General features: G+C 60.7%; 113 protein-coding genes (1 of these 113 cut by a window edge). 43 read left to right on the forward strand and 70 right to left on the reverse strand.

Annotation, left to right across the window (positions count from 1 at the left end; translation table 11 throughout):
* Positions 1 to 168: 168 nt before the first annotated feature.
* The 9 genes from NNA36_RS16700 to NNA36_RS16740 form a co-directional block, all read right to left on the reverse strand.
* Positions 169 to 1368: a pyridoxal phosphate-dependent aminotransferase gene (locus tag NNA36_RS16700; protein ID WP_255109107.1), complete on the reverse strand. Its 1200-nt coding sequence runs from the start codon at positions 1366 to 1368 to the stop codon at positions 169 to 171.
* Positions 1369 to 1454: 86 nt separating this feature from the next.
* A complete protein-coding gene (locus NNA36_RS16705; protein WP_255109109.1) occupies positions 1455 to 1976 on the reverse strand; it encodes an SAM-dependent methyltransferase in 522 nt (173 codons plus the stop codon).
* A gap of 285 nt (positions 1977 to 2261) precedes the next feature.
* Positions 2262 to 3914, reverse strand: coding sequence for an amino acid ABC transporter ATP-binding/permease protein (locus NNA36_RS16710; protein ID WP_255109111.1), 1653 nt, complete (start codon positions 3912 to 3914; stop codon positions 2262 to 2264).
* A complete protein-coding gene (locus tag NNA36_RS16715) occupies positions 3911 to 5566 on the reverse strand; it encodes an ABC transporter ATP-binding protein/permease (RefSeq protein ID WP_255109113.1) in 1656 nt (551 codons plus the stop codon). Before NNA36_RS16715 ends, NNA36_RS16710 begins: the two co-directional genes overlap by 4 nt.
* Positions 5567 to 5720: 154 nt before the next feature.
* Positions 5721 to 6593, reverse strand: a complete 873-nt coding sequence (locus tag NNA36_RS16720; protein WP_255109115.1) for a DmsC/YnfH family molybdoenzyme membrane anchor subunit — start codon at positions 6591 to 6593, stop codon at positions 5721 to 5723.
* The gene (locus NNA36_RS16725; protein WP_255109117.1) at positions 6593 to 7330 is read right to left on the reverse strand and encodes a 4Fe-4S dicluster domain-containing protein; all 738 of its coding nucleotides are present in this window, start codon (positions 7328 to 7330) and stop codon (positions 6593 to 6595) included. The genes NNA36_RS16720 and NNA36_RS16725 overlap by 1 nt, the downstream gene beginning before the upstream one ends.
* On the reverse strand, positions 7330 to 10158 hold the full coding sequence (locus tag NNA36_RS16730; protein ID WP_255109119.1) for a molybdopterin oxidoreductase family protein: 2829 nt from the start codon (positions 10156 to 10158) through the stop codon (positions 7330 to 7332). The genes NNA36_RS16725 and NNA36_RS16730 overlap by 1 nt, the downstream gene beginning before the upstream one ends.
* Positions 10159 to 10313: 155 nt before the next feature.
* Positions 10314 to 11765, reverse strand: a complete 1452-nt coding sequence (gene cysG / locus NNA36_RS16735) for a siroheme synthase CysG (RefSeq protein ID WP_255109121.1) — start codon at positions 11763 to 11765, stop codon at positions 10314 to 10316.
* A 135-nt stretch (positions 11766 to 11900) separates the two neighbouring features.
* Positions 11901 to 12470, reverse strand: coding sequence for a TetR/AcrR family transcriptional regulator (locus NNA36_RS16740; protein ID WP_255109122.1), 570 nt, complete (start codon positions 12468 to 12470; stop codon positions 11901 to 11903).
* 216 nt (positions 12471 to 12686) lie between these two features.
* Here NNA36_RS16740 and NNA36_RS16745 point away from each other — a divergent pair, with 216 nt between their 5' ends.
* The 5 genes from NNA36_RS16745 (at position 12687) to NNA36_RS16765 (ending at position 15952) form a co-directional block, all read left to right on the forward strand.
* Complete coding sequence (locus NNA36_RS16745; RefSeq protein WP_255109123.1) at positions 12687 to 12869, forward strand: hypothetical protein; 183 nt, start codon at positions 12687 to 12689, stop codon at positions 12867 to 12869.
* A gap of 83 nt (positions 12870 to 12952) precedes the next feature.
* A complete protein-coding gene (locus NNA36_RS16750; RefSeq protein WP_255109124.1) occupies positions 12953 to 13417 on the forward strand; it encodes a nuclear transport factor 2 family protein in 465 nt (154 codons plus the stop codon).
* A gap of 14 nt (positions 13418 to 13431) precedes the next feature.
* On the forward strand, positions 13432 to 14049 hold the full coding sequence (locus NNA36_RS16755; RefSeq protein WP_255109125.1) for a pyridoxamine 5'-phosphate oxidase family protein: 618 nt from the start codon (positions 13432 to 13434) through the stop codon (positions 14047 to 14049).
* A gap of 33 nt (positions 14050 to 14082) precedes the next feature.
* On the forward strand, positions 14083 to 15054 hold the full coding sequence (locus NNA36_RS16760) for an alpha/beta fold hydrolase (RefSeq protein WP_255109126.1): 972 nt from the start codon (positions 14083 to 14085) through the stop codon (positions 15052 to 15054).
* A gap of 52 nt (positions 15055 to 15106) precedes the next feature.
* Positions 15107 to 15952 carry a PhzF family phenazine biosynthesis protein gene (locus NNA36_RS16765; RefSeq protein WP_255109127.1) on the forward strand — a complete coding sequence of 282 codons (846 nt, stop codon included), beginning with the start codon at positions 15107 to 15109 and terminating at the stop codon, positions 15950 to 15952.
* On the opposite strand, the gene NNA36_RS16770 is transcribed toward NNA36_RS16765, so the two are convergent.
* Positions 15949 to 19356: an indolepyruvate ferredoxin oxidoreductase family protein gene (locus NNA36_RS16770; protein WP_255109128.1), complete on the reverse strand. Its 3408-nt coding sequence runs from the start codon at positions 19354 to 19356 to the stop codon at positions 15949 to 15951. The two genes, NNA36_RS16765 and NNA36_RS16770, sit on opposite strands and share 4 nt — an antisense overlap.
* Positions 19357 to 19485: 129 nt before the next feature.
* Here NNA36_RS16770 and NNA36_RS16775 point away from each other — a divergent pair, with 129 nt between their 5' ends.
* Complete coding sequence (locus NNA36_RS16775) at positions 19486 to 19944, forward strand: Lrp/AsnC family transcriptional regulator (protein ID WP_255109130.1); 459 nt, start codon at positions 19486 to 19488, stop codon at positions 19942 to 19944.
* Positions 19945 to 19995: 51 nt separating this feature from the next.
* Here the strand turns inward: NNA36_RS16775 and NNA36_RS16780 are convergent, their stop codons facing one another.
* The 11 genes from NNA36_RS16780 to NNA36_RS16830 all read right to left on the reverse strand — a co-directional run bounded on the left by NNA36_RS16780 (position 19996) and on the right by NNA36_RS16830 (position 29996).
* Positions 19996 to 21264, reverse strand: coding sequence for an NAD(P)/FAD-dependent oxidoreductase (locus NNA36_RS16780; protein ID WP_255109132.1), 1269 nt, complete (start codon positions 21262 to 21264; stop codon positions 19996 to 19998).
* A gap of 32 nt (positions 21265 to 21296) precedes the next feature.
* Positions 21297 to 22025, reverse strand: a complete 729-nt coding sequence (locus NNA36_RS16785; protein ID WP_255109134.1) for a c-type cytochrome — start codon at positions 22023 to 22025, stop codon at positions 21297 to 21299.
* A 4-nt stretch (positions 22026 to 22029) separates the two neighbouring features.
* Positions 22030 to 23097 (reverse strand): c-type cytochrome, encoded by a 1068-nt coding sequence (locus NNA36_RS16790; RefSeq protein WP_255109136.1) that lies wholly within the window; start codon positions 23095 to 23097, stop codon positions 22030 to 22032.
* A complete protein-coding gene (soxC, locus tag NNA36_RS16795) occupies positions 23081 to 24352 on the reverse strand; it encodes a sulfite dehydrogenase (protein WP_255109340.1) in 1272 nt (423 codons plus the stop codon). Before soxC ends, NNA36_RS16790 begins: the two co-directional genes overlap by 17 nt.
* Positions 24353 to 24437: 85 nt before the next feature.
* Entirely contained in the window at positions 24438 to 26135 is a 1698-nt protein-coding gene (gene soxB, locus NNA36_RS16800) for a thiosulfohydrolase SoxB (protein ID WP_255109138.1), read from the reverse strand.
* 111 nt (positions 26136 to 26246) lie between these two features.
* Positions 26247 to 27101, reverse strand: a complete 855-nt coding sequence (gene soxA / locus NNA36_RS16805; RefSeq protein ID WP_255109140.1) for a sulfur oxidation c-type cytochrome SoxA — start codon at positions 27099 to 27101, stop codon at positions 26247 to 26249.
* Between the two features lie 76 nt (positions 27102 to 27177).
* Positions 27178 to 27507 (reverse strand): thiosulfate oxidation carrier complex protein SoxZ, encoded by a 330-nt coding sequence (gene soxZ / locus NNA36_RS16810; RefSeq protein WP_255109142.1) that lies wholly within the window; start codon positions 27505 to 27507, stop codon positions 27178 to 27180.
* Between the two features lie 19 nt (positions 27508 to 27526).
* Positions 27527 to 27943 carry a thiosulfate oxidation carrier protein SoxY gene (gene soxY, locus NNA36_RS16815; protein WP_255109144.1) on the reverse strand — a complete coding sequence of 139 codons (417 nt, stop codon included), beginning with the start codon at positions 27941 to 27943 and terminating at the stop codon, positions 27527 to 27529.
* 35 nt (positions 27944 to 27978) lie between these two features.
* Positions 27979 to 28455 carry a sulfur oxidation c-type cytochrome SoxX gene (gene soxX / locus NNA36_RS16820; RefSeq protein WP_255109146.1) on the reverse strand — a complete coding sequence of 159 codons (477 nt, stop codon included), beginning with the start codon at positions 28453 to 28455 and terminating at the stop codon, positions 27979 to 27981.
* Between the two features lie 192 nt (positions 28456 to 28647).
* Positions 28648 to 29226: a thioredoxin family protein gene (locus NNA36_RS16825; RefSeq protein WP_255109148.1), complete on the reverse strand. Its 579-nt coding sequence runs from the start codon at positions 29224 to 29226 to the stop codon at positions 28648 to 28650.
* A 32-nt stretch (positions 29227 to 29258) separates the two neighbouring features.
* Complete coding sequence (locus tag NNA36_RS16830; protein ID WP_255109150.1) at positions 29259 to 29996, reverse strand: cytochrome c biogenesis CcdA family protein; 738 nt, start codon at positions 29994 to 29996, stop codon at positions 29259 to 29261.
* A 71-nt stretch (positions 29997 to 30067) separates the two neighbouring features.
* On the opposite strand from NNA36_RS16830, the gene NNA36_RS16835 reads away from it, so the two are divergent.
* From NNA36_RS16835 to NNA36_RS16855, 5 genes are all read left to right on the forward strand, one after another.
* Complete coding sequence (locus NNA36_RS16835) at positions 30068 to 30436, forward strand: thioredoxin family protein (protein ID WP_255109152.1); 369 nt, start codon at positions 30068 to 30070, stop codon at positions 30434 to 30436.
* 194 nt (positions 30437 to 30630) lie between these two features.
* A complete protein-coding gene (locus tag NNA36_RS16840) occupies positions 30631 to 30969 on the forward strand; it encodes a helix-turn-helix transcriptional regulator (RefSeq protein WP_255109153.1) in 339 nt (112 codons plus the stop codon).
* 62 nt (positions 30970 to 31031) lie between these two features.
* The gene (locus NNA36_RS16845) at positions 31032 to 32102 is read left to right on the forward strand and encodes a YeeE/YedE family protein (RefSeq protein ID WP_255109342.1); all 1071 of its coding nucleotides are present in this window, start codon (positions 31032 to 31034) and stop codon (positions 32100 to 32102) included.
* 15 nt (positions 32103 to 32117) lie between these two features.
* The gene (locus NNA36_RS16850; protein ID WP_255109154.1) at positions 32118 to 32774 is read left to right on the forward strand and encodes a DNA-3-methyladenine glycosylase I; all 657 of its coding nucleotides are present in this window, start codon (positions 32118 to 32120) and stop codon (positions 32772 to 32774) included.
* 56 nt (positions 32775 to 32830) lie between these two features.
* Positions 32831 to 33460 (forward strand): C39 family peptidase, encoded by a 630-nt coding sequence (locus tag NNA36_RS16855; RefSeq protein ID WP_255109155.1) that lies wholly within the window; start codon positions 32831 to 32833, stop codon positions 33458 to 33460.
* 3 nt (positions 33461 to 33463) lie between these two features.
* On the opposite strand, the gene NNA36_RS16860 is transcribed toward NNA36_RS16855, so the two are convergent.
* The 3 genes from NNA36_RS16860 to NNA36_RS16870 are packed head-to-tail and all read right to left on the reverse strand — an operon-like array spanning position 33464 to position 34653.
* Entirely contained in the window at positions 33464 to 33850 is a 387-nt protein-coding gene (locus tag NNA36_RS16860; protein ID WP_255109157.1) for a cytochrome c, read from the reverse strand.
* Entirely contained in the window at positions 33847 to 34251 is a 405-nt protein-coding gene (locus NNA36_RS16865) for a cytochrome c (RefSeq protein WP_255109159.1), read from the reverse strand. The genes NNA36_RS16860 and NNA36_RS16865 overlap by 4 nt, the downstream gene beginning before the upstream one ends.
* Before the next feature lie 33 nt (positions 34252 to 34284).
* The gene (locus NNA36_RS16870) at positions 34285 to 34653 is read right to left on the reverse strand and encodes a cytochrome c (protein WP_255109161.1); all 369 of its coding nucleotides are present in this window, start codon (positions 34651 to 34653) and stop codon (positions 34285 to 34287) included.
* Positions 34654 to 34802: 149 nt separating this feature from the next.
* On the opposite strand from NNA36_RS16870, the gene NNA36_RS16875 reads away from it, so the two are divergent.
* Both NNA36_RS16875 and NNA36_RS16880 read left to right on the forward strand, forming a co-directional pair.
* On the forward strand, positions 34803 to 35213 hold the full coding sequence (locus NNA36_RS16875; RefSeq protein ID WP_255109163.1) for a PaaI family thioesterase: 411 nt from the start codon (positions 34803 to 34805) through the stop codon (positions 35211 to 35213).
* Between the two features lie 15 nt (positions 35214 to 35228).
* On the forward strand, positions 35229 to 35675 hold the full coding sequence (locus tag NNA36_RS16880) for a DMT family transporter (RefSeq protein ID WP_255109165.1): 447 nt from the start codon (positions 35229 to 35231) through the stop codon (positions 35673 to 35675).
* Between the two features lie 2 nt (positions 35676 to 35677).
* Here the strand turns inward: NNA36_RS16880 and NNA36_RS16885 are convergent, their stop codons facing one another.
* From NNA36_RS16885 to NNA36_RS16910, 6 genes are all read right to left on the reverse strand, one after another.
* Complete coding sequence (locus NNA36_RS16885; RefSeq protein ID WP_255109167.1) at positions 35678 to 36361, reverse strand: ABC transporter ATP-binding protein; 684 nt, start codon at positions 36359 to 36361, stop codon at positions 35678 to 35680.
* Positions 36354 to 37640: a lipoprotein-releasing ABC transporter permease subunit gene (locus tag NNA36_RS16890; protein WP_255109169.1), complete on the reverse strand. Its 1287-nt coding sequence runs from the start codon at positions 37638 to 37640 to the stop codon at positions 36354 to 36356. The genes NNA36_RS16885 and NNA36_RS16890 overlap by 8 nt, the downstream gene beginning before the upstream one ends.
* Positions 37641 to 37718: 78 nt before the next feature.
* Positions 37719 to 38246: a DUF2937 family protein gene (locus NNA36_RS16895; RefSeq protein WP_255109171.1), complete on the reverse strand. Its 528-nt coding sequence runs from the start codon at positions 38244 to 38246 to the stop codon at positions 37719 to 37721.
* Between the two features lie 3 nt (positions 38247 to 38249).
* Positions 38250 to 38873: a GDSL-type esterase/lipase family protein gene (locus tag NNA36_RS16900; protein ID WP_255109173.1), complete on the reverse strand. Its 624-nt coding sequence runs from the start codon at positions 38871 to 38873 to the stop codon at positions 38250 to 38252.
* 121 nt (positions 38874 to 38994) lie between these two features.
* A complete protein-coding gene (gene proS / locus NNA36_RS16905; protein ID WP_255109175.1) occupies positions 38995 to 40347 on the reverse strand; it encodes a proline--tRNA ligase in 1353 nt (450 codons plus the stop codon).
* A gap of 102 nt (positions 40348 to 40449) precedes the next feature.
* The gene (locus NNA36_RS16910) at positions 40450 to 40986 is read right to left on the reverse strand and encodes a hypothetical protein (protein ID WP_255109177.1); all 537 of its coding nucleotides are present in this window, start codon (positions 40984 to 40986) and stop codon (positions 40450 to 40452) included.
* A gap of 163 nt (positions 40987 to 41149) precedes the next feature.
* On the opposite strand from NNA36_RS16910, the gene NNA36_RS16915 reads away from it, so the two are divergent.
* The 5 genes from NNA36_RS16915 (at position 41150) to NNA36_RS16935 (ending at position 47381) form a co-directional block, all read left to right on the forward strand.
* Positions 41150 to 41662 carry a fasciclin domain-containing protein gene (locus NNA36_RS16915; protein WP_255109179.1) on the forward strand — a complete coding sequence of 171 codons (513 nt, stop codon included), beginning with the start codon at positions 41150 to 41152 and terminating at the stop codon, positions 41660 to 41662.
* Between the two features lie 120 nt (positions 41663 to 41782).
* Positions 41783 to 42853, forward strand: a complete 1071-nt coding sequence (locus tag NNA36_RS16920) for an AI-2E family transporter (protein ID WP_255109181.1) — start codon at positions 41783 to 41785, stop codon at positions 42851 to 42853.
* Between the two features lies 1 nt (position 42854).
* A complete protein-coding gene (locus NNA36_RS16925) occupies positions 42855 to 43523 on the forward strand; it encodes a DnaA/Hda family protein (protein ID WP_255109183.1) in 669 nt (222 codons plus the stop codon).
* An 85-nt stretch (positions 43524 to 43608) separates the two neighbouring features.
* Positions 43609 to 45783 (forward strand): RNA degradosome polyphosphate kinase, encoded by a 2175-nt coding sequence (locus tag NNA36_RS16930; RefSeq protein WP_255109185.1) that lies wholly within the window; start codon positions 43609 to 43611, stop codon positions 45781 to 45783.
* Positions 45784 to 45836: 53 nt separating this feature from the next.
* Complete coding sequence (locus tag NNA36_RS16935; RefSeq protein ID WP_255109187.1) at positions 45837 to 47381, forward strand: Ppx/GppA family phosphatase; 1545 nt, start codon at positions 45837 to 45839, stop codon at positions 47379 to 47381.
* A 60-nt stretch (positions 47382 to 47441) separates the two neighbouring features.
* Here the strand turns inward: NNA36_RS16935 and NNA36_RS16940 are convergent, their stop codons facing one another.
* The 5 genes from NNA36_RS16940 to NNA36_RS16960 are packed head-to-tail and all read right to left on the reverse strand — an operon-like array spanning position 47442 to position 50687.
* Positions 47442 to 47819, reverse strand: coding sequence for a hypothetical protein (locus tag NNA36_RS16940; RefSeq protein WP_255109344.1), 378 nt, complete (start codon positions 47817 to 47819; stop codon positions 47442 to 47444).
* A gap of 38 nt (positions 47820 to 47857) precedes the next feature.
* Positions 47858 to 48883, reverse strand: coding sequence for an endonuclease/exonuclease/phosphatase family protein (locus tag NNA36_RS16945; protein WP_255109189.1), 1026 nt, complete (start codon positions 48881 to 48883; stop codon positions 47858 to 47860).
* Complete coding sequence (locus tag NNA36_RS16950) at positions 48883 to 49563, reverse strand: molecular chaperone DjiA (RefSeq protein WP_255109191.1); 681 nt, start codon at positions 49561 to 49563, stop codon at positions 48883 to 48885. The genes NNA36_RS16945 and NNA36_RS16950 overlap by 1 nt, the downstream gene beginning before the upstream one ends.
* Positions 49564 to 49605: 42 nt before the next feature.
* A complete protein-coding gene (locus tag NNA36_RS16955) occupies positions 49606 to 50085 on the reverse strand; it encodes a GNAT family N-acetyltransferase (protein WP_255109193.1) in 480 nt (159 codons plus the stop codon).
* A complete protein-coding gene (locus tag NNA36_RS16960) occupies positions 50082 to 50687 on the reverse strand; it encodes a VOC family protein (protein WP_255109194.1) in 606 nt (201 codons plus the stop codon). The genes NNA36_RS16955 and NNA36_RS16960 overlap by 4 nt, the downstream gene beginning before the upstream one ends.
* 82 nt (positions 50688 to 50769) lie before the next feature.
* Between NNA36_RS16960 and nhaA the strand changes: the two genes are divergently transcribed.
* Positions 50770 to 51948 carry a Na+/H+ antiporter NhaA gene (gene nhaA, locus NNA36_RS16965; protein WP_255109195.1) on the forward strand — a complete coding sequence of 393 codons (1179 nt, stop codon included), beginning with the start codon at positions 50770 to 50772 and terminating at the stop codon, positions 51946 to 51948.
* A 57-nt stretch (positions 51949 to 52005) separates the two neighbouring features.
* Here the strand turns inward: nhaA and scpA are convergent, their stop codons facing one another.
* Positions 52006 to 54132, reverse strand: coding sequence for a methylmalonyl-CoA mutase (gene scpA / locus NNA36_RS16970; RefSeq protein WP_255109196.1), 2127 nt, complete (start codon positions 54130 to 54132; stop codon positions 52006 to 52008).
* A gap of 103 nt (positions 54133 to 54235) precedes the next feature.
* On the opposite strand from scpA, the gene NNA36_RS16975 reads away from it, so the two are divergent.
* Complete coding sequence (locus NNA36_RS16975) at positions 54236 to 54685, forward strand: DUF4174 domain-containing protein (RefSeq protein WP_255109198.1); 450 nt, start codon at positions 54236 to 54238, stop codon at positions 54683 to 54685.
* A gap of 75 nt (positions 54686 to 54760) precedes the next feature.
* On the opposite strand, the gene NNA36_RS16980 is transcribed toward NNA36_RS16975, so the two are convergent.
* The 7 genes from NNA36_RS16980 to NNA36_RS17010 form a co-directional block, all read right to left on the reverse strand.
* Positions 54761 to 56809 (reverse strand): acetyl/propionyl/methylcrotonyl-CoA carboxylase subunit alpha, encoded by a 2049-nt coding sequence (locus NNA36_RS16980; protein ID WP_255109200.1) that lies wholly within the window; start codon positions 56807 to 56809, stop codon positions 54761 to 54763.
* Between the two features lie 137 nt (positions 56810 to 56946).
* A complete protein-coding gene (locus tag NNA36_RS16985) occupies positions 56947 to 57153 on the reverse strand; it encodes a hypothetical protein (protein ID WP_255109202.1) in 207 nt (68 codons plus the stop codon).
* Positions 57154 to 57493: 340 nt separating this feature from the next.
* Entirely contained in the window at positions 57494 to 57853 is a 360-nt protein-coding gene (locus NNA36_RS16990) for a hypothetical protein (RefSeq protein ID WP_255109204.1), read from the reverse strand.
* Between the two features lie 81 nt (positions 57854 to 57934).
* A complete protein-coding gene (locus tag NNA36_RS16995; RefSeq protein WP_255109206.1) occupies positions 57935 to 58081 on the reverse strand; it encodes a hypothetical protein in 147 nt (48 codons plus the stop codon).
* A gap of 214 nt (positions 58082 to 58295) precedes the next feature.
* A complete protein-coding gene (locus tag NNA36_RS17000; RefSeq protein ID WP_255109208.1) occupies positions 58296 to 58733 on the reverse strand; it encodes a DUF6497 family protein in 438 nt (145 codons plus the stop codon).
* Entirely contained in the window at positions 58726 to 59082 is a 357-nt protein-coding gene (locus NNA36_RS17005; RefSeq protein ID WP_255109211.1) for a hypothetical protein, read from the reverse strand. Before NNA36_RS17005 ends, NNA36_RS17000 begins: the two co-directional genes overlap by 8 nt.
* 116 nt (positions 59083 to 59198) lie before the next feature.
* Positions 59199 to 60731, reverse strand: coding sequence for an acyl-CoA carboxylase subunit beta (locus NNA36_RS17010; RefSeq protein WP_255109213.1), 1533 nt, complete (start codon positions 60729 to 60731; stop codon positions 59199 to 59201).
* A gap of 233 nt (positions 60732 to 60964) precedes the next feature.
* Here NNA36_RS17010 and NNA36_RS17015 point away from each other — a divergent pair, with 233 nt between their 5' ends.
* Positions 60965 to 62278 (forward strand): M10 family metallopeptidase, encoded by a 1314-nt coding sequence (locus NNA36_RS17015; RefSeq protein ID WP_255109215.1) that lies wholly within the window; start codon positions 60965 to 60967, stop codon positions 62276 to 62278.
* Positions 62279 to 62374: 96 nt separating this feature from the next.
* Positions 62375 to 63589: a multidrug effflux MFS transporter gene (locus NNA36_RS17020; RefSeq protein ID WP_255109217.1), complete on the forward strand. Its 1215-nt coding sequence runs from the start codon at positions 62375 to 62377 to the stop codon at positions 63587 to 63589.
* On the opposite strand, the gene NNA36_RS17025 is transcribed toward NNA36_RS17020, so the two are convergent.
* Entirely contained in the window at positions 63586 to 64179 is a 594-nt protein-coding gene (locus NNA36_RS17025; protein ID WP_255109219.1) for a TetR/AcrR family transcriptional regulator, read from the reverse strand. The genes NNA36_RS17020 and NNA36_RS17025 overlap by 4 nt on opposite strands.
* Before the next feature lie 86 nt (positions 64180 to 64265).
* On the opposite strand from NNA36_RS17025, the gene NNA36_RS17030 reads away from it, so the two are divergent.
* The 3 genes from NNA36_RS17030 to NNA36_RS17040 all read left to right on the forward strand — a co-directional run bounded on the left by NNA36_RS17030 (position 64266) and on the right by NNA36_RS17040 (position 67836).
* On the forward strand, positions 64266 to 65414 hold the full coding sequence (locus NNA36_RS17030; RefSeq protein ID WP_255109221.1) for an aromatic ring-hydroxylating dioxygenase subunit alpha: 1149 nt from the start codon (positions 64266 to 64268) through the stop codon (positions 65412 to 65414).
* Positions 65415 to 65490: 76 nt separating this feature from the next.
* Entirely contained in the window at positions 65491 to 66891 is a 1401-nt protein-coding gene (locus NNA36_RS17035) for a short-chain fatty acyl-CoA regulator family protein (protein ID WP_255109223.1), read from the forward strand.
* 99 nt (positions 66892 to 66990) lie between these two features.
* The gene (locus NNA36_RS17040; RefSeq protein ID WP_255109224.1) at positions 66991 to 67836 is read left to right on the forward strand and encodes an alpha/beta hydrolase; all 846 of its coding nucleotides are present in this window, start codon (positions 66991 to 66993) and stop codon (positions 67834 to 67836) included.
* On the opposite strand, the gene NNA36_RS17045 is transcribed toward NNA36_RS17040, so the two are convergent.
* The 4 genes from NNA36_RS17045 to NNA36_RS17060 form a co-directional block, all read right to left on the reverse strand.
* Positions 67818 to 68057: a YdcH family protein gene (locus NNA36_RS17045; RefSeq protein WP_255109226.1), complete on the reverse strand. Its 240-nt coding sequence runs from the start codon at positions 68055 to 68057 to the stop codon at positions 67818 to 67820. The genes NNA36_RS17040 and NNA36_RS17045 overlap by 19 nt on opposite strands.
* A 98-nt stretch (positions 68058 to 68155) precedes the next feature.
* Positions 68156 to 69811 (reverse strand): choline dehydrogenase, encoded by a 1656-nt coding sequence (gene betA, locus NNA36_RS17050; RefSeq protein ID WP_255109228.1) that lies wholly within the window; start codon positions 69809 to 69811, stop codon positions 68156 to 68158.
* Between the two features lie 87 nt (positions 69812 to 69898).
* Positions 69899 to 71350, reverse strand: coding sequence for a betaine-aldehyde dehydrogenase (betB, locus tag NNA36_RS17055; RefSeq protein ID WP_255109230.1), 1452 nt, complete (start codon positions 71348 to 71350; stop codon positions 69899 to 69901).
* A gap of 122 nt (positions 71351 to 71472) precedes the next feature.
* Entirely contained in the window at positions 71473 to 72681 is a 1209-nt protein-coding gene (locus NNA36_RS17060) for a BCCT family transporter (protein ID WP_255109232.1), read from the reverse strand.
* Between the two features lie 169 nt (positions 72682 to 72850).
* On the opposite strand from NNA36_RS17060, the gene betI (NNA36_RS17065) reads away from it, so the two are divergent.
* Complete coding sequence (betI, locus tag NNA36_RS17065; protein ID WP_255109234.1) at positions 72851 to 73435, forward strand: transcriptional regulator BetI; 585 nt, start codon at positions 72851 to 72853, stop codon at positions 73433 to 73435.
* Positions 73436 to 73489: 54 nt separating this feature from the next.
* Here betI (NNA36_RS17065) and NNA36_RS17070 read toward each other — a convergent pair whose 3' ends face one another.
* From NNA36_RS17070 to NNA36_RS17085, 4 genes are all read right to left on the reverse strand, one after another.
* Complete coding sequence (locus NNA36_RS17070) at positions 73490 to 75148, reverse strand: BCCT family transporter (RefSeq protein WP_255109236.1); 1659 nt, start codon at positions 75146 to 75148, stop codon at positions 73490 to 73492.
* 116 nt (positions 75149 to 75264) lie between these two features.
* On the reverse strand, positions 75265 to 76773 hold the full coding sequence (betC, locus tag NNA36_RS17075; protein ID WP_255109238.1) for a choline-sulfatase: 1509 nt from the start codon (positions 76771 to 76773) through the stop codon (positions 75265 to 75267).
* Positions 76770 to 77345, reverse strand: a complete 576-nt coding sequence (betI, locus tag NNA36_RS17080; RefSeq protein ID WP_255109241.1) for a transcriptional regulator BetI — start codon at positions 77343 to 77345, stop codon at positions 76770 to 76772. The genes betC and betI (NNA36_RS17080) overlap by 4 nt, the downstream gene beginning before the upstream one ends.
* A gap of 100 nt (positions 77346 to 77445) precedes the next feature.
* Positions 77446 to 78345: a LysR family transcriptional regulator gene (locus tag NNA36_RS17085; RefSeq protein WP_255109243.1), complete on the reverse strand. Its 900-nt coding sequence runs from the start codon at positions 78343 to 78345 to the stop codon at positions 77446 to 77448.
* 91 nt (positions 78346 to 78436) lie between these two features.
* Between NNA36_RS17085 and NNA36_RS17090 the strand changes: the two genes are divergently transcribed.
* On the forward strand, positions 78437 to 79261 hold the full coding sequence (locus NNA36_RS17090) for a TauD/TfdA family dioxygenase (protein WP_255109245.1): 825 nt from the start codon (positions 78437 to 78439) through the stop codon (positions 79259 to 79261).
* A 27-nt stretch (positions 79262 to 79288) separates the two neighbouring features.
* Here NNA36_RS17090 and NNA36_RS17095 read toward each other — a convergent pair whose 3' ends face one another.
* From NNA36_RS17095 to NNA36_RS17105, 3 genes are all read right to left on the reverse strand, one after another.
* On the reverse strand, positions 79289 to 80194 hold the full coding sequence (locus NNA36_RS17095; RefSeq protein WP_255109247.1) for a DMT family transporter: 906 nt from the start codon (positions 80192 to 80194) through the stop codon (positions 79289 to 79291).
* A 48-nt stretch (positions 80195 to 80242) separates the two neighbouring features.
* Positions 80243 to 81175 (reverse strand): pirin family protein, encoded by a 933-nt coding sequence (locus NNA36_RS17100; RefSeq protein WP_255109249.1) that lies wholly within the window; start codon positions 81173 to 81175, stop codon positions 80243 to 80245.
* Between the two features lie 89 nt (positions 81176 to 81264).
* Complete coding sequence (locus NNA36_RS17105; RefSeq protein ID WP_255109347.1) at positions 81265 to 81861, reverse strand: LysE/ArgO family amino acid transporter; 597 nt, start codon at positions 81859 to 81861, stop codon at positions 81265 to 81267.
* A 92-nt stretch (positions 81862 to 81953) separates the two neighbouring features.
* On the opposite strand from NNA36_RS17105, the gene NNA36_RS17110 reads away from it, so the two are divergent.
* On the forward strand, positions 81954 to 82844 hold the full coding sequence (locus NNA36_RS17110) for a LysR family transcriptional regulator ArgP (RefSeq protein ID WP_255109251.1): 891 nt from the start codon (positions 81954 to 81956) through the stop codon (positions 82842 to 82844).
* A gap of 129 nt (positions 82845 to 82973) precedes the next feature.
* Here NNA36_RS17110 and NNA36_RS17115 read toward each other — a convergent pair whose 3' ends face one another.
* Positions 82974 to 83714 carry a YebC/PmpR family DNA-binding transcriptional regulator gene (locus tag NNA36_RS17115; protein ID WP_255109253.1) on the reverse strand — a complete coding sequence of 247 codons (741 nt, stop codon included), beginning with the start codon at positions 83712 to 83714 and terminating at the stop codon, positions 82974 to 82976.
* Positions 83715 to 83913: 199 nt separating this feature from the next.
* Between NNA36_RS17115 and NNA36_RS17120 the strand changes: the two genes are divergently transcribed.
* Positions 83914 to 85686 carry an SLC13 family permease gene (locus tag NNA36_RS17120; protein ID WP_255109255.1) on the forward strand — a complete coding sequence of 591 codons (1773 nt, stop codon included), beginning with the start codon at positions 83914 to 83916 and terminating at the stop codon, positions 85684 to 85686.
* Here the strand turns inward: NNA36_RS17120 and NNA36_RS17125 are convergent.
* The 3 genes from NNA36_RS17125 to NNA36_RS17135 all read right to left on the reverse strand — a co-directional run bounded on the left by NNA36_RS17125 (position 85683) and on the right by NNA36_RS17135 (position 88392).
* Positions 85683 to 86681 carry a type I glyceraldehyde-3-phosphate dehydrogenase gene (locus NNA36_RS17125; RefSeq protein ID WP_255109257.1) on the reverse strand — a complete coding sequence of 333 codons (999 nt, stop codon included), beginning with the start codon at positions 86679 to 86681 and terminating at the stop codon, positions 85683 to 85685. The two genes, NNA36_RS17120 and NNA36_RS17125, sit on opposite strands and share 4 nt — an antisense overlap.
* A 131-nt stretch (positions 86682 to 86812) precedes the next feature.
* Complete coding sequence (locus NNA36_RS17130) at positions 86813 to 87628, reverse strand: bifunctional allantoicase/(S)-ureidoglycine aminohydrolase (RefSeq protein ID WP_255109259.1); 816 nt, start codon at positions 87626 to 87628, stop codon at positions 86813 to 86815.
* A gap of 110 nt (positions 87629 to 87738) precedes the next feature.
* A complete protein-coding gene (locus NNA36_RS17135; protein WP_255109261.1) occupies positions 87739 to 88392 on the reverse strand; it encodes an SOS response-associated peptidase in 654 nt (217 codons plus the stop codon).
* 73 nt (positions 88393 to 88465) lie between these two features.
* On the opposite strand from NNA36_RS17135, the gene NNA36_RS17140 reads away from it, so the two are divergent.
* A complete protein-coding gene (locus NNA36_RS17140) occupies positions 88466 to 90217 on the forward strand; it encodes a tetratricopeptide repeat-containing sulfotransferase family protein (protein WP_255109262.1) in 1752 nt (583 codons plus the stop codon).
* Positions 90218 to 90229: 12 nt separating this feature from the next.
* On the opposite strand, the gene NNA36_RS17145 is transcribed toward NNA36_RS17140, so the two are convergent.
* Both NNA36_RS17145 and NNA36_RS17150 read right to left on the reverse strand, forming a co-directional pair.
* Entirely contained in the window at positions 90230 to 90535 is a 306-nt protein-coding gene (locus tag NNA36_RS17145; RefSeq protein ID WP_255109264.1) for a DUF1992 domain-containing protein, read from the reverse strand.
* 62 nt (positions 90536 to 90597) lie between these two features.
* The gene (locus NNA36_RS17150) at positions 90598 to 92178 is read right to left on the reverse strand and encodes a bifunctional UDP-sugar hydrolase/5'-nucleotidase (RefSeq protein WP_255109266.1); all 1581 of its coding nucleotides are present in this window, start codon (positions 92176 to 92178) and stop codon (positions 90598 to 90600) included.
* 102 nt (positions 92179 to 92280) lie between these two features.
* Here NNA36_RS17150 and NNA36_RS17155 point away from each other — a divergent pair, with 102 nt between their 5' ends.
* From NNA36_RS17155 to arsC, 3 genes are read left to right on the forward strand one after another with little or no spacing between them, the layout of a single operon-like run.
* Entirely contained in the window at positions 92281 to 92622 is a 342-nt protein-coding gene (locus tag NNA36_RS17155; protein WP_255109268.1) for a DUF952 domain-containing protein, read from the forward strand.
* A complete protein-coding gene (locus NNA36_RS17160; RefSeq protein ID WP_255109270.1) occupies positions 92619 to 93677 on the forward strand; it encodes a quinone-dependent dihydroorotate dehydrogenase in 1059 nt (352 codons plus the stop codon). The genes NNA36_RS17155 and NNA36_RS17160 overlap by 4 nt, the downstream gene beginning before the upstream one ends.
* Positions 93674 to 94012, forward strand: a complete 339-nt coding sequence (gene arsC / locus NNA36_RS17165) for an arsenate reductase (glutaredoxin) (protein ID WP_255109272.1) — start codon at positions 93674 to 93676, stop codon at positions 94010 to 94012. Before NNA36_RS17160 ends, arsC begins: the two co-directional genes overlap by 4 nt.
* A gap of 18 nt (positions 94013 to 94030) precedes the next feature.
* On the opposite strand, the gene NNA36_RS17170 is transcribed toward arsC, so the two are convergent.
* Genes NNA36_RS17170 through NNA36_RS17180 form a run of 3 tightly spaced genes read right to left on the reverse strand, consistent with a single transcriptional unit; the run spans position 94031 to position 96280 of the window.
* Positions 94031 to 95350, reverse strand: coding sequence for an MATE family efflux transporter (locus tag NNA36_RS17170; RefSeq protein WP_255109274.1), 1320 nt, complete (start codon positions 95348 to 95350; stop codon positions 94031 to 94033).
* Positions 95343 to 95855: a PaaI family thioesterase gene (locus tag NNA36_RS17175; protein ID WP_255109276.1), complete on the reverse strand. Its 513-nt coding sequence runs from the start codon at positions 95853 to 95855 to the stop codon at positions 95343 to 95345. The genes NNA36_RS17170 and NNA36_RS17175 overlap by 8 nt, the downstream gene beginning before the upstream one ends.
* Positions 95855 to 96280, reverse strand: a complete 426-nt coding sequence (locus NNA36_RS17180) for a PaaI family thioesterase (protein ID WP_255109278.1) — start codon at positions 96278 to 96280, stop codon at positions 95855 to 95857. The genes NNA36_RS17175 and NNA36_RS17180 overlap by 1 nt, the downstream gene beginning before the upstream one ends.
* Positions 96281 to 96393: 113 nt before the next feature.
* On the opposite strand from NNA36_RS17180, the gene NNA36_RS17185 reads away from it, so the two are divergent.
* The 8 genes from NNA36_RS17185 (at position 96394) to NNA36_RS17220 (ending at position 104730) form a co-directional block, all read left to right on the forward strand.
* Positions 96394 to 96768, forward strand: a complete 375-nt coding sequence (locus NNA36_RS17185; protein ID WP_255109280.1) for a MerR family DNA-binding transcriptional regulator — start codon at positions 96394 to 96396, stop codon at positions 96766 to 96768.
* A gap of 252 nt (positions 96769 to 97020) precedes the next feature.
* Entirely contained in the window at positions 97021 to 97422 is a 402-nt protein-coding gene (locus tag NNA36_RS17190; RefSeq protein ID WP_255109282.1) for a MerR family DNA-binding transcriptional regulator, read from the forward strand.
* A gap of 15 nt (positions 97423 to 97437) precedes the next feature.
* The gene (locus NNA36_RS17195) at positions 97438 to 99213 is read left to right on the forward strand and encodes an acyl-CoA dehydrogenase C-terminal domain-containing protein (RefSeq protein ID WP_255109300.1); all 1776 of its coding nucleotides are present in this window, start codon (positions 97438 to 97440) and stop codon (positions 99211 to 99213) included.
* A gap of 50 nt (positions 99214 to 99263) precedes the next feature.
* Complete coding sequence (locus tag NNA36_RS17200; RefSeq protein ID WP_255109302.1) at positions 99264 to 99476, forward strand: hypothetical protein; 213 nt, start codon at positions 99264 to 99266, stop codon at positions 99474 to 99476.
* A gap of 19 nt (positions 99477 to 99495) precedes the next feature.
* Positions 99496 to 100635, forward strand: coding sequence for an acyl-CoA dehydrogenase family protein (locus NNA36_RS17205; RefSeq protein ID WP_255109304.1), 1140 nt, complete (start codon positions 99496 to 99498; stop codon positions 100633 to 100635).
* Positions 100636 to 100657: 22 nt separating this feature from the next.
* Positions 100658 to 101296: a glutathione S-transferase family protein gene (locus tag NNA36_RS17210; protein WP_255109306.1), complete on the forward strand. Its 639-nt coding sequence runs from the start codon at positions 100658 to 100660 to the stop codon at positions 101294 to 101296.
* A 14-nt stretch (positions 101297 to 101310) separates the two neighbouring features.
* Positions 101311 to 102522 carry an acetyl-CoA C-acetyltransferase gene (locus tag NNA36_RS17215; protein ID WP_255109308.1) on the forward strand — a complete coding sequence of 404 codons (1212 nt, stop codon included), beginning with the start codon at positions 101311 to 101313 and terminating at the stop codon, positions 102520 to 102522.
* A gap of 12 nt (positions 102523 to 102534) precedes the next feature.
* On the forward strand, positions 102535 to 104730 hold the full coding sequence (locus NNA36_RS17220; protein ID WP_255109310.1) for a 3-hydroxyacyl-CoA dehydrogenase NAD-binding domain-containing protein: 2196 nt from the start codon (positions 102535 to 102537) through the stop codon (positions 104728 to 104730).
* Positions 104731 to 104801: 71 nt separating this feature from the next.
* On the opposite strand, the gene NNA36_RS17225 is transcribed toward NNA36_RS17220, so the two are convergent.
* Complete coding sequence (locus NNA36_RS17225) at positions 104802 to 105356, reverse strand: Hint domain-containing protein (protein ID WP_255109312.1); 555 nt, start codon at positions 105354 to 105356, stop codon at positions 104802 to 104804.
* Positions 105357 to 105650: 294 nt separating this feature from the next.
* Positions 105651 to 106553, reverse strand: coding sequence for a DMT family transporter (locus NNA36_RS17230; protein ID WP_255109314.1), 903 nt, complete (start codon positions 106551 to 106553; stop codon positions 105651 to 105653).
* Positions 106554 to 106666: 113 nt separating this feature from the next.
* Here NNA36_RS17230 and NNA36_RS17235 point away from each other — a divergent pair, with 113 nt between their 5' ends.
* Together NNA36_RS17235 and NNA36_RS17240 are read left to right on the forward strand one after the other, a co-directional pair.
* Entirely contained in the window at positions 106667 to 108295 is a 1629-nt protein-coding gene (locus NNA36_RS17235; protein ID WP_255109316.1) for an AMP-binding protein, read from the forward strand.
* Between the two features lie 110 nt (positions 108296 to 108405).
* Positions 108406 to 109422 carry a hypothetical protein gene (locus tag NNA36_RS17240; protein ID WP_255109318.1) on the forward strand — a complete coding sequence of 339 codons (1017 nt, stop codon included), beginning with the start codon at positions 108406 to 108408 and terminating at the stop codon, positions 109420 to 109422.
* 54 nt (positions 109423 to 109476) lie between these two features.
* On the opposite strand, the gene NNA36_RS17245 is transcribed toward NNA36_RS17240, so the two are convergent.
* The 4 genes from NNA36_RS17245 to NNA36_RS17260 form a co-directional block, all read right to left on the reverse strand.
* Positions 109477 to 110703 (reverse strand): SPOR domain-containing protein, encoded by a 1227-nt coding sequence (locus NNA36_RS17245; protein WP_255109320.1) that lies wholly within the window; start codon positions 110701 to 110703, stop codon positions 109477 to 109479.
* Between the two features lie 133 nt (positions 110704 to 110836).
* Positions 110837 to 111469: a uracil phosphoribosyltransferase gene (gene upp, locus NNA36_RS17250; protein WP_255109349.1), complete on the reverse strand. Its 633-nt coding sequence runs from the start codon at positions 111467 to 111469 to the stop codon at positions 110837 to 110839.
* Positions 111466 to 112452 (reverse strand): adenosine deaminase, encoded by a 987-nt coding sequence (locus NNA36_RS17255; RefSeq protein ID WP_255109322.1) that lies wholly within the window; start codon positions 112450 to 112452, stop codon positions 111466 to 111468. The genes upp and NNA36_RS17255 overlap by 4 nt, the downstream gene beginning before the upstream one ends.
* On the reverse strand, positions 112449 to 113047 hold the 3' end of the coding sequence (locus NNA36_RS17260; protein WP_255109324.1) for a phosphopentomutase. 613 nt of this gene lie beyond the right edge of the window; the window shows 599 of its 1212 coding nt (coding positions 614-1212); its start codon lies beyond the right edge, outside the window; its stop codon occupies positions 112449 to 112451. The genes NNA36_RS17255 and NNA36_RS17260 overlap by 4 nt, the downstream gene beginning before the upstream one ends.

Consider the following 113047-nt stretch of genomic DNA (forward strand, 5'->3'; position numbering starts at 1 on the left):
GTGACGCGGCTCATCAGCTTCTCGTCACAATAGGCCTTGGCCGCATCCCGCACCATGCGCTCTTCTTCGCTCAACTGGCCTTCCAGCAGGAACGGATCCTCCCAGGAAAACCCGCTCAAACCAGGTTGCGATTGCGGGGCTAGATCTTTTGCCATGGGTCTTGTCCTTTCATTCAGCCAGGGCATCCACCGCCGTCCCGATACGCGCCAGACCGGTTTCAAGGTCTGCCATCGCATAGGCATAGGACAGGCGGAAATGCCCCGGCAATCCAAAGGCGCGGCCGGGGACCAGCGCCACGTTTGCTTCGTTCAGAATATAGTCACAGAAATCCGCGTCGTCAGTGATGACGCTGCCGTCGGGGCGGCGCTTGCCGATCGCGCCCTTGCAGGAGGGAAAGACGTAAAAGGCCCCTTGCGGCTCGGGGCATTCGATCCCCTTCATCGCGTTCAGCGCAGCCACCACCCTGTCGCGTCGCTCGCGGAAGGCGGCGTTGCGGGTGGGCAGGTGATCCTGTGGGCCTTGCAAGGCCGCCAGCGCCGCCGCCTGCGAGATCGAGGAAGCACCGGACGTCGATTGCCCCTGCACCGCCACCATCGCCTTAACGAGATCGACGGGACCAATCCCCCACCCCAGACGCCAGCCTGTCATGGCATGGGCCTTGGAGACGCCGTTCACGATCAGCGTGCGCTCCGCAAGGTCGGGCGCGGCCACGACAAAGCTGGTGAAAGGCGCATAGGCGATGTGCTGGTAGATTTCGTCGGCAATCACCCAGACATGCGGGTGCCGGCGCAGCACTTCGGCCAGCGCCTTCAGATCGGCCTCGGAATACATCGCCCCGGACGGATTGCCCGGCGTGTTCAGCAACAGCCAGCGGGTCTTGTCGGTGATCGCAGCCTCAAGTGCGGCCGGCGTCAGAAGAAACCCCTCCTCGGCCGAACAGGCAACCGGCACCAGTGTTGCCTCGCAAAAATCGATGATATCGCCATAGCTTGTCCAATAGGGTGCGGGCACGATCACCTCGTCACCGGGATCAAGGCTTGCGGAAAAGGCGTTCGACAGCACCTGTTTGGCCCCGGTCGAGACAATCACCTGCGCCGGATCGCAGTCAAACCCGGCCTGCGTGGCAATGGCCTTGCGCAATTCGGGCGTACCTTGGGTTGGCGGATAAGAGGTCTGGCCACCCAAGGCGGCCTGATGTGCGGCCTCGATCACATGCGGCGGCGTGGGGAAATCCGGCTCTCCGGTTCCGAAGGTCAGGACATCCCGTCCTTCGGCACGCAAGGCACGCGCGGCCTCGGAAATGCGGACGATTTCGGACAGGCTGAGCGAGGCAGCGCGGCGGGAACGTTTGAAACTGGCAGCAGGCATGAGGTGAACCCCTTTGGGACGGGCGTATCCCACAAGGTTTAGACCAGCTTTCCATTCAGAAAAACACCGATCTCCGCATTCATTCATTACTCAGCGGAATGATTTTTCGCATCATCGTAGATCAGAAACGCACTCTCCGGCATGTCGACGGTCGGCAACCATGTCTTGAGATCCACAAGCGGGGTGCCGTCGAAACAATCGATGGCATCGATCTCGATCAGGCCTTTTTCCAGATCAAGACCGGTGATGGTCACGGCGGACATGGCCACCGGATTGGGACGGTTCGGCGAGCGCAGGGCAAAAGTGCCGCGTGCGCCTTCGACATGGCGGGGCGTCTGTTTGATCAGGTCGCGCCGCGCCTGGTGCATCCAGTAGATCAGCATCAAGCCCTGCCCGACCTGCAAGCCTTCCAGCCCCTCGATCAACTCGGGGCGGAATTCGATACACGCCCCCTGCCCGGTTTCCCGCGCCTTGCGCACGTTCTTGGGGCAGTTCTCACGCGACCATGGGGTGCGGATACGTCCGATGAACGACAGGCGCGCGTCATCCTCGGCACCGGGATCAAAATCCAGTTCCTTTTCCCCCGGGCGGGTGGCGTTTCCTTGCATGGTACTCTCCCTCTGGTCTTGCCTATGCAGTAAAAAGGCGGGCACGCCGGAGTCAACGTACCCGCCCCAGTCCAAACCCGTCAGGGACGCAGAACAGACGGATCCAACTTTTTTCGAACCGACACAGGACGAATCCGACCCGTCCATTCAGCTCGAAGTGACCTGGTCCAAAGGGATGCGAACCGATCACTTTTGATACAGGTGAAATAGCCAGAGGCGCGAATCGCCGCCTTGACTTTCGTTAATTGCGTGTGGCAGCGCCTCGGCACTTTTTCGCCGGCACATTCAGGCCGCCGGCGTCAGGGTCACCACGCGCTGTGCCATGGCAATCTCGGTCTCGCGGTGCGATGCCGTGATGATCGCAGCCTCGGGAAGCCAGCCCCGAATACCCTCAAGCACGTTCTTCGCGGTCTGGGTATCAAGACCTTCTGTCGGCTCATCCAACAACAGCACCTTGGGATGCCGCAGCAGCGCACGCGCGAGAACCAGACGGCGGGTTTCACCGCCCGACAGGCCACCGCCACTTTCCCCAAGCTCCGCATCAAGGCCACCCATGTTCTCGACCACGCGGTCAAGCTGAACGGCCTGCAAAACGGCCTCGGCCTCGTCGCGTGACAGGCTTTCCTTGGCGAGGGACAGGTTCGCCAGAATGCTACCGCTCACCAAAGCGCTGCGCTGGGGAACAAGGGTCAGAAGGCCGCGCAACTCGCGTTCGCCAAAGGCGCGCAGGTCCTGCCCCGCGATCCGAACCTCGCCGTCATAGGCCATTTCGGTGCCTGCAAGGATGGCCAACAGCGTAGATTTCCCCGAACCGCTTGGGCCAACAAGGGCGACGGTTTCGCCCGCGTTCACCTCAAGATCAACACCGCGCAAGAGCGGCGCATCTGCGCCATTGCGCGAGAAACCAACACCTGTTGCACTCAGCCCGCTGCCCGTGGCCCCGCCACCGACGCGCGGCGCACCAAGGCCCTGCTCATCATGCGCGAGAACGCGCTCTGCCGCGTCGCGGATGCGGCCGATCTCGGCGATGCCACGGCGCAGGGGCATGATGGTTTCACCAAGGGCAACCGCCACGAAGAACCCGATCGCCGCATGTGCGGGCGAGACCGCGCCAGTGGCGATCAACTGCCCGCCAAGTGCCAGAGCGCCCCCCGACACAAGGGCAATCACCACCGACAGGATCAGGCCAGAGCGGCGATCAACCTCGTCAAGGCGGCGCATGGCGCTGCGCATTTCGCTCTCGGTCTGCTGGATATCAGCCAGACGGCTTTGAACCTGCCCCTGCAGAAACAGATCGGCGCGGCCACGCATCATGCCGATGGTGTCACGGCGCATCGCCTGATTGGCGCGCTCGGCGGTCCGCGAGGGGCCGAAGGTCGCCTTGGTCAGACGGATCAGCACAACCGCACCGCCACCGACATAGCCCACCGCAATGGCAATCGCCATCGACGGGGCAACCAGCATCCAGAGCATGAAGAACACGGCCACATGGGTCAGAACACCGGCAATCACCGGCAGCGCCAGCCGCAACACGATGCCATCCAGCGCATCAACATCCGCCGTGATCCGCGTCAGGGCCAGCGGGCCACGCAAACGCTGCATCTCAGGCAGACTCAGGCGCGACAGGCGGCGCATCAGGCTCACCCGCAACTTCGACAGGGCCTTGAGGGTGGCGTCATGGGTCAGAACCCGCTCGCCATAGCGGGCACCGGCCCGCCCCAGCGCCAAGAGGCGCACTGCAGCACGCGGACCAAACAGCTTGAACCCAAGGGTCACACCCGCCGCGGTGGCGGTGGCGGTTGCCGTGATGAACCAGCCGGAAAGCCCAAGAAGAGCCGTCCCCATCAGGGCCACCATAACCGCCATGATCGCGCCCTGCCACATCGAGATCGGAGCCGCGGACCAGATCAATCGGAAAGCTTGCCAGAGGTGTTTCATGCCGCGCCCTCCACGAAAACGGATCGGTCCATCGCCGCGATCACCGCCGGATCATGCGAGGCAACGAGCACGGACGCACCAGCATCGGCCAGCCCCCTCAGGGCCGCAACAACATCGGCACCGGTCGCAGCATCAAGGTCTGCCGTTGGTTCGTCTGCCAGCACCACATCGGCACCGCGCAGGATCGCGCGGGCAATCAACAGGCGGCGCGCTTCGCCCCCGGAAACACCGGCACCGGTTTCGCCAAGGCGGGTTGCCAGTCCTTCGGGCAGGGCCGCCACGATCCCTTCGGCACGTGCGAGTTTCAGCGCCGCAGGAATGTCACCCGTCCCGTCAGGCGACAGGAAGTCCCTCAGCGAGACATCCGGCATGTGCACCAGTTGCGGGATGAGCGCGACACGCGCGCGCCAGGCATCCGCGGTCCCTTCGGTGAGGGCCGCGCCCGCCACCGTGATCTCGCCACCCTTTACCGGCACCAACCCTGCAAGCGCCATCAGGCAGGTCGACTTGCCCGCGCCGCTGTCGCCGCAAAGGGCAATCGCCTCGCCCGGCTGCATCTCGAAGTCCGGCAGGGTCACAGGTTTGCCGCCACGCGAGACAAGGGCACCCAGCGTGGCAACCGATGCCCTGCCCGCAAGCGGCGCGACCTTGTCACCATGCCCCGGCACCTCATCGCCTTCCATCGCCTCAAGCTTGTCAAGCTCCGCAGCCACGGAAAGCGCCCCGGCCCGGTCATGCCAAGCTGTCGCCATGTCGCGCAGCGGCTGGAAATACTCGGGCGCCAGCAAGAGGATGAACACGCCCTCGTAGAACGAAAGCCCGCTCTGCCACGCGCCCCAGCCGATCTCGCCCAAAAGCGAGAAGCCGACAAAGATGGCAATTGTCGCAATTCCGACGCTCGCAAAAAGTTCAAGCGCGGTGGACGACAGGAAGGCCACCCGCAAAACGGCCATGGTACGCGCCCGCAGCCCCTCGGCGCGGTTTTCGAAATCGGCCTCGGCGCGTTCAGTCGCATCCAGCAAACGAATATCGGCCAGCGCCGACAGGCGGTCGATCAACAGGCGGTTCATGTCGCCAATCTCGACCATCTGCTTCTCGCTCGCCTTCTGGGCGCGAATGCCGATGATCGCCATGAAAACCGGCACCAGCGGGCCAGCAATCAGCAAGGCCAGACCAGCAGCCCAGCTAAAGTAGAACGTCAGCCCAGCCAGCAGCAGCGGAATGACCCGCACCCGCGCCATGACGGGCTGGAACTGGGTGAGGTAAGGCGTCAGTACCGACAACTTCTGCGCCACCAGCGCCGCGATTTCCGCCGAACTTGCCGCCTGCTCGGTGCGCTTGATCTCGCGCGCCAAAAGCGCTTGTCGCTCCTCGGCAATCACCCGGTCGGCGGTATCGAACAGGATCGCGCCAGAGCGGTGCATCAACACCGCCCGCAGAATGCCAACCACCACGAAGACAGCCGCCGCAAACCACAACCACGTATAGGTGCCGTCCACCCATTCCTTGAGGCTCCACGCCGCAGCAGCTGCCTGCGCGGGCCACAGAACCCCGGCAAAGGTCTGCATCCGGGCAGCGCGTTTCAGTGTCGGGCGGGCAGCAGCGTCAATCCGGGCCAGGGCCGCAGACTTGGGAGGTCGTTTTTTCTTCATGGCGTCGAGCTAGTAAGTTTGCCAAGCCATACGCTTTTTCACCCCTACGTCACAAGTGCGCTGCCGCGACAAATGCGCCTCACCAACACGCTTGGACCCTCGCCATGTTGCCGATACGAAAACAACATGGCGACGCGCTTGCCCGCAGATGGGGTTAACGACCGTAGTAGAGGGAAACCACGTGCTTGGCCTCGGCAAAGAAAAGCCACCGCGTCGCAAACACGCCCGCGATATGCGACACCACTGCCAGAAGCGCGACGAAGTGATTGACCGGAGCCAGCAGCAAGAGCGCCACAGGCAGGCCAATCGCCAGCACAAAGCCAATCGCGCGCAGCTTGCGGGCATGTTTCCGTCCCACCTCAAAGGCCATTTCCTTCAGAAGATAGTTCTCTCCCGAATGCGGCGCTTCAAGCTGGCGCACCTTGCCGATGCGGCCCAGCCCGGTTGCCGTCTCGAGCGAAGCGCCCGACGCGGCAAAAGCGCCGTCTCCCTGCTGCCACGCCACGATCTGAACAAGACCCAGCACCGCAAGCAGGATGGCGGCCACGGTCACTTGACCGGCCAGAAGCGCACCGCCCGCAATCGCGTGCAGCATGAACAGAACCGAGGTCCAGGGCGTGTTCCAGCGCGGCACTGTCTTGAGCTGCGCATAGATCATCGAGGTGGTGAACACGGTACCAAGGCTCAGCACCGCACCCAGAACGCCCAGCGCACCCCATTTTTCGCCAAGGAAGATATGGCCCGCCGCGTAGACGCCCATCACGATCAGCGAAGTTACCGCGCCCACGCCTTCACGGCTGAGCCAGCTTGTGCGCCACTGGCTGAAGGCCTTGATCGCGTTCTTGCGGTTGCCAAGGTGAAAGGTCGACGCCAGAAGCCCGCCCACCGCCAGCGCAAAGGCGATGGCATAGAAAACAAAGGCCACGACACCGGAAACGTCTGGATAGCCAAGAGCCAGCCAGGCCAGGAGACCAAAACCGAGGCCAGACAGGGTTGTGAAGATGATAACGGAAGGGGCCGGATGCATCAGATCGCCTCCAGTGCTTTGTCGAGCCATGCAAGAAAGCCCTTGGGCTCTTCCGATTTGGCGTCAAGCTGCTTGGTTTCGCCAACCAGCACGTCTTTCTTGCGTGGCGGCAGGTACTTGTTAACGGGTGCCGTGCCCATTTCCGGCATGAGGTCCATGCCGTCACGTTCGGCAACAAGGCGCGAGACTTTGCTGTCGGGATCGGCGAAATCGCCAAAGTGGCGCGCCCCTGCCGGACAGGTCCGCACGCAGGCGGGTTCGCGATCTTCTTCGGGGATGTTCTCATTGTAGATCCGGTCCACGCAGAGGGTGCATTTCTTCATGATCCCCGCCAGCTGGTCCAGCTCGCGCGCGCCATAGGGACAGGCCCAGGCACAGAGGCCACAGCCCATGCAATCGGTTTCATTGACCAGAACAATGCCGTCCTCGCTGCGCTTGTAGCTTGCCCCGGTCGGGCAGACCGTCACGCAGGGCGCATCATCACAATGCAGGCAGGATTTCGGAAAATGCACTGTCTGGGCACAGCCACTCTGCGGCGTGACCTCGTAGGAATGCACCCGGTTCAGGAACGTCCCTTCGGGCGCGGCCCCATAGGCATCCATGTCCGACAGGGGCGTGCCATAGTTCGACGTGTTCCACTCCTTGCAGTTCACCACGCAGGCATGGCAGCCGACACAGGTATCGAGGTCGATCACAAGGCCCAGTTTCTTTTCGGTTTTTTCGGGAAGTGCGGTCATCAGAAGTCCTCCCCATAGGCCACATGTGCCGGGCCCTGGCCCACCTGCGATTTCGCCGCCGGATGTGCGGGCTCCGAAGGTCCGCCAGCCGGTGCCTTCTCGATGTTGACGCGAAGATCAAACCACGCCGCCTGCCCCGTCACCGGATCCGAGTTGGCCCAGCGCAGGCCGTCTCCCTTGTCCGGCAACAACTCGTGAATGAGGTGGTTCAACAGGAAGCCCTGCGTGGCCTCGGGCGCATCTTCGCTCAGCGCCCATGCACCGCGTTTCTTGCCAATCGCGTTCCAGGTCCAGACCGTATCGCCATTCAGCGCGTCCATGCGGGCAACCGGCACCTTGATCTTGCCGTGCACCGACGTGACATAGGCCCAGTCCCCCTCTTCAAACCCCTTCTCGTCCCAGACCTTGCCGGGGATATAAAGGCGGTTGACGTTGGTGATCTGGCGCAGCCACGCGTTCTGCGATCCCCACGAATGGTACATGTGCATCGGGCGCTGGGTCAGCGCATGCAGCGGATATTCATCGTGATCCACAGCTGCGTCCTCGAAGGGCTGGTACCACTCGGGCAGTGGCGTAAAGGCCGCCTTGATCCGTTCGCGCATGTTTTCGGGCGGTTGGCTATCACCAATCCCCTCGGCCGCACGCTGCATCTTGCGGGCCGGTTCGAGGTAAAGGTTGAACACATAGGGCTGTGGCGCGTCGAACAGGCCGATGCCTACTGCCCAGTCCTGATAGGCCGCGTTCCAGGGCTTGTAATACAGCGCCTCTTCCGGAACGTGCCCCATCCAGAAACCACCGTTTTCGATGTATTTGTCCAGCTGATCCGGGTTCGGGGCCCCACGCCCCTCGCCCGAACCGTCCTCGTTACGCCAACCTGCCAGCGGCCCCACACCGGGGCGGCGTTCGTGAGTGGTGATATAATCGGCATAGTCGGCGTATTTCTGGCTGCCATCCTCGTTGACCCAGCCCGGCAGACCAAGGCGCGCGCCCAGATCACAAAGCGCAGACTGGAAGCCTTTGACATTGCGGTCGGGTTCGACCACCGGCCAGCGGATCGCATCCGCCGCCGCATCCGCCTCGCAGATCGGGCGATCCAGAAGCGAAATACAGTCGTGCCGCTCAAGATAGGTGGTATCCGGCAGGATCAGGTCGGCATAGGCCACCATCTCCGAGGAATAGGCATCCGAGTAGATGATATGCGGGATCACGTAGTCGCCGTTGTCATTCTGGTCGGTGAGCATGCGCATCACCTCGGATGTGTTCATCGACGAGTTCCACGCCATGTTCGCCATATAAAGGAACAGCGTATCGATCTTATACGGATCACCGGCATGGGCGTTCGAGATCACCATGTGCATCAACCCATGCACCGAGAACGGGTTCTCCCAGCTGAAGGCCTTGTCGATCCGCTTGGGATTGCCGTCGTCGTCAATCAGCAAATCTTCCGGCCCCATCGGATAGCCAAGGTGCGGCCCCGGCAGCGGCTGTCCCGGCTTGTCGCAGGCATGCGGTTTCGGATGCGCCTCGGGCGGCTTGGGATAGGGCGGCTTGAAGCGGAACCCACCGGGCACCTCGACGCTGCCCAGCAGGATCTGCAAGAGATGCAGCGCGCGACAGGTCTGGAAACCGTTGGAATGCGCCGAAATCCCGCGCATGGCATGAAAGGCGACCGGACGGCCGATCATCTTGTCGTGCTTTTCGCCCTTCCAGTCCGTCCACGGCTGATCAATGGTGATTTCTTCTTCAAAGGCAACTCGCGCCAGTTCCGCCGCCACTGCCCTGATTTTGGCCGCGGTCAGACCACAGGTCTCGGCCACCGCGTCCGGCGAATAGCGCGCATCCAGATAGGTTTCCGCCAAAAGCTGGAAGGCCGTGCGATAGGTTTTGCCATCCTGCGAGTAGCTGGCGGCAAGGTTCGCCGTCACACCTTTCGCGTCATAGGCCGCAAGACCGCCGTTCGCGCGATCCACCACCTGCGCCTTGCCCTCTGCATCGCGCAGGAACAGGCCAAAATCATCGGCCCCTTCATCCGCGCTCACCAGGAAACCGGCGTTGGTATAGCGGCAGAGGTATTCCAGATCGACCTTACCGGCGCGCAGCAGCTCGTGCATGATCGCCATGATGAACAACCCGTCGGTGCCGGGGGTGATGCCGATCCATTCATCAGCCACCGCGTTATAGCCCGAACGGATCGGGTTCACGCCGATGACCTTGCCGCCATTCGCCTTGAGACGGCCAATACCCGCCTTGATCGGGTTCGAATCGTGATCTTCCGCCACGCCGAAAATCATGAACAGCTTCGCACGGTCCCAGTCCGGCTGGCCGAACTCCCAGAACGCACCGCCCATGGTATAGATACCAGCCGCCGCCATGTTGACCGAGCAAAAGCCGCCGTGCGCGGCATAGTTCGGCGTGCCATAGGCCTGTGCCCAAAGCGAGGTGAAACTCTGCGACTGGTCACGTCCGGTGAAGAAGGCAAGCTTTTCCGGCGTCTTGTCACGCAGGGGACCCATCCAGCCCACCGCGATGTCATAGGCCTCGTCCCAGCTGATTTCCTCGAACTCGCCCGACCCCCGCGGCCCCACCCGCTTCATCGGCGCCTTGAGGCGCGCGGGCGAATAGTGCTGCATGATTCCAGCCGAGCCCTTGGCGCACAACACACCCTTGTTGACCGGGTGGTCGCGGTTGCCCTCGATGTATTTGACCTTGCCGTCCTGCAGGTGGACGTTGATCCCACAGCGGCATGCGCACATATAGCAGGTCGTTTTGCGGATTTCGTCCGACACTTTCGGCGACGGACGCGCCGCAATCTTGGTCCCCTGGCTCACGCTTGGTCCTCCCTGTTCGTCTTCGACACAATGCGCGGAAAAGCCTTCCCGACATAAGGCCAGTCACAAGGGGACTATAGTCCCAGATAGACATCTGGAAAGAACATGTTTCCAAGAAAGAGAAAATGATCCGAAAATCGTCCCGCAGACACCTGTCAGAGCTTGGCGACTTCACCAGCGGACAGCGACAGGGCATGAAGCCCCTCGGCCCCGGATTTCCCTGCTCCCGATAGGGTTTCACGCAGGGCAACCACGCCGCCGATGATAATCATCGCCGGCCCCTTGAGCCCTGCCTTCGCGACCTCATCGACGATTGTTGCCAAGGTTCCAACCACCACCTTTTGCTGTGGCGTTGTGCCATTTTCGATCACCGCGACCTCGGTGCTCATTTCCACGCCATGTGCCTCGAATCCATCGGTCAATTGGCCAAGGCTACCCAAACCCATGTAAACTGCGACGGTTTGGGATGGCCGCACGAGAACCTCCCAGTCGAGATCCAGCACGCCATTCTTGCCATGCGCCGTCACAAAGACACAGGATTGCGCGTGGTTGCGATGGGTCAGGGGAATGCCCGCATAGGCCCCGCAGCCTGCCGCCGCCGTGATCCCCGGCACCACCTTGAACGGAACGCCGGCCTTGGCCAGAACCTCGATCTCTTCCCCGCCGCGCCCAAAGATGAAGGGATCACCGCCCTTCAGACGCAGAACGCGATTGCCCTCGGAGGCCAGCCGCGCCATCAGCTCCGAGATGTCTTCCTGCGCCATGACGTGATTGTTGGGGCTCTTGCCCACATAGATCCGCTCCGCATCGCGCCGCACGAGAGACAGGATGTCATCCCCGATCAGGCGGTCATAAAGCACCACATCTGCCCGCTGCATCAGGCGAAGCGCCCGGAACGTGAGCAGGTCGGGATCGCCCGGCCCTGCCCCGACAAGATAGACTTCGCCCATCGGGGTCTGACCTTCGGTGCGTGCCTGTTCGAGATCGTGGTCGAACCGGGCGTTCGCGGCATCCGTGTCCCCTTCGAGGAACAGATCACCAACAGGCCCGTCGATCATCCTCTCCCAGAAATGGCGCCGTTCCCGCCCACCGCTGATCGCCTCTGCGATCCGCTCGCGAAACTCACCAACAAACGAGGCCAGCCGCCCATAGGCGGACGGCAGGGTCGCCTCGATCCGCGCCCGAAGGGTGCGGGCAATGATGGGGGCCGCGCCTCCCGTCGAAATGGCGACGACCACCGGAGACCGGTCCACGATCGAAGGGGTGATGAAATCGCAGTAATCGGGACGGTCGGCGATATTGCAGAGTATCTTGAACTCGCGCGACCACGCATAAAGCCGCTCGTCGCGCTCATCGACCTCGGATGCCCCGTAAAGAACCGTCGCGCCTTCAACGTCTTTCCGCTCTGGCAGTCGGGCCTCAAACGACATGTTCGCATAGCCCTTCTCCACAAGCGCCAACAACTCGGCACCCGGCTCAGGATCAAAGGCATGTACCTTCGCCCCGGCGGACAAGGCCCTTTCCACCCGGCGCGCCGCCACCGTGCCGCCGCCATCGACAACGACAAGTTTGTTCTTCAGGCCAAGGAAAACGGGAAGATGTTCCATTTCGGATCCAGTCGCATTGCATTTGATTGCGGGCAAAAGCCACGGTTTGCCGCGGGACTTCAAGCATACGCCTGCCGCATTCCTCCTGAAAAGGACGCAGTTGCAGGTTGTCTGCCTTAAATTTCGGCAGTTTCCTCAGCCGTCACTCAGGGCCGCATTGATCAGGGTCGTGGCCGCGCCCTTCGCATCCTGCGCCGGATCACAGCCGAATTTCATCACTGCGGTCACGATCGCGCCCTCCTTCAAAAGCATCAGCTGGCACGCCAGAGCTTCTGGATCAGCGGCCCCCGCCTCGCGGGCAATGGATGTCACGTAGTCAAGAAGCAGACGCTTGTGTTCGCCCGATTGCACATGGATCGGATGATCCGGTTCCTGGAACTCGGCGCTGGCCTTGATGAACATGCAACCGCGGAACTCCGGTTCATCAAACCACTCCCCAAGGGCATCGAACATCGCAAGCAGACGCTCGCGCGGCGTGTCGCCCAGGGCTTCGATCCGACGAAACAGCCAGTTGCGAAAATTCTCGTCCCGCAGGCGAAGCACGGCAAGGATGATCTCTTCCTTGGTGCGAAAATGCTTGTACATCGACGTCTTGGAGACCCCCGTCTCCTTGACCAGCATATCCATGCCCGTGGCGTGAAATCCGTTCCGATAGAACACCTTCAACGCCTGCCGAATCAACTCATCACGCTTATTGGGCCGCATATCGCCTCCAAACTGTACTGATCGGTAAATATTTTTCCTGAGCACGAATGTCAAGAAACCTCTGAGAAATCACGAAAAATTTGGCTGACTGTTAAGCTTTGAAAGCACCTCAAAGCAAGAGGGCAAAATTTTTCCTTGCCAAAAAGTACCGATCGGTACACTTATAGCCACACAGGGTGAACAGATCGGTACACCCAATATTTGGAGACCGAATTCATGACCAAAATACCTTTGACCACCTCCGTCACTTTGGCAGGCCTGATGATTGCCGGCCTCTCGACCGTTGCCGACACGGCACCGCTTGGCGCCAAGGCCACCATTGATCCCATGCTCGACAAGGGCGCCTGTGCGCTTTCGTTCAGCGACACCCTCGAAACACCAACACGGGCGACGCGCTAAGGCCCGTTCCCCGGCCGGGCAACACTCCTAGACTCTCGTACCCGGCCCGGTCGGGGAGAAATCACCATCCCGAAGGACATCCAATGACCCGCCCTCCTCTTCCCCCGTTCACCCGTGAAACCGCCCTGCAAAAAGTGCGCGCCGCAGAAGACGCATGGAACACCCGCAATCCGCAGGGTGTCGCTCCCGCCTATACCGACAACAGCGTCTGGAGAAATCGCGACACCTTCCTGCGTGGCCACGGGGAAATCATCTCGTTCCTGAGCCGCAAGTGGCAACGCGAGCAGGATTATCGCCTGATCAAGGAACTCTGGACCTACGCGGAGAACCGTATCGCCGTGCGCTTTGCCTATGAATGGCACGACGGCTCGGGCCAATGGTACCGCTCCTACGGCAACGAAAACTGGGAATTCGCCGAGGATGGCCGCATGCGCCGCCGCATCGCGTCGATCAATGACATGCGCATCGATCCCCGGGATCGCCTGTTCCAGTGGCGGCTCGGTCCCCGCCCCGCAAACCACCCCGGCCTCGAAGACTTCGGCCTGTAAAGAAAGGACATCCCATGCCCCGCGCTTTTGCAGAAATCGCATTCACCCCCGCCGTACAGGCCCAACAAACCCGCATGGGCAGTGCCGGCAGCTATGCCAAGTTCCTCGCGCCCGAGGTCGAAGGCGGTCGCCTAATCGGCCCCGACGAAAAAGCCTTCATCGAGGCCCGCGACGGCATGTACCAGGCGACGGTTTCGGAAACCGGCTGGCCCTACGTGCAGTTTCGCGGCGGCCCCGCAGGCTGGCTCAAGGTGCTTGATCCGCAGACCATTGCCTATGCCGACCTGCGCGGAAACCGCCAGTACGTGAGCCTTGGCAACCTGCAAGGCAACGACCGCGTGTCGATCATCTTCATGGACTATCCCAACCGCGCCCGCCTCAAGCTGATGGGGCGTGTGGAATTCGTCGATGCCGCCGATGACCCCGACCTGATCGCGCGGCTGATGCCCGAAGGCCAGAAAATGGCCCCTGAACGCGCGGTTCTGATCAAGGTGGCAGGGTTCGACTGGAACTGCCCCCGCAATATTCCCATGCGGTTCACCCCTGATGAACTCGCCCCCCATTTGGCCCCGCTGCACGACAGGATTGCCGAGTTGCAGGCCGAAAACGAAGCCCTGAAGGCCCAAGGCTGACAGGGAAACCCCCTAAATTTGAAAGGAAACGACATGAATAAAACGATTATTGCCGAACTTCGCGCCGCGCTCCTGACAACTTCCATGGTCGTAGCAATGGCCCTGCCAGGTGGGGCCGAGGCCACCGAAGCCTCTTCCATGATGCCCAAGGTAGATTTCAACACAGTCATGCTCGATGGCCTCAAGATCGCCTACCGCGAAGCGGGTGACCCGTCGAAGCCAACCGTCCTTCTGTTGCACGGCTTTCCGACATCGTCGCACATGTTCCGTAACCTGATCCCGGTTCTAGCGCGCGACTACCACGTGATTGCCCCCGACTATCCGGGTTTCGGGGCCTCGGACATGCCAAAGGCCGAAGATTATGACTATGGCTTTGAAAACACGGCGCAACTCGTGACCCGCCTGCTCGATCTCAAGGGCGTTGACCGCTATGCCGTCTACCTCATGGATTACGGCGCGCCCGTGGGCTACCGGATGTTTGCCAACGATCCCGAACGCGTCTCTGCCTTCATCATCCAGAACGGCAACGCCTATGAAGAAGGCCTGCGCGAGTTCTGGGATCCGATGCGCGACTACTGGAAATCGCCCTCGGACAAGACCGCCGATCCCCTGCGCGGCTTCCTGACCTTCGAGGCGACCAAGTGGCAATTCACCCACGGCACCCAGAACCCCGAGGCCATCAACCCCGACAACTTCTGGCACGTGCAATACCTGCTGGACCGTCCGGGCAATCAGGAGGTCCAGCTGGAATGGTTCCTCGACTATGGCACCAACGTCGGGGAATATCCCAAGTGGCAGGCCCTGTTTCGCGAGCATCAGCCGCCTGCGCTTTTGATGTGGGGCAAGAACGACGTGATCTTCCCCGAGGACGGCGCGCATCCCTACAAGCGTGACCTCGCCAATCTGGATTTCCACATCCTCGACACCGGCCACTTCGCGCTTGAAGAATACGGCGACGAAATCGCGACCGAGATGCTGGCCTTCCTCGACCGCACCGCCAACTAAGATCACGGGTCCGCCCCCTCATGCGGGCGGACCTGCCCGAAAGGAGTTTACCATGACACATCCCGACACCCTGACAATCGAACGTGTCGCCGCATTCTCAGACGGCGAAACCGGCGGGAACCCCGCAGGCGTGGTCATCGCCGATGCCCTGCCCTCCGAAACCGAAATGCAGCGTATCGCGGCCGAGGTCGGTTATTCCGAAACCGCCTTTGCCGCCCCGGAAGGGAACGCATGGCGCGTGCGCTACTTTGCGCCCACCGTCGAAGTGGCCTTTTGCGGCCACGCCACCATCGCGCTGGCGACGCGATTGGCCGAACACAAGGGTCCCGGCACTTACGCCCTCACCCTGAACGACAGCAAGATCACCGTCGAAAGCCGCCAGATCAACGGTCGCGCGCAGGCCTCATTGACCTCACCACCGACGCGCAGCGCCCCGGCAGATCCCGCACTTGTGTCTGCGGCTCTCGATCTGTTCGGATTGCACTCATCCGACCTTGCCGAGGGCTTTCCTCCGGGTCTGGCCCACGCAGGTAATTATCACCTCGTTCTGGCCCTCAAGTCTCGCGATCTCCTGGCCCGGATCACCTATGATCTCGATGCCGGCGCCGCCCTGATGGCACAGCATGGTCTGACCACCATCAACCTTCTCTCCATCGAAACCCCGCGCCTGTTCCACAGCCGCAATGCATTTGCCATCGGCGGCGCTCTGGAAGACCCGGCCACAGGGGCCGCCGCCGCAGCGCTTGGTGGCTACCTGCGCGATCTCGGCTGGCCGCATGACGGCAGCATCGACATCATTCAGGGCGAAGACATGGGGGCACGCTCCCTGCTGCGGGTCGACATCCCCCCCACCAAAGGCAGTGGCATCCGCGTTTCCGGCACGGCCCGCACGCTCTAGGCCTTGAGTGCCGTGCCCACCTCCGCAAGAACCTTTTCCGCGGCGTCCTCCCTGACGGGACCATAGCCGCGGATTTCCATCGGGGCCGACAGGATCGCCTCGAACCGCTCGGCCTCGGCTTCCGAATATCGGGCTTCAACCTCGGACAGCACGCCTTCGAACCACGCCAGCAAGTCGCGATCCAGCTTGCGATCTGCGGACCAGCGGAACGGATCGAACACGCCGCCACGCAGCCCCTTCATCCGGGCAAGCCCCCGCAGAACCGGTGTGATCCAAGGCCCAAAGCGGCGTTTCTTCGGCCGCCCGCGCCCATCTTTTTCAAAGCTCAGGATCGGCGGCGCAAAGTGGTGAACCACTTTGAAATCCCCCTCGAATTCCCGCGCGATCTGCTCGGCAAAATCCGGTCCAACCTGCAGGCGCGCCACTTCGTATTCGTCCTTGTAGGCCATCAGCTTGAACAGCGATTTGGCGGCCGCAATGGCAAGCGCCTCCGGCACTTTCGCCGCAATGGCCTCAATGCGCGCCCGATAGCGATCCGCATAGGCCTGATCCTGATAGTCCTTCAGAAAATCGCTGCGGCGCGCCAGAACCTCTTCCAACCCGTCTTCGGCGGGTGCATCCCCTGCAAGGAACCCCGCCACCTTCTCCGGGGCCGCCGCCATGATCCGCCCCATGTCAAAGGCCTGTTCGTTGCGCGCGATGGCCACGCCGTTCAGGGTGATCGCCTGTTTCATGGCCTCTTCGGACACCGGAACCAGCCCCTGCTGCCAGGCCGCGCCCAGCATCATGATGTTGGCAAACACCGCATCGCCCAGCAACGTCTCTGCCGCCTTGTTGGCATCCATCCCGATCACGTTCTCATCACCAACCACGCCGCGGATCATCGCCTCGCGTTCGTCGATCTTCAGCGCGGCATCCCGGCGCAACACCAGATCCCCGGTCGGCATCTCGGCCCGGTTCACAACGGTCTTGGTGCCCTTTCGATAATGAACCGATGCCTTGGGCGCCGAAGCCACCACCGCGTCACAGGCAATCAGCGCATCCGCCGCCCCGGTTTCGATCCGCACCTGATGGATGGCCTCTGGCGTTTTGCCAAGACGCACATAGCCGATCACCGTGCCGAACTTCTGGGCAAAACCGGTGAAATCCAACACGCTTGATCCCTTGCCCTCAAGATGCGCCGCCATGGTGATCAGCGCCCCGACGGTCACAACCCCGGTCCCGCCGACGCCGGCAACCAGCAGGTCAAACGGTGTCTCCAGCGAAGGCAATTGCGGATCAGGCAGGGATTTCACCACCTCCGCAATATCGAAATCCGCCCCCTTGCGTTTGCGACGCTGCCCGCCTTCGATGGTCACGAAAGAGGGACAGAACCCGTTAAGGCAAGAGAAATCCTTGTTACAGCTCGACAGGTTGATCTTGCGCTTGCGGCCGAACACCGTCTCTTTCGGCTCAACGCTAAGACAGTTGCTCTCCAGCGAGCAATCCCCGCAGCCTTCGCACACCAGATCGTTGATAAAGGCAAACTTGGCCGGGTCTTCCATCTTGTCGCGCTTGCGACGGCGGCGTTTTTCGGTGGCGCAGGTCTGTTCGTAAATCAGAACCGACACACCCTTCACCTCACGCAATTCGCGCTGCACCGCATCCAGTGTCTCGCGCGCATGAAACGTGGTGCCGGGCGGGAAATTCTCGTGTTTGAACTTGCTGATGTCATCACTCACCAGCGCAATCCGCTGCACCCCTTCGGCGCGACAGGTAAAGGCGATACCCTGAACGCTGACCGGCCCATCCACCGGCTGTCCACCGGTCATCGCCACCGCATCATTATAGAGAATCTTGTAGGTGATATTCGTCCCCGCCGCGACGGCCTGACGGATCGCGAGCGAGCCCGAGTGATACCACGTCCCCTCGCCAAGGTTCTGGAAAATATGCTTGCCGCCGTTGTACTTGGAGGTCACCACCCACGGCACTCCTTCGCCCCCCATCTGGGCATAGCCAACGGTTTCGCGGTCCATCCAGCTGGCCATCACGTGACAACCGATACCGCTCGCCGCCTTGCTGCCTTCGGGCACCTTGGTCGAGGTGTTGTGCGGGCAGCCGGAACAGAAATACGGCGTGCGTGTCGCCCCCGGCAGGTGCAACACCGGCGGCGGGGTCTCGGTGAGCTTTGCCGCCTTCTCAACCAGCCCTTCTTCGGGAAAGAACCGATCCAGGCGCTCTGCAACGACAGGCACGAGCTTCAGGGGACTAAGCTCACCAGTCCAGGGCAACAACGGATCACCCGCCGCGCGGTGTTTGCCCACCATTTTCTCGGGCTTGTCCCCCGGCCAGTCATAGAAATATTCCTTGAACTGGCTTTCGATGATGCCCCGCTTCTCTTCGATTACCAGCACTTCTTTTTTGCCACGCACAAAGGCCAGCGCATCGCGCCGCGCCAGCGGCCAGACCATGCCAACCTTGTAGATATCGATGCCAAGTTCCCGGCATTTGGCTTCGTCCAACCCCAAGAGGCGCAGGGCTTCCATCAGGTCGTGATGCCCCTTGCCCGTCGTCACGATGCCAAAGCTGGCGTCCTTCAGGTCATATATCCGCCGGTCAATCGGGTTGGCCTCGACAAAGGCTTCAACCGCCTCAAGCTTGTGACCGATCCGCGCCTCGATCTCGGGGCTTGGCAGGTCGGCAAGGCGCACATGCAGCCCCCCTTGCGGCGCGGTATAGTCCGGCTGAACAAAGGCGCGATCCGCGTGCAACTCGACCGACTGCCCACTTTCGACCGCTTCCGAAATGGCCTTGAACCCGACCCATGCGCCGGAAAACCGCGAAAGCGCAAAGCCGTATTCTCCAAACTCGAGGTATTCCGCGACAGAGGCAGGGTTCAGCGTCGGCATGAACCACGACATAAAGGCCACGTCCGATTGGTGCGGCATGGACGAAGAAACACAGCCGTGGTCATCCCCCGCCACGACCAGCACGCCGCCCTTCGGCGATGACCCATAGGCGTTGCCGTGTTTGAGCGCATCGCCAGACCGATCAACGCCGGGGCCTTTGCCGTACCACATCGAGAACACGCCCTCGACCTCGCAATGGGGATCCAATGCCGCCTGCTGCGCCCCAAGAACCGCCGTGGCGCCAAGGTCTTCGTTCACCGCCGGCATGAAGTCGATCTTTGACGCAGCCAATTGTTCGCGACAGCGCCACATCTCGAGATCGACACCCCCAAGCGGTGACCCGCGGTAGCCAGACACGAACCCCGCCGTCTTCCTCCCGCCATCACGGTCACGCCGCGCCTGATCCAGCATGACCCGAACAAGGGCCTGTGTCCCGGTCAGAAAGACACGGCCTTCCTGTCGGTCATATCGGTCGTTGAGTTTGTAGCTATCCAGCTGGCGGTCATGCGAAGACATTGCGGGCTCCTGTTCTGCTCCCTTTATTTTGCACCGCAAGCACCGGCAAATTTGACCAAATTACTGGACCTCGAATTGAATTTTCGAATAATTTACCCAAAACAGCAGCCCATTCCGGACAACCGAACCATGGACACCCTCAACCAGACAGACCTGAAGATTCTGCGCCTCTTGCGACAGGACAGCCGGATTTCGAACGCTGACCTCGCCGACAAGGTCGGGCTTTCATCGTCCTCCTGCTGGCGGCGCGTGCGGGCATTGGAAGACAGCGGCGTTCTGCAACGCTATTCGATCGTGCTCGACGAAGAGAAGATGGGCCTCACGTTTCAGGCCATCGTGCATGTCCACCTCACCCGTCACGATCCGGAACTGGTAGAAGATTTCCTGCGCGTCGTACAGCTTCAGGAAGAAATCCGCGACTGCTATGCGACCACCGGTCAGGCCGACTATCACCTGATTGTCCGTTGCCGCGATCTGAACGCCTATAACGATTTTCTGGAAAACACCCTGTTCCGCATTCCCGCCGTCGCCAGCGCCCAGACCAACCTTGTCCTGCGCAGCATCAAGACCCGCGAAACAGGTGCCTGAACGCAAAAAGGGCCGCCACGAGGGCGGCCCAGACTGCTCGATGTTCGGGGATCAGCCGAACATGTCGGAGGTGATGCCAGCGTACCAGCCCACCGATTCTTCAAAGGTCTGCTGACGCAGGTCCGCGCTCTCGCCGGTCTTCGAGATAAAGCCATCCACCTTGGCGATCTTCTCGTCGGTCGCCTCATAGGTGGCCCCGACCTTCACGCCGTCATTGGTGTCAATCAGCGACCAGCAGGTGTTCGAGAACTTGGCCGGGAACACTTTCGATCCGGTCAGCGCGCCACGTACCGCCATCGCGGCAACCTTGGCCTGGCTGTTGGCCGAGAAGCCCGATTTCGGCATGTCACCCTGCGCACAGGCATCGCCCAGAACGTGGATGTTCTCATCGACACGGCTTTGCATGGTGTGGCCGTTGACCGGTGCCCAGTTGCCTTCGTTGATGCCCGCCATCTCGCAGATACGGCCCGCTTTCATTGCCGGGATCACGTTGCAGGCGTCAACCTTGGTCGCTTCGCCATCAATGGTCACCGTCATCTCGTCGGCATTCACTTCGACACTGTCGCCACCAAAGTCGGGGCCAACCCAGTCGATCATGCCGTCATAGTGGTTGCTCCAGCCTTCCTGGAACAGCGCCATTTTCGAGAACTTCGGCTTGGGGTCCGCCACGATGATCTTCGCGGTCGGGTTCTTTTCCTTCAGCAGGTGCGCCACCATCGACACGCGCTCGTAAGGTCCGGGCGGGCAGCGATAGGGGTTCGGCGGGGCGACCATGGCAAAGGTACCGCCCTGCGGCATCGACTCGATCTGCGCCTTCAGCAGCTCGGTCTGCGATCCCGCCTTATAGGCGTGGGGCATCTTGTTCTGCTTGGTCACGTCCCAACCGGCAACCGCACCTTCGACAAAGTCGATACCCGGCGACAAGATCAGACGGTCATAAGGCAGCTTGGCACCACCCGCGAGCGATACGGTCTTGGCGTCGCGGTCGATGCCTACGGCCCAGTCGTGCACCACGTTCACGCCATACTCGCTGGCCAGCGTGCCATAGCTGTGCGCAATCGACGAAAGATCACGGAAGCCACCGATATACAGGTTCGAGAAGAAACAGGTGTAATAGGTGCGGCTTGGCTCGACGAGTGTCACGTCGATCTCACCCTTGGAGCCTTTTGCGATGTAGCGCGCGGCCGTGGCACCGCCGGCGCCGCCCCCAACAACGACAACACGGGGCTTGCCGTGACCAGCCCCCATTACCATCGGGGCCGACAGGCTTGCCGCCGCAGCGGCCCCTGTCCCGATAAACATCCTTCTATTCAATTTCATAGATCGTCCTCCCTTGATCTAACGTCTTCATCTCACTCCAAATTTCCGAAATAGGCCGCCAGCGCCGCGATCTCTTCGTCCGACAGGCGCGCGGCCATCATCTGCATCACCGGATGCGGACGGATTTCGCGTTTGTAGGCATGCATGGCGAGAACAAAGTCCTCTTCATACCAGCCGGTGATCACCGGGATACCGTCGTAATCGCCGTCAATCTGGTGGCAGGTCGTGCATTCCGTCGACAGGTATTCGCCATAGTCCGGATCCCCCACGATCGCGAGGATCTCGGGCGTCAGCTCCACTTCTTCGGCATAGGCCGTCGGGGCCGCTTCCGGAATGTCCTGCGGGCTGTACGAGAACTGCCGCAGATAGGCGAGCACGTCACCGCGATCCTCCGGCTTTTTCATGCCCCGGAAGTCCATATTGGTGCCTGACACCAACAGCTTGGGGTTGGTCAGGTAGGCGTCCAGATGCTCCAGATCCCAAACCATGCCATCCTTGCGTGCCCGAACGATCCCCTCGGAATACTTGAAGAAATCCTCGAACTGCGCGACTTCGCGGTCAAAGATGTGGTTGAGGTGCGGGCCCTGCCCCGGATCAACGCCATGAACGGCGCCCTCCCCGACCTGGTGACAGCTTCCACAGCTCCGCTGAAACAGCATTTCACCCCGATCGACATCGCCGATCAGGGTGGCTTCTTCCTCGGCCATGGCCGCGCCTGCAAGCGCGACCAGTGCCAATGTTACTCCTCCCAGAAACCGCATCAGATCAATACGACTTCAGGTATGTGATGACCGCCTCGATGTCCGTCTCCTTTTTCAGACCGGAGAACGACATCTTGGTGCCCTTCATGTACTTCTTGGGGCGCGACAGGAAGGCCGAGAGTTCGTCTTCGCTCCAGACCAGACCACCAGAGGCGGCGGCCTTCATCGGCTTAGAGTATTTGAACCCATCAACAGCACCCGCCGAGGCACCAACGATACCGTTCAGGATCGGACCGGTCTTGTTCTTCGCGCTGTCGCCAACCTGGTGGCAGGACTTGCACTTTTTAAAGACCTTCTCGCCCTTCTTGACCATTTCGGGGTCAAGCGCGGCCAACTCGACCACCGGCTCTGCGGCAGGTTCGGCGGCAGGTTCCTCAACCTTGGCTTCCTCGACCGGCTCTGCGGCGGTTTCCTCAACCTTGGCTTCGGCCGCGCCTTCCTCTTCCGGGGTCACATCCAGAACCAGCGCGCGCATGGTAATTTCAACGCTGTCCTTGCAGTTCTCCATGCACGGCGCATCCGTCCAGAAATGCGCTTCCGAAGTTTCGCGGTCATCAATGATGAAACCACCTGCGTTCGGCATTTCGACATCCAGGAAGTTTTCGTTCGACAGCACGAATTCATCATCCACGAGGTCGTTGGAATAGAGGATATAGGCCACGATGGCGTAAACATCATCCGGGCTCAGCGTCTGCGCGGCACCAAAGGGCATCGAGCGGTTCACATAGTCCCATGTGGTCGAGAGATACGGCCAGTAAGATCCCACCGTCTTAAGCGGGTCTTCGTGGTCCAGCGTGTCAGCGCCGCCGGCCAGTTTCGGCCAATTATCAACACCTTCCGCGAAATCGCCGTGACAGATCGCGCAGTTGTCGGCAAAAACTTCTTCACCGGTGAACACGTCACCCGAGCCAACCGGCAGGCCGGTGCCATCGGGGGCCACATCCAGATCCCAGGCGGCGATTTCATCCGCCGTGGCCGGACGTCCAAGGCCGTATTTCTCGGCCAGCGCCGGGGCAGCGATCAGGGTCGAAGCCAGCGCGGTGCCGGCGACCAGATTAAGAAACTTCGACATTCTCTGCCTCCCCGTTCGATTTGACCCACCAGGTCTGGATACAGTTGTTGTGATAGATCGAGTTCAGACCGCGCACGTCGCGCAGCTGTGCCTTGGTCGGCTGGACATAGCCGCTCGAGTCGCGGGCACGCGACTGCAGCAGCATCTCTTCGCCGGTCCACTCGGTATCGAGATAGAAGCGGGTGAGCGCCTTGTCGGTACCCGGAGCCGCCAGACGTGCCTCCTGCCAGGTTTTGCCACCATCGGTCGACACGTCGACACCGGTGATCGACCCGCGACCCGACCATGCCAGACCGGTGATAACCAGCGGGCCATGGCCGTGCTTGATCGGTGCCTGCGGGCTGGGCGAGGTGACAACCGATTTGGCGTCCATGACCCAGGTCCATTTGCGCGAAGTACCGTCTTCCAGCGTGTCGGTGTACTTCGAGGTTTCTTCACGCGATTCAATGGCTTGGTTGGTCACTTCGATGCGACGCAGCCATTTGACCCACATGTTGCCTTCCCAGCCGGGAACCACGAGACGCACCGGATAGCCATGCTCCTTGCGCAGGGCTTCGCCGTTGGCCTTGAAGGCCACCAGCACATCGTCCAGCGCCTTTTCCATCGGGATCGAGCGGCCGTTCGAAGAGGCATCCGCGCCTTCGACGTAAACCCACTTGTCCTTGAGGTCGCCCGCCGCGCCGAGACCCGCTTCTTCAAGCAGGGTGCGCAGGGTCACGCCGGAATATTCCATGTTGTGGATCATGCCGTGGGTGAACTGGGCACCGTTCAGCTGGGCACCCGCCCATTCCATGCCGGTGTTCGCCGCGCATTCGCAGAAATACACGTGGTTCTCACGCGGGAAGCGCTCCAGATCTTCGTAGGTAAACACCAGCGGGGTGTCGACCAGACCGTTGATCATTAGGCGATAATCTTCTTTCTTCAGCTCGATCGCACCCGAATGGTGACGCTCGAACGCACAGCCCTGCGGCGTGATCGTACCGTCCAGCGCGTGGATCGGGGTAAAGTTGATCGACGAAATCGTGTCAGCCGTCAGCCATTCCACGTTCCGGCGCACCACGTCCGACTCGTACTGGATCGGCAGACCATAGGGGGTTGCGTCAACCCCGTCACCCGTGGCCGATGCCCATTCCTGGACCTCTGTGATCAGCGGATCTCCCGCTGCGTTTGCAAAGCTGGCACCGGCAACCGTCCCGCTGGCCGCAACAGCGCCCTTCAGGAACGCGCGGCGCGAGGGCTTGCCTTTGAAGCTCATTGTCATCTGGCTATGCCTCCTGTTAATCCTCTTGCTCGGCTGGCGGGGAACCAGCCGAAATTCCGTTAAATTCCAAGGCGCTAAATTAGGCACCTGCGACTTTCACATTCTCATGCGGTTCCACGCTCACGGTGCCCTTGCGGCGGATGTAGTTCTCGACCACATCCCAGATCTGCGGACCTTCCGTGCCCTCGTTGACCGAGGCCCAACCGGCAACCTGATAGGTTTTTGCAGGATCAATAGCCTCGCCGGTCTTGAGCAGCGTCATATCGCTGATGCGCTCGCCCTGCGGTTTCGAGACGTCGATCCGGTAGCCCATGCCACCGATGCGCACCATGTCACCGCCCTGCTGATAGTAGGGGTCGGTGTTGAACAGGTTGTCGCCCACGTCTTCGAGGATCACGTGGATAAACTCACCCGTCATCTCGGTACGATAGGCTTCGCCGTAGGACATCGAGGTGACGTTCCAGATATCCTCGCGGGTGATGTTCTGACCCGGCAGGATCGACGGCCCCCAGCGCACGCCCGGCGACATCGAGATATCGGCCTCGCGCTCTTCGATCAGCGCCTGACAGATCAGGTCATCCCAGGTGCCGTTAAAGTTGCCACGACGATAAAGCAGCGAGTCGGTCTGGCCGATCACCTCTTCCAGCTTGTCCTTATAGGGCGCGCGCTGTTCGTCGATCAGCTGCGTGATTTCCGCCTTCGGCGCGATCACGTCCGAGAAGATCGGGATCAGCTTGTGACGGAAGCCCATCATGCGGCCGTCGCGAATGTCGAGGTCAACGCGGCTGACGAACTTGCCGTTCGAGCCCGAGGCCACAACGATGGTTTCACCCACCAGAACCGGCTCGGGTAGCGCATCGTGGGTGTGACCCGACAGGATCACGTCGATGCCCTTGACGCGGCCCGCCATCTTCTTGTCCACGTCGAAACCGTTGTGCGACAGGACGACAACGCATTCCGCGCCCATTTCGCGCACTTCGTCGACCATGGCCTGCATGTTCTCGTCACGAATACCGAAGGAATACTCGGGGAACATCCAGCGCGGGTTGGCAATCGGCATATAGGGAAAGGCCTGACCGATAACAGCGATATTGACGCCGCCGCGCTCAAAGAACTTGTACGGTTTAAACAGTTCGGCAGGTTCATCCCACTCGGCGTCAAAGATGTTCTGGCCAAGTGCCGCAAACGGCAGGTTCTCGACCAGCTCGTTGATACGGTCGGTGCCCAGCGTGAATTCCCAGTGGAAGGTCATCGCGTCCGGCTTGAGCGCGTTCATGACGTTCACAACATCCTGCCCTTCGGTGTGATAGCAGGTGTAGGACCCGTGCCAGGTGTCACCGCCGTCCAGCAACAGCGCATCCGGGCGGTCGGCGCGGATCGCGTCAACCACGGTAGCCACACGGTCCATACCGCCAACACGGCCATAGGTCTGGGCCAACGCGGTAAAGTCGTTATAAGTCAGGGCGTAAGCCGAAGGGCTCCCGTCCGCGATGCCGTAAAGCTTGCGGAAATCCGCACCGGTGATGTGGGGAACGTGACCATAGGCATCGCCGACGCCAAGGTTGATCTCGGGCTCGCGGAAATAGATCGGCTTGAGCTGCGCATGGATGTCGGTGATGTGGATCAGCGAGACATTGCCATAGGTGTCGAACTGCAACAGGTCGTCCTGGGTCAGCGATTGCTGCGCGGCCAGACGGGCCCAATTGCCGAAACCCGAAGCGCCAACCATGGCCGATGCCGCCATGGAGACCTGAAGGAAATCGCGACGAGAGATCATAGACGAAGCGCCTTTCTAAGATTGCGTTCCACACTCAGCTTACATTCGCATGTGTGAATTTATTAAAGTAAACAAAACCCGCCCCGGTTTTGCCGAGGCGGGTTTCTTCGATTAGTTGCGGACCGACGGTGCTTCGACCGAAAGACCGTTGCCGCGCGAAGCGACGTAAAGTTCCAGCGCGATGAACTCGTCCGAACCCGGCTTGTAGGTTTCGGCACGGGTGTCACGTACGCAGCCCTTGAAGCGGCCATGCGCTGTGGTCAGCTTGGCATTCTTCAGGCGATACACCGGGAAGCCATTGATGTGGCCCTGGCTGAGGTGGTCGGAACGGATGTGGTTGCCATAGTTTTCTTCGTGGCAGGACGCACAGGACAGATCAAGCTGGCCGGTCCGGGTATAGTAAAGCTCTTTGCCCAGTTCCCAGGTTGCCTCGGCCGGGCCGTCGATGGCCACGTTCACCGGCATACCGCGCGACTGAACCGAAATCAGGGCTTCCATGCGCGCCATTTTCGCACCGGATTTCTTGAGCGGCTCTGCACCCATCCCGGTTTCGCGGCAGTCGTTGATCTGCATTTCCATGGTATAGACCTTTTCCTTGCTGTCGTTCCATTTCGGATAGACAGCGCGGACGCCAACCATGCTTTCTTCAACATCGCCGTGGCAGGACGCACAGGACTTGCCCTTGGTGCCTTCGACGGTGTTCCAGTCATCAAGCGCCTGCTCGACAAAGATCATGCCGGGGTTGTCAAAGTCGTCCGCCTGCATGATCTGGGTCTCGTCCGAACGCATGTGCCAGCCCGAGATAACCTCGTCGAGGACATCGGACAGGTGCGCCGGAGCCGGAGCCTTGGTGATCATTTCGATCTCGCCGTTGACGACCAGTACGTCGTCATCCGCATCTGCCGTTGCCAGCGCGGGAACCGAGACCGCAAGTGCGGCAATTGTTGCCATTGCCTTGAATTTCATCGCATTTCCTCCCTTGGTACCGCCCTGCCCCCGTCTGTTCGGGGGCAGGACAGATGTGCCTTGGTCCACCGGCGGATCAGCCGATAGCGACTTTTTTCGCAGTGTCGTAGACCGAACCGTCGTCGTCGTACCAGGTGAACTTGAACTCACCGGCCTCGGGCACGGTGGCGTCGAATTCAAAGTACGGGTTGGTCGAGATCGCCGGCTCGAGCGTGACGTCGATGACCGACTGGCCGTTAAACTCGCAGGTGAAACGGTTGATGATCGAACGGGGAACGATGTTGCCGGATTTGTCCTTGCGCTGACCCGATTCCATTTTGTGCGAAATCAGGGTCTTGATGGTGATCGCCTCACCAGCAGCGGCTTTTTTCGGGACTTTGACGCGGGGTTTTACACCAGATGCCATGTTTGTGTTCTCCTATGCCTTAGCCGCCGCAGCCGCCGATGGTCACTTTTACGGTCGACGATGCCTTGGCAAACGAACCGTCCGCCAGTTTCGCGATGGCCACCACGTCCTGGGTGCCTGCGAGACGGATACGGGTCGATGCGGCCTGGCTTGCGACCAGCGGACCGAAGTTGAATTGTGCGACACCCGGGGTCGGGTTGCCGGTTGCCAGAAGCAGGATCGCGCTTGCGCCCGGTGCCGAAACACCAACCGGAACGGTGTTGCCGTTCTCTGCGATTTCCGGCGCGGTCAGCTCAACGCCGCCTTCAGCGACATCTGCGCCGCCGGTGAATGCTGCGATCGCCTCGTCAGCGGCAGCCAGCACACGGAAGGGAAGAACGGTCAGTGCCGCCGCCCCTGCACCGAGTGCCAGAGTTTCACGTCTCGTGAAGTCCATCGGTTTCTCCTTTGGGGTAAAGTCTTGAGGCCCGATCACTCGTCTTTCAGAGTCATCAGGAATGCGATTACGTCTTCGATCTGCTGCGCGCTCAGAAGCGGATCCAGCGGACCTTCGGCTGCCTTGCCGGTATAGCCGTTGCCGGGACGGGTAAATCCGTCGACCTTGTAGTAAGCCGGCATCACGGTACCTTCGTAGGTGAGCTTTGCATTGGCGAGGATGCCGCGCAGTTCGGCCTCGTTCCAACGATCAGCCACGCCGTCCAGCATGGGGCCAACTTCGCCGTGGAACGGGGCTTCGCTCAGAGCGGAAACCTCGTGACACGCGATGCAGTTGCCCAGCGATTTCGTCGTCATGATCTTTGCGCCGCTTTCCGCGTTTCCGGCCGCGCCGGACAGCGAGGCCGCAACGGCCCCCGCGTCATCAAAGACCACATCCGCAGGCGCAACCGGGCCTGCCATTGCCGCGCCAGCGGTCAAAGTTGCCGCCAGTGTCAGTGTCGAAAGCTTCATGTTTCCTCCCATGGCTACCGTATTTATCAGGTTAGCTTTGTATACCGTAGGCTACCGGGGAGGCTGAACGCAACAACAAATTCATTAAAATGAATTATTGAGTGCGTTTTGTCGCAGATGTTAAGGATTTCCATTTGTTACGCGCAATTTACCTCACGCGCAACAAACGAATATGAACAGATGCCGAAAGGCTTATCGCGTGTCGCCGTCGTTGCGTTCTCGAATCATGCGCGCGTGGTAGCGTTGGAAATCTTCCTCACTTTGATCCAGGTAACGCTGCTCTGCGACCCATGTCATGAGGTCGTATGTTGTGCCCGGCGCAAAGGCCCCCGGCATGATCGCCACGGCCTGCTGATTGGCCGGTTTTTCCAGGTCGATCTCCGGCGGCATGAAAACCATCGTGGGCGTGAACATCACCCCCCACTTGCGCGCCGCGAGGCGCTCTTCGAGGCTCTCGCCATCGGTGTCCACCATCTCGTTTGCCCCATAAAGATCAAGCTGCACCGGATAGTAGGTTTCGGTCAGATGCTTCAGCACGCGCTCATCCTTGAAGGCGCCTTCGTGCATATCCTTGCAATACAGGCAGCCCCGCTGCTCGAAGATGATCAGCAAACGCTTCCCCTCGGCGCGCGCCTCTTCATAGTCTTCCTGCAAATCCTTGAACGTATCGCGGAACCAGTCGGTCTTGTGCAAACCGTCATCGCCCAGCTCTGCCGCCCAAAGCGGCACAGCCATCACCAGCGCCACAAGCGCCATCATCCATTTGGTCATCGTTCACTCCTCCTCCAAGGTTGTGCCCGACGCTAGCCCAATCCGGTCAGCCCCGGCGCATATCGGATCATCAGATCCGCAAGACGATTCACCGTATTTGTCGCGATCAGGATGGCGAAGATGAGCAACATCGCCCCCATGACCTTTTCAACATACGGCAGGAATTTGCGATTGCGCTGCATCCAGCGCAGAAATGGCTGTGCAAACAGCGCGGCAATGATGAAGGGGGCGGTCATGGCAAGCCCGTAAACCATCAACAACAGCGCCCCGCGCGAAATATCCCCCATGCCACTTGCCACCATCAGGATCGAGGCAAGCGCCGGCCCGACACAGGGTGTCCAGCCAAACCCGAAGGCCAACCCCATGAGATAGGCCCCCGCAATCGTTGTCGGCTCGGCCGTGCTTTCAATCTTGGCCTCGCGATAGAGCAGCGGGATCTTGAGAATGCCCAGGAAATGCAGGCCAAACAGCGCCAGCAGGGCCGCAGCCACGTATGACAACGGCTGCTTCCACTGTGCAAAGGCCTGCCCCAGCGCGGTCGCCCCCATTCCAAGCAGCACGAAAATCGTCGTCACCCCAAGGGCGAAGAACACCGACGAGACGATAAGGCGTCGACGTGCGCCCGGGGCGATTCCCCCGTCTCCCTGAAGTTCCGACATCGAGATTCCGGCCATGTAACACAGGTAAAAGGGGACCATCGGCAGGACACAGGGGGTAAAAAACGACAGCATCCCGGCCAGTGCCGCCCCCGCAAATGATATGTCCAACATGCCCGCGCTCCTTGATTTATGCACATATTCAGATTAAGTTGTGCGTACGTAATTCGTCAATCTGGTGTCTCATGAAGTTTCGCACCTTTTTCGCGGCAACCGCCCTTGCCTTCTGCACCTCCCTGCCCGCCTGGGCGGTAGAGCTTGTCATGGTCGAACAGCCTGGCTGTTATACCTGCCGCCTCTGGAACCAGGAGATCGCACCGATCTATCCCAAGACCGAGGCGGGCCAGTTTGCCCCGCTGCGTCGCGCTGAACTGCGTCATCCCCCTAAAGACCTCACCTATGCGCGCGCCGTCAACTTCACTCCGACATTCATCCTGATTGACGAGGGCCAGGAAATCGCACGCCTCGAAGGTTATCCGGGCGAAGATTTCTTCTGGTGGCACATCGAGACCCTGCTTGCCGAAAAAGCAGGCTTTGAAGGGGCCACCCGATAACAACACACGCCTTTTTGCACCTGCAAAAGGTTCCAATACGGTAGAGTTTGGTGTATGCGGCCCCAAACCCTGCGGACAACAACAAAAACGCCGCATCAGGGTTGGTGGTCAGGGACACCCCAAAGGCTCTCTTGACCGCTTTTCAGCGCCCTTCGGATCAAAGGGGCTGTGAAAGGAAGATAAGGGGAACCGCCATGGCACTTCCGGTGTTCACGGACGACATAACAGAAGAAGAAATGGACCGCATGGTGGACAACGCCACCAGTGCGTCGAACTTCCTCAAAGCCATCAGCCACGAAGGCCGATTGATGATCCTCTGTCACCTCGTAAGTGGCGAAAAATCTGTCACCGAACTGGAAGAGCTGATCTCGGCCCGCCAAGCCGCTGTTTCCCAACAACTTTCCCGCCTCCGCCTTGAGGGTCTCGTGATCCCGCGCCGCGAAGGCAAGACCATCTATTATCGATTGGCGGATCACCGACCGCGTCGTATACTGGAAGTGGTCTACGATCTTTTCTGCAACGACGACGATTGATCGCGCATTCGATCTGGACCAGCACACCGGTTTCTTAGGGAGGAGTACCGGCCATGCTGGCAATGCTGGAAACACTGCTTGAAACACTTGGCGACAGCAATCTTGTCGCCCTCTTCGGCTGTCTTGGCGGTATCCTTCTCGGGCTGGCGGCACGTCTGGGCCGATTCTGCACGCTCGGGGCGATCGAAGACCTGCTCTACGGCGGTTCGGACCTGCGCATCAGGATGTGGGGCATCGCCATCGGCATCGCCATCATCGGCAGTTTCGCCCTGATCGGCACAGGCTCACTCGAAGCCGAAACCTCTTTCTACTTCTCTATCCGCTGGATGCCGCTGGCCTCGATCCTGGGTGGCCTCATGTTCGGATACGGCATGGCCCTGTCCGGCAACTGTGGCTACGGCGCCATTGCCCGCCTCGGCGGCGGCGACCTGCGCAGCTTTGTCATTGTCCTCGTGATGGGTGTCTCGGCCTATGTCGTCCTCGCAGGCCCCCTCGCTCCGCTGCGCAACTGGGCTTTTCCCCAGATCGACGTCACCAATCCTGTGCCCCCCGGCATCGCCCACTACACGGGCGCTTGGCTGGGCCTCTCCCCGGTTCCCATCGGCATCACCATAGGCGTTCTGATGATGGTCGCGGCCCTGTGGTCGCGCGAAATGCGCAGCGATTTCAAATCGATCTTCTGGTCCGCCGTCGTGGGCCTTGCCATCGTCTCCGGCTGGGCCGGAAGCCAATGGGTCGCCTCGAACGGCTTTGACGGGCTTCAGGTGGTCTCGCACAGTTTCTCGGCCCCCGTGGGCGAAACCATCCTCTTTGCCATGAACGGCTCGGTCCGGCCGCTGTCCTTCGCCGTCGGCTCCGTCGCCGGCGTTTGGGTCGGGGCCTTTATCGGCTCGATGATCCGTGGCCATTTCCGCTGGGAAGCCTGCGAAGACCCACGCGAACTGCGCCGTCAGATCGTCGGAGCGATGATCATGGGCGCGGGGGCCGTTCTGGCCATCGGCTGCACCGTGGGACAGGGCCTCACCGCCTTTTCGCTGCTGGCAGTCTCCGCCCCCGTCACCTTCATCGCGATCTTTGCCGGGGCCGCGCTTGGCCTGCGCCAGTTGATCGAAGGCTTCCAACCCGCCGAATAATCACGAGGGGCATCCATGCGCCATTTTGACGATCTCTACGCCATTGCCGCGGATCGCAAGGGCGGTCCCGACGCGCTGGAAGACCTGATCCCGCGCCCCGATCCGAACGTCACTGCCCTCCCCGAAGATCGCTGGCTGTCTCTCTTCACCAAGGGCATTTTCCAGGCCGGTTTCAACTGGAAAGTCATTGAAAACAAATGGGAAGGCTTCGAAGAGGCCTTCCACGGCTTTAACGTCGATCGCTGTGCCTTCATGCATGACGAAGACATGGATCGCCTGATGTCGAACACCGCCATCGTGCGAAACGGGCCCAAGATCCGCACCGTGATCGACAACGCCCACTTCCTCCAATCCCTGCGCGAACAGGGCGGTGCCGGACAGGTGATCGTCGGCTGGCCCTCCACCGATTTCATCGGCCTTTTGGAGATGATGAAAAAGAACGGCAGCCGCCTTGGCGGCATGACCGGCCAATATGCCCTGCGCTTTGCCGGACGCGATGCCTTTATCCTGTCACGCGATGTCACCGCCCGCCTGATCGCCGAAGGCGTGGTCGACAAGCAACCGACCTCCAAGACCGCCATGAAATCCGTTCAGGCCGCCTTCAACACATGGATGGACCAGTCCGGACGCGGCCTGACCGAAATCTCCCGCGTACTGGCCTTCACGCTCTAGAATTTGCCGCCTCACCAGCCAGATGCTACCCTCATTTCATTCCAGGAGGGGTTTTCATGACGGTCATTCTGCGTTCTTGGTTGGTGATACTGTGCCTTGCTCTTGCCGCCCCAGCTCTGGCTGAACTCAAATACAATGAAGCCATCATCCCGGCCCGCAAACTGCCTGCCCCGCATGTCAGCCAAAAATCGGTCTTCCTCGGCGTGCCGCACATGCGCCAGAAGCCTTATCTCTGCGTGCCGACATCCAGCGCCATGGTCCTTGCCTACTATGGTGACAAACATAGGCCCACCGATCTCAAGGCACTGGCCGAAGGCCATAAACCCAAAAGCCAGAGGAACCGGAACTTCACCTATTTCGTCGACATGATCCACGCCGTGAAACAGCACGGATATGGTTGGAAGATGCGCACATACCCAAGGACAAACGCAGGTTTTCGCTCAGGCCTAAGTGCAATCAAGGCCAGTCTGCGCAAGCAGCGCCCGGTGCTGATCGACGTCCATCTTGGTCAAGGCCACACCTTTGTTGTCGAAGGCTTCGACGATCAGGAAAAGGTTGTCTTTATCCGCGATCCCGACATCAGCCGCAGCCGCGCACGTAAACTCAGCTACACCAAGTTGCAGCAGGACTGGCACAACCATCGTTTCGGTCCGGGCCGTACCGCCGTTTTCACCTTTCCAAAGTAAGCCCTACTTCTGGATCGTCCGCAGATACTCAAGCAAGGCGGCAAGCGGGCGTGGCGTGGGGGTCAAGGCCCCGTCGTCAGTTTCAACTGGCACCAGATCCCCTTCCAACAGCAGGCCGAACTCCGGCATGCCGTCTTCCTCGGACCGCAGGTACCCGTCAATCTGGCTCAGCACACGGTTGGTCGGAAACACCGCGCCGTTGTTCCGCGCCAGTCGCGTCAGATCCGCCGCACGGGGTGACACGCCGGCAACACCCGTGCCATCCGCCCCGTGACACATGGCGCAATTCGCCTCATAGACCCGCGCGCCGTCGATCTGGTCGGGCATGTCCTGCGGCTGGCACACCGCAACCAGACCCGCCGCAACAACGAGACCTGCCGTAATCTTCATTTCTGCACCTCTTGCAGATAGGCCACGAGATCAGCCACCGCCCCGCTTGTCATGATCGGTTGCCCCGATTGCGTCTTGAGCGCCATGTCACGCCCCTCGAAGAAATGCCCGTAAACCGGCATCGGGCTGCCATGTGACACCAACGGATCGCGCCCGTCGATCCGCTTGATCACCCGCACCAACGGGAACACCCCGTCATTGCCCGCCGCCAACATCGACAGATCGGCTGGTTTGATCACCATGACGCCAGCCATCGGCCCCTGTCCGTCAAGATCCACGCCGTGACAGGCCACGCAGTGTTCATTGTAAAGCAATTCACCGCGCTCTGCCGGTCCGGCATAGGCAACCGAAGCCGCACAGACCGCTGCAAGGCCAAGTCCCATTCCCAATCTCTTGTTCATCTCGCCTCCTCTCGGGGCCTCCCTGGCCCCAATCTACTGTTGCAAGCGTTCCAAATAGTCGACCACCGCCTCAAGCTGCGCATCGGCGGCCGATCCGCGCCCGCCCACTTCGGAAAACTCCGGCATCGCGCCGCTAAAGTGTTCGCCACGCCCCAGCCCTTCGATCGACTGGCGCACCCGAAGGCGCGGAAAAGTGCCGCCATTCTCTGCCGCCAGCACCGTCAAATCCGCTGGCGGGATCAGGAGATGCGCCGCGAAGGGTCCGTCCCCCTGCCCGCGCGCGCCATGACAAGACAGGCAATGCGCGTCATAGGTTGCCTTGCCGGGGCTCCAGACCTGCGCACAGCCCGCAAGCAGAACCCCAAGAAAAACAACAACAAAGCTCCCCAATACCCGTCTCATTGCGGCGGCACCTCCTGCATCGCTTCTGCGATCTTCAGGAAACAGCTTGGCACTGACGCAACGATCTCTCCTTGATACGGATCATATTGAGGTGACATTCCCCAAGGCAACGGCCATGCTCGCCGAAAGGACAAGGGAGGAAACGACGTATGGCTCTCACACCGGCAGACGCGCAGCGGTTTCTCGAGGAGAACTTCGCGCCTTGGGTCAAGGCACTGGATCTCACGATCACTGAAATCACGCGCGACGGCGCCACGCTCACCATGCCAATAACCGAGGATTTGGCCCGCGTTGGCGGCATCATTTCCGGTCAGGCTCTGGCGGCAATGGCCGACACGGCCATGGTCTTTGCCACCTTTGGCCACCTGCAAGAACCCCGCCCCGTGGCAACCACGAACCTTGATACGCAGTTCCTGCGCCCCGGAACCGGCGACACAATTCGGTGCGATGCCGAGATTGTTCGCGCCGGCAAGGCGCTGATCTTCACCCGCGCCACCATGACCGCCCTGCCCTCGGACAAGGTCGTTGCCACTGCCACCGCCACCTTCTTTGTGCCCTGAAACCCGGAGCCTGACATGCCGCCCACCACCATCTATGCCGCGACCATGCTTGCCGCCGGGATCGGCATCCCCGTTCTGGCCGCGCTCAACGCCGCCCTTGGCCAACGCATCGGCGCCCCGATCGCTGCCAGCACCATCCTGTTTCTCGTGGCCCTCACAACAACCGTTGTCGCCCTTTTCCTAAGCGGCACCGCCTCGGCCCTGACGCAGGCCATGACCGCCCCCAAGCATCTGTTTCTCGCCGGTTTTCTGGTGGCGTTCTACGTTTTGTCGATCACCTTCGTGGCCCCCAAGTTCGGGGTCGGTAACGCGGTGTTCTTCGTTCTGCTCGGACAGTTGATCTCGGCCGCCGCCATCGACCACTTCGGCCTGTTCGGCGCACAGATTTCACCCATCTCGCTAAGCCGTGCCGGTGGGATTGGCCTCATGGCCGCGGGGGTATGGATGACGCAACAGGCCTGAACTCAGGCTTCGGTCAGCACTCCGTTCTCAAGCCGCACCGCGCGATCCATCCGCGCGGCCAGGTCAAGGTTATGGGTGGCGATCAGCGCCGCCAACCCGGTCTCGCGCACCAGTTCCATCAACGCGCCGAACACCTGGTCGGAGGTTCCGGGATCAAGGTTGCCCGTCGGCTCGTCCGCCAAAAGCAGCCTTGGCGCGTTCGCCAGCGCCCGACAGAAGGCCACGCGCTGTTGTTCGCCACCAGAAAGCGCCGCAGGACGGTGATCTGCACGCGCTCCAACGCCAACACGATCCAGCAGCATATCGGCCCGTGCGTCCGCCTTGGCGCGGGGCATTCCGTTCGCCAGCTGCGGCAAAACGATGTTTTCACGCGCATTAAATTCGGGCAGCAAGTGGTGGAATTGATAGACAAAACCAATGTCACGCCGCCGTGCCGCCGTGCGCTTGCGATCAGACCGGCCCGACATCACTTCGCCGCCGATCTGCACCTCGCCACTGTCCGGCTGGTCTAGCAATCCGGCGATGTGAAGGAGCGTGGATTTGCCCGCGCCCGACGGCGCAACCAACGCCACAACTTCACCGGCGTTCAGCGTCAACTCCGCGCCCCGAAGCACTTGCACCTCGCCCGGCAACCCCTTGTTATACGCCTTTTCTATGCCCTTGAGGCCCAGAACCACATCACTCATATCGCAGCGCCTCCACCGGGTTCATCCGCGCCGCCCGCCGCGCCGGAAAGATCGTGACCACGAAACTCAGGCCAAGCGACAGGCAAACCGCGCTCAGAACATCGCCGGATTCAAGCTTGGCAGGCAGGTGATAGATACCACGGATAGAGGGATCCCACACACCACCGCCCATCATGTAGTTTACAAAAGCGAACAATGGATCGATGTAGATCGCAAACAGGCATCCAAGGGCCACACCAAGAACCGTGCCAAGAAAGCCCGTGAAGGCTCCGCAAATAAAGAAGACTCTGAGAACAGACCCTTCAGCCAATCCCATGGTGCGCAAAATTCCGATGTCGCGACCCTTGTTCTTTACCAACATTATGAGGCCCGAAACGATATTCATCGCCGCGATGAGAACAAGGATCGACAGGATGATGAACATCACGTTGTCTTCAACCTCCAGCGCCCTCAGAAACCCGCCCGAAGCGTCCCGCCAGGTCCAGATCAGCGTCCGGTCCCCGCCCGCCTGCAACAGGTCGAGCACAAGACGATCCACGTGTTCGGGCTCTTCCACCATGACCTCGATCTCGTCGGCCACGCCATCGCGGTTAAAGAAATTCTGCGCCTCGGCAAAGGGAAGATAAACCCGTGTGCGATCAATGTCATAGCGGCCCGCCGAGAAGATATAGACCACTTCGTAGGCGTTGATCCGGGGCGAGGTGCCAAAGGCGGTTTTCACCCCATTGGGCGAGATCACCTTGATCCGATCCCCGACCAGCACACCCAGTTCCTGCGCCACACCCGAGCCAATCGCTATGCCTTCGCCAAACCGTTCAATATCACCGCGACCCGTGTCAGGGTCCGCAATACGCGGCAGCTCTTTCAGGTTTTCCAACTGGATTCCAAAGACTTCCACGCCGGCGTTACGGTTGCGCAGATTGACCATAACCTGCCCTTTGACCAACGGCGCGGCCCGCGTCACGCCTTCGACCGTGCGCAAGCGTGCTGCCATCCCGTCATAGTCGGCAATGGTACGGTCGATGCGGCCATTCTCGGTCACGACGCCGGATTGATAGACCGTCACATGCGCGTTGGCGCCAAGGATCGTGTCGACAAATTCCGCCCGAAACCCAGAGCGCACGGCCAGGGTCGCGATCAGGGCAAACACCGCCAGCGTGATCCCGATCAGGCTGATCCAGGTCATCACGCTCACGCCACCTTCCGCGCGCCGCGCACGCAGATAGCGCCAGGCAATCATCCACTCGAAAGCGGCAAAGGGGGGTGGCGTCTTGGCCATCGGTTTTCCTGCTCTTTTTCGGGGAACCTGCTGAAATCCCCCTGCAAGGTCAAGCTTTGCAGCGGTTTTGCCGCGCATTCACGCCGATTTCGGCCGATCCGAGTCCGATACGTCACGGTTTCTGTTGCGAAACGGCAATCGCAGGCCCCAGACCATGATCGCCATGCCCAGCATTCCAAGAACAAAGCCCGTCCCGCCGAACACCGCCCCCTCAAAGGTAAACGGCAGGGCCGGCCGAAAATCCTGCCAGGCCTTGCGCGCGATGTCGCCGTCGCTGAACCGGCGCGCATTCAGCGCCCGCGTAAACGGCCCGGCCGTCCGCAGGGTTTCAAGATCCCGCGCCAATCGTTCGCGCCGATCAATGGTTTCCGCCACGGTTTTCGCCCGCGTCGCGCCCATTTCGCCGCCCTGAGCCAGCTCAACAAGGGCTTCACTGCGCCCAAGCCCGAGCGACCGCGCATCCCTGTCGAATTCCTCTACAAAAAGGGTCAACTCATCCACGGCCCCGGCAAGACGCTGGGTATATTGCTGGGCATACTCGGGAAACTGCGACAGCCCCGCCGCCCCACTCAATCCCCCGGCAAGGGCCAAGACACGTCCGATCATGCGTCAAAGCCCAAGACGCGACCGAACCGGCGCCTGCAGGGCAAGGCCCAGCGCGCGGCTGTCCTCTGCCTCAAGGTGGTAGCAATCCGCCGGACTGCCCTGCGCCACGGTGGCCGCATCAAAGAACCCTGTGCCCAGCTCTTCCGCCAACCCCGCAACCACTGGGGCCATCTTGGCGGTCTCTGCCACCTTGGCCTCGGTCACGAAGGGATCATCCCCAAGGCTCACCAGCGGCGGCGAAATCAGCATCACGTCAGGCACATGCGGCTCCGGCAGCCGGTAAGGGTGGCTGCGCACGATCTCGACCAGCCGCATCAGCCCGTCGCGGGCATTCTGCACCGAGAACCCCTCGTAAAGGTCATTGCTGCCCAGCATGATGATCACAAGGTCCAGCGGTGCATGGCTGTGCAACAACGCGGGCAAGATCCGCCCGCCGTTCATATCCGACGAGGCAGAGGGGCGATCATACACCGTCGCCCTGCCGCGCAGCCCTTCGGAAATCACTTCAACCCCGTCCAGACCTTCGGCCAATGCCACCGGCCAGCGACAGTCACGGGGATGCCGCCCGCCCGTATGCGGATCACTGCCCCATGTCAGGCTGTCGCCAAATGCCAGAACCGTTTTCATATCGCACCTCGTCGCGCCGTTTCCGCCACCCTGCAAAGCCCTTGGCAGCCTGTCAATTCGACAAAGAAAAAAGGGGGGCAATTGCCCCCCTTCAATTCCTCTTGCCGAAACAGTGTCGGTATCAGAACCCGCGCACCAAGTGGCCTTCGTAGATGCCCGCAACCTTGGCAACAGCCTGTTCCGGCGTCATCTCTTCGCTCTCGCCGGTCCGGCGGCAGGTCAGCTCCACAACACCGTTCTTGAGACCACGCGGGCCAACGGTGATGCGCCACGGCAGGCCGATCAGGTCCATGGTGGCAAACTTGCCGCCCGCACGTTCCTTGCGGTCGTCATAAAGCGGCTCGAGGCCCAGCGCGGTCAGCGACTTGTAAAGCGCGTCACAGGCGGCATCGGCCTCTTCGTCACCCTGCTTGAGGTTCACGATGCCGCAATGGAACGGCGTGACACCCTCGGGCCAGATGATGCCCTTGTCGTCATGGCTGGCTTCGATGATCGCACCAAGCAGACGCGACACGCCAATCCCGTGCGAGCCCATGTGAACCGGGGTCGGTTTGCCATCGGGGCCCTGAACGGTTGCGCCCAGCGGCTCGGAATACTTGGTGCCGAAATAGAAGATCTGGCCAACCTCGATCCCGCGCGCCACACGGCGGCGTTCCTCGGGGATCGCGTTGAACAGGGCTTCGTCGTGGGTTTCGTCAGTACGCGCGTATTTCGAGGTGAACTCCTCGAGGATCGCGCGGCACTGCTCGTGCGAGTCATAGTCGATCTCGCGGTCGCCAAAGGTCAGGTCGGTGACGGCGCTGTCATAGAAGACCTCGGATTCACCGGTTTCCGCCAGCACAAGGAACTCGTGGGTGTCATCGCCACCAATCGGGCCGGAATCAGCTCGCATCGGGATCGCCTGAAGGCCCATGCGTTCGTAGGTCCGCAGGTAGCTCACAAGGTGACGGTTGTAGGCGTGCAGCGCGTCTTCCTTGGTAAGGTCAAAGTTGTAGCCGTCCTTCATATAGAATTCGCGGCCCCGCATCACGCCGAAACGCGGGCGGATCTCGTCGCGGAATTTCCACTGGATCTGGTAGAGGGTCAGCGGCAGGTCTTTGTACGACGACACGTGGCTGCGGAAGATGTCGGTCACCATCTCTTCCGCGGTCGGCGTATAAAGCATGTCGCGGCCATGGCGGTCCTGCATACGCAGCATTTCCTGGCCATAATCGTCGTAACGGCCCGATTCACGCCACAGGTCGGCACCTTGCAGGATCGGCATCTGGATCGGCACGTGACCGGCACGCACCTGCTCTTCGTGAACGATGTTCTCGATCTTGCGCAGGACCTTGAACCCCAACGGCAGCCAGGAATAGATGCCGGCGGATTGCTGTTTGATCATGCCGGCACGCAGCATGTAACGGTGGCTCACGATCTGCGCCTCGGCGGGCGTTTCTTTCAGAACGGGCAGAAAATAACGGCTGAGGCGCATGTGGGCTCCATCTGCGAGTGTCTCTTGGGTCTGCACCCGTTTATGGCTTTGCGCCCTGCCAGACAAGAGCGCAAAACACAGCGCAGCCCGTGTCGCAGCGCGCTACCCGTCGTCCGCCCCGATCAACGCGGCATAAGAGGCCTCGTCAAACGGCAACCTCTTGCCCGCCTTGACGTCAAACAGGCTGCGTTCGACCGTTGTCAGCTCGCCCATGTAGACATGAAACCCGTTGCAGGGCACCGCGCTGACACAGGCCACCGAATGAATGGCGCTTGGCCCGATCGACAAGACATCCCCCGGCCCCAGCACCACATCCGAACTCTTGCGCAAACCGCCTTCACCGTCGGCCTCGTAGAAATTGTTGCGCTCCTGCCCGCGGAAGACGCCGATTACCGCCGACATCTGGTGGTCATGCGCCGGCACCATCTTGCCGGGGTCGAAATGCGCGTACCAGATCGACACGGTGTCATCCTCGAACAGCACCACGTCCTTGCCGTAATGCGGAACCGCCGCGGCAAGAAGGTCGGGATCGGCCACCACCTCTTCGATGATCGCCCGCACCCTGCGCGGAGCATCCTCGCCTGCGGCCGCGTCGCGCAACCGGTCAACCATCGCGTCGATATCAAAGCTCTCGTTCATGCGTCTCTCCCTCGCCCGTTTCCGCAGACCACCATGCCACCCTCGCCCCGTCTTGTCTTCACGCGACATCACAGGACGGTGATTGCACTCATCCAACTGCCAAATGCCGCCGTAACCTTCGCACATGCAAACCGCATGGGGATTTCAACGGAGAGGACCAAACATGATCCGCAAACTCAGCATCGCCACCGCATTCGCAGCCATGACCGCCACCGCGGCAAGCGCCGCAGGCACCATTGTCGACATCGCCGCCTCGGACGATCGCTTCTCGACCCTCGTCGCCGCCGTCTCGGCCGCCGGTCTGGTCGACACCCTGCAAGGCGAAGGCCCCTTCACCGTCTATGCCCCGGTCAACGATGCCTTTGCCGCCCTTCCTGAAGGGACGGTGGAAACCCTTCTCAAGCCCGAGAACAAGGGCCAGCTGACCGACATCCTGCTTTATCACGTGGATGACCGCAAACTGGCCGCAGGTGACATCCCGGCAGGGTCCACCTACTTCAAGCCGGTTCTGGCGTCGGAACGCCTGTGCATCACCAAAGGGTCCGACGGCGTTGCCATTGCCGATGGTACCGGCTCAAGCGCCAATGTGATCATCGCAGACATCAAGGCCGACAATGGCGTGATCCACGTGATCGACAAAGTCCTGCTGCCCGGCAGCCGCCCAGCCTGCCACTGAACCAGACACAAATCCAGACCAAGGCCCGCCCCTTCGGCGGGCCTTCTTTTTTCACCGCCCCCTTGAACTGACGCGACAGGTGCGCAATGTCTGAAACACGTTCAGTTTAAGAGGTAATTCATGGCCCTGCCGATCCGCGATCAGATGAAATACTGGGGTTTGGCCCTTGCAATCTTCATGTTGGCGCTCTGGTTCCTGGGCGACATCATGCTGCCCTTCATCCTTGGCGGCGCCATTGCCTATTTCCTTGACCCCGTGGCCGACCGCCTCGAAGACATGGGGCTCAGCCGCGTTGGTGCAACTGTCCTGATCACGCTGCTGGCAATCCTCCTGTTCGTCGTTGCCGTGCTGGCCGTTATCCCGACGCTCGTGCAGCAGCTTGTCTCGCTGTTCAACATGGCCCCCGACATCGCCCGCGATCTGCAAAACTTCCTGACCACGCGCTTTCCCGAAATCCTCCAGCCCGACTCTGCCATTCATCAGACCCTCCTGAACCTGGGGCAGGCGATTCAAGAGCGTGGCGGACAATTGCTTCAGGGCGTGCTCTCCGGGGCGATGTCGCTGCTCAACGTGGTGATGCTCCTCGTGATCGTGCCGGTTGTCGCCTTCTACCTGCTGCTTGACTGGGACAACATGATCGCCGAGATCAATCGCCTCCTGCCGCTGGATCACGCCCCGATCATCCGCAAACTCGCGGACCAGGTCGATCACACGCTGGCCTCGTTCATTCGCGGCATGGGTACCGTCTGCCTGATCCTTGGAACCTACTATGCCGTTGCCCTGATGCTGGTGGGCTTGCAATTCGGCCTTGTTGTGGGTGCCTTTGCCGGCCTGATCACCTTCATTCCCTACGTGGGCGCCATCCTCGGCGGTGCCCTCGCCATCGGCCTCGGCCTGTTTCAGTTCTGGGGCGACTGGGTCTCGCTCGGCCTCGTGGCCGGTATCTTCGTGATTGGTCAGGTGGTCGAAGGCAACATCCTGACCCCCAAACTGGTCGGCTCCTCCGTTGGCCTGCACCCGGTCTGGCTGATCTTCGCCCTGTCCGTGTTCGGCGCGCTGTTCGGCTTTGTCGGTATGCTGGTCGCGGTTCCCGTCGCGGCCTCCATCGGGGTACTGGCACGTTTCGGCGCCGAGCGGTATACCGAGTCGCGGCTCTACAAGGGCCTCGCCGGAAAACAACCAGACGAATAACATGGCAGAGCAGCTGAACCTTACCCTACCGGTCCGAACCGCGTTGGGACGTGACGATTTCTTCGTCAGCCCGGCCAACGCGATGGCATTGGGACTGGTCGATATGTGGCCCGACTGGCCCGGTGGCAAACTTGTGCTGTCCGGCCCCGCCGGGTCGGGCAAAACCCACCTTACCCACGTATGGGCCGGGATCAGCAATGCGCGCATCGTGCCTGCGACCTCGCTGCCGGATCAGGATATTCCGGCGCTCGCCACCGGCCCTGTCGCGGTAGAAGACGTGCACCTGATCGCAGGCGACAAAGCCGCCCAGGATGCCCTGTTTCACCTGCACAACCTCGTGCTGGCCGAACGCCATACCCTGCTTCTGACTGGCGCGGGCGAGCCGAAACACTGGGGCCTCACCCTGCCAGACCTCATGAGCCGGATGCAGGGCACCACCGTCGCCGCGCTGGACCAGCCCGATGACACCCTGCTGACCGTGGTCATGGCCAAGATGTTCAACGACCGGCAACTGACCCCACCGCCAGACACCCTGCCCTTCCTGATCAAGAACATGGACCGCTCCTTCGAAGCCGCCCGTGATCTCGTTGAGCGCCTCGACACCCTCTCGCTCAGCGAAAAGCGCCCAATAACCCGCGCTCTGGCCCGTCGCGTTCTGGAAGAACGCTGACCGACTGGCTCCCGCGTCTGGACTTCCTGCGATTTCAGGCAGATAGTGTCATCTCTCCGTTACCGGTTGATGACATAGACACCCCATGACTTACGCAGACTTCCTGAAATCCGATTTTCCCGCCCCCGTCGAGTTGCAAGATGTTGACCTGACTGGACCGGGCCGCTTCTACAACCGCGAACTCAGCTGGCTGGGATTCAACTGGCGTGTTCTGGAAGAATCCGAAAACCCGCGTGTCCCGCTCCTCGAACGTCTGCGTTTCCTGTCGATCTCGGCCACCAACCTTGACGAATTCTACACCGTCCGCGTCGCCGGCCTGCGTGAACTGGTGCGTGAAGGCAATTCGCACCCCGCCCAGGACGGCCTGACGCCGGCCGAACAGCTGGTGCTGATCAACGAAGACGCCCGCAACCTGCTCCAGAAACAGCAGGAAATGTACGGCCGCCTGCGCGCCGAAATGGAAGCGGAAAACATCGTCATCCTCGACCACAAGTCGATCACCGAAGACGACAAACCCTTCCTTGCCGACGTGTTCCTCAACAAGGTGTTCCCGGTTCTGTCGCCGCTCGCCATCGACCCGGCACACCCCTTCCCCTTCATTCCCAACCTCGGCTACTCGCTCGCCCTCCAGCTTGAGCGCAACAAGAACAAATCCTCGCTGAAGGCCCTGCTGCCGATCCCCCACCAGATCGACCGCTTCATCTTCCTCCCCTCTGCCGAAGGCACCACCCGCGCCCTGCCGCTGGAAGAACTGCTGCTTCTGCACCTCGACAGCCTCTTCCCCGGCTACAAGGCCAAGGGTCACTGCTCTTTCCGCGTCCTGCGCGACAGCGACCTCGAAGTCGAAGACGAGGCCGAAGACCTCGTGCGCGAATTCGAAGTGGCGCTGAAACGTCGCCGCCGGGGCGAAGTGGTGCGCATGAAGCTTTCCGCCGATGCGCCAAAGGCCCTGCGCTCGCTGATCATGGAAGAGCTGCACGTGCGCGATGACGAGGTGGTCGAGATCGACGGCATGATCGGCCTCGCCGACCTGAGCGAACTGGTCCTCGACGAACGCCCGGACCTGCTGTGGCCCTCCTTTGCGCCGCGCGTTCCCGAGCGCGTACAGGATTTCGACGGCAACATGTTCGCCGCCATCAGCCAGAAGGACATGCTGCTGCACCACCCCTACGAGACCTTCGACATGGTGGTGCGCTTCCTGCAACAGGCGGCCCGCGATCCGAACGTGGTGGCGATCAAGCAGACCCTCTATCGCACCTCCAAGAACTCACCCATCGTCGAGGCCCTCTGCGAAGCGGCGGAAGACGGCAAATCCGTCACCGCGCTGGTGGAACTCAAGGCCCGCTTCGACGAGGCCGCCAACATCCACCAATCACGCCGCCTTGAACGCGCCGGCGCGCATGTGGTTTACGGCTTCACCGACTGGAAGACCCACGCCAAGATCTCGACCGTGGTGCGCCGCGAAGGCGACCAACTGGTCACCTACACCCACTACGGCACCGGCAATTACCACCCGATCACCGCCAAGATCTATACCGACCTCAGCTTCTTCACCTGCGATACCGACCTTGGCCGCGACGCCACCAAGGTGTTCAACTACCTCTCCGGCTATGTGGAGCCCGAAAAGCTCGATAACCTCGCGATTTCGCCCCATTCGCTGAAATCGCGCCTGATCGAAAAGATCGACGCCGAGATCGAACACGCCAAGGCTGGCAGGCCCGCGGAAATCTGGGCCAAGATGAACTCGCTCATCGAACCCGAGGTGATCGACGCTCTCTACAAGGCCTCGCAAGCGGGCGTGAAGATCAGCCTCGTGATCCGCGGCATCTGTGGCCTGCGTCCCGGCATCAAGGGCCTGTCGGAAAACATCCGCGTCAAATCCATCGTCGGGCGCTTCCTCGAACACTCGCGCATCGTCTGTTTCGGCAACGGCGAGGGCCTGCCCTCGAAAAAGGCCAAGGTCTATATTTCCTCCGCCGACTGGATGGGCCGTAACCTCAACCGTCGCGTCGAAACCCTTGTCGAGATCAAGAACGCCACCGTGAAAGCCCAGATCGTAAGTCAGGTGATGGCCGCGAATCTGGCCGACGTAGCCCAAAGCTGGGTCATGAACGCCGATGGCAGCTTTGATCGCGCCGAAGTTCCTGAAGGTGAATTCGCGTTTAATTGCCACAGGTTCTTCATGGAATACCCTTCCCTGTCTGGCCGTGGCTCGGCCGGTGCCTCGGATGTTCCCAAGCTGACCCACACCAACGATTGACCCACACCGGCCACTGCCGATAATGGGACGCACCAACAGTCTTGGGATGGAATATGGACGGGAATACTGACCCCGCAGGCGACTGGGGGCCCTTTGGCCGGCCCCTGTTCAATGACGCATCTGCCCGCGCCCTGTCGCGCGTCGGCGTCGTGGATGTCGGTTCAAACTCGGTGCGTCTCGTCGTGTTCGACGGCGCCGCCCGAAGCCCCGCCTATTTCTACAACGAAAAGATCATGTGTGCCCTTGGCGCGGGTCTGTCCGAAACCGGACACCTCAACCCCGAAGGCCGCGCCCGCGCCCTCTCGGCCATCCGCCGCTTTCAGGAAATCGCCCGTCAGATCTGCCACGGCGACCTGACCGCCGTTGCCACCGCCGCCGTCCGCGAAGCCAGCGATGGCCCCGATTTCTGCGAAGAAGTTCTGCGCGAAACCGGCCTCAATATCCACGTGATCGACGGCCAGGAAGAGGCCCGCCTCTCGGCGCAGGGCGTACTGCTTGGCTGGCCCGGCTCTTACGGTCTGGTCTGTGACATTGGCGGCTCCTCGATGGAACTGGCGGAAATCAACGACGGCAAGGTCGGCCGCCGGGTGACCTCGGCGCTCGGGCCCCTCAAGCTGCGCGACATCAAGGGCGGCAAGAAAGGCCGCCGCGCCTATATCAACGACACGCTGGACCAGCTCAAGGAAACCATGGGCTCGCAGCGCAACCGCCTGTTCCTTGTCGGCGGCTCTTGGCGCGCCATTGCCCGGATCGACATGGAGCGTCGCGGCTATCCCCTGCGCGTCCTGCACGAATACCGGATGAGCGCCTCGGCGATTTCTGCCACGGCAAAATACATCAAGCAACACGACCTTGAAGAACTGCGCCAGCGCTGCGGGGTCTCTGCCTCGCGTATGGCACTGGTGCCGCTTGCCATCGACGTCCTCAAGGGTGTCGTGCGCCGCTTCAAACCCTATGACATCGCCGTAAGCTCCTATGGCATCCGCGAAGGCATGCTGTATGAGCAGATGCCCGACGCCCTGCGCCAGCGCGATCCCCTGATCGAATCCTGCCGCTTTGCCGAAGCCAAGGACGCCCGCCTCCCCGGTTTTGGCAAATCGCTCTACAAGTTCGTGTTGCCGCTGTTCGCCAACCAGCCGGAAGAACAAAAGCGCCTCGTCAAAGCGGCCTGCCTGCTGCATGACGTAAGCTGGCGCGCCCACCCCGACTATCGCGCCGAAGTCTGTTTCGACAACGCCACCCGCGCCAACCTTGGCGGCATGCGCCATTCGGAACGGATTTTCCTCGGCCTTGCCCTGATGCACCGCTACCGCAACAAGCGCGAAGGCACACGGTTCGAGAACCTGTTCGAGCTTCTGGACGAGAAAACCCTCACCCGCGCCGAGGTTCTGGGTAAGGCCATGCGCTTTGGTGCCATGCTCTGGATGGACAGTTCCGCGGATATGGGCACGATGAAATGGCGCCCCAAAAAGCGGCATCTCGAACTGACGCTGCCCGCCTCGGCCGAACCGCTCTTTGGCGAAGTGGCCAAGGCGCGCCTGCAATCCCTCGCTGACGCGCTTGAGGCCGAAACCTTCGTGAAAATCCGCAAGGCCTAGGGGCAAAACCCGCACCGTCGCAATACCGACGTAATACCGACGCGATACATATGCCCGGTTTTACAGGTCCACCGCCCCGTCTTCCGTCCCCGTCTCGGGGGCCGGCTCGGGCTGTTTGCGGCGGATGATAATGTCTCCGTTCGGCAGCATTTCAGGCGGGTGATAGACGCTCCAGTCCTCGACCTCCGCCATCAGCTCCGCCAGCGCCGGCCCCATTTCCTCGGCAAACTGGCGCAGCGCGGGGCCTGCCTCCTCGGCCAGTGTCCCCAACTCGTCCAACGCCGGTTCCATCTGGTCCATCAGACCTTCGAAAAACAGCAAAGCGCCCCGCTCCATCAGGGTTAACCCGCTGTCTTCGCTTCCATTTTCGGCCTGCTCCTCGGCCCAGACTGGGCCCGCAGCAAGGCAGGCACATATTGCAATAACCAGTGGTTTCATACGTGTCATGTGGGGATCCTCCCGCGACAATGCAAAGCTCAGATATCCAGATCCAATGTAACAGGGAAATGATCCGATGCCGCAAGAAGCGCCTCACGCAACTCGGGCACGGACCAGCAGTCATGGTCGTTGAACGGATGCCAGATACGCCATTCCGGCGCCCGCCCCCGAAGGTCCTGGGACACCATCACATAATCCAGCAACGCCTGTAAGTATTTCTTTTCCTTCGACAAATAGAACCGCGAGGTGGAAATCGCCGTTCCCAACTTCGATCTCAACGCCGCCCGCGCATGGGGATCGAACAGACAGGGGCCACCCTCTTCTCCCATGATGATCTCGACCGAAGATCGCCCGAAAAGATGTTCGTATTCATCCAGCCCCGGACCGTCGTTCAAATCCCCCAGCACCATCAACGGCTCTCCCGCCGCCAGATGCTGCTCGACCCGCCGCCGCAGCCAGATCGCCTGCGCCAGTTGCTTGCGGCGATTGGCAATCGACATGCGCATCACCTCGTCCCGCCCCCGCGCCCCGTGCGGTGCCTTGGATTTCAGATGCGCCCCGATCAGCCGCAGATCAAATCCCTTGGCGGTGCGCAACGCCACCTCCAAGGGGGGCTTGGAAAACCGCACCATGTCTTCGGTCGCATCAATGTCGAGATCGATCCGGAACACCCCGTCAAACCGCGGCGCGTCTGTGGCCCCCTTCTTGCCGGTCTCCTGCCCAATCGGGTCATGCCGCGCCGTGACGGCATCCGGATCGTACAACAGCGCAATCTCCTGCTGGGTGTCATTCCCGAACCCCAGCAACGCCTTGCGCGCCCGCAGATCAAAAGCCGCAGCAAATGTCTCAAGCGCCTGAACTGTCGACCTTTTTCCGTTCTGGTCGGGCGCTTCCACCACCACGATCACATCCGCATCCAGCGCCGTGAAGACAATGCCCAGCGCCTCGATCTGCTGCGCCCGCTTGATGTCGTGACGGCCCGACCAGCCATCGTCCATCAACAGGTGACCATGATCATCAAACAGATTGTTGAACCACTCGACGTTATACGTCGCAAAGCGCATCAGGCCGCCGCCCCGTTGATCTCGTCCCAGGCGCGGTTGATGTCGATCATCTTCTTTTCGGCAAGGCGGATCGCCTCTTCCGGTACCCCGCGGGCAATCATGCTGTCAGGATGGGTCTCACGCACCAGACGCCGCCAGACCTTGCGGATTTCGGAAATCGGCGTCTCGGGGGATACGCCCAAGACCGAATAGGGATCGGGTTCCGCATCCGGCACGAACCGCGCCCGCATCGCAACAAACTCATTCTCGGCCATGCCGAAAATCTCGGCCACCCGCCCAAGGAACACATCCTCGTTCGGATGATAGGTGCCGTCCGCCATCGCGATGTGGAACAACCCTTCCATCAGGTCGCAGTAACAACTGTGCTCTTCGCCGAACAACCCCTTGATACGAAGGGCATATTCTTCAAAACCCGCCACATCCTGACGGGCGAGATTGAACACGCGCGCCGCACCGGCCTCATCTTCGCGGGCAATCTGGAAAACCTCGCGAAAGGCTGTCACCTCGTCTCGCGTTACCAAGCCATCGGCCTTGGCCATCTTCGCGCCGAGCGCCACAACCGCGATTGCAAAGGCAACCGAACGCTCAGGCGGTGTTTTCAACCGCTCGAAAACCTCCGAGAGGCTCTCGCCCTTGGTCAGGGCAGCAATGGCATCTGATATTCGCGTCCAAATCGACATGGCACCAACTTAAACCCTGTCCGTGACAATGTCAGGACATCCTCAAAGAATTTTCTGCATCAGCACAAGGTCCATCCAGCGCCCGAATTTGCGCCCGACCTCGGGCATCCGCCCAACCTCTTCAAAGCCTAGTGCAGAATGAAAGGCGATGCCTGCGGCATTCTCGCCCCCGATCCCCGCGACAAGCACATGAACACCGTTCGCACGCGCCACTTTCTCAATCGCCCGCATCAAGGCACGCCCCGCCCCGTGCCCACGGGCCGCCGGATCAAGGTAAATGGTGTGTTCCATGCTCTGTGCATATCCGATCCCGCCGCGAAACGGACCATAGGTCGCGAAACCGATGAGTTGTCCTTCATCTTCCGCCACGCGCACCGCCGTCCCGCGTTCCGCGATCATGCGTACTATCTCGGCATCCGATTTCTCGACCGAGTTGAACGTGCTGACCCCGTCCGAGATTTCCCGGTTCCAGATCGCGGCAATGGCCCACGCGTCCTTTGGCGCTGCCTGCCGGATATTCATAGCAACACCCGCGTGCCATGCGGCGTGTCAAAGGTTGCCCGCATCTCCGGCGCGCCTTCGGTAAAGACAACGCGCGCATCGTCCAGCGGCAGCACCGCGCGCAGCCACGCCGCCTCGGGATGGGCCACTTCGAACCGGGTCAACCGGCACCCCGAAGACGGCAGGCTCTCACCGGGGATCTTGTCCACCTGCCACTCGATCAGGGCCGGAAAGCCCCCGTCGCAGGGCAGAATCCCATCCTCCGGCACCGCCATCAGCCAGCGCAGGTCTCCCCGCGTCAGCGCCACCGGTTGCCCCGCACCTTCCGGCAGATCGCGCAGGCTTGCCTCCAGATCATCGACCCGACAAATCCAGTTGCCGATCCGCGGCGCACCCGCGAACTGATCCAGATCGAACCACCGCGCATATCCAAGGGGCGCGGCATCGGGATCAATGGCGATCGCCTCAAGGTACAACCCCTCTTCCAGCCCGATCAGGCGGTTGTGGGTGCCAAAGTGTACGTGCTGTCCACCCAGCCCCATTTTCACGCCCAACGCCTCTTCCACATGCGCCACCGCCGCCTCAAGCTTTTCTCCGGCCACGGCCAAATGGTCAAAAATCATCGAAATCCCCAATCTTTGGTATTGTCAGCGGCCCTTTGCGCACCATCTGGAGCTATGATGACCATTTAACTCAGGAAATGAAATGCTGATCGCCGCGATTGACCGCTTTTTCAAACACGAAGCAGCGGGGGGTATCCTCCTCATGCTTTCTGCCGTGCTTGCCATGTTGGTGGCCAACTCCGCTCTTGCCCCGTCCTATAACTTCATTCTCGACACGATGGGCGCCATCACGATGAATGGCAAGGGCATCGAGAAGCCCATGATCCTCTGGATCAACGACGGCCTCATGGCCGTGTTCTTTTTCCTGATTGGTCTCGAGCTGAAACGGGAAATCCTTGAAGGCAAGCTCAAGAACCCGCGCGACGTCATCCTTCCAGGTGCGGCGGCCGTGGGCGGCATGGCCCTTCCCGCCCTGATCTTCGTGGCCTTGAACTGGAACAGCCCTGAAACCCTGACCGGCTGGGCCATTCCGGCGGCCACCGATATCGCCTTTGCCCTTGGCATCCTCGCCCTTGTCGGCGCACGGGCTCCGGCTCCTCTCAAGGTCTTTCTACTGACACTGGCCATCCTCGACGACATTGGCGCAATCCTCATCATCGCCTTGTTCTACACCGCCAATCTCAAGGTGCATTTCCTTGGCATGGCGCTGATCCCGCTGGTGGCGATGTTCATCCTGAACCAGATGAAGATCCACCGCATTGCGCCCTTCATCCTGCTGGGCATCGTGCTCTGGGTTCTGGTGCTGAAATCCGGCGTCCACGCCACCTTGGCCGGTGTTGTCGCCGCCTTCTTCATTCCGCTCTACGACCGCTGGGGCAAATCCCCGCTGCACTCGCTCGAGCATGGCCTGACGCCCTATGTGTATTTCTTCATCGTGCCCGTCTTCGCCTTCGCCAACGCGGGCGTCGTGCTTGGCGACATCTCGATCGAGGCGCTGGCCCAGCCGCTGCCGCTTGGCATCATCCTCGGCCTTGTGATCGGCAAGCAGATCGGTGTCTTCGGCATGACCTGGCTGATCGTCAAAACCGGCGCGGCGCAGCTGCCGCATGGGGTGAACTGGCGCCATATCTATGGCGTGGCCTGTCTGGCCGGTATCGGCTTTACCATGTCGCTCTTTATCGGCGGGCTGAGCTTTGCCGACCCCGATCTGATGAACCAGACCCGCCTTGGCGTTCTCGGTGGCTCCCTGATCTCGGGCATCCTTGGCTATGCGCTGCTGGCCTGGCCAAGCACCAAGGAAGCCACGCAACCAGCGGAATAAACAAAAAACGCGGCCCCAATCGGGGCCGCGTTCATGTCTGGAGCTTGAAACCTGATATCAGGCGCGGGTTTCGCGGATGATGTTCAGAATGTCCTGGGCCGCTTCGGGAATGTTGGTGCCCGGACCAAAGATCGCCTTAACGCCAGCGTTTTTCAGGAAGTCATAGTCCTGCTGCGGAATAACGCCGCCACAGATCACGATGATATCTTCGGCATCCTTTTCCTTCAGAGCCTCGATCAGCTGCGGAGCCAGCGTCTTGTGGCCGGCAGCCTGGCTCGAGATACCAACAACATGCACGTCGTTGTCCACCGCATCCTGCGCCGCTTCGTCCGGCGTCTGGAACAGCGGGCCCACGTCCACGTCGAAACCGATGTCGGCAAATGCGGTTGCGATGACCTTGGCACCACGGTCGTGACCGTCCTGCCCCATCTTCACAACAAGCATACGCGGACGGCGGCCCTCGGCCTCGGCAAAGTCCTCGACCGACTTCTGGATCGCGGCAAAGCCTTCGTCCCCTTCGTAGGCGGCGCCATAGACACCGGCCAGGGTCTTCACTTCGGCGCGGTGGCGGCCGAACTCTTTTTCCATAGCCATGCTGATTTCCCCAACAGATGCCCGCGCACGCGCTGCCTCGACAGCGGCGGCAAGCAGGTTGCCCCCCTCTTTGGCCACGCGGGACAGCTCATCCAGAGCCGCCGTGCAGGCCGCGTTGTCGCGCTCGGCGCGGATCTTCTCAAGCCGCGCAACCTGTGCCTCGCGTACAGCGACGTTGTCCACGTCAAGGATGTCGATCACATCCTCTTTTTCCTTGCGGTACTTGTTGACGCCCACGATGACTTCGTCGCCACGGTCGATCATCGCCTGACGGGTCGCTGCCGACTCTTCGATGCGCAGCTTGGGCATGCCGCTGGCAACAGCCTTGGTCATGCCACCCATTTCCTCGACCTCTTCCATCAGGGCCCAGGCTTTTTCAATCAGGTCGTTGGTCAGGCTCTCGACATAGTAAGAGCCAGCCAGCGGATCGACCACGTTGGTGACGCCGGTTTCTTCCTGCAGCACAAGCTGGGTGTTCCGTGCGATCCGTGCCGAGAAATCGGTCGGCAGGGCAATCGCCTCGTCCAGCGCGTTGGTGTGCAGCGACTGGGTACCCCCCAGAACCGCCGAAAGGGCTTCGTATGCGGTCCTGATAACGTTGTTGTAGGGATCCTGCTCCTGAAGCGACACACCCGATGTCTGGCAGTGGGTCCGCAGCATCTTGGAACGCTCGTTCTTGGCGCCGAATTCGGTCATCACGCGGTGCCACAGGGTCCGCGCGGCGCGCAGTTTGGCGGCTTCCATGAAGAAGTTCATGCCGATGGCAAAGAAGAACGACAGGCGACCGGCAAACTTGTCCACGTCCATGCCCGCGTTCATCGCCGCGCGCACGTATTCACGACCGTCCGCCAGCGTGTAGGCCAGTTCCTGGACAAGGTTCGCACCCGCTTCCTGCATGTGATAGCCGGAGATCGAGATCGAGTTGAACTTGGGCATCTCGTTCGAGGTGTACTCGATGATATCCGAAATGATCCGCATCGAGGGTTCGGGCGGATAGATATAGGTGTTGCGCACCATGAACTCTTTCAGAATGTCGTTCTGAATGGTGCCCGCGAGGACCGATTTGTCGTGCCCCTGCTCTTCACCGGCGACGATGAAGTTCGCCAGGATCGGGATCACGGCGCCGTTCATCGTCATCGAGACCGACACCTTGTCGAGCGGAATACCGTCAAACAGGATCTTCATGTCCTCGATGCTGTCGATGGCCACACCCGCTTTACCGACGTCGCCCACCACGCGCGGGTGATCCGAGTCATAGCCACGGTGCGTCGCAAGGTCGAAGGCCACCGAAACGCCCTGCTGACCCGCAGCAAGGTTGCGACGGTAGAAGGCGTTCGATTCCTCGGCGGTCGAAAAGCCCGCGTATTGGCGGATCGTCCAGGGACGACCGGCATACATGGTGGCCTTCACACCACGGGTGAACGGGCCGAAACCGGGCAGCGTGCCCATGTGGTCAAGGTTCTCGGTGTCTTCCGCCGTATAGAGCGGCTTGACCTCGATCCCTTCCAGCGTATTCCAGTTCAGGTCTTCCAGCGGGCGGCCACGAAGCTCTTTCTCCGCAAGCGCCGACCAGTCTTCTTTCTTGGTCATATCCCAGTCCTCTTGATCTCACCCAATCCGCACCGGATCAGGGTCGCTTTCCACTATGAAATGCCTGAACGCGGCCTATATTGAACATGACAGGAGACCTCTCATGCGCCGCTTGGCATTTGTTTTGATTGCATTTCTCGGGCTTCCGGCCTTTGCAGCGGAAACCGCTGAAACCGCGCCGGACCCGTTGTTCGTCGACGGCACCGCTGTGCCGACCGACATGTATCTCTGGCAAAAACGCGTCATCGTCGTGTTTGCCGACAGCACCGCCGACCCGCGGTTCTCGCAACAGATCGCCCTTCTCGAAGCATTGCCCGAAGAGCTGCGTGAACGCGACGTGGTGGTTCTGACAGATGCCGATCCTGCGGCCAAATCCGCCCTGCGCAAGAAACTGCGCCCGCGCGGCTTCATGATGGTGCTGATGGCCAAGGACGGCACAGTGTACCTGCGCAAACCCCTACCATGGAACGTCCGCGAAATCTCGCGTTCCATCGACAAACTCCCACTGCGCCAGCAGGAAATCCGGGACCGGCGCACCGCTCCCGAACAATGATACGAGCGCGCCGAGGCACGGGCGGGCACATGGCCCTCCCGCAAACCCATGATATCGGCGCGCATCAACATCGTCTTATTCGAACTCCAGGATCACGTCGTCCACGGCAAGGCTGTCGCCCGCTGCGGCGTTGATCTTCGAGACAATACCCTTCTTCTCGGCGCGCAGGATGTTTTCCATCTTCATCGCCTCGACGGTGCAGAGCGCCTGCCCCTCCTGAACTTCGTCGCCCACTTCCACGTCGACCTTAACGATCAGACCCGGCATCGGGCAGAGCAGCATCTTCGATGTATCCGGCGGCAGTTTCTCCGGCATCAGCTTGGCCAGTTCGGCCTGACGCGGGGTGCGCACGTGCACCTTGAGGTCCGCACCACGGCTGCGGATGCGGAAACCGCCCGAGATCTTGCCGACCTTCAGAACCAGCGTCTCGCCGTTCAGCGTCAGCTCGGCAAGTTGGTCACCCGGCGTCCAGTCCGAGGCCACACGCATCGACGAACCGTCGTCGAAGGTCACGGTCGAACCATCATGATCCGCGTCGATGTGAACGGCAAAGTCCGAACCTTGCAGCGTCACAACCCACTCGGTGCCAACGCGGCGCTCGTGGTTGTCCATGCGGCCCGACACGCGGGTGCGGCGGATTTCGGCGACGCGGTGCATGGCTGCGGCAGCGGCCGCCACCTTGCGCAGGGTCTCTTCCGGCAGCTCAACGCCTTCGAAACCCTCGGGATATTCTTCCTCGATGAAGGCGGTGGTCATGTCACCCGAGATGAACTTGGGGTGATCCATCACGGCGCTGACGAAAGGCAGGTTGTGACCGATGCCTTCCAGCTCGAAACCGTCCAGCGCGTTGCGCATCGCCTCGATGGCCTCGTCACGGGTCGGGGCCCAGGTACACAGCTTGGCGATCATCGGGTCATAGTACATCGAGATCTCGCCGCCTTCGTAGACGCCGGTATCGTTGCGTACGGCGAACCCGTCACCCTTGGAGGCGTCATCAGCCCACTTGTCGTTCTCCAGCATCGGGCCAGCCGCGATTTCCGCCGGCGGGCGGTAGCGGGTCAGACGGCCAATCGACGGCAGGAAGTTGCGATAGGGATCTTCCGCGTAAACACGGTTCTCGATGGCCCAACCGTTGATGCCCACATCTTCTTGCGTGATCGAAAGCGGCTCACCGTTGGCCACGCGGATCATCTGTTCGACAAGGTCCACACCGGTGATCAGTTCGGTCACGGGGTGTTCCACCTGCAGGCGGGTGTTCATTTCGAGGAAGTAGAAGTTCTTGTCACCGTCGACGATGAATTCCACGGTACCGGCCGAGGTATAGCCCACGGCCTTGGCCAGCGCGACCGACTGTTCGCCCATGGCTTTGCGGGTGGCTTCGTCAAGGAAGGGCGACGGCGCTTCTTCGACAACTTTCTGGTTCCGACGCTGGATCGAGCATTCACGCTCGTTCAGGTAGATGCCGTTACCGTGTGCATCGCAGAGCACCTGGATTTCGATGTGGCGCGGTTGGGTAACGAACTTTTCGATGAAGATACGGTCGTCACCGAACGAGTTTGCGGCTTCGTTCTTTGACGATTGGAATCCTTCGCGGGCTTCCTGATCGTTCCATGCAATCCGCATCCCCTTACCGCCACCACCGGCAGAGGCCTTGATCATCACCGGATAGCCGATCTCGTTCGAGATTTTCACGGCCTCGTCGGCGTCTTCGATCAGGCCCATGTAACCGGGAACGGTCGACACGTTGGCATCCTGGGCGATCTTCTTCGAGGTGATCTTGTCACCCATCGCTTCGATAGCGCCTTTCGGGGGGCCTACGAAGGCAACGCCTTCGGCTTCCAGCGCCTCGGCAAACTTCGAGTTCTCCGACAGGAAGCCATAGCCCGGGTGAACCGCCTGTGCGCCGGTCTGGCGGATGGCGTCCATCACCTTGTCGATGACGATATACGACTGGTTGGCCGGCGGCGGGCCGATATGAACCGCTTCATCCGCCATCTGGACGTGCAGGGCCTGCTTGTCGGCATCCGAGTAGATGGCGACCGTCTTGATGCCCATCTTGCGGGCGGTCTTGATCACACGGCAGGCGATCTCGCCCCGGTTTGCAATCAGAATCTTGTCGAACATTTCATGTCCCTTCTGGTTCTTGGCCCGCCGGACGGCCGCCGGGCTGTGGCAACAAAAAAACCACCGGGGCGGCAAGGCCACCGGTGGTTCTGGTCTCATTGTCGGGCTGCGCGAAAGCAGCCGACGAATTCAGCGAATTAGCATTTTTCCGGGTTCTGCTGACAGTAGAGCACATTTGCGCCCGCGCCGATGATGGCACCGGTTGCAAGGTCTCCGTCCAGAACAACGGCTGTGGCTGCGCCGGCACCGGCGCCGATGACGGCCTGCTCGGCCGCTGTGTCACCACAGGCCGCGAGCGATACCGCTGCGAGCCCGGCAAATGCTGCGAGTGTGAGTTTGCCCATGTCTTTCCCCTTTTCGATGGGTTTGCGTTAGCCCCTACATGGGCTGCAAACCGTGCGTTGGAAAGGCCTTGCGACATCGTGCCTGCCAGATCGGCATGGCTCTGCCGATGCGGTTCAGATGCATAACGCAAAGGGGAAAAGGCGGGTGATCCAAGAGGGACGCAATTGGACCACCCGCGAGGGGAAGGGTAACGGAATACACAGTTACAGGCGGAGGCCCTGGTCTGCCTGATCGCCATGTAACGAATATTGGAAGCCGATCGCGCTCGTGCAACCACCACGTTTGCGATAACGGGGAGTTTGGCCGCTTCTTGCGCAAATCCGAGGGCGATCGGCGAAATCATGCCCAATCCTCCTCTTCGAAGGCATCGGGAAACGAGGCGCGGGCCACGTCTTCGTTGATGACCAGCAGGGCATCATAGCTTTCGGGATCAAACGGATCTTCTGCGGCCACCACTTCGCGGCCGAACAGCCAGCTCAGGCGCCCCGCATCCAGATTGCCACGCTCGAACGGCTGATCGCCGAAATAGGCCCACAGCGCCTGCATGAAGGCCGCATCGGCGCGCCGGTCGGCAGGCTTGCGGTCGCGGAAACGCTCGCGCCGTGTGATCGGCGTGACGCCCTTGGGGTTGGCGCGACGGATAACGAATTGGAAGTCGGTGCCGGTGAGACGGCCAGGGAAGCCACGATGCTTCAGCATGCCACGCCCTCCTGTGCAATCGGTGCCGGAGACGTGGGGAAAGCGGCGGGCCGTGAAGCCCGCCAGCCCGAATGGGCGGAATTACTTGTATTTGCCGGTGTAGGTCGGCTCTTCCGAGATGGGCTCGGGATCGACGACGACGTATTCTTCGACCGGTGCGGTGTCCACGCAGGCCGCGACAAGCGCGACGAGACCGAGTGCCACCAGCGCTTTGATGCTGTTCGACATGTTCTTCTCCAGTTCTTTTGTTCGTTTGCAACAAGGCCATGCGGCCCTGCCTGCCCCACTTTTTGGTACGAGGTCACTTGGGTGTAACCGAACGGAAGAATAGCGGATTCCGACGCAAAAATACATAGATAGCCGCCGAGGCTAATGTGTTGTGGCCGGAAAGACGCACAATGGCGTCGCGTGATGCGGGATGCCGCAAGATGTTGTGGTATCATCAGAAACCCTCCCAGATACAGGAACCGTTTTCGAGACGGAAAGCCTCGAAATACTGGGTTGCGACGCTGGATGATACCCCGAATTCAAGCTCGCGGTCGGCCAGGGAGATAATCACCTGGTCCACAATTTCATCTGATTTTTCGATGCTCGGCACGGCGTGAGATTCGCAAAGAACAGGGAAATCCTGCTCGACATGGAAAAAGGTCACGCCCTCCTGCCCGATGATCGGCATCACGTACCGGAACCGCGCGACACGCGACTGGTCTTGGCGCAGCTCGAAAAGCATCTCTTGCAGGTAGACTTCGAAACCGGAAGGCACAGCCGGGAACTCCTCCAAATCCCCGGCCGTGGCCGCGCCCTGTTGGGCCCCTCCTATCGCGGCGAAAACTGTTGCGGCCCCAAGGGCCCATTTGCGGAAACGGGACACATCAGCCATCAGCCTGCCCCCCCTTGCCCGCCCATGCGCTCCAGCGCGCACGGTTTTGCGGATCGGCCAGCACCTCGGCAATCGCCGCCTCGGTACCGGCACGCGGGAACGTGCCCTCAACCGAACCGCCTGCCGTCACACGGCACAGCGCCCCTTTGGTTTCGACCTTCACCACCGGCGAAAAGCCCCGCATCCCCTGCAGACGCCGCCACATGTCCTGCCGCACCTGCCGCGCCAAGCGCACAGGCGATCCGGCCGGCAACACCGTCTCGGCCGAAACGTCGAAACGCACCGGCAGACGACGTGCCATGGTCAGACAGTCGGCCTCTTCCAGGATATGCCAGCGGCGGCGGGTCACTCGGCTGCGTCCTCGTGGGGATTGCGGTTTCTGAAACAATTGGGCGAACGGAACTTGGCAGGCGGAACCTGCGGAAATGACATGGCGGACAGTTGCCCGCCATGTCGGTAAGCCTCTTACAAAGGAATGTTGTCGTGCTTCTTCCAGGGGTTCTCCAGCTTCTTGTTACGCAAGCTGGCGAAGGCACGCGACACGCGGCGGCGGGTCGATTGCGGCATGATCACCTCGTCGATAAAGCCACGCTCTGCCGCCACGAAGGGGTTGGCGAAACGGTCTTCATAGTCCTGGGTGTGCGCCGCGATCTTCTCGGCGTCGCCAAGGTCGGCCCGGTGAATGATCTCGGTTGCCCCCTTGGCCCCCATCACCGCGATCTCTGCAGTCGGCCAGGCATAGTTGAAGTCACCGCGCAGGTGCTTGGACGCCATAACGTCATAGGCACCACCATAGGCCTTACGGGTAATCACGGTCACTTTCGGAACGGTGGCTTCACCATAGGCAAACAGCAGCTTGGCACCGTGCTTGATGACACCGCCGTATTCCTGCGAGGTGCCCGGCAGGAAGCCCGGAACGTCAACCAGCGTCAGGATCGGAATTTCAAAGCAGTCGCAGAAGCGCACGAAACGCGCGGCCTTGCGGCTCGAGTCGATGTCGAGACAGCCCGCCAGAACCATCGGCTGGTTGGCAACAATACCCACGGTCTGCCCTTCCAGACGGACGAAACCGGTGATGATGTTCTTGGCGTAGTCTTCCTGGATCTCGTAGAAATCACCCTCATCCGCGATCTTCAGGATCAGTTCCTTCATGTCGTACGGCGTGTTCGGGTTTTCCGGCACAAGGGTGTCGAGGCTTTCCTCGATACGGCCCGGCTCGTCAAAGAACGGGCGCACCGGCGGCTTTTCGCGGTTGTTGAGCGGCAGGAAGTCCACCAGGCGGCGCACTTCGGCCAGCGCTTCAACGTCATTTTCAAACGCCCCGTCGGCAACGCTCGATTTCTTGGTGTGGGTCGATGCACCACCCAGTTCTTCGGCGGTGACAACTTCGTTGGTCACGGTCTTAACCACGTCGGGGCCGGTGACGAACATGTAGGACGTGTCCTTCACCATGAAGATGAAGTCGGTCATCGCGGGCGAATACACGGCACCACCCGCACAGGGGCCCATGATCACCGAGATCTGCGGAACAACGCCCGAGGCCATGATGTTGCGCTGGAACACTTCCGCATAACCGGCAAGCGAAGCCACACCTTCCTGAATACGTGCACCGCCCGAGTCGTTGATGCCAATCACGGGCGCGCCGTTCTGAACGGCCATGTCCATGATCTTGCAGATTTTCTCGGCGTGGGTCTCGGACAGCGAACCACCGAATACAGTAAAGTCCTGGCTGAACACATAGACCATGCGGCCATTGATGGTGCCCCAGCCAGTGACAACGCCGTCACCTGCGGGTTTGTCTTTTTCCATGCCAAAGTCGGTGCAGCGGTGCGCCTTGAACATGTCGAACTCTTCAAAGCTGTCTTCGTCGAGCAGCAGTTCGATACGTTCGCGTGCGGTCAGCTTGCCACGGGCGTGCTGGCTGTCAATGCGGCGTTGACCGCCACCCAGACGGGCAACGGCACGGCGGTCTTCCAGTTCCTGGAGGATATCTTTCATGTGTGGTCCCCTTAAATTTGGACCGACACTAAGCAAAAGGGTGACTCGCTCAAAGCAAAAACCCGCAAATTTGCAAATCAAAGAAAATCAAGTGATTGCGAATTGCAAATCAGCTAACTTTCCCGAAGCAGTAAGAGATTGGCAATTTTTCTCCGACAAGAAATCTCGGGCGCACGAAGCAATCAGCCTATGGTATAATCCCACAAACACAACATCCGAGGAAGGACGCATAGATGACTGTCACCGAAACGGAAATTCTGGATGGAATGCAATTTTCATTCCTGAATGGCAAAGACCCGATGAACACCACCGGGGCCCCCGCCCTGACGATCACCTATCAATACGCGGGCACCTCCGCCCCCGCCGACCTGCCAACGAGCTCGACCTACACCGGCTGGACCGCATTCACCGCGGCCGAGAAAGCGGCGATCCGCGACGCGATGGACCACATCGAAACCTTCCTGAACGTCAGCTTTGTCGAAGTGACCGGTGACTCCGACCCCGACATGAACATCGGCAACGTGTTCCTTCCGGGCTCTACCGCGGGCACCGGCGGATACTCCGCCTCCTCGATCGGCAACACCATTTCGCGCTACGACTCATATGTTGTGTACGACAACGGCCTGGCACTCGAAGGCGAAATGTCCCTCCTGCTGCACGAGCTCGGCCATGCAATGGGCCTCAAACACCCGTTCAGCAGCCCAACCGTGCCTTCCGGATACGACAGCAACAAATATTCTCTGATGTCCTATACCGCGAACCCCGACAACGGCGTCGACAGCGACGCGATGATGCTGTTCGACGTGTTCGCCCTCCAGGACATGTGGGGCGCTGCCAGCTACAACACCGGCAATACGTCTTATACGGCCCCGCGCAATTCGACGGTTGATCTGATCTGGGACACCGGCGGAACGGATGAACTCAATGCCTCTGCCAAGACAACCAAGGTGATCCTCGACCTGCGTGAAGGTGAATTCTCACAGTTTGGAACCTATGACGACGTCGTCATCGGCTATGGCGTCACGATCGAAAACGCCAAGGGCGGCAGCAAGGGGGACAAGATCACCGGCAACGATGTCCGCAACGTGCTGACCGGCAATGGCGGCTATGACACCATCCTCGGCAATGGCGGCAACGATGTTCTGAACGGCAACAAGGGCAACGACCGCATGTTTGGCGGCCTCGGCAAGGACAACCTGCTGGGCGGCAAGGGGGCCGACAACCTCTTTGGCAACAAGGGCAACGACACCATCAAGGGCGGCCAAGGTGCCGACAAGATCAGGGGCGAAAAAGGCACCGACCAGCTTTATGGCAACGGCGGCGCCGACACCTTCATCTACAAGGCCGGTTACCATAAGGACGTGATCCACGATTTTGCCGACGACATCGATACCCTCCAGATTTCAGGCCACGGCACCAAGGCCGCAATTCTTGGCCTTGCCAAGGAACAGAACGGCAATGTCATCTTTGATTTCGGCGGTGGCGACATCATCAACATCAAGAACATGACGATTGCCGACATCACCGACGATCTGATTGTGGTCTGATCTGAAAACGCCGGGGCGCAACGCCCCGGCAAGACGCCGCGACGTTATCACGCTCAAAGGTTGATCTGTTAAGCCTTTCCCCCTACCTCTGTCTGCATGACGGACCGTCCCGAGGTGCGCTTTTTAGACCGCACCACCCCACCACATATTGGCACGCTTATCCTGCTCGCCGGGATTTCTGCCCTCTGCATGAACGTGTTCCTGCCATCGCTTCCGGGCATGGCCGTCTATTTCGATGCCGATTACAGCCTGATGCAGCTTTCGGTGGCGGTCTACCTCGCGGTCAACGCCGTCCTCCAGATCATCGTCGGCCCGATCTCTGACAAGATGGGCCGCCGCCCCGTCATTCTCTGGGGCGTCGGGCTTTTCCTGCTGGCCACGCTGGGCTGTATCTATGCCCCCAATGCACAGGTCTTCCTTGCCTTCCGAATGGCGCAGGCCGTCGTGGTTGCCGCCATGGTTCTAAGCCGCGCCGTGGTGCGCGATATCGCACCAGCCGCACAGGCCGCTGCCCTGATCGGTTATGTCACGATGGGCATGTCGATTGTCCCGATGATCGGGCCGATGATCGGCGGCTTTCTCGATTCGACCTTCGACTGGCGCGCTAGTTTCTGGATGCTGTTCATCCTTGGCCTCGCCATCCTGATCCTCACCTGGTTCGACCTTGGCGAGACCAGCCGCAAAAGCGGCCTCTCCCTGACCCAGCAGTTCCGCGAATTCCCCGAACTGCTGACCAGCCCCCGCTTCTGGGGCTATTCCCTCGCCTCGGGCCTGTCCTCCGGCGCGTTCTTTGCCTATCTCGGCGGTGCCCCCTTCGTGGCAACAGAGCTGTTTGGCCTGTCCCCGGCGATGATGGGCATCTACTTTGGCGCCCCCGCCGTGGGCTATTTCCTTGGCAACTGGGCCTCGGGGCGCTTTTCGGTGCGCCTTGGTGTCAACCGCATGGTGGCCTGGGGCTGCTATATCAACGCCGCTGGCGTCGCCATGTCGATGGTTGTTTTCCAGATGGGCTTTGGAACCGCCGAGAGCTTCTTTGGCTTCATGACCCTTGTGGGCATCGGCAACGGCATGAGCATTCCCAACGCCACCGCAGGCGCTCTCTCCGTGCGCCCCCACCTTGCCGGGACGGCCTCGGGCCTCAGTGGGTCCATCATGCTTGGGGGTGGCGCGGCCCTGTCGGCCCTGGCCGGCGCCCTCCTGACACCCGGCAGCGGGGCCTATCCCCTGCTCTGGATCATGCTTGCCACATCCGCCGCCGCCATAGGGGCCATAACCTATGTCGTATGGCGCGAACGCCGCCTCGGCCTCTAGGAATCACGGCCTTCCCGCGCAACAAGCGCGGACAGAAAGCTCTCTTTCATCCCCGCAAGACGCCCCTCCCCCCAAACGCCAACCAGCGTCGCATCTGAAATCGCGAAATAATTGATCGCCCCGATCGCCTGATAGGCCGCCGACGCCACCGCGTCGTCCGACTGCCCCGCGTAAAGCGGCGTCTCGCGCATCACCTCGACCATGTCATCAAGGAACCCGCGCAGAAACCACTTCTGGCTGGTCTTGGCGCGATCCGGATTGTCCAGCAACTCGCGCATGATCAATCGGGCATCCTCGGGACAGTCCTGCATGTGCCGATGCAATGCCCCAAGCACCGCCTCAAGCCGCGCAACACCAGTGCCTTCCTGCGCCCTGACGCGCCCGACAACCTCATCGAAATGGCCGGCCATCTTGCCCAGGACCGCCGCATAAAGCGCCTCCTTGGTGCGGAAATGATAGATGATCGCCTGTTTGCTGACGCCTATCTCTTTTGCAACGTCATTCAGGGACACACCGTAAAAACCCCGCTCTGAAAAGAGCTTATAGGCCACGTCGATGAATTTCTGCCGGGGGTTTTCGTCTTTTGCCATAACGTCACTTTATCCCTCAATTGACTCACTTACCAGTCGTAAAGTATCAACTTACCAATCGGTAAGTTAACCAAGGGAGCCCGATCATGGAACGCGCCAAACAGATTGCCCTGCTTGAGGAGTTGCAGGGTCTCAAGGACAACGGACTGTTCTTTCTCGATGACGAGGTCGCAAAGTCGCCGATCACGCGCTACGCCTCGCAAGACCGTTTCGATGCCGAAATGCGCGACATCTTCCGGGGTGTGCCGATCATCGCCTGCCACGCCAGCGAACTGCCCGAGCCCGGCAGCTTCATGACCCGCGAACTCTCTGGCCTGCCGGTTCTGCTCACCCGCGACCGCGACAACACCGTGCATGCCTTCATCAACGTCTGCCGCCACCGTGGCGCGCGTTTGGTGCGCGAAGGATCGGGATGCAAGAACGCCTTCAGCTGCCCCTACCATGCCTGGACATGGGGCAATAACGGCACCCTGCGCGGCGTCCCGCACCAGAAAGAGGGCTTTCCCGGCCTAGACCGCGACGCCCACGCCCTCAAGCGGCTGCCGGCCACGGAACGCTATGGCCTTGTCTGGGTCGTCGCAAACACCGATGCACAGCCCGATTTCGACAGCTTCCTCACCCCGCTGGCAGGCGAGTTTGCATGGGCGGAAATGGAAACCCTCGCCATCGCGGCCACTGATACCATTGAACGCAAGGCCAACTGGAAACTGCTCGCCGAGGGCGGCATCGAAGCCTATCACTTCAAGGTCACCCACCGCGACACCATCGGCCCGCACTTCCTCGACAATCTGTCCTCCTACGAAACCCTGGGATCGCACATGCGCTCGGTCCTGCCGCGCAGCTCCCTGCCCGAGTTGAACGGCACCGACCCCGCCCAATGGGATATCCGGACCGAGGCCAACGTGCTGTACACGGTCTTTCCCACCTCGCAGTTTCTCGTGATGCAGGACCACATCGGCTGGATCGAACTGATCCCGCTGGCCCCCGATCTCACCCGCCTGCGCCTCACCACGCTTGCACCGAAATCCGAGATTACGCCCGACAAAGAAGAGCATTGGAAGCGCAATCACGCAATCACGTCGGTGACGCTGAACGAAGATTTCGAAGTCAACGAAGAGGTGCAATCCGGCCTCCTGAGCGGTGCCAACGAGAGCCTCACTTTCGGCCGCTATGAAGGCGCGCTGGATGCCTTCAACAGGGAAATCGAACGCCACCTGACGCCGGGCGCGGCATAAGGCGCATCAAAACAGGGCTGACGGCGAGAGTTTGCAAAGTTATATTTGCAAGAACGCAAACTCTCGCGAGACCCAGATGGCCACCCAGAAACTCTATGCCGGCGCCAAGCTGCGCGAAATCCGCACCCGCCTGACGCTGACGCAAAAGGAATTCGCCCAAAAGCTCGGCGTCTCCCTGCCCTACCTTAACCAGATGGAAAACAACAACCGCCCGGTCTCGACCACGGTTGTCCTCGCGCTGGCACAGGAATTCGGCTTCGACGTCACCGAACTCAGCACCGGCGATTCCGAACGCCTTGTCAGCGACATGCGCGAAGCCATGGCCGACCCGATCCTCGCCGACACCACGGCCCCTCTGGCCGACCTGCGCCTGACCGCATCAAACGCCCCCGCCTTTGCGCGTGCCTTCCTCGAACTGCATCGCGCCTACCGGCAGACCCATGAACGCCTTGCCTCACTTGACGAGGCCCTGGGCCGGGAAGACGTGCAGATGCAGCCCTCGCCCTGGGACGAAGTGCGCGACTTCTTCCACTATTGCGACAACTACATCGACGCGGTCGATCACGCCGCCGAAAACTTTGCAAATCGTGCGGTGGCCGAAGGTGGCATCCGTAACGCCGCCCTGCGGGCGCTGAACGACAAGGGCATATCGCTCGAGTACGCCGACGAAGACCGCCTGCGCCACTATGACGAAGCCGCCCGCACCCTTTTCATCTCGGAGCGCAGCACGCCGGAAACCCAGACCTTCCAGATGCTGATGCAGATCGCGCTGCTGCAATCGGACAAGCTGCTGGAAGCCACCCTTGATCTCGCCCGTTTCCAGACCGAAGCGGCGCGCTCCATCGCCAAGATCGGCCTTGCCAACTATTTCGCCGGGGCCGCGATGATGCCCTATGGCCGCTTTCTCGAAGCCGCCCGCGACACGCGACACGATCTCGAAGTCCTCGCCAACCGGTTTGGGGCCTCCATCGAACAGGTGGCCCACCGCCTGTCGACCCTGCAACGCCCCGGTGCCAAGGGCATTCCCTTCTTCTTCGTCCGCGTAGATCAGGCCGGCACCATTACCAAGCGCCACTCGGCCACCCGCCTGCAATTTGCCCGTTTCGGCGGCGCCTGCCCGCTCTGGAACGTCCACCGCGCCTTTGAAACCCCGGGCCGCTTCCTGCGCCAACTGGCCGAAACCCCCGATGGCGTGCGCTACTTCTCGCTTGCCCGTGACGTTTCAAAAACCGGCGGCCACTACGGGGCGCCCGTGCGCCGTTACGCCATCGCTCTGGGCTGCGAGATCCGCCATGTCGATGCGCTGGTCTACGCCGACCACATGGACCTCTCCACCGCCGAAGCCTTTGAACCGATCGGCATCTCCTGCCGGATCTGCGAGCGCACCCACTGCCACCAGCGTTCGGTTCCACCCCTGGAACGCCGCCTCACCATCGACGAAAACCAACGCGGCGTCCTGCCCTACGAGGTCGGCTAGCACCGCACAAGCCGTTTCGAAACGGCTTTGAAGCGCCTTCGAAGGCGCTTCTCCGCGCAAAAACCTCCAGCGCCCAAAGTGCAGAAAGAGCAAGAGACCTTGCGTATTGTCATTCGCCTCGCCCTGATCCTTGCGGCCCTCGGCATCGCCACGGTCGCCCTTGGCAACCTCGCCGAACGCTGGATGATCTACCCTCTCGATCCCACGCGGGTGACACCAGCCGACAAGGGCCTGGCATCCGTCACGGAAGTCACGTTTGAAAACGATGGCGAAACCCTGGTCGCATGGGCTGCCAAACCCGCCGCAGGAAAACCCGTGATCCTCTATTTCCACGGCAACGCAGGCAACCTCGCGGTCCGCACCGAACGCTTCCGCCGCCTCCTCAAACGGGGCTACGGCCTCTTTGCCCCGGCCTATCGCGGCTCTTCGGGCAGCAGCGGCACCCCGTCAGAAGCCGCCCTCATCTGGGACGCCGAAACCGCCTATCACGCGATGTTCACGCAGTTCCCCGACCTGCCCCCGGACAAGGTCGTGCTCTATGGCGAAAGCATCGGCACCGCTGTGTCGCTCGGCCTCTTGAACACCCCGGCCACTAACCCCGACAAGGGCTTCGGCCCGCCCGCGGCCGTGATCCTGGAGGCACCGTTCACCGCCATTGCCGACCTTTCCGAGCACCACTACCCCGGCACCCGCGCCCTTGCCGAACGTCTCGACAACCAGTGGCCCAGCCTGTCCCGCGCACGTGCCCTGACCATGCCGCTTCTCGTCCTCCACGGCACCGCAGATGATCTGATCCCAATAGAAATGGGGCGACAGATTTACGCTGCCGCCCCATCTGGAGAGAAAGTCTTTGTTGCGGTCAAAGGCGCGGGTCACACCGATCTTTGGCGATCAGAGACCCTGCCGCGCCTTTGGCGCTTCGTCGATCAGTTTGCCTTGAGATAGGCGTAGATTTCGTCTTTCAGCGCACCACGGCGCTTGCGCAGATCAACCTCAGCCAGTTCTTCACGAGGCTTCACGTTGGTCTCCGCCGAATGCACCTTGCGATTCAACTCGTGGTAGTCGTTGAACAGTTTCGCGAAATGCTTGTCCGAAACCTTCAGGCTGCTCATTTTCTCGACGAATTCCGGAAATTCTTCAGCCAGTTCGTGCGGGACGTGAGACATATGTTTGCGCTCCTCTTTCTAAGTTCACAGAAACGCTATCCGCCCCCGGCGCTCGGCTCTTTGACAGGGATCAAAAAACCGGCGCCAGCGGCAATATTTTAACGCTGGGAGGTCTCCCAGTTCGGATTGAACCACGCCTGCGCATTCGACGAGGGAAGACGGCGACCAAGGATGTGATCCGAGGCCTTTTCGCCCGTCATGATCGACGGCCCGTTCAGGTTGCCATTGGTGATGCGAGGGAAGATCGAACTGTCGGCAACCCGCAATCCTTCAACACCGATCACACGGCATTCCGGATCGACAACGGCCATCGGATCGTCCAAAGCGCCCATCTTGCAGGTACCGCAGGGGTGGTAGGCGCTCTCGACGTGCTCCCGCAGGAAACCGTCGATCTCATCGTCGGTCTGCAAATCCGTGCCCGGCTGGATTTCATGCTTCACGAAAGGCTTCATGGCGTCTTGTGCGAAAATCTCGCGGGTCAGGCGCACGCACTTGCGGAAATCGATCCAGTCCTGCTCGGTCGACATGTAGTTGAACAGGATCTTCGGCGCGTCCTTGGGATCGGCGCTGGCGAGCGTGACCTCGCCCCGCGAGGGCGAGCGCATCGGCCCGACGTGGGCCTGAAAGCCATGCCCCTCGGCCGCCGCTTGACCGTCGTAACGCACGGCAATCGGCAGGAAGTGGTACTGGATGTCCGGATAATCGACCCCCTTGTCCGACCGGATAAAGGCCGCGCTTTCGAACTGGTTCGATGCGCCCAGACCGGTTTTCGTAAACAGCCACTGTGCCCCGACAAAGGCCTTGCCGAAGAGGTTCCAGTATTTGAACAGGGTGATCGGCAGTTTCGAGGCAAACTGGAAATAGAACTCCAGGTGATCCTGAAGGTTCTGGCCAACACCCGGACGGTCTGCCACCACCTCGATACCGTGTTCCGCCAGATGCTTGGCCGGGCCAATCCCCGACAGCATCAGCAACTTGGGCGAGTTCAGCGACGAGGCCGCGAGGATCACCTCAACGTCGGCACGGATCACCTCGATCTTGCCACCGCGCTCCACCTCGACGCCAACGGCACGGCCATCTTCGATCACGACCTTGCGGGCAAACGCACGGATCAGATCACAGTTGTCGCGCTTCAACGCAGGCTTCAAATAGGCATTTGCCGCAGACCACCGCCGCCCCTTGTAGACGGTCATCTCCATCGGGCCAAAGCCCTCTTGCTGCTCGCCGTTATAGTCCTTGGTGACAGGGTATCCCGCCTGTTCCCCCGCCTTCACAAAGGCATCGTGCAGCGGGTTGTCCCGCGGACCACGGGTCACATGCAGCGGGCCATCCTTGCCGCGCCAATCCGGGTCTCCGCCATGGCCACGGTCGTTCCAAGTCTCCATGCGCTTGAAATAGGGCAGCACGTCGGCATAGTCCCATCCCTGCGCACCGCTTTCGGCCCAGTGCTTGTAGTCCCCCGCGTGTCCCCGCACATAGACCATGCCGTTGATCGACGACGACCCGCCAATCACCTTGCCGCGCGGCGTCACCAGTTCACGGCCACCAAGATGCGGCTCGGGCTGGGATTTGTATCCCCAGTCGTATAGCGACATGTTCATCGGATAGCTCAAGGCCCCGGGCATCTGGATCAGCGGCCCGGCATCCGTGCCGCCATGCTCGATGATCAACACCTTCTTGCCCGCTTCCGACAGGCGGTAAGCCATTGCACAGCCCGCCGAACCGGCCCCGACAATCACGTAATCTGCTTGCATTTCTTTCCTCCAGCTGGCCCACCACACCGCCGATCAGCGCCCTTTCGGGCAACGGGGTGGGTGGGTGGGCGTTGTCCGAAAGGGCGCTTAGAACGCCGCTTCCACATCTCCCATGCGCACGTAAACCGATTTGACCTGGCTATAGTGCTGGATGGCTTCCTTCGAATTCTCACGGCCAACACCCGAGGCCTTCACGCCACCAAACGGCGCTTCCACCGGCGCATCGTTGTAGGAGTTGATGAAACAGCTCCCCGCCTGTAATTCGCCGATCACGCGGTGCGCGCGCTGGATGTCGCGGGTAAACACGCCCGCCGACAGCCCGAACTCGGTGTCATTGGCCCGCGCAATCACCTCGGCCTCGTCCTCGAAGTCCAAAACCGCCATCACCGGCCCGAAAATCTCTTCGCGGGCGATGGTCATGTCGTCAGTCACATCCGCAAAGACGGTCGGCTCGAGGTAAAAGCCATCCATGTCCAGACGTTTGCCGCCACAAACCAGTGTCGCGCCCTCTTCAACGCCCTTGGCCATATAGCCCAGAACGATGTTCATCTGGTTCTCGCTGACCATCGGGCCAAAGCTGACCTTCTCGTCCAGCGGATCACCCACCACCGCATCACCGATGCGCTCCACAAGGCGCTTGAGGAAGGCCTCCTTGATGTCCTTGTGCACAAACACGCGGGTGCCGTTCGAACAGACCTGCCCCGAGGAATAGAAGTTGCCGTTGATCGCGCCACCCACGGCGTTCTCGATATCGGCGTCTTCAAAGACGATCAGGGGCGATTTGCCGCCCAGTTCCATGGTGACGTGCTTCATGCCAGCTGCTGCCGCCGCATAGACCTTCTTGCCGGTCGGTACGGACCCTGTCAGCGATACCTTGTCGACACGCGGATCGTTGACCAGCGCACCGCCCACTTCGCCCATGCCCTGCACGACGTTGTAAAGACCTGCCGGCAACCCCGCCTCGACAAGAATCTCCGCCACTTTCAGTGCACAAAGCGGGGTGGTCTCGGAGGGTTTGAAAATCATCGCGTTGCCGCAGGCCAGCGCAGGTGCGCCTTTCCAGCAGGCAATCTGCGTCGGATAGTTCCACGCCCCGATCCCCACGCAGACCCCCAGCGGTTCGCGCACGGTATAGACCCAGTCCTCGCCCATTGGGATGTGCTCGCCGGTCAGCGTCGCCGCCATGCCACCGAAATACTCAAGCGCATCCGCACCCGAGGTGGCATCCGCCACCAGCGTCTCCTGCAGCGGCTTGCCGGTGTCATAGGTCTCCAGAACCGAAAGCTCGTGGTTGCGTTCGCGGATGATGTCCGCCGCCCGGCGCAGGATACGCCCCCGCTCGGTGCCGCTCATCTTGGCCCAGGCCCCTTGCGCCTCTTTCGCCGCGACAATCGCCTTCTCAACAATCTCCGGCGTCGCCGCATAAACGGTTGCGACCACCTCACCGGTGGCCGGATAGATCACGGGGATCGGGGTTCCATTCGTATCCTCGACGTATTCGCCGTTGATGAAGTGACTGGCTTTGGGTTGCAATTCCATGCGCGCCTCGGTTCTTGAGTGGGCCTTTGGAATTGGCCCGGGTTGATCGAATAAAGGTCCAAACAAATCAAAAAGGCCCGGCACCCCCCAGAGGAAACAGGGGCGCCGGGCAAAGACCGCAGTTAGTGCACGGTCTCAATCTTGTGGAAGTCCAGCTCACGCTCTTCCGGAGAAGAGTTGATCGCCATGACTTCCTTGCGCTTGGTCATCACGATGTAGCCGATGCAGGCCACGTAGATGCCGATCACCACCGCGCCGATCCACTGAATCTGCAGCCATTGGCTCTTGAAGGCCACGGTCAGACCAAACAGGACAACAGCGTTACCCAGAACGTAAGGCACGGTGCCGAAACGCTTGGCGGTCAGGTTGAGGTTGTCGGTGTAAAGGCGGATCAGCGAGTCAAACGAGTTGATCACGAAGGTCACGCCCACGATCACCATGGCGACGTTGATCATCAGCGTCGTCGGGATCTCGTTCAGGTGGTAGTAGTACAGCACCGAGAACCAGACGCCCAGCGGGATCGACGGGAACACCAGCAGCGCTGCCAGAACCTGCCATGTCTTCAGGCCGCCGACAAAGCGCGAGGTGAACTGTCCGATCATGATCGACCAAGCGAACCACCAGAACAGGTAGAATTCGTGATAGTCGGTCAGCGGCAGGATGAACTTGTGGATGTTCGAGAAATAGCCACCAATGTTCGATGCGGTGCCAAAGAACTCGCCCAGACCCATGCCTGCATAAGCCCACATGCCAAGGATCAGCGCCGCGAACATGACGGTCGAGCCAACCGACAGGATGCGAACATACTTGATGTCGGTCGACGAGAAGGCCGCGAACAGGATCACCAGGAAGGTCACCACGTAGAATGCCGGGATCACGGTCTCGCCGTCACCCATGAAGGTTGCATAGTACGGCAGGTAGATCAGGAACAGCGCGCCGGTGAAGGCACAGGTGCCAATGATGACGATGTTGTTGATCCATTTGACCAGCGGGATCTCGAAGAACTTCACACGCGGTTCGATGACGCAGAAGTAGAAGGTGGTCAGGAAGTAGAAGCCCCAGATCAGGAAGCCCCAGAAGCCGAACTCAAGCGCCAGCGGGTTGGTAAAGGCATAAGCCGGTTCCGCCGCCGTATCCGCGTAGAGCGGAAAGTCCCAGGCCAGCGGGAACATGATCAGGCCCACGTCCAGCCCGGACGTGAACAGAATAGCGATGAAAGTGAAAAGGTGAACGGGTGTCGGTCCGATGTTGCGAACGTTCCACCACTTGATCACGCAGAAAACCACCAGCGCCAGCGCCAGCAGGATCCCGAATGAAATCAGTGCAGTCATTGTTTTTGGTCCCTCATTCCGGGGCATCCTCCGCACCCCAATTGATGATGGAAGCGGACGCTATCAGCAATTTTTGAAATTCCAAAGCAATTTTTTAAACGGCTATTTAATAAATCCACATTCACAATCGCGCTTGCGACATGATCCGCCAAGGTTCAAACTGAATTTCATGAGCAGAAGAAGAATCCGCGACATCCGCCACGACGAGCTGATCCAGGCGACCCTTAAAGCCGTTCATCAGCGTGGTTATGCTGTTGTGACAATGGCGGAAATCGCGCGCGAGGCCGGAGCAACGGCCGCCTCGATCAACTACTACTTCGGGTCCAAGGAAAAACTGATGGAGGCCACCATGCGGCGGCTACTGTCGCTCCTGAAAACCGCAATGCTCGAACGCTACGCAGAGGCAAAATCACCGCAGGATCGCCTGATTGCCGTGCTTGATGCCAACTTTGACGACAGGTTTTATACGGTCGAGCACTGCAATTTCTGGATGCAGTTCTGGGCAAACGCCCCTTATTCCCCCCCACTCGCCCGCCTGCACAGAATCAACCGTGCCCGTGTGACCTCGCATTTCCGCGCCGAGTTGCGCTCGCTTGTCGAAGACTGCCGCCGCGAGACGGTGCGCGATGCGCTGCAATGCTACATGGACGGTGTCTGGCTTGAAGCGGCGCAGTCGGCGGCCCCGCTGGATCCGGCCTATGCCCGTTCCGAAGCCCGGCGCGTTGCCCGCCTGCTCCTGAACGGCGACCACTGAATAGGAACGGCCGGCACCACGTGGGCACCGGCCGTCTTGCAACTGGCTTTTTGCTCAGGCGTCCGTGTTCTCCGCCATTGTCGTCGGCAAGCCATGCGCCGCACGCTTGCTGTCGCGATAGATCGCCTTGATCAGCGCCACGCACATCAGGACCATCACAAGTGAAAACGGAAGTGCTCCGATCACCATCGCGGTCTGGATCGCCTTCAGGCCGCCAACCAGCAAGAGCGCCGCAACGACCAGTCCCAGTGCGCTGCCCCAGAAGATGATGTGAGGCCGCGCCTTCGGACCTTCGTCCCCGGCGGCATTGATGGTGTTCACGATCAGGACAGCCGAGTCCGCCGATGTCACGAGGTAGGTCATCAACAGGATCACGATGATCACTGCCATAGCCCACCCAAGGACATCCCCAAGGATCAGCCCCGTCATTGCGAAAATCTTGTCGCCGTCCGTGGCCGAGAAGATCGCACCATTCGCAACGCCCGACATCTCCATTTCGATGGCCGTTCCACCGGCAAACGAGAACCAGACAAAGCACATAATGGCCGGAACGATCATCGCCCCCAGAACGAACTCGCGGATCGTGCGACCACGGGAAATACGCGCCAGGAACAGGCCAACAAAGGGCGCAAAAGCCACCCACCAAGCCCAGTAGAACACGGTCCAGCCGCCCTGCCAGCCCTCAAGCTTGTCGGCCACGCCGCCAGTGCCATCGCCACGGAACACATCGAACAGCATACCGGGCAACGCGAGCACGTATTCATAGGTGCCCTGGAACAGCGCGGTAATACCGAACCACGTCGAGCCAAACAGCATCAAGAAGCCCAGAAGGAAAATCGAAAGCCCCATGTTCAGGTTCGACAGCCACTTGATCCCCTTGCCAACACCCGAAAGCGCCGACAGTGTCGAAGCCCCCATGATGATCAGCAGGGCAAAAATGATCCCGGTGGTCGAAGCGGTCCCTGCCTCGTTCAGAAGCCAGCCGCCGATCCCGATGCGGCTCATGCCGGCAACAAACTGCTCGACGCCGAACCCGAGGGTCTGTGCCACGCCCAGAATGGTTGCGATCACTGCGACGATGTCGACAACATGCCCCAGCGGCCCCGATAGGCGCGATCCGAACAGCGGCGTCAACGACGACCGGATCGTCAATGGCAGACCGCGACGGTACGAGAAAAAGGCCAACGCCAGACCGGCAATGGCATAGGATGCCCAGGCCGAGAATCCCCAGTGCAGGTACGACCACTTGTAGGCGTTCATGACGTTATCCGCGCTGCTCCCCGTGGCCAGGCCCTGGATCACGTCCGGGTTGTTCTTGAAGTGATACACGGGTTCGGCCACCGCCCAGGTCAGCATCCCGACCCCGATCCCCGCCCCAAACATCATGGAGAACCAAGAGAAATTCGAAAACTCGGGCCGGTCCCCGTCATGTCCCAGACGCAGGCGCCCCGCGGCGGGCCACAACGCCAGCCCGAGGCACACCAGGACGAAAGACGCCATCACGTAGATGTACCAGCTGGCAAAGTTCGCCAGAATGAATTTGTTGAAACCGGCAAGAACGGTTCCTGCCTGCTCCGGAAAGGCAACGGCCCAGATGACAAGGCCACCCACTGCCAGTTTGGAGGTCACGGTGACATCGACGCTAAAGCCGGAGTAAAACCCCTTCTCCGCCGTCTTGATCGGCAACTCTGTTACCGGTGGTTCGATAGACATTACTTACTCCCTGTTCTTGGAACTTGGTTACTCTCCCAATGCCATCTCACCGGCACTCACACATACAGGGGACGATCAGCACGGCCTCCGCGCTGACCCTTCCATTTTACTTGTGGCTATTCGCCACGCGGGTATCTCTGGTTTTCCTCCACGACGTTCAGGTCCATGTGGTTGCGCATGTACCTCTGGGTCGCGTCCTTCTTGGGCTGGAAATCCCACGGCGTATATCCGCCCTGCCGCAGCGCCTCGTAGACAACCCACCGCCGCGCCTGGCTGGCGCGGATCTCCGCATCGAACGCCCCGAGATCCCACCGCGCCTCGCATTTCGCCTGCAGGCTTTGAAGAGTTCCCTGGTGCTCTGCCACCTCTGCCAGATTGGTCAACTCGTGCGGATCGGCCTCCATGTCATAAAGCTGATCGGGATCCAGCGCACAGCGGTTAAACTTCCACTTGCCATAACGCAGCGACACCAGCGGCGCATAAGAGGACTCGGCCGCATATTCCATCATCACCGGCGCCGTGCGCTCTCCCCCCTGCCCCAGATGCACTAGGCTCTCGCCATCCGTCCACGGCGTGATCTCTGCCATGTCCATCCCCGCGAGATCACAAAGCGTCGGGCAGATGTCCAACAGGCTCACCGGCGCCGAAACCTTCCCCGGTTCCATGTCCGGTGACGACACCATGAGCGGCACCCGCGAAGACCCGTCAAAGAAGGTCATCTTGAACCAAAGCCCGCGTTCGCCAAGCATGTCGCCGTGATCTGACAGGAACAGGATCACCGCCTCCTGCCGCGTGCTCTCCAGCGCCTCCAGAACCTCGCCGATCTTGTCGTCCAGATACGAGATATTGGCAAAATACGCCCGCCGCGACCGTTTGATATCCTCTTCGCTGATATTGAAATTCTGCCAGTCATTGGCATCGAAAATCCGCTTGGAATGGGCATCCTGCGCGTCATAGCCAAGGTCCCCGACCTCCGGCAGCAGATGTTCGCAATCCTCGTAAAGGTCCCAGTATTTCTTGCGCGCCACATAAGGATCATGCGGGTGCGTAAACGAAACCGTCAGACACCAGGGCCGTTCGTCATGCCCCCGCGCGAGATCATACACCTTGCGCGTGGCGTTATAGGCCACCTCGTCGTCATACTCCATCTGGTTGGTGATCTCGGCCACCCCGGCCCCCGTCACCGACCCCATGTTGTGATACCACCAGTCGATCCGCTCGCCCGGCTTGCGATAATCCGGCGTCCAGCCATAGTCAGACGGATAAATATCCGTGGTCAGCCGCTCCTCAAACCCGTGCATCTGGTCCGGCCCGACAAAGTGCATCTTGCCACACAGGCTTGTCTGATACCCCGCACGGCGCAGGTGGTGGGCATATGTCGGAAGGTCCGGCGCAAACTCGGCGGCATTGTCATAAACACCCGTATTGGACGGCAACAACCCTGTCATATAGCTCGCCCGCGACGGCGCGCACAACGGCGACGCGCAATAGGCGTTCTCGAACCGGGTCGACCGTGCCGCCAGCTTCTTGAGGTTCGGCGCATGCAGCCAGTCGGCGGGGCCATCGGGAAACAGGGTCCCGCTCAGCTGATCCACCATGAAGATCAGGATATTGGGTTTGCTCATCTCGCCTCTCCCAGCAATGCGTCCAACGTCATCAATACCGTTTCCGGCGCTTTCGGGTCCGGCCCCGCGCCTTTCAGCGCCGCCCGCAGGTAAACCCCGTCGATCATCGCCCCGATGGCGGTCGCCACCTCTTCGGGGCGGTCCGTCAGGGCGCGCAAGTCATACAAAAGGTTCGACCGCAGGCGCGATTGATACATCCGCATCAGCTGCGCCGCCTGTCGATTGCCCTGCGCCATGCCGTAAAAGCTCAGCCAGGCGCTTGTCTTGCTGCGGTCAAAAACGTGGTCTTCAAAGTTGGCCCGGATCAAGGCCTCCAGCCGCTCTCGCGGAGCGCGCTTTCCCCGCAACCCGTCCCGCACCTTGCTGGCATAGACGGTCAGGATGTGGCGCATGGCCGCCAGCATCATCTGCTCCTTGCCGCCGAAATAGTGGTGCGCAAGACCACTCGACATACCTGCGCGCCGCGCGATCTGCGCCACGGTCACGTCCAGCGACCGCGCATCCCCGATCTCGGCAATGGCCGCATCCACGAGGGCGCGGCGTCGTTTTGGTTCCATCCCAACCTTGGGCATCGGACCCCTCCCAACTGCGTTGAAGGGGACGTTAATTTTTTATTGATTGACGAGTCAATCAAAATAAACATTCAGAAATCGAGAGGCGTCCTGCGCGTTATCAGGCCACCTGCGCCCGACACGCATCCAGAAAAGCCTCAAGCAAGGCGCTTCCGGTCACGGCCCGCGCCTGCGCAATCACCACCCTGAACCGGCCAATGTCCCTATCAAGCGGGCGCGCAACCACAGCGTCGCCTTCGATGGTCAGGTTCCTGTCGGGCGGAAAACCAACCAAAGTGTATCCCAGCCCCTTGCCAACATAGGCCTGCACCAATTCGCGAGACTGCGAGGTAAAGGGCACCTCGGGATCAAGCCCCGCCGCCTGCAACAGGCTAAGGTAACTCGGCCCCGGCCCGGCACGGGACACCGCGATATAAGGCAGGCCGGACAGGGCCTCCAACGGAACACGATCATCCTGCGCCAGCGGGTGTGTCGCCGACAAAAGAACAAGCGTCGGCAAGTCCGCAAGCGGGGCAACCACGTGCCTAGCCTCATCAAATCCTTGATCGAACACCACCAGCGCGTCGACATCCCCGGCATCAAGCGAAGCGATAAGGCTTGGATAATCATCTTCGACAACCTCGATCCGCACACCGGGATGGCTTTCCCGAAAGGCAAGCACGGCAGGCAATACGATCTTGTGGGCAATGCCATAATGGGTACCGATGTGAATGGTCCCGCTTGCGCCTTCGACAAGATCAGAAATTCGCCGGCCCAGCGCATCTGCACGCGTCAGCAGGGCTTCGGCCTCGACGATGAAATCCTGCCCTGCGCGTGTCAGACGCATCCCGCGCGCGGGAAACCTGTCGAACAGGATCAGGCCGGTGGTCTCTTCGAATTTGTCGATGGCCGATGAGATCGCCGCCGGAGAGACATTCAAAATCCGCGCCGCCGGGGCGATCCCGCCGCTGCGGGCGGTTTCCACCAAAAGTGCCAACTGGCGCAGCGTGAACCCATTCATCAGAAAAACCTTTCCTTTGGGTCAATTAATTCAGTTTTTCCGATCTTCAGCAATCCCCTATACCTGACAACGTAGGAACGGGAGGAAGCAAATGGACATCAGGCCACTGACCGGCGGATTGGGCGCGGAAATCCATGGGGCAGACATTCGAAATGCCGAGGATTTCGACGCCATTCACGAGGCCTTTGCCACCTACTCGGTGATCGTGCTGCGAGATCAGATCGCCGGCCCGGACGACCACCTCGCCTTTGCCCGTCGCTTTGGCCCAATCAACGTCAACAGGTTCTTCAAACCGGTAGAAAGCCACCCCGAGATCGCCATGGTCCTCAAGGAAAAGGACCAGAAAGAAGCGGTTGGCGAAGGCTGGCACACCGATCATTCCTACGATCAGGTTCCGGCAATGGGGTCCATCCTGCACGCCATCGAAATGCCGCCCTTTGGCGGCGACACGCTGTTTGTCTCGATGGGGGCGGCCTACGATGCCCTGTCGCCCACCATGCGCGGCTTTCTGGATGGTCTCCACGCGATCCACTCCTCGCGCCACGTCTTTGGCGCCAGCGTTCAAGACAGCGAGGCTTCAAAAAGCGGGCGGCTTGGCAACGCCGAGGCCGCCACGCAGGACGCTCGGCATCCGGTGGTCATCACCCACCCCATGAGCGGCCGGCGCGGGCTATTCGTGAACCCCGTGTTCACCACCCACATCGAGGGCCTGACGCCAGACGAGTCCGACGCCATCCTCGCCATGCTCTACGACCACTGCAAACAACCCGAGTTCCAGTGCCGCGTCCGCTGGCAGGCCGGCGACATCACCATGTGGGACAACCGCGCCACCTGGCATAAGGCCATCAACGACTACCACGGCTTCCGCCGCCTGATGCACCGGATCACCGTCGACGGCGTTGCGTTGACACCCTAGCAAAAGAAAATGATGGCGGCGTGAACTCTAAACCTTCGTCGCCGTGTCCGTCGGCGTGACCTGCCGCCGCTTCAGCACCGCTTCGCGCCAGGTGATGAAACTGATCGACCCGATGATGATAAGGCCCCCCGTCACAACCCAGACGTCCACGCTTTCGTTGAACACCAGCCACCCCAGCAGCACCGCCCAGACCAATTGCAGAAAGGTCACCGGCTGGGTCACCGTCACCGGCGCCGCGGCAAAGGCCAGTGTCATCGCATAGTGTCCGGCGGTTGCGAAACTGGCCACACCGAACAGGATCAGCAAATCCCAGAGCGTCGGCGTCACCCAGACCGAGGCCGCAATCGGCGCCAGCCCGATCGTCACCGTCACCGACAACATGCCCACCACCACGGACGGGCTCACTTCTTCGCTCATAATCTTGGCAATCAGATACCCGGCTGCAAAAAGCACCGCCGTGAACAGCATTGCAATATGGCCGCTGTTCACCTCGCGAAATCCGGGACGCAGGATGATCACCGCCCCGATCAACGCCACGACAACCGCCAGAATGCGGCGCGCCGCCAGCCTTTCCCCAAGGAATAGCGCTGCCCCGATGGTCACATAGACCGGCGAGAGATAGTTCATCGCCGTCACCTCGGCGATCGGGATCTGCGTCATTGCGTAGAACCAGCAGACAACCCCGGCGGTGTGCACCACGCCCCGCGTCCCGAACAGACCCAACTGCCGCTTGGTCAGCCCCGCCCGCAGCATCGGGCGCACCATCGGCAAGAGAAACACCAGCCCCAGCAGATAGCGCAGAAAGGCCGCCTCAGCCGCAGGCACCCGTGGCCCGAGGTATTTCACCAGCGCCGTGACGGCAACAAAACAGGCCCCCGTCACCAGCATCCAGAACACCCCCATCAGGGGCCGTGAAGTTGTTGTCTCGCTCATGCCGGCATTAACACCCGTTCGCCGGGGAATGTCGAGATCGGAAACACGTTAAGGAAGTGGAATAAACTCCTGATCATCCCCAGCAGGCAGTTGGAACCTGCCGTGGGTCCAGTCACCAGCCGCCCAGGCCGCCTTGGCCTCTTCGATGCGTTCGCGTGACGAGGCCACGAAGTTCCACCAGATATGGCGCTGCCCGTTCATCGCCGCCCCGCCCAGCGCCATCAAGCGTGCGCCCTGTGGACCGGCCTGAACGGTGATCGCGTCGCCGGGGCGGAACACCATCATGCGCCCCGCCTCGAAGACGTCTCCCGCGATCTCGACCGACCCTTGCGTGATGTAAAGCCCGCGTTCCTCATGCTCGACCGGCAAAGGAAGCTTTGCCCCCGCCTCAAGCACGACATCGGCATAAAATGTTTCCGACAACATCGTCGCTGGCGCAGCCTCGCCCCAGGCCGATCCAAGGATCAGCCGAACGCTCTTGCCCTCGGCCTCAAGAGACGGCAACGCCCCCGCACCATGATGCTCAAAGAACGGCGCATCGTCTTCGTGTTTCTCGGGTATAGCGATCCAGGTCTGGATGCCGAACAGGTTGCTTGCCCCTCTGCGCGTCTCTTCACTGGTGCGTTCGGAATGGGTCACTCCCTGTCCAGCCATCATCCAGTTCACCTCGCCCGGGCGGATCATCTGATGCGCGCCCGTGCTGTCGCGGTGCTCGAACTCGCCATCATAGAGATAGGTCACCGTACCCAGCCCGATATGGGGATGCGGGCGCACATCGATGCCCTGCCCGGTGACAAACTCTGCCGGTCCCATTTCGTCGAAAAAGATGAAGGGCCCCACCATCCGCCGCCCCGGCGCGGGCAAGGCGCGGCGCACCTCAAAATCGCCAAGGTCACTGGCACGGGGCAAAATCACCGTTTCAATATCGTCAAGCTGTGCGGGCGTGACATGGTCGGGGTCGATACAGGGGTTCCAGCTCATCTGCGCCTCCTCGCGTTGCGGGCCTACAGATCAACCTAGAGCATTCCCGCCCCCCGCCAATGCACACCCGTGCACAGGGCTTGTGCACCTCACCCAGAGATCAGCTTGGCCGCAATCGCCCACATGGTCAGCCCGACAACCACGTCCAGCACCTGCCAGGCCCGCGGGCTGACAAACAGCGGCCGCAACAGACGGGCCCCAAAGCCCAGCGAGAAGAAGAACACGAAACTCGACACGACCGCCCCGACACCAAAGCCCCAGGCCGGGCTGTATTGCGAAGAGATGCCGCCCAACAACACAACCGTATCCAGATAGACATGCGGATTGGCCCAAGTCAGTACAAGACAGGTTGAGACCGCCGCCCAGAGGCTCGACGCCTTGCGCCCCTCTTCCTCCAGCGCCTCGCCCCCCTTCATCGCCGCCCGCAGGCTCATTGCGCCGTAGGTTAAGAGAAACAGCGCCCCGCCCCAACGCGCGACCTCGACCGCCGTGGGCATCTGCTCGACGATGATGCCGAACCCGGCCACACCGGCGGCAATCAGGATCGCGTCTGAGACCGCGCAGGTCATCACCAGCGGCAGCACGTATTCCCCGCGCAGCCCCTGCCGCAGCACAAAAGCATTCTGCGCCCCGATGGCGAGGATAAGTGAAAATCCGAGTGCAAATCCTGCCATTGCCGCCTGCATCATGGCCGTCTCCTTTGTCCAGTCCCGGCTTGAGTACGCGGCCCCTCTGAATTACACAAATTAAAGTGATTGTTCTGACATTAGGAAACCTAATGCACCTAGACTATGGCCAGCTTCGCGCATTGTCCGCCATTCTGCGCACCGGTTCCTTCGAAGCCGCAGCCGCCGAACTGGGCATCACGCAATCTGCGGTCTCGCAACGCTTAAAGGCCCTCGAGGATCAGGCCGGGGCCCTTCTGGTGCATCGGGGCCAGCCCTGCACAGGCACGGATGCGGGCCGTCGCCTTGCCGCCCATATGGATCATGTCGGCCTGCTTGAGGGCCAACTGAAAAGCGATCTCGGCGCACTGACCCCCGGCAGCGACACCCCCCTGCGCATCGCTGTCAACGCCGACAGCCTCGCCACATGGTTCCTGCCTGCTCTGGCCTCTGTCCCCGGTCTTCTCTTCGATCTTCTGGTCGACGATCAGGATTTCTCCGCCGACTGGCTTCGAAAAGGCGAGGTCGTCGGCGCGATCACCGCCAATGCCCGGCCAGTCGCGGGCTGTGATAGCACCCCGCTGGGCAATCTCGCCTATATCGCGACCTGTAGCCCCGCTTTCTTCGCGCGCCACTTTGCAAATGGCGTCACGTCTGACGCGGTGCAACACGCGCCCATGCTGCGCTTCGATCAAAAAGACGCGCTTCAGGCACAGTGGATGCAACAGCACCTTGGCAACAAGGTCACACCGCCCAGTCACCGCCTGCCCTCCTCTCAAGGCTTCGTTGATGCCGCCTGTCTTGGCCTTGGCTGGGGCATGAACCCCGAACTCCTCGTACGGGATCACATCGCCCAAGGTCGCCTCGTCCCGCTTTTGCCCGACACCCTGCTGAACACGCCGCTCTACTGGCAATCCACCCGCCTTCTGCGCGACGCGGTCGAACCGCTGACCCGCGCCGTGAAACAGGCCGCCCGCAAGGTGCTGCCGCCGATCCCTGCCTGAACCGGCACCTCCGCAATACAGCCGTAATACCGACGCAATACCGACGTTGGTTTTCGAGGGTTCCCAAAGAAAAAACCGGCGCGCCTTAGCGCACCGGTCTTAACCATTCCTAACGGGTTGGTAAGCGGCTTAGAGCTGCTCCATGACCTCGTCGGACGCTTCGAAGTTCGCGGTCACACGCTGAACGTCGTCGTCATCCTCCAGGGCATCAATCAGCTTCATCAGCTTCTGCATGCCTTCCAGGTCCATCTCGGTGGTGGTGGTCGGCTTCCAGACCAGCTTGGTCGAGTCCGATTCACCCAGGGCTTCCTCAAGCGCGTTCGACACGTCGTTCAGGTCGGTGTCCTCGCACCAGATGATGTGGCCATCTTCCGAGCTTTCCACATCTTCCGCGCCAGCCTCGATGGCCGCTTCGAAAATCGCATCCGCATCGCCGGCACTCGCCGGATAGGTCACTTCGCCCTTGCGCTCGAACATGAACCCGACCGAGCCCGTCTCGCCAAGGTTGCCGCCGTTCTTGGAAAAGGTCGAACGTACGGTCGACGCGGTCCGGTTGCGGTTGTCGGTCATCGCTTCCACGATCACGGCAACACCGTTCGGGCCATAGCCTTCGTAACGGATTTCCTCGTAATCGTCGCCTTCACCCGCCGTCGATTTCTTAATGGCCCGTTCGATCACGTCCTTGGGAACCGACTGCGACTTCGCCTCCTTCACCGCCAACCGCAACCGCGGGTTCTTGTCGGGATCAGGGTCGCCCATCTTCGCCGCGACGGTGATTTCCTTCGACAGCTTCGAAAACAGTTTCGACCGCGCGGCGTCCTGACGTCCCTTGCGGTGCTGAATGTTTGCCCATTTACTATGGCCGGCCATGTGTGCGTGCCCTGTTCTGTTACCTGAATTTCGCTTCATATAGCCCAACGCCACAGGGGCCTGCAAGTTGAGCACGCCTCTTAATCCATGCACTTTTGGGGGCTTTTCCCGCCGACAGCGGGGAATTTTCGCTTACCAAGCCCGCTTGCCATCCTGCGCGCCCTGCGTTTGGGTAGGGACAACGCGTAAAAGGTGCCGCATGACCACTGACCAGATCATCCTGTTTTCTCTTTTCGGAGCCGTCTTTGCCCTGCTGCTCTGGGGACGCTTCCGCTATGATCTCGTGGCCTTCGCCGCCCTGATGGTCGGCGTGGTGACCGGCGTCGTAAAGGTTGATGACGCCTTCGCAGGCTTTGGCCATCCCGCCACTATCGTCGTGGCACTGGTCCTCGTGGTCTCGGCGGGCCTCATGCGCTCCGGCGCTGTCCTGCTCATCACCCGAACACTCGTCGACAGCGCCCGTGGCCTCGGCAGTCACATCGCGCTGATGGGCGGCGTGGGCGCCGTCCTTTCCGCCTTCATGAACAACGTCGCGGCCCTTGCCCTCCTGATGCCCGTCGACATCCAGACCGCGCGCAAGGCCGGCCGCAGCCCTGCTCTGTCGTTGATGCCGCTGTCCTTTGCCACCATCCTCGGCGGCATGGCGACGCTGATCGGCACTCCGCCCAACATCATTATCGCGTCGATCCGCGAAGAGGCCCTTGGCGAACCCTACAAAATGTTCGATTTCGCTCCTGTCGGTGGCCTCACCGCCATTGCGGGGCTCGTCTTTGTTGCCCTGATCGGCTGGCGCTTGATCCCCTCTCGGGAAGATGCGGGCAAATCCGTCTCTGACCTTGGCCAATACCTCGCCGAACTGACCGTACCTCCAGAAAGCAAGCTGATCGGTCAGCGATTGGGGGAGTTACAAACGCAGGCCGACGAAGCCGATGTGGCCCTACTTGGCCTGATCCGCGATGGCAAACGCCGCTATGGGTCTTCCCGCAATGCGCGCCTGCACGCAGGCGACACTCTGATCCTCGAGGCAACGCCGGATGCCCTCGACGAATTCCGCGCGTCCCTGTCCCTCAACTTCTCTGACGAAAAACGCGAAGAACACCTCAAGGCGGCTGGCGAAGGTCTCGACATGATCGAAGTCGTTGTGCCGGAAACCGCGCGTATCGCGGGCAAGACCGCGCAGGCCCTTGGCCTTGCATGGCGACAGGGCTCTGTTCTCATGGGCATTTCCCGCGAGGGCCGTCGCATCACCGAACACATCCGCCGCACCGTGGTCAAACCCGGTGACATCCTCCTCCTGCTGGTCCCCAAGGACCGCGGCCCGGATGTCACCGACTGGCTCGGCTGCCTGCCACTTGCAGATCGCGGTCTTGTCGTCACCGACAACACCAAGGTCTGGCTGGCCATCGGTCTTTTCACCGCCGCCGTCCTCGCGGCCTCTGTTGGGCTGCTTTACCTGCCCATCGCCCTTGGCCTCGTGGTGATTGCTTATGTCCTCACCAAGATCGTGCCGATTTCGGAACTCTACGATCACATCGAATGGCCGGTCGTGGTTCTGTTGGGGTCCATGATCCCACTGGGCGCCGCTCTCGAAGATGCAGGCGGAACCGCGCTGATTGCCAATTCGTTAATCGGGCTGACCGAGGGCCTGCCCGGATGGGCGGTACTCACCGTTTTGATGCTGGTCACGATGACGCTTTCGGATGTCCTGAACAACACCGCGACAACCATCGTTGCGGCCCCTGTCGGCATCCAGATGGCCCACACCCTCGGTGTCTCGCCGGATCCCTTCCTGATGGCCGTGGCCGTCGCAGCCTCTTCCGCCTTCCTGACCCCGATCGGGCATAAGAACAACACCCTGATCCTTGGCCCCGGCGGCTATCACTTCGGAGACTACTGGCGCATGGGGCTCCCGTTGGAAATCCTCGTGGTTGCCGTATCCGTGCCGTCGATCCTGCTGTTCTGGCCGCTCTAGCGACGCCCCATCAGGCGGGCCATATCGAGCATCCGCTCGGAAAAGCCCCACTCGTTGTCGTACCAGCCAAAGACCCGCAGCAACCCGCCAACCGAAACCGACGTCTCGCGCCCCGAAAGGATCAGGGACTCTGGCCGCGACCGCAGATCGGTCGAGACCAGCGGCTTTTCCGTCCAGCCCAGCAGGTGCGCCTTGGCGGCTTCGGCCTTCAGCAAGGCGTTCACCGCCTCCACCGAGGTCGCCGCGTCCGTCTGGATCGTCAGGTCGATCGCCGACACACTTGCCGTCGGCACCCGGATCGCCCGCGCCAATACCCGTCCCGCAAGGTTCGGGAGAACCTTGTCAATCAAGCGCCCCGCACTTGTCGTGGTCGGCACCATAGACAACGCCGCTGCTCGACTGCGCGCAAGGTCACCGCGCGGCTTGTCCACCGTCGGCTGGCTGCCAGTGTAACAATGCACCGTGGTCATGTGCCCCGAGATCAACCCGTATTCCGCATCCAGAACCTTCAACAACGGCGCCAGTGCGTTGGTCGTGCACGAGGCGTTCGAGATAATCTTGTGATCGCCCATCTCGTCCTCGTTCGCGCCCATGACCAGTGTGATATCCGCCTGGTCGGAAGGCCCCGAGATCAGGACAGACCCTGCGCCTGCCTCAAGCCCGCGCTCGGCCACGGCACGCGTTCCGGCCATGCCGGTACATTCCAGAACCACGTCTACCGAAGACAAATCCAGATCACGCAGATCGGTCACCCCGTGAAAAGGAAACCTCTGACCGTTGATGATGATCGCTTCCGCGCCGGTTTCCACCGATCCCCGGAAGGTACCGAACACGCTGTCGTATTCGAATAGGTAGGCGCAGGTCTCAAGCGGCTCGATGTCATTGATCCCGACGATCTCGATATCTTCGTGCCGACCCTGCGCAAGAATGCGCAGCAGCGTCCGGCCAATGCGGCCAAAGCCGTTGAGAAAGATGCGAATCTTGCGGTCACTCATGTGCGCCTCCTTCGGTTGGCCTGTTTTCAGCGTGTTTGCCGCCGAAAGACCAGCGCATTTTTGTGATACATCGCATCAAGGAGGCAGGTGATTTACGGCGAAATCACCCGGAAATGCGCAATTCGATGGGCTCAGCTCAGCGTCATGTGCCGGTTCACGTCCTTGTAAAGCAGGTAACGGAACCGTCCCGGGCCACCCGCATAACAGGCCTGCGGACAAAAGGCGCGCAGCCACATGAAATCCCCGGCCTCTACCTCGACCCAATCCTGATTGAGCCGATACACCGCCTTGCCTTCAAGAACATAAAGCCCGTGTTCCATGACGTGCGTCTCGGCAAAGGGGATCACCGCGCCGGGTTCAAAGGTCACGATATTGACGTGCATGTCATGGCGCAGGTCCTCGGACTCCACGAACCGCGTCGTGGCCCATTTACCCTCGGTGTCAGGCATCGGCGTCGGCGCAACGTCCTTTTCGTTCGTGACAAAGGCCTCTGGCGCATCCAGCCCTTCTACGGCCTCATATGCCTTGCGGACCCAGTGAAACCGTACCGGCTCGGCACTCTCGTTGCTCAACGTCCAAACTGCTCCGGGCGGGATATAGGCATAGCCCCCCTCGCCCATTTCGTGGCGTGTACCCGCCAGCGTCAGAACCATCTGCCCTTCCACCACGAAAAGAACGGCCTGCGCGCGCGGATCGGTTTCGGGCCGCTCGCTCCCGCCACCCGGCAACACCTCGCCGATGTACTGCGAAAAGGTCTCGGCAAACCCCGACAATGGCCGCGCCAACACCCAGAACCGCGCCTTGTCCCAAAACGGCAACAGCGACGTTACGATATCGCTCATCGTGCCTTTCGGGATGACCGCATAGGCCTCGGTGAACATGGCACGATCAGTCAGCAACTGGGTCTGGGGCGGCAACCCGCCCTTGGGGGCATAATAGGTGGTCATGGTGGTTCCCGGTTGTCGGAGGTCGTCTTATTCTGCCCCCTCTCGCGACAGAGGTCCAACGGCAATGGCGGGAGATCGCTGCTGAAACATCCCCTTGGAATATTTGATAATCAGATTGGCTCGATCAACTCCGGCCCACTCGCGCGGTTCGAATTCACCGCCCGGTCCACCTGATGGAAGTGCAACAGGTCATCTTCGGCTGACACCATCAACCGCGCGGCGCCGTGACCTTCTTCGCCAAGCCAAAGCCCCCAATCCTCGCAGTCCACGATCACCGGCATCCGATGGTGAATCGTCGACATCGGCTTGTTGGCGCCCGTGGTGACAATCGCGCAGGTATCAAACGATAAGTCCCCCATTTCCCAGTGCTGCCAGACCCCGGCAAGCGCCAATGGCCCATCCCCTTGAATGTACCACGGCCAGCGCACGCCCTCATCATCCTTGGTCCATTCATAGAACCCGCTCACCGGAATAAGACACCGCCGCGCCCGGCAGGCCGCGCGAAAAGCGGGTTTCTCGGCAAGTGTCTCGGCACGGGCATTGATCAGCAGCGGGCCATCATCAGGCTTTTTGTACCAATGCGGCACAAAGCCCCAACGCATCGCCACCAGCCTGCGCCCGGCCTCGTTGCCCATAACAACGTGGACCTTCGTGGTCGGGCAAACGTTGTAGTTAGGCACATCAGGCAGGTCATTCGCAGGCGCCGCTGAAAACAACTGCGCCATAGCGTCATTGGGTAAGGTGATTGCAAATCTTCCGCACATGTTTAAACCGTATCACCGGACCCGAGCTGCTTTCAAAGCCAAAGCTCCGCTCCTAAAGGAAGGAAGAGGCAAAATGGCTAAATCTCCTCAACAAATTGCCCAGAAACTTGCATCCCAATTGCAGGCGGGTCAATTTGGTGCCGCAGCGAAGCTCGCAAAAACTGCAACAAAGCAGTTTCCGAAAGAAAGCCACTTTGCAAACGTTGCCGCCACCGCGCTCATAAACATGGATCGCACGCGGGAAGCTCTGCCGTTTTTTGCCAAGGCGCTGCAACTCGCGCCCGGCCATGAAGAATACCAAAACAACCTCATCCACGCCTACATCGTCGCCAAACAGCATGAGAAAGCCAACGAGCTCATCGAGCGTTTTCTACCAACGCGGAAAGATGCCTCCAAACTGCTTCACCTAAAGGCTTTTTCTGCGCAACTTCAGGCAAAACACGAGGATACCATCGTCGCCGCAACCAAGGGGCTAGAACAGGACGGACCGCTCCAAACGACCTTTCTGGAAATGAGAGGGATGGCGTACGATCATCAAAACGATTTCGGCCGCGCGCTAGAGGATTTTGACCAATTGTTAGAGATTGATCCTGACAATTGCAGAGCACTGCAACTGAAAGCAAATCTGCTCCTCGACAATTATCAAACTGAAAACGCGATTGCTCTTCTGGAGAATGCTCTGGATAGGCATCCTAAGGATTGCGGTCTGCTCACCGCCATGGCGTCTGCACACTTCTCGCAAGGAGAGGTGGAGAGCGCACACACACATCTGGACGAAGCGATGAAGATTAATCCAAATTCTTCAGAGACTTTGATTTTGCTCGCAAAATCTCTGAAAGGTGACGTGTTGCAGAAATACATGCCTAAGGCCCAGGAGGCATTAAAAGCCCATCCCAAAGGATCCTCGGGCTGGTGCAACATCCAGTTCGCCCTCGGACATATGTATTTCGCGTCTCGGAACTACCAGGCTGCCGGGCGACACTATGAAAAGGCGAACGGTGGCCTTTCCAAACTGGAAATCCACCGCCAGGAAGCTGAAGATACAAAGTTTGAGAAAATCCTTGCAGCAACGCCCGCCGGACCCTGCGAATGGACCGAACCCAGGGATGGACAGCCAAAGACAATACTGGTTGTCGGACAACCACGATCCGGCACAACCCTGACAGAAATGGTCCTGTCCAGCCATCCGGACGTAGCAAGCTGCGGCGAACTGATGAACGGCGCAGTGGCAGCCAAGCAGTTTATCGATGCGGATTTGGAGTTCGACCCCAAGCTCTTTGAAAGTGAGTACACTGGCAACCTGCCCGAACAGGTCCTGCATCATCCCGCTTTCGTCGACAAGATGCCCTCGAACTACAGGCACATCGGGATGTTCCTACATGGTCTGCCCGGTGTTCGCATCATTCATATTGAACGTGACCCAAGAGATGTAGCCCTTTCCATGTGGAAAGAGCGTTTCAAGGCAGATGGGCTGCGCTTTACCAACGATCTGGTGCATATCGCCCAGCAAGCCAATCTCTACCGGCGCTACATGCGGCACTGGGAAAAGGAATTTCCCGGTCAGTTCCTGACCATCCGTTACGATGACCTCGTGTCCGATCTGGAGGCGACCAGCAAGAAAATGGCAGAGTTCGCGGGGCTCGACTGGACCGAGGCAATGATGAGTCCCGAACGCAACAAGGCCTCGGTACGAACCGCTTCCGTCGTGCAGGTCCGCGAGGGTGTTCACAAGAAATCGCTTGGGGGCTGGCGTCGGATGGAAGAGGCTCTGCGCCCGTTCAACAAGGCTCTTGACCGTGATCTATGGCCGGAACTTGAGTGGTAAACCGCGGCTCGACTAGCGGTATTGCTTGCGGGCCAGGTCGATCCGCGCCTCCATCATCGACATCTCTTTCATGATGTCCTGACGGCGCGTCCGGTCGCCTGTTTCGCGCAGCTCTTCGCGCAGACGTGCCAGTTCGCGCGACAGGGATACGAATTCGGGAACACCACCCGCTTCTTTGACGAGGCGGTTCAACATCGCGTTTTCGGGGTCTTCCTCGCGCGGCAAAGGCTTGCCGGCACCTTCGAGATTGTCGAAGGCACCTTCTGCCTCGGCCTCAGAGATCTTGGCGTTGATAAGATCAATCAGCGGATGGTCCATGCCGCCTCCAAATGAAACCCCCGCCAGTGTTCCGGCGGGGGCGCCCAAGGTCAAGTCGCCTGTTACTTACGGGTGATACGCCCGTCAGTGTAGGGCGCATAAGGCCCGCTCTTGGCGAGGAACTCGGCCGTCACATCCGCCAGGTCCGGACCGTAGTCATAGGCGTTGGTGGCATCGCGGAACATCTTGTACCCGTCACCGCCGTTGCGGACATAGTTGTTCGAGACGAGGCCGTAGGTCTTGGCCGGATCAATCGGCCCCCATGCCCCATTCTCCATCACCATGACATCAGAAACCCGTCCTTCGTTCGGCGCCACCGACATGTCAAAGGTGAACTTCAGCCCGGCCACCTGCGGGAAACGGCCCTTGCCGTCCTCAACCTGACTGACACCGTTTTCAAGCGCGTCAATCACGGTTTGGCCGGACACCTGGAAGGTCGACAGCGTGTTCTGGAACGGCAGTACCGTCAGGACCTCGCCCATCGTCACTTCGCCGGCATCAATCGACGCACGCAGACCACCGCCGTTCTGGATCGCGATCTGGACACCTTGATCCTTCACGCGGTCCAGCATGGCATCGGCCACGAGATTCCCCATCGGGCATTCCACCGCACGGCAGGTTTCGCGCGCGCCTTCAATCGCCGCGCTGGCTTCGGCGACCACGCGCTTTTTCATCTCCTCGATCGGTGCGCCCATCTCGGCCACACGCGCGGCAATCGCCGCATCCGGCGTCACCGAGGCATCCAGCAGGATCGGCTCCCCCATGGCCGAGGTCACGTTGCCCGCGTCATCAAAGGTCACGACCAATTCGCCAAGGTACTTGGAATAGGCATAGGCCTGTACCACCGGAACGTTGCCCACCATGACGGGATAAGCGCCCTTGGCGCGGTCATTGGTGTTGGACAACAGCGTATGCGAGTGTCCGCCCACGACCAGATCGATCCCCGGCACGTTGGCCGCAATATCCATATCTTTGGGCAGGCCGACGTGGGTCAGTGCGATGATCTTGTTAACGCCGTCCGCCTCAAGTGCCGCGACATCGCCCTTCAGGCTTTCGATCTCGTCCTGAAAAACCACGTTCGGCCCCGGCGAAGAGGTATCAACGGTGTCGGTGGCCAGAACCGATATGATGCCGATCTTCTCGCCACCGACCTCAAGCACCACATGGTTGCCCACCTTGCCGTTAAGCGCAGGTTCCGAGGACAGATCAAGGTTGCCCGAAATCACCGGGAAAGAGACCGCGTCGATGAACTTTTCAAGGCCCATCGGGCCATCGTCGAACTCGTGGTTGCCCACGGCCATGACGTCATAGCCGATGGCCTGCATGAACTCGGCCTCTGCCGCGCCCTTGTAGGTGGTATAGAACAGTGAGCCCTGGAACGGGTCACCGGCATCCAGCACCAGATAGTTCTGACCGGCAAGCTCGGCGCGTTTGGCATCCACCATGGTCTTGATACGGGCCACGCCGCCAAAGCATTTCCCCTCGGCTTCGCCTTCCGCGTTACAGGTCGAATCGTACTTGTTGATCGACTCGATCCGGCTGTGAATGTCGTTCGTATGCAGAATGGTAATCTTGTAATCGGCCCAGGCCATGCCAGCGGTCATCGCCAGCGTGGCCGCCCCGGCCATCAATTTGTGAAACATCTTATTGCTCCCCGCGTTTTTGTTGCTCCTCTCAAACGGTGACTCGGTTTCGGGCACCTGTCAAACCTTGACCTCGGGACAGCATGAAGGCATGTCACGACCATGCTTATTTTCAAGATCTTCCGCGCCCCCGAGTGGGCGGATTTGCGCGCAGCCGGCGAGACCGTAGGCGCCCCCGTGGACGTGGCCGATGGCTTTGTCCATTTCTCGACCGCCGAACAGGTTGCCGAAACCGCCGCCAAGCATTTCGCGGGCGAGGATGACCTTTTCCTTCTGGGCCTCGAAGCGGATGACATGGGCGAAGACCTCAAGTGGGAACCCTCCCGCGGCGGCGCGCTTTTCCCGCATCTTTATCGCCCGCTGAAGCTGGCGGATGTGGCCTGGGCCCAGCCCCTGCCCCTTGAGAATGGCACCCATCAATTTCCCGCAGGTCTCTGCATATGAAACTGCTTGAAAACATCGGCCTCAAGGCCCTCCACCAGATTGATCCCGAAGCCGCCCATGGCCTTGCCATCAAGGCGCTGCAAATGGGGATGGCACATGCGCCGGGCACCCTGACCTCGCCACGGCTGAAAACCACCTTTGCCGGGCTCGACCTGCCCAATCCCGTGGGATTGGCCGCAGGTTTCGACAAGAACGCAACTGCGCTTGACGGTCTGGCCAAGGCCGGCTTCGGCTTTTTCGAGGTCGGCGCAGCCACCCCGCGCCCGCAGCCCGGAAACCCCAAGCCCCGCCTGTTCCGCCTGTCCGAAGACCGCGCCGCCATCAACCGGTTCGGCTTTAACAACGAGGGCATGGACGCCATCGCCGCGCGACTGGCAAATCGCCCCAAGAACGCGGTGATCGGCCTCAACCTCGGGGCCAACAAGGACAGCGAAGACCGCGCGAGCGATTTTGCCAAAGTGTTGGCGCACTGCGGCGCACACCTCGACTTTGCTACCGTCAACGTGTCCTCCCCCAACACCGAGAAACTGCGCGATCTTCAAGGCAAGGCCGCCCTGTCGGCGCTGCTGTCCGGTGTCATGGAAACCCGCGATGCGCTGGACCGGCCGATCCCCGTCTTCCTCAAGATCGCGCCTGATCTTTCCGATGCGGAAATCGCCGAAATTGCCGAGGTGGCCGTCGAATCCAGGCTCGATGCGGTGATCACCACCAACACCACGCTAGATCGCAAGGGCCTCGCGTCCAAGCACCGTGACGAGATGGGCGGCCTGTCCGGCGCCCCGCTCTTTACCAAATCCACCCGCGTTCTCGCCCGCCTGTCGCAACTGACCGACGGCCAGATGCCCCTGATCGGTGTCGGCGGCATCTGCAACGCACAGGACGCCTACGACAAGATCTGCGCCGGCGCTTCCGTCGTGCAACTCTATACCGCGCTGGTCTATGGCGGTCTGTCGCTGGTCGAAGGCATCGTGCGCGGTCTTGATGCGCTTCTTGAACAGGACGGTTTCAGCAATGTCGCCGAAGCTGTCGGCACGAAACGGGAGAACTGGCTGTGATCACCATCTGGCACAATCCGCGCTGCTCGAAATCGCGGCAGACTCTGGCCCTGATCGAGGACAAGGGTGACATCACCATCCGCAAGTATCTTGAAGATGCCCCAAGCGTCGAAGAGATCACCGCGGTGCGCGACCTGCTCGGCGTCAAAGCCATCGAGATTATGCGCCCGCGAGAAGCCGAGTTCCAGGAAATGGGCCTCTCGCGCACTGACGAGGATGACACGCTGATCGCGGCAATGGCGCAATGCCCCAAGCTGATCGAACGTCCGATTGTTCTTGCCAATGGCAAGGCGGCCTTGGGACGCCCGCCCGAAAACGTGCTCGACATCCTTTAATCTGCGCTGCGGCCCCGCTTACGCACGCGAGGCCGCTGCTTCTACTTTTGGGTATTTCCACCCAAGCGTCGCCCCGCGCGCCACGAAGGACACAAGCAGCGCCAGCCAAAGCCCGTGATTTCCGAACAGGGGAATGAACGCAGCGACCGCCACGACATAAACCACCAGGGAAATCGCCATCATGTTGCGCATGTCGCGTGTGCGCGTGGCCCCGATGAAAATCCCGTCCAGCATCCAGCTCGCGATCCCAATCGGCGGCGCCAGAACCATCCACCACAGATAACTGCGTGCCTCACTGCGCACCTCGGGCGAGGTTGCCATCAGGTCGATGATCGCGCCACCGGCCAGGGCAAAGGCCGCAGCAAGCCCCATGACAACGATCAATCCCCAAAGGCTGCTCTTGATCGCCGCCTGCCGGAGCGCCCCGCGATTGTATGCACCCAGAGCCTGTCCCACCATCGCCTCGGCGGCAAAGGCAAACCCATCCAGCGCATAGGCCGTGATCTCGAGAAACTGGAGCAACACCTGGTTGGCCGCGAGTGTCACATCCCCGAACCGCGCCCCAAGAAACAAGAATGACATGAAGATCGCCTGCAACATCAAAGAACGCAGCATGATATCCGTGTTGACGGCCATGACCTCGCGCAGACGGGCCTTGTCGAACACCCGCACCCAATCGCGCCAGGCGGGCTGACGAAAGGCGCTGCGACACAGCCACAACCCAAGCGCCAATCCCGTCCATTCGGCAATGAAGGTAGCAAAGGCGACGCCGGGAACGCCCCAGCCAAGCCCAAGAACGAACCACAGGTCCAGAACGATATTGAGCCCGTTCATCCACAGCTGCAACACGAGAACGGCGCGTGTTCTCTCAAGGGCGATCAACCAGCCCGTCACGCCGTAAAGCGCGATGGCCGCCGGGGCGCTGTAGACCCGGATTTGCAGGTACTGCCGTGCAAGTCCTTCAACCTCGGCACTGGCAGGCGAAAGCTTGAACGCCAGCGCATAAAGCGGCACCTGCAACAGGACAATCGCCACGCCGGCAAGGCTGCCCAGCATCAGGGCCCTCGTCAGCATGGCCGCCACTTCACCATGCCGCCCCGCGCCTTGTGCCTGGGACGTCAGCCCAGTGGTGCCCATGCGCAGGAACCCGAACAGCCAGTAAAACCCGGTCAGGATAACGGCACCGATCCCCACCGCGCCAATCGGCGCGGCCTCGCCCATCTGCCCGACAACACCCGTATCCACCGCCCCGAGGATCGGAACGGTGGCATTGGAAATCACGATGGGGATTGCAGTGCGCAGCACCCGACCATGGGTGATTGCGCCGACGTCAGCCATCCTTGCGCGCGGGCATCAGGAAATGCCCGGTCGCCTGTGCGAACAGTTTTGCCCGCTGGTCCTGCCAGGCCTCGACATGCACCGATGCATAGCGCCGCCCCGAACGGTTTACCCGCGCCCGCGCATAGGCATCCCGCGGCAGGCCCGAGCGCAGGTAATCAATATTGAAATCGATTGTCTTGGGCAGACGCGGCAGATACCCCAAAGCCAGTTCGTCAGCATCCAACACACCGGTTTCGATCTCTTCCCACAAGACGGACCATGCCAGACCGATCACGGCGGTGGTTTCAAGAAAACCGGCAATGGCCCCGCCATGCAGCGCTGGCAGCATCGGATTGCCGATCAGCTTCTCGTCAAACGGCATGATCGCGGTCAACTCGTCACCGCGGCGCTCGAATTCGATTCCCATGAACTGCACATAGGGAACCCCGTGAACCAGCGCATTCAATGCTGCGTCTCGGCGTTGCTTTACCACCTGGACGGGCTCGGGACGTGTACGCGCCATTACCGTTTGCCCTCCACTGTAAAGGCACCCGTGGCCGTGGCCACCGGTCGGTCAGTGTCATCATCCATCGCCGTGGCGCGGACAAAGGCAACAGAACGAGTGATGTGATAACACTCGGCGCGCGTCCGGACGGTCTGCCCCGGCGTCGCCGCGCGCATATAGTCGATTCGCAGATCAATCGTTGCCGTACCAGCAGGAGAGGACGGATGGCTCATCGCTGCTGCACCGCAACATGTGTCCATCAAAGCCGACACCGCGCCGCCATGCAGCACCCCGGTTTCCGGGTCTCCTACAATCCGCAGATCATAAGGCAATTCCATCTCGGCAATCCCGTCACCGATATCCGTCAGCGTCATCCCCAACGCCTTGCAATGCGGGATCGCATTGATGAACTGTTCTGCCATTCGGGCTTTTTCCGGGTTCATAATCCGCTCTCCTAGTCTTCGGCCAACTATGATCCTGATTTCTCTGCAACGGCAAGGGGGCGGTTGCACCTTGCAGCGCAGCATTTTAAGTTCATGCCCGAGGAGAGTTGCAAATGTCTGATACCCGTCTGACCTTTAAAGAGATGTGCGCGAGATTCGACGTCACACCAAGAACGTTGCGTTACTATGAGTACATCGAACTTCTCGAGCCCGAGCGCGAAGGCCGGTCGCGCTATTTCGGCCCGCGCGAAGTCGCCCGCATGACCTTGATCATGCGCGGACGTCGCTTTGGCATAAAACTCGAAAACATCCGACAGTGGCTTCTGATCTACGAACACGAAGGAAGCGCAGCGCAGATGCAGGCCTTTGTTGCCATGGCGGATCGCCAGTACGAGGAACTCCAGGAGCAAAAAGCGCAGCTGGAGGAAGCCATGGACGAGCTGATGCAACTGCGTAACGAAACCGCGGATTCCCTCGCCAAAGTCTGACCAGCCTCCCCCGACAATTGCTCAAGCCCGGTGCTTTCACCGGGCTTTTTGCGTTCCGACATGTGAAAATCACGACCGGTCACACGAAAATTTGCAGCCCATTCACAGGATCGTCACTTTACCTTCACATACGCCACGTCAACTTTTGAAGTGACGCAGCGTTCTACTTACGTCAACGTAAAGCAACATTGTAACCACGACGGCAGATGCCAATCTTGCCCATGGAGCGACCGTAAAGACGAGGGTGATGAGATGACCGATACGACAATGACAATCCGCGAAATGTGCGACGCATATGACGTCACACCCAGAACCTTGCGGTTCTACGAAGCCAAGGAACTGCTGTTTCCCATTCGTGAAGGCCAGAAACGCCTGTTCACGAAACGCGACCGCGCACGCCTCAAACTGATCCTTCGGGGCAAACGGTTTGGCTTTTCGCTGGAAGAAATCCGGCAACTTCTCGATCTCTACGACATGGGCGACCAGCAAGCGACCCAATTGCAGCGCACCTACGAAGTCGCGCAGCAACGCCTGCAGGACATGGTTGAACAGCGTGATGAGCTGAACGAGGCCATCGACGATCTGAAAGAACAGCTGAAATGGGGCGAGAAGGTTCTTGCCCAGCTGAGCACCACGAAAAAAGCAGCAGAGTAATTAGGGAAGAGACTGATGCCGAGCTATACCGCCCCTGTAAAAGACATGCAGTTCGTCCTGCACGACGTTCTGGACGTTTCGAAATCCGACATTCCCGGCTATGCCGAACTTGAATCCGATTTCACCAATGCCGTTCTGGAAGAAGCCGGCAAGCTGACCAGCGACATTCTTGCGCCTCTGAATGCCGTGGGTGATCAGGAAGGCTGCCGTCTCGAAAACGGCATCGTCTACACCCCCACCGGCTTCAAGGAAGCCTTTGAACAGGTGAAAGAAGGCGGCTGGACCGGTCTCGACATGCCCGAGGAATACGGCGGCCAGAACATGCCCTACGTGCTTGGCACCGCTGTCGGGGAAATGTTCTCGGGCTCCAACCAGGCCTTTACCATGTACCAGGGCCTGACCCACGGTGCGGCCTCGGCGATCCTTGCCCACGGTTCGGAAGAGCAGAAGAACACCTACCTGCCCAAGATGGTGTCCTGCGAATGGACCGGCACCATGAACCTGACCGAGCCGCATTGCGGCACCGACCTCGGCCTGATGCGCACCAAGGCAGAACCGCAGGACGACGGCACCTACAAGGTCTCGGGTCAGAAGATCTTCATCTCGGCCGGTGACCACGACATGTCGGAAAACGTGATCCACCTGGTTCTGGCTAAGGTTCCCGGCGGTCCCGAGGGTATCAAGGGTGTTTCGCTCTTCATCGTGCCCAAGTTCATCGTCAACGAAGATGGCACCCCGGGCCAACGCAACGGCGTCTCGGTGGGCAACATCGAGAAAAAGATGGGCATCCACGGTAACTCGACCTGCGTCCTGAACTACGACGAGGCAACCGGCTACCTGATCGGAGATCTGAACAAAGGCATGCGTGCCATGTTCACGATGATGAACGAAGCGCGTCTCGGTGTCGGCATGCAGGGTCTGGCCCAGGCCGAAGCCGCCTACCAGAACGCGGTGATCTACGCCAAGGAACGCCTGCAGGGTCGCGATGTGACCGGCACCAAGAACCCTGACGGCCCGGCCGACCCGCTGATCGTGCACCCTGACATCCGTCGCTCGCTGATGGACCAGAAGTCCTTTGTCGAAGGCGCACGTGCCTTCATCCTCTGGGGCGCGACCTTGATCGACCAGGCGCACCGCAGCGGGGACAAGGACGCCGACGGCCTGATCTCGCTCCTGACCCCTGTCATCAAGGGTTTCCTGACCGACGAAGGCTACGACATGACCGTCAAGGCACAACAGGTTTACGGTGGCCACGGCTATATCGAAGAGCACGGCATGAGCCAGTTCACCCGTGATGCCCGCATCGCGATGATCTACGAAGGCGCCAACGGTGTTCAGGCCCTCGACCTGGTTGGCCGCAAACTGGCCCAAGACGGTGGCAAACACGTCATGGCCTTCTTTGATCTGGTCAAGAATTTCTGCAAGGAAAACGGTGAAGATGAGGCCATGGCCGATTTCATCGGCCCGCTCAAGGCCGCGTCGAAAGACCTTCAGGCCGCCGGAATGTACTTCATGCAGAACGGCATGAAGAACCCCAACCACGCGCTGTCGGGTTCGAATGACTTCATGCACCTCTTCGGCCACGTCTGCCTCGGCCTGATGTGGGCCAAGATGGCAAAGGCCGCAACGTCAGCTCTGGCCAACGGCACCTCTGACGCTGCGTTCTACGAGACCAAGCTGGCCACCGGACGCTACTACATGGCACGTCGCCTGCCCGCCACGGGCATGCACCTGGCACGTATCCAGACCGGCGCCGACACCGTCATGGCTCTGGACGCCGAAGCATTCTAAGGGCTTGGGCGGGTCACTCCCGCCCCCCTCAAGGCATTAAGGGAGGACAGATGCCAAAACGCTTTCGCCTGACCCGCCGTCTCCCGGTCGCGCTGACCGAAGACGCCTATCGCCGGCTGCGAGGCTTCGCCGCCGAATCGGGTCTGGACGAAGGAGAGGCCCTGTCCTTCCTGCTCGAAAATCTTGACGCCGTGGTGGACGAGGAAAGCTTTGCCCACCGCCTGCGACAGTTCAATTCAACGCTGGACGCGCGCAAGCGCTGACAGCCCGAGGAGGAAAGACATGGCATCGTCCTGGATGACCGATGAGCACCAGATGCTCGCTGACATGACAGCGAAATTCATCAACGATGAATGGGCGCCGAAATTCGAGAAGTGGCGCAAACAGGGCGAAATGGACCGCGAGACCTGGCAACAGGCCGGTGAACTTGGCCTGCTCTGCCCCTCGATCCCCGAGGAATACGGCGGCGTTGGCGGCGACTTCGGCCACGAAGCCGTCATCCTGATGGAATCCAACCGCGCCAACCTTGCCAGCTGGGGCCACGGTATCCATTCGGGCATCGTTGCTCACTACATCCTTGCCTATGGGTCGGAAGAACAGAAGAAACGCTGGCTGCCCAAGATGGTTTCGGGAGAAATCGTCGGCGCGCTGGCCATGACCGAACCCTCGGGCGGCTCGGACGTTCAGGGCATCAAGACCAAGGCTCTGAAAGAGGGCAATTCCTACCGCCTGTCGGGCCAGAAAACCTTCATTACCAACGGCCAGCACGCCAACCTCGTGATCGTGGCTGCCAAGACCGACCCAAGCGCCGGTGCCCGCGGGACATCGCTGGTGGTTGTCGAGACCGAAAACGCCGAAGGCTTCTCGCGCGGTCGCAACCTCGAGAAAATCGGGTGCCACGCGGCAGATACCTCGGAACTCTTCTTCGACAACGTCGAGATCCCGCCCGAAAACATCCTTGGCGGTGAAGAAGGCCAGGGCTTCTACCAGATGATGCAGCAGCTTGGTCAGGAACGCCTGGTTATCGCCTGTATCGCCATGGGGTCGATGGAAGGCGCCGTGGAACGCACCATCGCCTATTGCAAGGAACGCGAGGCCTTTGGCGGCCCCATCATGCAGTTCCAGAACACCCGCTTCAAACTGGCGGAATGCCTGACCAAAACCAAGGTGGCACGGGCCTTTCTGGATGAGTGCATCAGCGAGTTGATCGCCGGCGAACTGACCGTCGAAAAGGCGGCAATGGCGAAATACTGGATCACCGACACGCAGGGCGAAGTTCTGGACGAATGCCTGCAACTGTTCGGTGGCTACGGATACATGCAGGAATACGCCATCGGCGAAATGTGGGCCGACGCTCGCGTTCAGCGCATCTATGGCGGCACCAACGAGATCATGAAGGAATTGATCTCACGCAGCCTTTGATCTTGTTGGGGAGGACAAGACCATGACCATCAAACTCTACTGCTTCGGCGAAAGCGGCCATTCCTACAAGGCCGCCCTCGCCCTCGAGCTGTCGGGCCTCGACTGGGAGCCAGTGAAGGTCGATTTCTTCGCCGGTGAAACCCGCAGCCCCGAATACCGTGCGACCGTCAATGAACTGGGCGAAGCCCCGGTTCTGGTCGATGGCGATGTCTCGCTCACCCAATCCGCGGTGATCCAAGACTACGTTTCCGAGAAATCGGGCAAGTTCGGCGGCAACAACGCAGCCGAACGCCGAGAGATCCTGCGCTGGCAGTTCTGGGACAATCACAAGCTCTCGTCCTTTGCCGGTATGACCCGTTTTCTCATGAACTTCCTGCCAGAGGACAAGCAACCCAAAGAGGTGATCGCCTTCAATCAAGGCCGCCTTCAGGGCGCTTACGACATCCTCAACAAACACCTTGAAGGGCGCGATTGGATCGTTGGCGACAGCGTCACCAATGCCGACCTCACCTGCTGCGGCTACCTGTTCTACGACGAGCCTTTTGGCTTTTCCCGCGCCGACTGGCCGAACATCGACCGCTGGCTCAACAACATCTCGGCCCTCAAGGGCTGGAAACACCCTTACGACCTGATGCCCGGCTCCCCTGCGGACCGCGCCTGAAAAGGAGATCATTGATGACCGAAGCCTATATCTATGACGCCGTGCGCTCGCCGCGTGGCAAGGGCCGCAAGGACGGCAGCCTGCACGAGGTGACCTCGGTGCGCCTCTCGACCACCGTGATGAACGCCCTGAAAGAGCGCAACAACCTCGAAGGCCACGCCGTCGAAGACGTGATCTGGGGCAACGTGACCCAGGTGAAGGAACAGGGCGGCTGCCTTGCCCGCACCGCCGTTCTGGCCTCTGACCTCGACGAGCGTATTCCCGGCCTCTCGATCAACCGTTTCTGTGCCTCCGGCATGGAAGCCGTGAACATCGCCGCCAACCAGGTCAAGGGCGGCGCAGGCAATGCCTATATCGCAGGCGGCGTCGAAATGATGGGCCGCGTTCCCATGGGCTCCGACGGTGCTGCCATCGCGGTTGACCCCTCGGTCGCCATGGACATGTATTTCGTTCCGCAGGGCATCTCGGCCGATATCATCGCCACCGAATACGGTTTCAACCGTGATCAGGCCGATGAACTGGCCGTTGAATCGCAACTCCGTGCCGCGCAAGCCTGGGAAGAGAACCGTTTTGCGAAATCCATCGTCCCGGTGAAAGACCAGAACGGCCTGACCATTCTCGACCGCGACGAATACATGCGCCCCGGCACCGACATGCAAAGCCTCGGTGGTCTCAAGCCCGCCTTCAAGGAACAGGGCGAAGTCATGCCCGGTTTCGACAAGCTGGCGCTAATGAAATACCCGCACCTCGAAGCCATCAACCACATTCACCACGCGGGCAACTCCTCGGGTATCGTGGACGGTTCCGCAGCCGTGCTGATCGGCAACAAGGAATTCGGCGAAGAATACGGCCTGACCCCGCGTGCCCGCATCAAGGCCACCTCGAAAATCGGTCTCGACCCGACCATCATGCTGACCGGCCCGGTGCCCGCGACCCAGAAGATCCTCGCCGACAGCGGCATGGCAATCAGCGACATCGACCTGTTCGAGGTCAACGAAGCCTTCGCATCCGTGGTTCTGCGCTTCCAGCAGGCCTTTGACGTCGATCCTTCGGTCGTGAACGTCAACGGCGGCTCGATTGCAATGGGTCACCCGCTGGGTGCAACCGGCGCCATCATCATCGGCACCCTGCTGGACGAGATGGAACGTCAGGACAAGGAAACCGGTCTCGCCACCCTGTGTATCGCATCGGGCATGGGCGCAGCGACCATCCTGGAACGCGTGTAAGGAGCAAGAATAATGAGCGATTTCAACCTCTCCGTAGACGCAGACGGCGTCGGCATCATCACATGGGACACCATCGGCAAGTCGATGAACGTCATGTCGGAACAGGCCTTTCAGGACCTGAATGCCATCATCGACACGGTTCTGTCCGATGACGCCATCAAGGGCGCGATCATTACCAGCGGCAAGCCCGGCTCTTTCGCCGGTGGCATGGACCTCAACGTTCTCGCCGCCATGCGTGACCGCGCAGGCGACAGCCCGGCACAGGGCCTGTTCGACGGCGTGATGTCGATGCACCACGTCCTGCGCAAGATCGAACGTGCGGGCATGGATCCCAAGACCAACAAGGGCGGCAAGCCGATTGCCTGCGTCCTGCCCGGCACCGCGCTTGGCATCGGTCTGGAACTGCCCCTGTCGTGCCACCGCATCTTCGCTGCCGACAACCCCAAGGCCAAGATCGGCCTGCCGGAAATCATGGTCGGCATCTTCCCCGGCGGCGGCGGCACCACCCGCATGGTCCGCAAGATGGGCGCCATGGCGGCCTCGCCATTCCTGTTGCAGGGCAAGATGGTCAACCCGCAGAAAGCCAAGTCGGCAGGCATCATCGACGAAGTCAGCGCCGACCCGATGGCCGATGCAAAGGCCTGGGTTCTGTCCGAGCCGAAGATCGTCAAACCCTGGGATGAAAAGGGCTACAAGATGCCCGGCGGCGACCCGTATCACCCCGCTGGCTTCATGACCTTTGTCGGCGCATCGGCGATGGTCAACGGCAACACCTGGGGCGTCTATCCGGCGGCCAAGGCGATGCTGTCTGCCATCTACGAAGGCGCGCAGGTTCCTTTCGATACCGCCATCAAGATCGAGGCACGCTGGTTCACCAACGTCCTGATGAACCCCTCTTCCTCGGCGATGATCCGCAGCCTGTTCATCAACAAGGAAGCTCTGGAAAAAGGCGCCAACCGTCCCGACGTCCCCGATCAGTCGGTCAAGAAAGTCGGCGTTCTGGGCGCAGGCATGATGGGCGCAGGCATCGCGCTGGTTTCGGCCAAGGCGGGCATGGATGTTGTCCTGATCGACACCAGCCAGGAAGCGGCAGACCGCGGCAAGGCCTACTCCGAAACCTTCATGGACAAGGGCATCTCGCGCAAGAAGGCGACGCCCGAGCAGAAAGAGGCGATGCTGGCCAAGATCAACGCCACCACCGACCTTCAGGCGCTGTCCGATGTTGATCTGATCATCGAGGCCGTCTTCGAAGATCCCGGCGTCAAGGCCGAGATGACCAAGAAGGTCGAAGCGATCATCCCCGAGGACGCGATCTTTGCATCGAACACCTCGACCCTGCCGATCACCGGCCTTGCACAGGCCTCGGTCCGCAAGGAACAGTTCATCGGCATCCACTTCTTCTCGCCCGTCGAGAAGATGGCACTGGTCGAGATCATCAAAGGCAAGGAAACCGGCCCCCGCGCCGTGGCCAAGGCACTGGACTATGTCCGCCAGATCCGCAAAACCCCGATCGTCGTCAACGACGAGCGTTTCTTCTACGCCAACCGCTGCATCATCCCCTACATCAACGAGGGCGTGATGATGGCTGGCGAAGGTGTTGCGCCGCAACTCCTTGACCACGCGGCCCAGCTTCTCGGCTTCCCGGTGGGCCCGATCCAGCTGGTTGACGAAACCTCGCTCGACCTCGGTGCCAAGATCGCCAAGGCGACGATGGCCGCGATGGGCGACGCCTATCCCAAGTCGGTGGCCGACGATGTGACCTTCTGGATGGTGGAAGAAGGCCGTTTGGGTCGCAAGGCCAAGGCCGGTTTCTTCGACTACGACGAAAAGGGCAAGCGTCAGGGCTACTGGAAAGGCTTTGCCGACAAGTTCCCGCGTCTTGACGAGCAACCCGACGTGACCGAAGTTCAGCACCGCCTGATCTTCGCGCAGGTTCTCGAAGCAGTACGCGCCCTTGAGGCCGGTGTTCTCGAAGACATCCGCGAAGGCGATGTCGGCGCGATCCTCGGCTGGGGCTTCATGCCGTGGTCGGGTGGCCCGTTCTCGTGGCTCGACATCGTTGGCGCCGCCTGGGCTGCCGAGAAATGTGACGAGCTGACCGAGAAGTACGGCGACCGCTTTGCCTGCCCGCCGCTGCTGCGCGAAATGGCAGACAAGGGCCAGTCGTTCTACGGCCGCTTCGGACCGGGTGCCGCCAAGGCCGCCTGATCTGCCCCTGAAAAACGCGAAACGCCCGGTCCATTCAGGCCGGGCGTCTTCATTTCTGGATCAGTCGGCCTTCAAGCCACGTCGTAGTCGAAATTATCGCCCATGTAGCCGCGCTGCAAAAGACGCGCTGCCACCACCAATGGAAGCATATTATAGTTCTGCGCCGCGCCGAACTTGGGCGGAAGACCAGCACTTACCCCCCAATGCGCCTGGCAGAACATCAAGGCCCCGTGGTTCACGAAAACCATCTGGTCGGTCTCGAAGACCGGCAGGTAAACCTCTTCCGCGCCCTTGGGCTTCACACGCTTGATCCCCCCCAGAACCTCAAGCGCCGCGCCCGGGATTACGGCAAAGGGGTCACCCCATTCATCCATGATCTCGTCGCTTTCCACCAGGATGCCCTGACGCGGCATCACCGTCAAAGCATCGCGATTTCCGATGGTTCCGGGCGGCACGAGAAACGGCCATGCCTCGACAGGGCAATCGTCCGAGCCTTCCCAAAGCTCGCCGCGTACCACTGCCTGCACTTCCTGCAAGCCACCGTCAAACGTCAGAATTTCGTCACCAGCCTCGATCGTCTCGATCGGCTGCCAGCCCTCCTGCGTGGCGACTTGTGTTCCCTCCACAAGTCCACATCCAACGCCCAGGAGAACCGGGTCTTTGTGTTTCTGCTTCCGAGGATCCGGCCTTCTGGCGCCGTCCACCGGATTCGTCCATCCGAACATCTTCATCCCCTTGCTTCTGCATTACGGATTTCTGTGCTCTCATTAATCTCCAAGTATTGGGAACTGCTTTGCCCAAAATGAGGAGACTTTGAGGCAAAGGGCAAAAAGTGAGGACAATCCCGGCCTTGATTGCCGGATTGGCGGCCAGAAAGGCGGCAATTTCGCCTCCTGCGCGTGCCCGACCTGTTGATTCTATCAGCTCTCGCCCTGCGATCTAAGCGCGATGATCAGACCCGAAGATACAATCATCGCGATACCCACTCCTTCCAGCAGCCCGAGATTCTGTTCAAACAGGATCCACGCAAAGAAGGGGGCAAACACCATGATCGAGTATTCGAACACCGCCACGTTGGTAGGTTCATCCATCTGGTAAGCCCGGATAATCAGGAAAACCCCGATCACCGACCCGACGGCCTGCAGGGCGATCCACGGCAAAGCATCTGCGAAACTCCAGGTCCACCCGCGGCTCAGAAACGTATCGCCAGCCCACCCCGACGATGTCAGGACCACCGACATCACGCCGCCAATCACCCCAAGCACCAGCATGTTCATGGTCAAAAGCGACAGGGCGCTTTCTCCCGCGCACCAGCTCCTCGTGGCAATCGCCGAGATCGCATAGAAGAACCCGGCAGCCACCGGCATGACCATCCAGAGGCTGAACCCGTCCCCTCCGGGCTGCAAAACCAACAGGATTCCGGCAAATCCGGCAAAGACCGCCAATATGCGCCACCGCCCGATCCGCTGGCCCATGACCAACACATTGATCAGCAGAACGAAGATCGGAGAGGTAAACAACCCCGCCAAGGCCTGCGCAATGGGCATCAACCCGAGCGACCCGAAGTACAGCATCATCGACGTCGACAGAACCACGGCCCGCGCCAGCACCGGTCGCCAGTTTTCGGGGCGCATGACCCCCAGCCCTAAAAGCGACATCACCACCAGCAGCGGTGCCATGAATGTCGAGCGCATGGCATGCAGCTGCCACAGGCCCAGCGACTGGGAGATCACCGTGACAAAGTTGTCGATGAACCCGATGATGCACATCGCACTCAACATCGAAATCGCTGCTGCAATGGGTCTGTTGTTGACGCCGCTCATGATTTCTGCCTCTAATTGTCTGACATTTGTCGCTAAGGAACAAATATCCCGATGTGGCACACAATATCTGTCGTAAAACCGACAAACGCTCTGAGAATCAAGGGAGGGATCTGATGGGCTGGATGGTTGATGAAACCGGGCTGGACAAATGCGCCGCCAACTTCGTGCCCCTGACACCGCTGTCGCACCTGCAACGTGCCGCCAAGGTGTTCCCCGACACGCTTGCCGTCAGCTACGGCAAACATCGCAAGACCTATGCCGAATACCACGCACGCTGTAGCCGCCTGGCCTCTGCGCTGGTCGGGCTGGGCGTCAAACCCGGTGACGTGGTCGCCACCCTCATTCCGAACCTGCCCGCACAGGCCGAGGCGCATTTTGGCGTGCCCGCCTGTGGTGCCGTTCTCAACACGATCAACGTGCGTCTCGATATCGATACGGTGGCCTATATCTTCGATCACGGCGGTGCCAAGGTGGTTCTGGCGGACCCGCAGTTCATGGATACGGTCGAAGCCGCCATCGAAGCGATGGAAGGCCCTGCACCCACTGTCATCGAAGTGGCCGACGATCAGGCCAGCTTTCACGCCAGTGGAAAATACACCGAATACGAAGCGCTTCTTGAAAGCGGCGACCCTGAATTCGACTGGATCATGCCCGACGATGAATGGGAAAGCCTCGCGCTGAACTACACCTCCGGCACGACCGGCCGACCAAAAGGCGTGGTCTATCACCACCGTGGTGCATACCTCATGACAATGGGCACCGTGGTCAGCTGGCGGATGACCCTGCATCCGGTCTTCATGGCCATCGTCCCGCTGTTCCATTGCAACGGCTGGAACCACACCTGGATGATGCCGATGCTTGGCGGCACCCTGATCTGCTGTCGCGACATCAGCGCCCAGAACATCTACAACGCCATCCACTATGAAGGCGTGACCCACTTCGGCGGCGCGCCAATCGTTCTCAACATGATCGTCAACGCGCTGGACGAAGAACGCCGCACCTTCGACCACACCGTCGAAGTCTTCACCGCCGGTGCCCCGCCCGCCCCCGCCACGCTCGCCAAGATCGAAGATCTCGGCTTCAACGTGACACAGGTCTACGGCCTGACCGAAACCTATGGCCACGTCACCGAATGCCTCTGGAAACCGGAGCAGTGGGACGATCTCGACAAACCCGACGTTGCCGCGATCAAGGCCCGCCAGGGCGTTGCCATGCCGATGATGGAACATATCACCGTCATGGACGAGAACATGGAACAGGTGCCGATGGACGGCAAAACCCAGGGCGAGATCGTCATTCGCGGCAACTCGGTCATGAAGGGCTATCTCAAGAACCCCGAAGCCACCGAAGAAGCCTTCAAGGGCGGTTACTTCCATTCCGGCGACATCGCCCTGCAGCACCCCGACACCTATGTCCAGATCGCTGACCGCGCCAAGGACATCATCATTTCCGGCGGCGAGAATATCTCGTCTGTCGAGGTCGAAGGCGTTCTTATGGGGCACCCCGCCGTCTCGCTGGCCGCCGTGGTCGCCAAGCCCGACGACAAGTGGGGAGAGGTGCCCTGCGCCTTCATCGAACTTCTACCCGGTCAGGAAACCAGCGAGGCCGAGATCATCGCCTTCTCACGGGAAACCCTTGCCGGCTTCAAGGCGCCCAAGAAGGTGGTGTTCCAGGAGCTTCCCAAGACCTCGACCGGCAAAATCCAGAAGTTCCAGCTGCGCAAGGTCGCAGCGGATCTCTAGGGTTTGACCTGTACAAATGTGAACGGGGTGGTGGCAAAGGTGCGTTGCCGCCCCGCCTCTCCTCATGGTAGTGTCGCGCCAACAGAGGCAGAGCAGCCCGGCACCACCCAATGAGCAAAACAGCCCTTCAGAAATATGATCGCATCGAGGCAACCGGCCTCTGGCGTCCGTCTCGCGACGCCCAGCGCCGTGATGTCATCGTCTCGATTGGCGAGGCCACGCTCACCATCACCGACACACAGGACCGGCCCCTCGCGCATTGGTCCCTCCCGGCCGTGGCCCGCCAGAACCCCGGCCAGCGCCCGGCGATCTATGCGCCAGACGGCGATCCCGGCGAAACGCTGGAACTCGCGGACGGCGAAGACGAGATGGTGGATGCCATCGAAAAACTGCGTTCTGCCCTGCATCGTCGACGCCCGCGCCCTGGTCGCCTCCGGCTGGTCACACTGGGCAGCCTCGCCTTTGGCATCGCCGCCCTCGCCGTGTTCTGGCTGCCGGATGCGCTGCGCAACCATGCGGTTTCGGTTGTGCCTGATGCAAAACGGGCCGAGATCGGCACATCGCTGCAAACCCACCTGATCCATCTCACCGGAAAACCCTGTTCCAGCCTGCTTGCCACACCGGCCCTTGGCAAACTCGCCACCCGCCTTGATGTGCCGAACCTTGTCGTCGTGCGCGACGGCGTCCGCGACACGGCCACCCTGCCCGGCGGCACGATCCTGATGAACCGTGCCATTGTCGAAGACTTCGAGGAACCCGACGTTGCCGCGGGTTTCATCCTTGCCCAGAAGGCCGAGTCCCGCGAACACGATGCCCTGCGCCAGTTGCTGGAACACGCGGGCATCGGCGCAACCTTCCGCCTCCTCACCACTGGCTCCCTGCCGGATGGTGCCCTGCGCGCCTATGCCGAGGCGCTTGTCCTACTCCCCCATTACACGCCGCCGACAGAAGACCTGCTGGCGCTGTTCTCGGAAAAACAGGTCAAATCCACGCCCTATGCCTTTGCGCTGGACCCATCCGGCGAAAGCACGATTGACCTGATCGAAGCCGATCCCTTTGTCACCACCCCCGAGCCCGTTCTCACCGATGGCGATTGGGTTGCGCTTCAGGGCATCTGCGACGGTTGAATCAAAAAACACGCCCCAAGAGGCGTGCCCTTGTTTCTAAACCAACAGTCGAAATCAGTTGCGCACAAAGGCTCCGGCATAACCCGCGCTGCGCACCTTCTGCGCCGCGCTTTCAGCGGCACCATCATCAGCAAACGGCCCAACCAAAACCATGCGCTTGGTCACGCCGCTGCGTGTGTACTTGCCGATCTTGACCGGCACCCCAAGGCTGCGCACCTTGCGCGCAACGCTTTGCGCCGTGGCCGCATCACCGTAAGTCGCCACCTGCACATAGGCGCGGCCCGAAAGGCGCAGGGCCTTTTCCTTGCTCTCGCTGCGCGTGGACACCACCGGCGATCCCGCCGACTTGGTCGAGACATAACCTTCGGCCGCAGTTCCCCGACGCAGAACCCGTGGCGTCCCATCAACCCAGACGCCATCCATCTGCGCCTTGCCGGCAAAGGTCTGCTCGGCGCGATAGGGGTTATAACGGTCATCGCCGAAATCCACTGGACGGTAGCCTGCCGGAGCCTCTGCATTTACCATGGCATGATAGCGGTCTTCATAGACGTGACGCGGCACGACACGCACGTGTGGCCCAACTTCCCCCTCACGCACAACGCGACCACGCAGGTATCCCTCGCGGTGGATGCGGATCACGGGCGCAGGCGCTGTCGCCTTGCCGGTTCCGGGGGTATAGGGCAACTCGGCCTGCGGACCACAACGCACCTTGTACTTTGACACGACACCGGTCCGACAGGGCGCATCATACCCGGTCTGGCGCGGCACCTGTTCCAGCGAACGGCGCGGCTTGGTCTTGGCCATGGCCGGTTTCGTCTTGGGTTTGGCAGGGGTCACGACAACAGGCGCGGCAGCAGCGGGCTTGACCTTGCGCACTGTCGTCTTCGGTTTCGTCACCACGCGCGTCGTGGGTTTCGGCGCTGCCGCGGCAACCGGTTTAGGCGCTGTCTGTGTTTCCGGAGACGCAGCCTCGATCTGGACAACGTTCTTGTCGAGTTTCGGCGCGGCCTGCACAGATGTCGTGCCACCGGGGTTTGTCGGCTTATAGCCGCAAACAACCTTGCGATCCCGCGTCATGCGCGGCACCCAGGTCACATTCCCATCAATGCCGGCGCGGATGTAAACACACCCCTTGCTGTCGACGTACTGCTTGCCCTTGTAGGATGCCGGTGGAAATTCGTTCGGCGTATCCACGTTTCTCAGGGACTGGGCGTTAACGCCCGCCGCGACCCCGAATGATCCCGCGATAATGGCAATCGCTATTGCTCTGCTCAGTTTCATTGTGCCCCCACAATATATTGGGGCTAGTCTAGCCGCAAAACCCTATATGAGTAAACCTTCCATAGGGTCACAAAATGGCCTTATTTTCTTTGGGTTAGCGGCCCGCCCCCGGCGGGACACGGGCCGCGCACCATTATTTGGTGCCAAACATCCGGTCACCGGCATCGCCCAGGCCGGGCATGATATAGCCCTTTTCATTCAGGCGCTCGTCGAGTGCGGCCGTCACGATCGGCACATCGGGATGCGCTTCTTTCATCCGCGCAACCCCTTCCGGCGCCGCCAGCAGGCAAAGGAAGCGAATGTCCTTGGCGCCCTGCTCCTTCAGAAGATCAATCGCCGCCGCAGATGAGTTACCCGTCGCCAGCATCGGGTCGACGGCAATCACCAGACGCTCGCCAAGATTGTCCGGTGCCTTGAAATAGTATTGCACGGGCTCAAGCGTTTCTTCGTCACGGTAAAGACCAACAAACCCGACACGGGCCGAGGGGATCAGTTCCAGCATCCCGTCCAGAAGACCGTTGCCCGCGCGCAGAATCGAGACCAGCGCCAGCTTGCGCCCGGCAAGCACCGGCGCATCCATTTCCTGCATCGGCGTGTCGATCCGCTTGGTGGTCATCGGCAACTCGCGCGTCACCTCATAGGCAATCAATTGGCTAATCTCACGCAGCAGGCGGCGAAATTCGCCGGTCGAGGTATCGGTCTGACGCATAATGGTCAGTTTGTGTTGCACCAGCGGGTGATCGACGACGGTCAGGTGATCCATCAGTTGCTCTCCAGTTTCTTCTTGATACGCGCCCGAGTGTCCTCGTCGCAGAATGCCGCCTCGGCGGCCGTTAGGTTGATCGCGCGGAAATCATCTTCTTCCCAGCCAAACGCCTCGGCCAGCATGTCATACTCCCGACGCATTGTCGTATGGAAAAACGGCGGATCATCGGTTGACACCGTAACCCGCACACCCGCCTCGCGCAGCCTCTGGATCGGGTGGGCCGCGAAAGAGGGATAAAGACCCAGAACCACGTTGGAGCCGGGACACACCTCCAGCGTGATCTGCCGCGCCACGAGTTCCGCCACGAGCTTCGGGTCTTCGATTGCGCGCACCCCATGTCCAATCCGCTCCACGTTCAGATCGCGGATCGCTTCCCAGACACTCTCGGGGCCGCCAAACTCGCCTGCGTGGGTGGTCAGCCGCAGCCCCGCCTCCCGCGCCATGTCAAAGGCATAGGCAAAGTCACCCTGATGGCCCTTGCCCTCGTCCCCGCCCATGCCAAGACCGACAATCCAGTCACCGGCCGTCTCGGCCGCACACAACGCCGTCCGCTTGGCCTGTTCCGGACCGAAATGGCGCACGGGCGTCACAATCCCGCGCAGAATCACGCCCCATTCGGCCTCGGCACGATCCGCGGCTTCCTGAATGGCCGCGAGGTATTCCCGCCACGCCGCAACATCGCCGCCACCACAGAAATCCGGCGACAGGAAGGTTTCGCAGTAGATCACACCGTTCGCGGCACTTTGCTCAAGCACCGCGCGGGTCAACCGGGCATAATCTTCCGGCGTTTTCAAAACGCTGGTTGCCGCCTCGTAGACTTGCAGGAAGTGAACGAAGTTCTCAAAAGCATAGCCGCCCCGTTCATCAAACACGCGGCTCAAATCAACCTTCTTCTCGAAGGCCAACTGCCGGATAAACTCCGGCGGCGCGGCCCCTTCATGGTGCAGGTGCAACTCGACCTTGGGCAGATCACTCACGCTCACAGGAAACTCCTCCCCGGCCCTTCACTTTTCACCCCCAGATGCGCCGCCACGCTGGCCGCCACATCCACGAATTCCACGATTCCGGCCTGCTTGCCCCCTGCCCCCGCGCACAGAACCGGCACGCGCTCTCGCGTGTGGTCGGTTCCGGGCCAGCTCGGGTCATTGCCATGATCGGCGGTCAGCACCAGAAGATCATCCTCTCGCAACCCGCCAATCACCTTGCCAATCTCGCGGTCAAACCACTCCAGCGCCCGTGCATAACCGGAAATGTCGCGACGATGGCCATAGAGGCTGTCGAACTCCACGAAATTTGCAAAGGTCAGACTGCCGTCCTCGGCAGTATCCACCAGGTCCTGCAAATCCTGCATCAACTTGGCATCCGCGCCCTTCACGCAATCATCCATGCCGGTCATCGAGAAAATATCGCCGATCTTGCCCACACCATGAACCTTGCGCCCGGCATCCTGAACCCAGTTCATCAGAACTCGTTCGGGCGGCGCGATGGCAAAATCCTTGCGGTTGGTGGTGCGCTCGAACCTCTCTTCGACACTGCCCACGAAGGGCCGCGCGATCACTCGCCCCACCTTCATCTCGT

It is taken from the genome of Shimia sp. CNT1-13L.2, from assembly GCF_024331145.1.
Lineage (GTDB): Bacteria > Pseudomonadota > Alphaproteobacteria > Rhodobacterales > Rhodobacteraceae > Shimia.

Bases quoted from the DNA above. Each gene is read 5' to 3' on its own strand.
- NNA36_RS16700 (WP_255109107.1), bottom strand. From the start codon at position 1,368: ATGCCTGCTGCCAGTTTCAAACGTTCCCGCCGCGCTGCCTCGCTCAGC.
- NNA36_RS16705 (WP_255109109.1), bottom strand. From the start codon at position 1,976: ATGCAAGGAAACGCCACCCGCCCGGGGGAAAAGGAACTGGATTTTGAT.
- NNA36_RS16710 (WP_255109111.1), bottom strand. From the start codon at position 3,914: ATGAAACACCTCTGGCAAGCTTTCCGATTGATCTGGTCCGCGGCTCCG.
- NNA36_RS16715 (WP_255109113.1), bottom strand. From the start codon at position 5,566: ATGAAGAAAAAACGACCTCCCAAGTCTGCGGCCCTGGCCCGGATTGAC.
- NNA36_RS16720 (WP_255109115.1), bottom strand. From the start codon at position 6,593: ATGCATCCGGCCCCTTCCGTTATCATCTTCACAACCCTGTCTGGCCTC.
- NNA36_RS16725 (WP_255109117.1), bottom strand. From the start codon at position 7,330: ATGACCGCACTTCCCGAAAAAACCGAAAAGAAACTGGGCCTTGTGATC.
- cysG (WP_255109121.1), bottom strand. From the start codon at position 11,765: ATGGAACATCTTCCCGTTTTCCTTGGCCTGAAGAACAAACTTGTCGTT.
- NNA36_RS16740 (WP_255109122.1), bottom strand. From the start codon at position 12,470: ATGCGGCCCAATAAGCGTGATGAGTTGATTCGGCAGGCGTTGAAGGTG.
- NNA36_RS16745 (WP_255109123.1), top strand. From the start codon at position 12,687: ATGACCAAAATACCTTTGACCACCTCCGTCACTTTGGCAGGCCTGATG.
- NNA36_RS16750 (WP_255109124.1), top strand. From the start codon at position 12,953: ATGACCCGCCCTCCTCTTCCCCCGTTCACCCGTGAAACCGCCCTGCAA.
- NNA36_RS16755 (WP_255109125.1), top strand. From the start codon at position 13,432: ATGCCCCGCGCTTTTGCAGAAATCGCATTCACCCCCGCCGTACAGGCC.
- NNA36_RS16760 (WP_255109126.1), top strand. From the start codon at position 14,083: ATGAATAAAACGATTATTGCCGAACTTCGCGCCGCGCTCCTGACAACT.
- NNA36_RS16765 (WP_255109127.1), top strand. From the start codon at position 15,107: ATGACACATCCCGACACCCTGACAATCGAACGTGTCGCCGCATTCTCA.
- NNA36_RS16770 (WP_255109128.1), bottom strand. From the start codon at position 19,356: ATGTCTTCGCATGACCGCCAGCTGGATAGCTACAAACTCAACGACCGA.
- NNA36_RS16775 (WP_255109130.1), top strand. From the start codon at position 19,486: ATGGACACCCTCAACCAGACAGACCTGAAGATTCTGCGCCTCTTGCGA.
- NNA36_RS16780 (WP_255109132.1), bottom strand. From the start codon at position 21,264: ATGAAATTGAATAGAAGGATGTTTATCGGGACAGGGGCCGCTGCGGCG.
- NNA36_RS16785 (WP_255109134.1), bottom strand. From the start codon at position 22,025: ATGCGGTTTCTGGGAGGAGTAACATTGGCACTGGTCGCGCTTGCAGGC.
- NNA36_RS16790 (WP_255109136.1), bottom strand. From the start codon at position 23,097: ATGTCGAAGTTTCTTAATCTGGTCGCCGGCACCGCGCTGGCTTCGACC.
- soxC (WP_255109340.1), bottom strand. From the start codon at position 24,352: ATGAGCTTCAAAGGCAAGCCCTCGCGCCGCGCGTTCCTGAAGGGCGCT.
- soxB (WP_255109138.1), bottom strand. From the start codon at position 26,135: ATGATCTCTCGTCGCGATTTCCTTCAGGTCTCCATGGCGGCATCGGCC.
- soxA (WP_255109140.1), bottom strand. From the start codon at position 27,101: ATGAAATTCAAGGCAATGGCAACAATTGCCGCACTTGCGGTCTCGGTT.
- soxZ (WP_255109142.1), bottom strand. From the start codon at position 27,507: ATGGCATCTGGTGTAAAACCCCGCGTCAAAGTCCCGAAAAAAGCCGCT.
- soxY (WP_255109144.1), bottom strand. From the start codon at position 27,943: ATGGACTTCACGAGACGTGAAACTCTGGCACTCGGTGCAGGGGCGGCG.
- soxX (WP_255109146.1), bottom strand. From the start codon at position 28,455: ATGAAGCTTTCGACACTGACACTGGCGGCAACTTTGACCGCTGGCGCG.
- NNA36_RS16825 (WP_255109148.1), bottom strand. From the start codon at position 29,226: ATGACCAAATGGATGATGGCGCTTGTGGCGCTGGTGATGGCTGTGCCG.
- NNA36_RS16830 (WP_255109150.1), bottom strand. From the start codon at position 29,996: ATGTTGGACATATCATTTGCGGGGGCGGCACTGGCCGGGATGCTGTCG.
- NNA36_RS16835 (WP_255109152.1), top strand. From the start codon at position 30,068: ATGAAGTTTCGCACCTTTTTCGCGGCAACCGCCCTTGCCTTCTGCACC.
- NNA36_RS16840 (WP_255109153.1), top strand. From the start codon at position 30,631: ATGGCACTTCCGGTGTTCACGGACGACATAACAGAAGAAGAAATGGAC.
- NNA36_RS16845 (WP_255109342.1), top strand. From the start codon at position 31,032: ATGCTGGAAACACTGCTTGAAACACTTGGCGACAGCAATCTTGTCGCC.
- NNA36_RS16850 (WP_255109154.1), top strand. From the start codon at position 32,118: ATGCGCCATTTTGACGATCTCTACGCCATTGCCGCGGATCGCAAGGGC.
- NNA36_RS16855 (WP_255109155.1), top strand. From the start codon at position 32,831: ATGACGGTCATTCTGCGTTCTTGGTTGGTGATACTGTGCCTTGCTCTT.
- NNA36_RS16860 (WP_255109157.1), bottom strand. From the start codon at position 33,850: ATGAAGATTACGGCAGGTCTCGTTGTTGCGGCGGGTCTGGTTGCGGTG.
- NNA36_RS16865 (WP_255109159.1), bottom strand. From the start codon at position 34,251: ATGAACAAGAGATTGGGAATGGGACTTGGCCTTGCAGCGGTCTGTGCG.
- NNA36_RS16870 (WP_255109161.1), bottom strand. From the start codon at position 34,653: ATGAGACGGGTATTGGGGAGCTTTGTTGTTGTTTTTCTTGGGGTTCTG.
- NNA36_RS16875 (WP_255109163.1), top strand. From the start codon at position 34,803: ATGGCTCTCACACCGGCAGACGCGCAGCGGTTTCTCGAGGAGAACTTC.
- NNA36_RS16880 (WP_255109165.1), top strand. From the start codon at position 35,229: ATGCCGCCCACCACCATCTATGCCGCGACCATGCTTGCCGCCGGGATC.
- NNA36_RS16885 (WP_255109167.1), bottom strand. From the start codon at position 36,361: ATGAGTGATGTGGTTCTGGGCCTCAAGGGCATAGAAAAGGCGTATAAC.
- NNA36_RS16890 (WP_255109169.1), bottom strand. From the start codon at position 37,640: ATGGCCAAGACGCCACCCCCCTTTGCCGCTTTCGAGTGGATGATTGCC.
- NNA36_RS16895 (WP_255109171.1), bottom strand. From the start codon at position 38,246: ATGATCGGACGTGTCTTGGCCCTTGCCGGGGGATTGAGTGGGGCGGCG.
- NNA36_RS16900 (WP_255109173.1), bottom strand. From the start codon at position 38,873: ATGAAAACGGTTCTGGCATTTGGCGACAGCCTGACATGGGGCAGTGAT.
- proS (WP_255109175.1), bottom strand. From the start codon at position 40,347: ATGCGCCTCAGCCGTTATTTTCTGCCCGTTCTGAAAGAAACGCCCGCC.
- NNA36_RS16910 (WP_255109177.1), bottom strand. From the start codon at position 40,986: ATGAACGAGAGCTTTGATATCGACGCGATGGTTGACCGGTTGCGCGAC.
- NNA36_RS16915 (WP_255109179.1), top strand. From the start codon at position 41,150: ATGATCCGCAAACTCAGCATCGCCACCGCATTCGCAGCCATGACCGCC.
- NNA36_RS16920 (WP_255109181.1), top strand. From the start codon at position 41,783: ATGGCCCTGCCGATCCGCGATCAGATGAAATACTGGGGTTTGGCCCTT.
- NNA36_RS16925 (WP_255109183.1), top strand. From the start codon at position 42,855: ATGGCAGAGCAGCTGAACCTTACCCTACCGGTCCGAACCGCGTTGGGA.
- NNA36_RS16930 (WP_255109185.1), top strand. From the start codon at position 43,609: ATGACTTACGCAGACTTCCTGAAATCCGATTTTCCCGCCCCCGTCGAG.
- NNA36_RS16935 (WP_255109187.1), top strand. From the start codon at position 45,837: ATGGACGGGAATACTGACCCCGCAGGCGACTGGGGGCCCTTTGGCCGG.
- NNA36_RS16940 (WP_255109344.1), bottom strand. From the start codon at position 47,819: ATGAAACCACTGGTTATTGCAATATGTGCCTGCCTTGCTGCGGGCCCA.
- NNA36_RS16945 (WP_255109189.1), bottom strand. From the start codon at position 48,883: ATGCGCTTTGCGACGTATAACGTCGAGTGGTTCAACAATCTGTTTGAT.
- NNA36_RS16950 (WP_255109191.1), bottom strand. From the start codon at position 49,563: ATGTCGATTTGGACGCGAATATCAGATGCCATTGCTGCCCTGACCAAG.
- NNA36_RS16955 (WP_255109193.1), bottom strand. From the start codon at position 50,085: ATGAATATCCGGCAGGCAGCGCCAAAGGACGCGTGGGCCATTGCCGCG.
- NNA36_RS16960 (WP_255109194.1), bottom strand. From the start codon at position 50,687: ATGATTTTTGACCATTTGGCCGTGGCCGGAGAAAAGCTTGAGGCGGCG.
- nhaA (WP_255109195.1), top strand. From the start codon at position 50,770: ATGCTGATCGCCGCGATTGACCGCTTTTTCAAACACGAAGCAGCGGGG.
- scpA (WP_255109196.1), bottom strand. From the start codon at position 54,132: ATGACCAAGAAAGAAGACTGGTCGGCGCTTGCGGAGAAAGAGCTTCGT.
- NNA36_RS16975 (WP_255109198.1), top strand. From the start codon at position 54,236: ATGCGCCGCTTGGCATTTGTTTTGATTGCATTTCTCGGGCTTCCGGCC.
- NNA36_RS16980 (WP_255109200.1), bottom strand. From the start codon at position 56,809: ATGTTCGACAAGATTCTGATTGCAAACCGGGGCGAGATCGCCTGCCGT.
- NNA36_RS16985 (WP_255109202.1), bottom strand. From the start codon at position 57,153: ATGGGCAAACTCACACTCGCAGCATTTGCCGGGCTCGCAGCGGTATCG.
- NNA36_RS16990 (WP_255109204.1), bottom strand. From the start codon at position 57,853: ATGCTGAAGCATCGTGGCTTCCCTGGCCGTCTCACCGGCACCGACTTC.
- NNA36_RS16995 (WP_255109206.1), bottom strand. From the start codon at position 58,081: ATGTCGAACAGCATCAAAGCGCTGGTGGCACTCGGTCTCGTCGCGCTT.
- NNA36_RS17000 (WP_255109208.1), bottom strand. From the start codon at position 58,733: ATGGCTGATGTGTCCCGTTTCCGCAAATGGGCCCTTGGGGCCGCAACA.
- NNA36_RS17010 (WP_255109213.1), bottom strand. From the start codon at position 60,731: ATGAAAGATATCCTCCAGGAACTGGAAGACCGCCGTGCCGTTGCCCGT.
- NNA36_RS17015 (WP_255109215.1), top strand. From the start codon at position 60,965: ATGACTGTCACCGAAACGGAAATTCTGGATGGAATGCAATTTTCATTC.
- NNA36_RS17020 (WP_255109217.1), top strand. From the start codon at position 62,375: ATGACGGACCGTCCCGAGGTGCGCTTTTTAGACCGCACCACCCCACCA.
- NNA36_RS17025 (WP_255109219.1), bottom strand. From the start codon at position 64,179: ATGGCAAAAGACGAAAACCCCCGGCAGAAATTCATCGACGTGGCCTAT.
- NNA36_RS17030 (WP_255109221.1), top strand. From the start codon at position 64,266: ATGGAACGCGCCAAACAGATTGCCCTGCTTGAGGAGTTGCAGGGTCTC.
- NNA36_RS17035 (WP_255109223.1), top strand. From the start codon at position 65,491: ATGGCCACCCAGAAACTCTATGCCGGCGCCAAGCTGCGCGAAATCCGC.
- NNA36_RS17045 (WP_255109226.1), bottom strand. From the start codon at position 68,057: ATGTCTCACGTCCCGCACGAACTGGCTGAAGAATTTCCGGAATTCGTC.
- betA (WP_255109228.1), bottom strand. From the start codon at position 69,811: ATGCAAGCAGATTACGTGATTGTCGGGGCCGGTTCGGCGGGCTGTGCA.
- betB (WP_255109230.1), bottom strand. From the start codon at position 71,350: ATGGAATTGCAACCCAAAGCCAGTCACTTCATCAACGGCGAATACGTC.
- NNA36_RS17060 (WP_255109232.1), bottom strand. From the start codon at position 72,681: ATGACTGCACTGATTTCATTCGGGATCCTGCTGGCGCTGGCGCTGGTG.
- betI (WP_255109234.1), top strand. From the start codon at position 72,851: ATGAGCAGAAGAAGAATCCGCGACATCCGCCACGACGAGCTGATCCAG.
- NNA36_RS17070 (WP_255109236.1), bottom strand. From the start codon at position 75,148: ATGTCTATCGAACCACCGGTAACAGAGTTGCCGATCAAGACGGCGGAG.
- betC (WP_255109238.1), bottom strand. From the start codon at position 76,773: ATGAGCAAACCCAATATCCTGATCTTCATGGTGGATCAGCTGAGCGGG.
- betI (WP_255109241.1), bottom strand. From the start codon at position 77,345: ATGCCCAAGGTTGGGATGGAACCAAAACGACGCCGCGCCCTCGTGGAT.
- NNA36_RS17085 (WP_255109243.1), bottom strand. From the start codon at position 78,345: ATGAATGGGTTCACGCTGCGCCAGTTGGCACTTTTGGTGGAAACCGCC.
- NNA36_RS17090 (WP_255109245.1), top strand. From the start codon at position 78,437: ATGGACATCAGGCCACTGACCGGCGGATTGGGCGCGGAAATCCATGGG.
- NNA36_RS17095 (WP_255109247.1), bottom strand. From the start codon at position 80,194: ATGAGCGAGACAACAACTTCACGGCCCCTGATGGGGGTGTTCTGGATG.
- NNA36_RS17100 (WP_255109249.1), bottom strand. From the start codon at position 81,175: ATGAGCTGGAACCCCTGTATCGACCCCGACCATGTCACGCCCGCACAG.
- NNA36_RS17105 (WP_255109347.1), bottom strand. From the start codon at position 81,861: ATGCAGGCGGCAATGGCAGGATTTGCACTCGGATTTTCACTTATCCTC.
- NNA36_RS17110 (WP_255109251.1), top strand. From the start codon at position 81,954: ATGCACCTAGACTATGGCCAGCTTCGCGCATTGTCCGCCATTCTGCGC.
- NNA36_RS17115 (WP_255109253.1), bottom strand. From the start codon at position 83,714: ATGGCCGGCCATAGTAAATGGGCAAACATTCAGCACCGCAAGGGACGT.
- NNA36_RS17120 (WP_255109255.1), top strand. From the start codon at position 83,914: ATGACCACTGACCAGATCATCCTGTTTTCTCTTTTCGGAGCCGTCTTT.
- NNA36_RS17125 (WP_255109257.1), bottom strand. From the start codon at position 86,681: ATGAGTGACCGCAAGATTCGCATCTTTCTCAACGGCTTTGGCCGCATT.
- NNA36_RS17130 (WP_255109259.1), bottom strand. From the start codon at position 87,628: ATGACCACCTATTATGCCCCCAAGGGCGGGTTGCCGCCCCAGACCCAG.
- NNA36_RS17135 (WP_255109261.1), bottom strand. From the start codon at position 88,392: ATGTGCGGAAGATTTGCAATCACCTTACCCAATGACGCTATGGCGCAG.
- NNA36_RS17140 (WP_255109262.1), top strand. From the start codon at position 88,466: ATGGCTAAATCTCCTCAACAAATTGCCCAGAAACTTGCATCCCAATTG.
- NNA36_RS17145 (WP_255109264.1), bottom strand. From the start codon at position 90,535: ATGGACCATCCGCTGATTGATCTTATCAACGCCAAGATCTCTGAGGCC.
- NNA36_RS17150 (WP_255109266.1), bottom strand. From the start codon at position 92,178: ATGTTTCACAAATTGATGGCCGGGGCGGCCACGCTGGCGATGACCGCT.
- NNA36_RS17155 (WP_255109268.1), top strand. From the start codon at position 92,281: ATGCTTATTTTCAAGATCTTCCGCGCCCCCGAGTGGGCGGATTTGCGC.
- NNA36_RS17160 (WP_255109270.1), top strand. From the start codon at position 92,619: ATGAAACTGCTTGAAAACATCGGCCTCAAGGCCCTCCACCAGATTGAT.
- NNA36_RS17170 (WP_255109274.1), bottom strand. From the start codon at position 95,350: ATGGCTGACGTCGGCGCAATCACCCATGGTCGGGTGCTGCGCACTGCA.
- NNA36_RS17175 (WP_255109276.1), bottom strand. From the start codon at position 95,855: ATGGCGCGTACACGTCCCGAGCCCGTCCAGGTGGTAAAGCAACGCCGA.
- NNA36_RS17180 (WP_255109278.1), bottom strand. From the start codon at position 96,280: ATGAACCCGGAAAAAGCCCGAATGGCAGAACAGTTCATCAATGCGATC.
- NNA36_RS17185 (WP_255109280.1), top strand. From the start codon at position 96,394: ATGTCTGATACCCGTCTGACCTTTAAAGAGATGTGCGCGAGATTCGAC.
- NNA36_RS17190 (WP_255109282.1), top strand. From the start codon at position 97,021: ATGACCGATACGACAATGACAATCCGCGAAATGTGCGACGCATATGAC.
- NNA36_RS17195 (WP_255109300.1), top strand. From the start codon at position 97,438: ATGCCGAGCTATACCGCCCCTGTAAAAGACATGCAGTTCGTCCTGCAC.
- NNA36_RS17200 (WP_255109302.1), top strand. From the start codon at position 99,264: ATGCCAAAACGCTTTCGCCTGACCCGCCGTCTCCCGGTCGCGCTGACC.
- NNA36_RS17205 (WP_255109304.1), top strand. From the start codon at position 99,496: ATGGCATCGTCCTGGATGACCGATGAGCACCAGATGCTCGCTGACATG.
- NNA36_RS17210 (WP_255109306.1), top strand. From the start codon at position 100,658: ATGACCATCAAACTCTACTGCTTCGGCGAAAGCGGCCATTCCTACAAG.
- NNA36_RS17215 (WP_255109308.1), top strand. From the start codon at position 101,311: ATGACCGAAGCCTATATCTATGACGCCGTGCGCTCGCCGCGTGGCAAG.
- NNA36_RS17220 (WP_255109310.1), top strand. From the start codon at position 102,535: ATGAGCGATTTCAACCTCTCCGTAGACGCAGACGGCGTCGGCATCATC.
- NNA36_RS17230 (WP_255109314.1), bottom strand. From the start codon at position 106,553: ATGAGCGGCGTCAACAACAGACCCATTGCAGCAGCGATTTCGATGTTG.
- NNA36_RS17235 (WP_255109316.1), top strand. From the start codon at position 106,667: ATGGGCTGGATGGTTGATGAAACCGGGCTGGACAAATGCGCCGCCAAC.
- NNA36_RS17240 (WP_255109318.1), top strand. From the start codon at position 108,406: ATGAGCAAAACAGCCCTTCAGAAATATGATCGCATCGAGGCAACCGGC.
- NNA36_RS17245 (WP_255109320.1), bottom strand. From the start codon at position 110,703: ATGAAACTGAGCAGAGCAATAGCGATTGCCATTATCGCGGGATCATTC.